133 protein-coding genes and 1 riboswitch (2 of these 134 cut by a window edge) are annotated in these 115,343 nt (G+C 30.8%); of the genes, 20 read left to right on the forward strand and 113 right to left on the reverse strand.

Annotated features, from left to right (window positions below; genetic code table 11):
- From resB to LQ668_RS00295, 5 genes are all read right to left on the reverse strand, one after another.
- A protein-coding gene (gene resB, locus LQ668_RS00275) for a cytochrome c biogenesis protein ResB (RefSeq protein WP_107509694.1) crosses the window boundary here: on the reverse strand, positions 1-875 show its 5' portion. 769 nt of this gene lie to the left of the window's left edge; the window shows 875 of its 1,644 coding nt (coding positions 1-875); its start codon is at positions 873-875; the stop codon falls past the left edge of the window.
- 13 nt (positions 876-888) lie between these two features.
- A complete protein-coding gene (resA, locus tag LQ668_RS00280; RefSeq protein WP_107509693.1) occupies positions 889-1,425 on the reverse strand; it encodes a thiol-disulfide oxidoreductase ResA in 537 nt (178 codons plus the stop codon).
- A gap of 117 nt (positions 1,426-1,542) precedes the next feature.
- The gene (locus LQ668_RS00285; protein WP_078356607.1) at positions 1,543-2,280 is read right to left on the reverse strand and encodes a pseudouridine synthase; all 738 of its coding nucleotides are present in this window, start codon (positions 2,278-2,280) and stop codon (positions 1,543-1,545) included.
- Positions 2,281-2,282: 2 nt separating this feature from the next.
- On the reverse strand, positions 2,283-2,840 hold the full coding sequence (scpB, locus tag LQ668_RS00290) for an SMC-Scp complex subunit ScpB (RefSeq protein WP_078356606.1): 558 nt from the start codon (positions 2,838-2,840) through the stop codon (positions 2,283-2,285).
- Positions 2,827-3,561 (reverse strand): segregation and condensation protein A, encoded by a 735-nt coding sequence (locus LQ668_RS00295; protein ID WP_119634239.1) that lies wholly within the window; start codon positions 3,559-3,561, stop codon positions 2,827-2,829. Before LQ668_RS00295 ends, scpB begins: the two co-directional genes overlap by 14 nt.
- A gap of 97 nt (positions 3,562-3,658) precedes the next feature.
- Here LQ668_RS00295 and LQ668_RS00300 point away from each other — a divergent pair, with 97 nt between their 5' ends.
- The gene (locus LQ668_RS00300) at positions 3,659-4,162 is read left to right on the forward strand and encodes a DUF309 domain-containing protein (protein ID WP_203153300.1); all 504 of its coding nucleotides are present in this window, start codon (positions 3,659-3,661) and stop codon (positions 4,160-4,162) included.
- 89 nt (positions 4,163-4,251) lie between these two features.
- Here the strand turns inward: LQ668_RS00300 and xerD are convergent, their stop codons facing one another.
- From xerD to LQ668_RS00315, 3 genes are all read right to left on the reverse strand, one after another.
- Positions 4,252-5,163 carry a site-specific tyrosine recombinase XerD gene (gene xerD / locus LQ668_RS00305; protein WP_078356603.1) on the reverse strand — a complete coding sequence of 304 codons (912 nt, stop codon included), beginning with the start codon at positions 5,161-5,163 and terminating at the stop codon, positions 4,252-4,254.
- Positions 5,164-5,257: 94 nt separating this feature from the next.
- Positions 5,258-5,698: a ferric iron uptake transcriptional regulator gene (fur, locus tag LQ668_RS00310; protein WP_016912376.1), complete on the reverse strand. Its 441-nt coding sequence runs from the start codon at positions 5,696-5,698 to the stop codon at positions 5,258-5,260.
- Between the two features lie 100 nt (positions 5,699-5,798).
- On the reverse strand, positions 5,799-6,341 hold the full coding sequence (locus LQ668_RS00315) for an NUDIX hydrolase (RefSeq protein WP_078356602.1): 543 nt from the start codon (positions 6,339-6,341) through the stop codon (positions 5,799-5,801).
- A 76-nt stretch (positions 6,342-6,417) separates the two neighbouring features.
- On the opposite strand from LQ668_RS00315, the gene LQ668_RS00320 reads away from it, so the two are divergent.
- Entirely contained in the window at positions 6,418-7,329 is a 912-nt protein-coding gene (locus LQ668_RS00320) for an aldo/keto reductase (protein WP_107509690.1), read from the forward strand.
- Between the two features lie 59 nt (positions 7,330-7,388).
- Here the strand turns inward: LQ668_RS00320 and LQ668_RS00325 are convergent, their stop codons facing one another.
- Positions 7,389-8,144: an SDR family NAD(P)-dependent oxidoreductase gene (locus tag LQ668_RS00325; RefSeq protein WP_078356600.1), complete on the reverse strand. Its 756-nt coding sequence runs from the start codon at positions 8,142-8,144 to the stop codon at positions 7,389-7,391.
- A 139-nt stretch (positions 8,145-8,283) separates the two neighbouring features.
- On the opposite strand from LQ668_RS00325, the gene proC reads away from it, so the two are divergent.
- Positions 8,284-9,099 carry a pyrroline-5-carboxylate reductase gene (gene proC, locus LQ668_RS00330; RefSeq protein WP_107509688.1) on the forward strand — a complete coding sequence of 272 codons (816 nt, stop codon included), beginning with the start codon at positions 8,284-8,286 and terminating at the stop codon, positions 9,097-9,099.
- Between the two features lie 107 nt (positions 9,100-9,206).
- On the opposite strand, the gene rnz is transcribed toward proC, so the two are convergent.
- Positions 9,207-10,124, reverse strand: coding sequence for a ribonuclease Z (rnz, locus tag LQ668_RS00335; RefSeq protein ID WP_078356598.1), 918 nt, complete (start codon positions 10,122-10,124; stop codon positions 9,207-9,209).
- A gap of 194 nt (positions 10,125-10,318) precedes the next feature.
- Between rnz and zwf the strand changes: the two genes are divergently transcribed.
- Positions 10,319-11,803, forward strand: coding sequence for a glucose-6-phosphate dehydrogenase (gene zwf / locus LQ668_RS00340; protein ID WP_078356597.1), 1,485 nt, complete (start codon positions 10,319-10,321; stop codon positions 11,801-11,803).
- Positions 11,804-11,831: 28 nt separating this feature from the next.
- On the forward strand, positions 11,832-12,692 hold the full coding sequence (locus LQ668_RS00345; RefSeq protein WP_107509686.1) for an effector binding domain-containing protein: 861 nt from the start codon (positions 11,832-11,834) through the stop codon (positions 12,690-12,692).
- A gap of 409 nt (positions 12,693-13,101) precedes the next feature.
- On the opposite strand, the gene gndA is transcribed toward LQ668_RS00345, so the two are convergent.
- Together gndA and LQ668_RS00355 are read right to left on the reverse strand one after the other, a co-directional pair.
- Positions 13,102-14,505, reverse strand: a complete 1,404-nt coding sequence (gene gndA / locus LQ668_RS00350) for an NADP-dependent phosphogluconate dehydrogenase (protein ID WP_107509685.1) — start codon at positions 14,503-14,505, stop codon at positions 13,102-13,104.
- A 111-nt stretch (positions 14,506-14,616) separates the two neighbouring features.
- Positions 14,617-15,732, reverse strand: coding sequence for a M20/M25/M40 family metallo-hydrolase (locus LQ668_RS00355; RefSeq protein WP_078356594.1), 1,116 nt, complete (start codon positions 15,730-15,732; stop codon positions 14,617-14,619).
- A 95-nt stretch (positions 15,733-15,827) separates the two neighbouring features.
- Between LQ668_RS00355 and prli42 the strand changes: the two genes are divergently transcribed.
- Entirely contained in the window at positions 15,828-15,929 is a 102-nt protein-coding gene (gene prli42 / locus LQ668_RS00360; RefSeq protein WP_157946502.1) for a stressosome-associated protein Prli42, read from the forward strand.
- A gap of 106 nt (positions 15,930-16,035) precedes the next feature.
- Here the strand turns inward: prli42 and LQ668_RS00365 are convergent, their stop codons facing one another.
- From LQ668_RS00365 to LQ668_RS00405, 9 genes are all read right to left on the reverse strand, one after another.
- On the reverse strand, positions 16,036-17,001 hold the full coding sequence (locus LQ668_RS00365; protein ID WP_239732669.1) for an aromatic acid exporter family protein: 966 nt from the start codon (positions 16,999-17,001) through the stop codon (positions 16,036-16,038).
- 18 nt (positions 17,002-17,019) lie between these two features.
- Positions 17,020-17,457 (reverse strand): BrxA/BrxB family bacilliredoxin, encoded by a 438-nt coding sequence (locus tag LQ668_RS00370; protein WP_078356592.1) that lies wholly within the window; start codon positions 17,455-17,457, stop codon positions 17,020-17,022.
- 74 nt (positions 17,458-17,531) lie between these two features.
- A complete protein-coding gene (locus LQ668_RS00375; protein WP_115337408.1) occupies positions 17,532-18,812 on the reverse strand; it encodes a dihydrolipoamide acetyltransferase family protein in 1,281 nt (426 codons plus the stop codon).
- A gap of 11 nt (positions 18,813-18,823) precedes the next feature.
- Complete coding sequence (locus tag LQ668_RS00380; protein ID WP_078356590.1) at positions 18,824-19,807, reverse strand: alpha-ketoacid dehydrogenase subunit beta; 984 nt, start codon at positions 19,805-19,807, stop codon at positions 18,824-18,826.
- Positions 19,800-20,798 carry a thiamine pyrophosphate-dependent dehydrogenase E1 component subunit alpha gene (locus LQ668_RS00385; RefSeq protein ID WP_107509682.1) on the reverse strand — a complete coding sequence of 333 codons (999 nt, stop codon included), beginning with the start codon at positions 20,796-20,798 and terminating at the stop codon, positions 19,800-19,802. Before LQ668_RS00385 ends, LQ668_RS00380 begins: the two co-directional genes overlap by 8 nt.
- A gap of 14 nt (positions 20,799-20,812) precedes the next feature.
- Positions 20,813-22,225, reverse strand: a complete 1,413-nt coding sequence (gene lpdA, locus LQ668_RS00390; RefSeq protein WP_107509681.1) for a dihydrolipoyl dehydrogenase — start codon at positions 22,223-22,225, stop codon at positions 20,813-20,815.
- Positions 22,226-22,236: 11 nt separating this feature from the next.
- On the reverse strand, positions 22,237-23,298 hold the full coding sequence (gene buk, locus LQ668_RS00395) for a butyrate kinase (protein ID WP_239775854.1): 1,062 nt from the start codon (positions 23,296-23,298) through the stop codon (positions 22,237-22,239).
- Positions 23,298-24,398: a Glu/Leu/Phe/Val dehydrogenase dimerization domain-containing protein gene (locus LQ668_RS00400; protein WP_078356586.1), complete on the reverse strand. Its 1,101-nt coding sequence runs from the start codon at positions 24,396-24,398 to the stop codon at positions 23,298-23,300. Before LQ668_RS00400 ends, buk begins: the two co-directional genes overlap by 1 nt.
- A gap of 210 nt (positions 24,399-24,608) precedes the next feature.
- Positions 24,609-25,499 (reverse strand): phosphate acyltransferase, encoded by an 891-nt coding sequence (locus tag LQ668_RS00405; RefSeq protein ID WP_107510219.1) that lies wholly within the window; start codon positions 25,497-25,499, stop codon positions 24,609-24,611.
- Positions 25,500-25,619: 120 nt separating this feature from the next.
- On the opposite strand from LQ668_RS00405, the gene LQ668_RS00410 reads away from it, so the two are divergent.
- Positions 25,620-25,883 carry a DUF2627 family protein gene (locus LQ668_RS00410; RefSeq protein WP_078356584.1) on the forward strand — a complete coding sequence of 88 codons (264 nt, stop codon included), beginning with the start codon at positions 25,620-25,622 and terminating at the stop codon, positions 25,881-25,883.
- A gap of 9 nt (positions 25,884-25,892) precedes the next feature.
- Here the strand turns inward: LQ668_RS00410 and LQ668_RS00415 are convergent, their stop codons facing one another.
- From LQ668_RS00415 to LQ668_RS00475, 13 genes are all read right to left on the reverse strand, one after another.
- The gene (locus LQ668_RS00415) at positions 25,893-26,606 is read right to left on the reverse strand and encodes a response regulator (RefSeq protein ID WP_107510053.1); all 714 of its coding nucleotides are present in this window, start codon (positions 26,604-26,606) and stop codon (positions 25,893-25,895) included.
- A gap of 22 nt (positions 26,607-26,628) precedes the next feature.
- Entirely contained in the window at positions 26,629-28,305 is a 1,677-nt protein-coding gene (gene recN, locus LQ668_RS00420; protein WP_107510052.1) for a DNA repair protein RecN, read from the reverse strand.
- A gap of 17 nt (positions 28,306-28,322) precedes the next feature.
- Positions 28,323-28,775, reverse strand: a complete 453-nt coding sequence (ahrC, locus tag LQ668_RS00425) for a transcriptional regulator AhrC/ArgR (RefSeq protein WP_078356581.1) — start codon at positions 28,773-28,775, stop codon at positions 28,323-28,325.
- Positions 28,776-28,924: 149 nt separating this feature from the next.
- Positions 28,925-30,793, reverse strand: coding sequence for a 1-deoxy-D-xylulose-5-phosphate synthase (gene dxs / locus LQ668_RS00430; protein ID WP_078356580.1), 1,869 nt, complete (start codon positions 30,791-30,793; stop codon positions 28,925-28,927).
- A 60-nt stretch (positions 30,794-30,853) separates the two neighbouring features.
- Positions 30,854-31,732, reverse strand: coding sequence for a polyprenyl synthetase family protein (locus tag LQ668_RS00435; RefSeq protein ID WP_107510051.1), 879 nt, complete (start codon positions 31,730-31,732; stop codon positions 30,854-30,856).
- The gene (gene xseB / locus LQ668_RS00440; protein ID WP_237687672.1) at positions 31,713-31,904 is read right to left on the reverse strand and encodes an exodeoxyribonuclease VII small subunit; all 192 of its coding nucleotides are present in this window, start codon (positions 31,902-31,904) and stop codon (positions 31,713-31,715) included. The genes LQ668_RS00435 and xseB overlap by 20 nt, the downstream gene beginning before the upstream one ends.
- Positions 31,905-31,935: 31 nt before the next feature.
- Positions 31,936-33,261, reverse strand: coding sequence for an exodeoxyribonuclease VII large subunit (xseA, locus tag LQ668_RS00445; RefSeq protein ID WP_115337404.1), 1,326 nt, complete (start codon positions 33,259-33,261; stop codon positions 31,936-31,938).
- 15 nt (positions 33,262-33,276) lie between these two features.
- Entirely contained in the window at positions 33,277-33,666 is a 390-nt protein-coding gene (nusB, locus tag LQ668_RS00450) for a transcription antitermination factor NusB (protein ID WP_078356577.1), read from the reverse strand.
- A 58-nt stretch (positions 33,667-33,724) separates the two neighbouring features.
- Positions 33,725-34,084, reverse strand: coding sequence for an Asp23/Gls24 family envelope stress response protein (locus LQ668_RS00455; protein WP_078356576.1), 360 nt, complete (start codon positions 34,082-34,084; stop codon positions 33,725-33,727).
- A gap of 12 nt (positions 34,085-34,096) precedes the next feature.
- On the reverse strand, positions 34,097-35,455 hold the full coding sequence (accC, locus tag LQ668_RS00460) for an acetyl-CoA carboxylase biotin carboxylase subunit (RefSeq protein WP_107510049.1): 1,359 nt from the start codon (positions 35,453-35,455) through the stop codon (positions 34,097-34,099).
- 1 nt (position 35,456) lies between these two features.
- Positions 35,457-35,906, reverse strand: a complete 450-nt coding sequence (gene accB / locus LQ668_RS00465) for an acetyl-CoA carboxylase biotin carboxyl carrier protein (protein ID WP_078356574.1) — start codon at positions 35,904-35,906, stop codon at positions 35,457-35,459.
- A gap of 146 nt (positions 35,907-36,052) precedes the next feature.
- Positions 36,053-36,610 carry an elongation factor P gene (gene efp, locus LQ668_RS00470; protein ID WP_078356573.1) on the reverse strand — a complete coding sequence of 186 codons (558 nt, stop codon included), beginning with the start codon at positions 36,608-36,610 and terminating at the stop codon, positions 36,053-36,055.
- A 25-nt stretch (positions 36,611-36,635) separates the two neighbouring features.
- Positions 36,636-37,691, reverse strand: a complete 1,056-nt coding sequence (locus LQ668_RS00475; RefSeq protein WP_119634231.1) for a M24 family metallopeptidase — start codon at positions 37,689-37,691, stop codon at positions 36,636-36,638.
- A 99-nt stretch (positions 37,692-37,790) separates the two neighbouring features.
- On the opposite strand from LQ668_RS00475, the gene LQ668_RS00480 reads away from it, so the two are divergent.
- From LQ668_RS00480 to LQ668_RS00490, 3 genes are all read left to right on the forward strand, one after another.
- A complete protein-coding gene (locus LQ668_RS00480) occupies positions 37,791-38,381 on the forward strand; it encodes a hypothetical protein (protein WP_078356571.1) in 591 nt (196 codons plus the stop codon).
- Between the two features lie 55 nt (positions 38,382-38,436).
- Positions 38,437-38,649: an SA1362 family protein gene (locus LQ668_RS00485; protein ID WP_078356570.1), complete on the forward strand. Its 213-nt coding sequence runs from the start codon at positions 38,437-38,439 to the stop codon at positions 38,647-38,649.
- A 207-nt stretch (positions 38,650-38,856) separates the two neighbouring features.
- On the forward strand, positions 38,857-39,048 hold the full coding sequence (locus LQ668_RS00490; RefSeq protein WP_182476993.1) for a hypothetical protein: 192 nt from the start codon (positions 38,857-38,859) through the stop codon (positions 39,046-39,048).
- A gap of 120 nt (positions 39,049-39,168) precedes the next feature.
- Here LQ668_RS00490 and LQ668_RS00495 read toward each other — a convergent pair whose 3' ends face one another.
- Entirely contained in the window at positions 39,169-39,999 is an 831-nt protein-coding gene (locus LQ668_RS00495) for a lipoate--protein ligase family protein (RefSeq protein WP_078356568.1), read from the reverse strand.
- A 120-nt stretch (positions 40,000-40,119) separates the two neighbouring features.
- On the opposite strand from LQ668_RS00495, the gene LQ668_RS00500 reads away from it, so the two are divergent.
- Complete coding sequence (locus tag LQ668_RS00500) at positions 40,120-40,500, forward strand: rhodanese-like domain-containing protein (protein WP_078356567.1); 381 nt, start codon at positions 40,120-40,122, stop codon at positions 40,498-40,500.
- 39 nt (positions 40,501-40,539) lie between these two features.
- Here the strand turns inward: LQ668_RS00500 and gcvPB are convergent, their stop codons facing one another.
- From gcvPB to comGA, 10 genes are all read right to left on the reverse strand, one after another.
- Positions 40,540-42,015, reverse strand: a complete 1,476-nt coding sequence (gene gcvPB, locus LQ668_RS00505; RefSeq protein ID WP_078356566.1) for an aminomethyl-transferring glycine dehydrogenase subunit GcvPB — start codon at positions 42,013-42,015, stop codon at positions 40,540-40,542.
- Positions 42,008-43,351 (reverse strand): aminomethyl-transferring glycine dehydrogenase subunit GcvPA, encoded by a 1,344-nt coding sequence (gcvPA, locus tag LQ668_RS00510; RefSeq protein ID WP_078356565.1) that lies wholly within the window; start codon positions 43,349-43,351, stop codon positions 42,008-42,010. The genes gcvPB and gcvPA overlap by 8 nt, the downstream gene beginning before the upstream one ends.
- An 11-nt stretch (positions 43,352-43,362) precedes the next feature.
- Entirely contained in the window at positions 43,363-44,451 is a 1,089-nt protein-coding gene (gene gcvT, locus LQ668_RS00515) for a glycine cleavage system aminomethyltransferase GcvT (protein ID WP_107510165.1), read from the reverse strand.
- A gap of 80 nt (positions 44,452-44,531) precedes the next feature.
- Positions 44,532-44,627: riboswitch (glycine riboswitch) on the reverse strand.
- A gap of 16 nt (positions 44,628-44,643) precedes the next feature.
- On the reverse strand, positions 44,644-45,132 hold the full coding sequence (locus LQ668_RS00520) for a shikimate kinase (protein ID WP_078356563.1): 489 nt from the start codon (positions 45,130-45,132) through the stop codon (positions 44,644-44,646).
- A gap of 237 nt (positions 45,133-45,369) precedes the next feature.
- The gene (gene comGF / locus LQ668_RS00525) at positions 45,370-45,804 is read right to left on the reverse strand and encodes a competence type IV pilus minor pilin ComGF (protein ID WP_115337398.1); all 435 of its coding nucleotides are present in this window, start codon (positions 45,802-45,804) and stop codon (positions 45,370-45,372) included.
- Positions 45,779-46,057 carry a competence type IV pilus minor pilin ComGE gene (gene comGE, locus LQ668_RS00530; RefSeq protein ID WP_237687667.1) on the reverse strand — a complete coding sequence of 93 codons (279 nt, stop codon included), beginning with the start codon at positions 46,055-46,057 and terminating at the stop codon, positions 45,779-45,781. The genes comGF and comGE overlap by 26 nt, the downstream gene beginning before the upstream one ends.
- On the reverse strand, positions 46,047-46,472 hold the full coding sequence (gene comGD / locus LQ668_RS00535) for a competence type IV pilus minor pilin ComGD (RefSeq protein ID WP_078356559.1): 426 nt from the start codon (positions 46,470-46,472) through the stop codon (positions 46,047-46,049). The genes comGE and comGD overlap by 11 nt, the downstream gene beginning before the upstream one ends.
- Positions 46,472-46,789, reverse strand: coding sequence for a competence type IV pilus major pilin ComGC (comGC, locus tag LQ668_RS00540; protein ID WP_107509991.1), 318 nt, complete (start codon positions 46,787-46,789; stop codon positions 46,472-46,474). Before comGC ends, comGD begins: the two co-directional genes overlap by 1 nt.
- Before the next feature lie 13 nt (positions 46,790-46,802).
- Positions 46,803-47,840, reverse strand: a complete 1,038-nt coding sequence (gene comGB, locus LQ668_RS00545; RefSeq protein WP_203153302.1) for a competence type IV pilus assembly protein ComGB — start codon at positions 47,838-47,840, stop codon at positions 46,803-46,805.
- Positions 47,833-48,735, reverse strand: coding sequence for a competence type IV pilus ATPase ComGA (comGA, locus tag LQ668_RS00550; protein ID WP_107509993.1), 903 nt, complete (start codon positions 48,733-48,735; stop codon positions 47,833-47,835). The genes comGB and comGA overlap by 8 nt, the downstream gene beginning before the upstream one ends.
- A 152-nt stretch (positions 48,736-48,887) precedes the next feature.
- Here comGA and LQ668_RS00555 point away from each other — a divergent pair, with 152 nt between their 5' ends.
- Positions 48,888-49,133, forward strand: coding sequence for a DUF2626 family protein (locus LQ668_RS00555; protein ID WP_078356555.1), 246 nt, complete (start codon positions 48,888-48,890; stop codon positions 49,131-49,133).
- A 36-nt stretch (positions 49,134-49,169) separates the two neighbouring features.
- Here LQ668_RS00555 and LQ668_RS00560 read toward each other — a convergent pair whose 3' ends face one another.
- Positions 49,170-49,802 (reverse strand): MBL fold metallo-hydrolase, encoded by a 633-nt coding sequence (locus LQ668_RS00560; protein ID WP_119634504.1) that lies wholly within the window; start codon positions 49,800-49,802, stop codon positions 49,170-49,172.
- A 99-nt stretch (positions 49,803-49,901) separates the two neighbouring features.
- Here LQ668_RS00560 and LQ668_RS00565 point away from each other — a divergent pair, with 99 nt between their 5' ends.
- Positions 49,902-50,141, forward strand: coding sequence for a DUF2759 domain-containing protein (locus LQ668_RS00565; protein WP_078356553.1), 240 nt, complete (start codon positions 49,902-49,904; stop codon positions 50,139-50,141).
- A gap of 29 nt (positions 50,142-50,170) precedes the next feature.
- Here LQ668_RS00565 and LQ668_RS00570 read toward each other — a convergent pair whose 3' ends face one another.
- The 13 genes from LQ668_RS00570 to LQ668_RS00630 all read right to left on the reverse strand — a co-directional run bounded on the left by LQ668_RS00570 (position 50,171) and on the right by LQ668_RS00630 (position 61,360).
- On the reverse strand, positions 50,171-50,485 hold the full coding sequence (locus LQ668_RS00570; RefSeq protein WP_078356552.1) for an MTH1187 family thiamine-binding protein: 315 nt from the start codon (positions 50,483-50,485) through the stop codon (positions 50,171-50,173).
- Entirely contained in the window at positions 50,485-51,456 is a 972-nt protein-coding gene (locus LQ668_RS00575; RefSeq protein ID WP_107509995.1) for an ROK family glucokinase, read from the reverse strand. The genes LQ668_RS00570 and LQ668_RS00575 overlap by 1 nt, the downstream gene beginning before the upstream one ends.
- Entirely contained in the window at positions 51,453-51,644 is a 192-nt protein-coding gene (locus LQ668_RS00580; protein ID WP_078356550.1) for a YqgQ family protein, read from the reverse strand. Before LQ668_RS00580 ends, LQ668_RS00575 begins: the two co-directional genes overlap by 4 nt.
- Before the next feature lie 3 nt (positions 51,645-51,647).
- Complete coding sequence (locus LQ668_RS00585; RefSeq protein WP_107509996.1) at positions 51,648-53,096, reverse strand: rhomboid family intramembrane serine protease; 1,449 nt, start codon at positions 53,094-53,096, stop codon at positions 51,648-51,650.
- The gene (locus tag LQ668_RS00590; protein ID WP_078356548.1) at positions 53,097-53,651 is read right to left on the reverse strand and encodes a 5-formyltetrahydrofolate cyclo-ligase; all 555 of its coding nucleotides are present in this window, start codon (positions 53,649-53,651) and stop codon (positions 53,097-53,099) included. It lies immediately after the preceding gene.
- 150 nt (positions 53,652-53,801) lie between these two features.
- A complete protein-coding gene (gene rpmG, locus LQ668_RS00595; RefSeq protein ID WP_016911879.1) occupies positions 53,802-53,951 on the reverse strand; it encodes a 50S ribosomal protein L33 in 150 nt (49 codons plus the stop codon).
- Between the two features lie 76 nt (positions 53,952-54,027).
- Positions 54,028-54,675 carry a phosphate signaling complex protein PhoU gene (phoU, locus tag LQ668_RS00600; RefSeq protein ID WP_078356547.1) on the reverse strand — a complete coding sequence of 216 codons (648 nt, stop codon included), beginning with the start codon at positions 54,673-54,675 and terminating at the stop codon, positions 54,028-54,030.
- A gap of 1 nt (position 54,676) precedes the next feature.
- A complete protein-coding gene (gene pstB, locus LQ668_RS00605) occupies positions 54,677-55,465 on the reverse strand; it encodes a phosphate ABC transporter ATP-binding protein PstB (protein ID WP_237687674.1) in 789 nt (262 codons plus the stop codon).
- Positions 55,466-55,542: 77 nt separating this feature from the next.
- Positions 55,543-56,445, reverse strand: coding sequence for a phosphate ABC transporter permease PstA (gene pstA, locus LQ668_RS00610; RefSeq protein WP_078356545.1), 903 nt, complete (start codon positions 56,443-56,445; stop codon positions 55,543-55,545).
- A 1-nt stretch (position 56,446) separates the two neighbouring features.
- A complete protein-coding gene (pstC, locus tag LQ668_RS00615; RefSeq protein ID WP_107509997.1) occupies positions 56,447-57,376 on the reverse strand; it encodes a phosphate ABC transporter permease subunit PstC in 930 nt (309 codons plus the stop codon).
- Between the two features lie 66 nt (positions 57,377-57,442).
- Positions 57,443-58,396, reverse strand: a complete 954-nt coding sequence (locus LQ668_RS00620; RefSeq protein ID WP_078356543.1) for a PstS family phosphate ABC transporter substrate-binding protein — start codon at positions 58,394-58,396, stop codon at positions 57,443-57,445.
- A 179-nt stretch (positions 58,397-58,575) separates the two neighbouring features.
- The gene (locus tag LQ668_RS00625; RefSeq protein WP_107509998.1) at positions 58,576-60,621 is read right to left on the reverse strand and encodes a peptidoglycan D,D-transpeptidase FtsI family protein; all 2,046 of its coding nucleotides are present in this window, start codon (positions 60,619-60,621) and stop codon (positions 58,576-58,578) included.
- A gap of 136 nt (positions 60,622-60,757) precedes the next feature.
- Positions 60,758-61,360: a superoxide dismutase gene (locus LQ668_RS00630; protein WP_078356541.1), complete on the reverse strand. Its 603-nt coding sequence runs from the start codon at positions 61,358-61,360 to the stop codon at positions 60,758-60,760.
- Between the two features lie 164 nt (positions 61,361-61,524).
- Here LQ668_RS00630 and LQ668_RS00635 point away from each other — a divergent pair, with 164 nt between their 5' ends.
- The 3 genes from LQ668_RS00635 (at position 61,525) to LQ668_RS00645 (ending at position 64,048) form a co-directional block, all read left to right on the forward strand.
- Complete coding sequence (locus LQ668_RS00635; RefSeq protein WP_115337392.1) at positions 61,525-62,283, forward strand: DUF1189 family protein; 759 nt, start codon at positions 61,525-61,527, stop codon at positions 62,281-62,283.
- A gap of 29 nt (positions 62,284-62,312) precedes the next feature.
- Positions 62,313-63,413 (forward strand): flavodoxin-dependent (E)-4-hydroxy-3-methylbut-2-enyl-diphosphate synthase, encoded by a 1,101-nt coding sequence (gene ispG / locus LQ668_RS00640; RefSeq protein ID WP_078356539.1) that lies wholly within the window; start codon positions 62,313-62,315, stop codon positions 63,411-63,413.
- Between the two features lie 71 nt (positions 63,414-63,484).
- Entirely contained in the window at positions 63,485-64,048 is a 564-nt protein-coding gene (locus LQ668_RS00645; RefSeq protein WP_115337391.1) for a 5' nucleotidase, NT5C type, read from the forward strand.
- 595 nt (positions 64,049-64,643) lie between these two features.
- Here LQ668_RS00645 and LQ668_RS00650 read toward each other — a convergent pair.
- The 5 genes from LQ668_RS00650 to LQ668_RS00670 all read right to left on the reverse strand — a co-directional run bounded on the left by LQ668_RS00650 (position 64,644) and on the right by LQ668_RS00670 (position 69,158).
- Positions 64,644-65,057 carry a Fur family transcriptional regulator gene (locus tag LQ668_RS00650; RefSeq protein WP_078356537.1) on the reverse strand — a complete coding sequence of 138 codons (414 nt, stop codon included), beginning with the start codon at positions 65,055-65,057 and terminating at the stop codon, positions 64,644-64,646.
- The gene (locus LQ668_RS00655) at positions 65,020-65,901 is read right to left on the reverse strand and encodes a metal ABC transporter permease (RefSeq protein WP_078356536.1); all 882 of its coding nucleotides are present in this window, start codon (positions 65,899-65,901) and stop codon (positions 65,020-65,022) included. Before LQ668_RS00655 ends, LQ668_RS00650 begins: the two co-directional genes overlap by 38 nt.
- A 108-nt stretch (positions 65,902-66,009) precedes the next feature.
- Entirely contained in the window at positions 66,010-66,813 is an 804-nt protein-coding gene (locus tag LQ668_RS00660) for a metal ABC transporter ATP-binding protein (RefSeq protein ID WP_239700818.1), read from the reverse strand.
- A gap of 110 nt (positions 66,814-66,923) precedes the next feature.
- Complete coding sequence (locus tag LQ668_RS00665) at positions 66,924-67,814, reverse strand: deoxyribonuclease IV (RefSeq protein WP_078356534.1); 891 nt, start codon at positions 67,812-67,814, stop codon at positions 66,924-66,926.
- A 9-nt stretch (positions 67,815-67,823) separates the two neighbouring features.
- A complete protein-coding gene (locus LQ668_RS00670) occupies positions 67,824-69,158 on the reverse strand; it encodes a DEAD/DEAH box helicase (protein ID WP_078356533.1) in 1,335 nt (444 codons plus the stop codon).
- Between the two features lie 148 nt (positions 69,159-69,306).
- On the opposite strand from LQ668_RS00670, the gene LQ668_RS00675 reads away from it, so the two are divergent.
- Positions 69,307-70,275: a 4-hydroxy-3-methylbut-2-enyl diphosphate reductase gene (locus tag LQ668_RS00675; RefSeq protein ID WP_203153305.1), complete on the forward strand. Its 969-nt coding sequence runs from the start codon at positions 69,307-69,309 to the stop codon at positions 70,273-70,275.
- A 29-nt stretch (positions 70,276-70,304) separates the two neighbouring features.
- Here LQ668_RS00675 and LQ668_RS00680 read toward each other — a convergent pair whose 3' ends face one another.
- The 7 genes from LQ668_RS00680 to ccpN form a co-directional block, all read right to left on the reverse strand.
- Positions 70,305-71,396, reverse strand: coding sequence for a Nif3-like dinuclear metal center hexameric protein (locus LQ668_RS00680; RefSeq protein WP_239749434.1), 1,092 nt, complete (start codon positions 71,394-71,396; stop codon positions 70,305-70,307).
- Positions 71,393-72,061 carry a tRNA (adenine(22)-N(1))-methyltransferase gene (locus LQ668_RS00685; protein ID WP_115337390.1) on the reverse strand — a complete coding sequence of 223 codons (669 nt, stop codon included), beginning with the start codon at positions 72,059-72,061 and terminating at the stop codon, positions 71,393-71,395. Before LQ668_RS00685 ends, LQ668_RS00680 begins: the two co-directional genes overlap by 4 nt.
- Positions 72,062-72,115: 54 nt before the next feature.
- The gene (locus LQ668_RS00690) at positions 72,116-72,469 is read right to left on the reverse strand and encodes a c-type cytochrome (RefSeq protein ID WP_078356529.1); all 354 of its coding nucleotides are present in this window, start codon (positions 72,467-72,469) and stop codon (positions 72,116-72,118) included.
- Between the two features lie 100 nt (positions 72,470-72,569).
- The gene (gene rpoD / locus LQ668_RS00695) at positions 72,570-73,679 is read right to left on the reverse strand and encodes an RNA polymerase sigma factor RpoD (protein WP_078356528.1); all 1,110 of its coding nucleotides are present in this window, start codon (positions 73,677-73,679) and stop codon (positions 72,570-72,572) included.
- 26 nt (positions 73,680-73,705) lie between these two features.
- Entirely contained in the window at positions 73,706-75,478 is a 1,773-nt protein-coding gene (gene dnaG, locus LQ668_RS00700; protein WP_115337389.1) for a DNA primase, read from the reverse strand.
- A gap of 11 nt (positions 75,479-75,489) precedes the next feature.
- Positions 75,490-76,305 (reverse strand): pyruvate, water dikinase regulatory protein, encoded by an 816-nt coding sequence (locus tag LQ668_RS00705; protein ID WP_078356526.1) that lies wholly within the window; start codon positions 76,303-76,305, stop codon positions 75,490-75,492.
- A gap of 15 nt (positions 76,306-76,320) precedes the next feature.
- Positions 76,321-76,956, reverse strand: a complete 636-nt coding sequence (gene ccpN / locus LQ668_RS00710; RefSeq protein WP_078356525.1) for a transcriptional regulator CcpN — start codon at positions 76,954-76,956, stop codon at positions 76,321-76,323.
- Positions 76,957-77,253: 297 nt separating this feature from the next.
- Here ccpN and LQ668_RS00715 point away from each other — a divergent pair, with 297 nt between their 5' ends.
- Complete coding sequence (locus LQ668_RS00715) at positions 77,254-78,642, forward strand: glycine--tRNA ligase (protein WP_203153308.1); 1,389 nt, start codon at positions 77,254-77,256, stop codon at positions 78,640-78,642.
- A 43-nt stretch (positions 78,643-78,685) separates the two neighbouring features.
- On the opposite strand, the gene recO is transcribed toward LQ668_RS00715, so the two are convergent.
- The 20 genes from recO to lepA form a co-directional block, all read right to left on the reverse strand.
- A complete protein-coding gene (gene recO / locus LQ668_RS00720; protein WP_107509470.1) occupies positions 78,686-79,438 on the reverse strand; it encodes a DNA repair protein RecO in 753 nt (250 codons plus the stop codon).
- Between the two features lie 25 nt (positions 79,439-79,463).
- On the reverse strand, positions 79,464-80,360 hold the full coding sequence (era, locus tag LQ668_RS00725; protein ID WP_078356522.1) for a GTPase Era: 897 nt from the start codon (positions 80,358-80,360) through the stop codon (positions 79,464-79,466).
- On the reverse strand, positions 80,361-80,765 hold the full coding sequence (gene cdd, locus LQ668_RS00730; protein ID WP_078356521.1) for a cytidine deaminase: 405 nt from the start codon (positions 80,763-80,765) through the stop codon (positions 80,361-80,363).
- 21 nt (positions 80,766-80,786) lie between these two features.
- A complete protein-coding gene (locus LQ668_RS00735; RefSeq protein ID WP_078356520.1) occupies positions 80,787-81,134 on the reverse strand; it encodes a diacylglycerol kinase family protein in 348 nt (115 codons plus the stop codon).
- Positions 81,127-81,588 (reverse strand): rRNA maturation RNase YbeY, encoded by a 462-nt coding sequence (ybeY, locus tag LQ668_RS00740; RefSeq protein ID WP_078356519.1) that lies wholly within the window; start codon positions 81,586-81,588, stop codon positions 81,127-81,129. Before ybeY ends, LQ668_RS00735 begins: the two co-directional genes overlap by 8 nt.
- A gap of 1 nt (position 81,589) precedes the next feature.
- On the reverse strand, positions 81,590-82,537 hold the full coding sequence (locus LQ668_RS00745; protein ID WP_078356518.1) for a PhoH family protein: 948 nt from the start codon (positions 82,535-82,537) through the stop codon (positions 81,590-81,592).
- Positions 82,538-82,572: 35 nt separating this feature from the next.
- Positions 82,573-83,070 carry a PH domain-containing protein gene (locus LQ668_RS00750; protein WP_078356517.1) on the reverse strand — a complete coding sequence of 166 codons (498 nt, stop codon included), beginning with the start codon at positions 83,068-83,070 and terminating at the stop codon, positions 82,573-82,575.
- A 150-nt stretch (positions 83,071-83,220) separates the two neighbouring features.
- Positions 83,221-83,922, reverse strand: a complete 702-nt coding sequence (locus LQ668_RS00755) for a hypothetical protein (protein ID WP_119634335.1) — start codon at positions 83,920-83,922, stop codon at positions 83,221-83,223.
- Positions 83,923-83,937: 15 nt separating this feature from the next.
- Positions 83,938-84,933 (reverse strand): flotillin-like protein FloA, encoded by a 996-nt coding sequence (gene floA / locus LQ668_RS00760; protein WP_078356515.1) that lies wholly within the window; start codon positions 84,931-84,933, stop codon positions 83,938-83,940.
- Between the two features lie 23 nt (positions 84,934-84,956).
- Complete coding sequence (locus LQ668_RS00765) at positions 84,957-85,673, reverse strand: NfeD family protein (RefSeq protein WP_404932018.1); 717 nt, start codon at positions 85,671-85,673, stop codon at positions 84,957-84,959.
- Positions 85,674-85,885: 212 nt separating this feature from the next.
- Positions 85,886-86,062: a 30S ribosomal protein S21 gene (gene rpsU, locus LQ668_RS00770; RefSeq protein WP_016910862.1), complete on the reverse strand. Its 177-nt coding sequence runs from the start codon at positions 86,060-86,062 to the stop codon at positions 85,886-85,888.
- 126 nt (positions 86,063-86,188) lie between these two features.
- Positions 86,189-87,535, reverse strand: a complete 1,347-nt coding sequence (gene mtaB, locus LQ668_RS00775; protein WP_203153312.1) for a tRNA (N(6)-L-threonylcarbamoyladenosine(37)-C(2))-methylthiotransferase MtaB — start codon at positions 87,533-87,535, stop codon at positions 86,189-86,191.
- 6 nt (positions 87,536-87,541) lie between these two features.
- The gene (locus LQ668_RS00780; RefSeq protein WP_239732663.1) at positions 87,542-88,291 is read right to left on the reverse strand and encodes a 16S rRNA (uracil(1498)-N(3))-methyltransferase; all 750 of its coding nucleotides are present in this window, start codon (positions 88,289-88,291) and stop codon (positions 87,542-87,544) included.
- Positions 88,292-88,299: 8 nt separating this feature from the next.
- The gene (gene prmA, locus LQ668_RS00785; RefSeq protein WP_107509466.1) at positions 88,300-89,232 is read right to left on the reverse strand and encodes a 50S ribosomal protein L11 methyltransferase; all 933 of its coding nucleotides are present in this window, start codon (positions 89,230-89,232) and stop codon (positions 88,300-88,302) included.
- Positions 89,233-89,235: 3 nt separating this feature from the next.
- Positions 89,236-90,369 carry a molecular chaperone DnaJ gene (gene dnaJ, locus LQ668_RS00790; protein WP_078356511.1) on the reverse strand — a complete coding sequence of 378 codons (1,134 nt, stop codon included), beginning with the start codon at positions 90,367-90,369 and terminating at the stop codon, positions 89,236-89,238.
- Between the two features lie 94 nt (positions 90,370-90,463).
- A complete protein-coding gene (gene dnaK, locus LQ668_RS00795; protein WP_078356510.1) occupies positions 90,464-92,299 on the reverse strand; it encodes a molecular chaperone DnaK in 1,836 nt (611 codons plus the stop codon).
- Positions 92,300-92,343: 44 nt separating this feature from the next.
- On the reverse strand, positions 92,344-92,937 hold the full coding sequence (gene grpE, locus LQ668_RS00800; protein ID WP_119634336.1) for a nucleotide exchange factor GrpE: 594 nt from the start codon (positions 92,935-92,937) through the stop codon (positions 92,344-92,346).
- Positions 92,938-92,961: 24 nt separating this feature from the next.
- Positions 92,962-93,936, reverse strand: a complete 975-nt coding sequence (gene hrcA / locus LQ668_RS00805) for a heat-inducible transcriptional repressor HrcA (protein WP_107509464.1) — start codon at positions 93,934-93,936, stop codon at positions 92,962-92,964.
- Between the two features lie 116 nt (positions 93,937-94,052).
- On the reverse strand, positions 94,053-95,171 hold the full coding sequence (hemW, locus tag LQ668_RS00810) for a radical SAM family heme chaperone HemW (RefSeq protein WP_107509463.1): 1,119 nt from the start codon (positions 95,169-95,171) through the stop codon (positions 94,053-94,055).
- Positions 95,172-95,225: 54 nt separating this feature from the next.
- Complete coding sequence (lepA, locus tag LQ668_RS00815) at positions 95,226-97,049, reverse strand: translation elongation factor 4 (RefSeq protein WP_239732662.1); 1,824 nt, start codon at positions 97,047-97,049, stop codon at positions 95,226-95,228.
- Positions 97,050-97,283: 234 nt separating this feature from the next.
- Here lepA and rpsT point away from each other — a divergent pair, with 234 nt between their 5' ends.
- Entirely contained in the window at positions 97,284-97,535 is a 252-nt protein-coding gene (rpsT, locus tag LQ668_RS00820) for a 30S ribosomal protein S20 (protein WP_078356505.1), read from the forward strand.
- A 38-nt stretch (positions 97,536-97,573) separates the two neighbouring features.
- Here the strand turns inward: rpsT and holA are convergent, their stop codons facing one another.
- On the reverse strand, positions 97,574-98,548 hold the full coding sequence (holA, locus tag LQ668_RS00825) for a DNA polymerase III subunit delta (protein ID WP_078356504.1): 975 nt from the start codon (positions 98,546-98,548) through the stop codon (positions 97,574-97,576).
- Positions 98,549-98,639: 91 nt separating this feature from the next.
- On the opposite strand from holA, the gene LQ668_RS00830 reads away from it, so the two are divergent.
- Positions 98,640-98,777 (forward strand): YqzM family protein, encoded by a 138-nt coding sequence (locus LQ668_RS00830; protein ID WP_078356503.1) that lies wholly within the window; start codon positions 98,640-98,642, stop codon positions 98,775-98,777.
- Between the two features lie 41 nt (positions 98,778-98,818).
- On the opposite strand, the gene LQ668_RS00835 is transcribed toward LQ668_RS00830, so the two are convergent.
- The 21 genes from LQ668_RS00835 to LQ668_RS00935 form a co-directional block, all read right to left on the reverse strand.
- The gene (locus tag LQ668_RS00835) at positions 98,819-100,999 is read right to left on the reverse strand and encodes a DNA internalization-related competence protein ComEC/Rec2 (protein ID WP_238418507.1); all 2,181 of its coding nucleotides are present in this window, start codon (positions 100,997-100,999) and stop codon (positions 98,819-98,821) included.
- A gap of 147 nt (positions 101,000-101,146) precedes the next feature.
- The gene (locus LQ668_RS00840) at positions 101,147-101,602 is read right to left on the reverse strand and encodes a ComE operon protein 2 (RefSeq protein WP_078356501.1); all 456 of its coding nucleotides are present in this window, start codon (positions 101,600-101,602) and stop codon (positions 101,147-101,149) included.
- Between the two features lie 61 nt (positions 101,603-101,663).
- Positions 101,664-102,311, reverse strand: a complete 648-nt coding sequence (locus tag LQ668_RS00845; RefSeq protein ID WP_119634251.1) for a helix-hairpin-helix domain-containing protein — start codon at positions 102,309-102,311, stop codon at positions 101,664-101,666.
- A gap of 46 nt (positions 102,312-102,357) precedes the next feature.
- Positions 102,358-103,074, reverse strand: a complete 717-nt coding sequence (locus LQ668_RS00850) for a class I SAM-dependent DNA methyltransferase (RefSeq protein WP_115337377.1) — start codon at positions 103,072-103,074, stop codon at positions 102,358-102,360.
- Positions 103,074-103,430: a ribosome silencing factor gene (rsfS, locus tag LQ668_RS00855; protein ID WP_078356498.1), complete on the reverse strand. Its 357-nt coding sequence runs from the start codon at positions 103,428-103,430 to the stop codon at positions 103,074-103,076. Before rsfS ends, LQ668_RS00850 begins: the two co-directional genes overlap by 1 nt.
- Before the next feature lie 12 nt (positions 103,431-103,442).
- Positions 103,443-104,015: a bis(5'-nucleosyl)-tetraphosphatase (symmetrical) YqeK gene (gene yqeK / locus LQ668_RS00860; protein ID WP_078356497.1), complete on the reverse strand. Its 573-nt coding sequence runs from the start codon at positions 104,013-104,015 to the stop codon at positions 103,443-103,445.
- Positions 104,005-104,577, reverse strand: coding sequence for a nicotinate (nicotinamide) nucleotide adenylyltransferase (gene nadD / locus LQ668_RS00865; RefSeq protein WP_107509082.1), 573 nt, complete (start codon positions 104,575-104,577; stop codon positions 104,005-104,007). The genes yqeK and nadD overlap by 11 nt, the downstream gene beginning before the upstream one ends.
- A gap of 5 nt (positions 104,578-104,582) precedes the next feature.
- Positions 104,583-104,873, reverse strand: a complete 291-nt coding sequence (yhbY, locus tag LQ668_RS00870; RefSeq protein WP_078356495.1) for a ribosome assembly RNA-binding protein YhbY — start codon at positions 104,871-104,873, stop codon at positions 104,583-104,585.
- 2 nt (positions 104,874-104,875) lie between these two features.
- The gene (gene aroE, locus LQ668_RS00875; RefSeq protein WP_107509081.1) at positions 104,876-105,685 is read right to left on the reverse strand and encodes a shikimate dehydrogenase; all 810 of its coding nucleotides are present in this window, start codon (positions 105,683-105,685) and stop codon (positions 104,876-104,878) included.
- 12 nt (positions 105,686-105,697) lie between these two features.
- Positions 105,698-106,798 (reverse strand): ribosome biogenesis GTPase YqeH, encoded by a 1,101-nt coding sequence (gene yqeH, locus LQ668_RS00880; RefSeq protein ID WP_078356493.1) that lies wholly within the window; start codon positions 106,796-106,798, stop codon positions 105,698-105,700.
- Positions 106,799-106,800: 2 nt separating this feature from the next.
- A complete protein-coding gene (locus LQ668_RS00885) occupies positions 106,801-107,325 on the reverse strand; it encodes a YqeG family HAD IIIA-type phosphatase (RefSeq protein WP_078356492.1) in 525 nt (174 codons plus the stop codon).
- A gap of 230 nt (positions 107,326-107,555) precedes the next feature.
- Positions 107,556-108,245, reverse strand: a complete 690-nt coding sequence (mtnN, locus tag LQ668_RS00890) for a 5'-methylthioadenosine/S-adenosylhomocysteine nucleosidase (RefSeq protein WP_078356491.1) — start codon at positions 108,243-108,245, stop codon at positions 107,556-107,558.
- A gap of 66 nt (positions 108,246-108,311) precedes the next feature.
- Entirely contained in the window at positions 108,312-109,550 is a 1,239-nt protein-coding gene (locus LQ668_RS00895; protein ID WP_078356490.1) for an NRAMP family divalent metal transporter, read from the reverse strand.
- A gap of 11 nt (positions 109,551-109,561) precedes the next feature.
- Positions 109,562-110,320: a 5-oxoprolinase subunit PxpA gene (pxpA, locus tag LQ668_RS00900; RefSeq protein ID WP_107509079.1), complete on the reverse strand. Its 759-nt coding sequence runs from the start codon at positions 110,318-110,320 to the stop codon at positions 109,562-109,564.
- Between the two features lie 12 nt (positions 110,321-110,332).
- The gene (locus LQ668_RS00905; protein WP_107509078.1) at positions 110,333-111,673 is read right to left on the reverse strand and encodes an acetyl-CoA carboxylase biotin carboxylase subunit; all 1,341 of its coding nucleotides are present in this window, start codon (positions 111,671-111,673) and stop codon (positions 110,333-110,335) included.
- Positions 111,674-111,685: 12 nt separating this feature from the next.
- A complete protein-coding gene (locus tag LQ668_RS00910; RefSeq protein WP_107509077.1) occupies positions 111,686-112,111 on the reverse strand; it encodes an acetyl-CoA carboxylase biotin carboxyl carrier protein in 426 nt (141 codons plus the stop codon).
- Between the two features lie 3 nt (positions 112,112-112,114).
- Positions 112,115-113,116, reverse strand: a complete 1,002-nt coding sequence (locus tag LQ668_RS00915) for a 5-oxoprolinase subunit C family protein (protein ID WP_107509076.1) — start codon at positions 113,114-113,116, stop codon at positions 112,115-112,117.
- Positions 113,113-113,838: a 5-oxoprolinase subunit PxpB gene (pxpB, locus tag LQ668_RS00920; protein WP_119634250.1), complete on the reverse strand. Its 726-nt coding sequence runs from the start codon at positions 113,836-113,838 to the stop codon at positions 113,113-113,115. Before pxpB ends, LQ668_RS00915 begins: the two co-directional genes overlap by 4 nt.
- A 140-nt stretch (positions 113,839-113,978) precedes the next feature.
- Entirely contained in the window at positions 113,979-114,455 is a 477-nt protein-coding gene (greA, locus tag LQ668_RS00925) for a transcription elongation factor GreA (protein WP_078356484.1), read from the reverse strand.
- A 29-nt stretch (positions 114,456-114,484) separates the two neighbouring features.
- Positions 114,485-115,108: a uridine kinase gene (gene udk, locus LQ668_RS00930; protein ID WP_119634249.1), complete on the reverse strand. Its 624-nt coding sequence runs from the start codon at positions 115,106-115,108 to the stop codon at positions 114,485-114,487.
- Positions 115,108-115,343, reverse strand: the final stretch of a protein-coding gene (locus LQ668_RS00935) for a peptidase U32 family protein (RefSeq protein ID WP_115337372.1). It continues 1,033 nt past the right edge of the window; 236 of the gene's 1,269 nt are visible here — the last part of the coding sequence; the start codon falls outside the window, past its right edge; it ends in the stop codon at positions 115,108-115,110. Before LQ668_RS00935 ends, udk begins: the two co-directional genes overlap by 1 nt.

Raw genomic sequence — 115,343 nt, forward strand, 5'->3', positions numbered from 1 at the left:
ATTTTATTTAAACTTGGATCGATTGATTCCGCATTTGTATTAGATTGAGACTTTTGATCATACTCTTCGTATATAAAGTCATTGTTTTTTATATAATATGCTCTATCAGTTCCAGGAACAGGTTTAGTTTCTCCTTCTTTAACATAAACCATTTCATCTAAATAAAAGCCTGGTAAAAATCTAAGCATAGCACCGAATAACAATATAATAAGTCCTGTATGATTAATGTAAGGACCATATCTAGATAAGCGACCTTTTTCAAGTAACAAATGATTGTCTTCTTGTTTTACTTTGTATCGTTTTTCTTTAAATGATTTACCAATACTATCTAAGTCAACTTCACTTCTAGTAGACATGTTTAATCTTTGACGTTTATAAAATGTGCTGTGTTTTTTTGTTCTTTGATTTTTCAAAGACTTATGTAATGGTATACCTCTATCTATACTAGATGTAATAATTGAAAAGGCAACTAAGCCAAGTAAAATTAAAAACCACCATGAAGTATATAAATTGTGAAATCCTAATTTGTAGTATAACAATCCTAACGATCCGTAATGTTCATAATAATATTGTTCTGGATTAACATTCATAGGAATGAAATATTCTTGCGGGAATATAGTACCTATTGATGCTGCTACAACAGTTAATATAAGTAATGTAACTCCAGTTTTAATTGAAGCAAAGAAATTCCAGACACGATCTAAAATTGTTCTATTCTTAGTCTTTGAACGTATTGCTTGGCCATCATAACGCATAACGTCAGTTGTTTTTTTCTTATCGTAGTCGTCATTTATTAAACGACCACAGTTTAAGCAGAGTTGAGTACCTTCAGGGTTTTTATGCCCACACTCACAAATAATTTGCTTGTTACTCACCTTAAATCCCCCTCTATTTCACTTTGACCATTTCCATTTCTTTGATGATTTGTTTTTTAGAAAGTTCACCAGTATGCTTAGACTTAATTTTACCATCTTTATCAACAGTAATAGTTGTAGGTAATGGGTTTACTCCATATGCATCAGTGACCAAATTATCATTATCCATCGCAACATTAAATGATGGTGTTTCTTTTAATGAACTTAAATATTGTTTAATTTGTTGTGGATTATTTCTTACATGTATAGCAATGACTTCTACGCCGTTATCTTTATAGTTTTGGTATTGTCTTTCAAGTTCAGGCATTTCACGTTTACAAGGTTCACACCATGTTCCCCAGAAATTTATTAATACGCCTTTTCCACGAAAATCTTTTAAGTTAACTTTTTTTCCATCAACAGTTTCAAGTTCAAATAGAGGAGCCTCATCTCCTACTTGAGCAATTTTATCATTATCTTTAGTAAGGCTAGACCATACTGTAAATATAATTGCGAGAAGAATAACCGCCGTAATAACAATTTGGAGTATAGTCTTCTGTTTTTTCTTCATTTATTATTATCCTCCCTAACACAATAAAAAAACCATACATGTAAAATGTTATGGTGTTTTGTATAGTATATCATGACTAAAAAGCAGATTAGTGGCATTATTGTGAACGTTTACAGTTTATTTACCATCTTGTGCTAAATGTCTTAATACTTTTATTTCATGTGGTGACATTGTTCTACCTTGACCTGCATTTAACCCTTTTAAATTTAAAGGTCCATATTCAACTCGTGATAGTTTCACAACTTCATGTCCAAAGTGACTAAACATTCTTCTAACTTGTCGATTTCTACCTTCAGTAATCGTAATTTCAACATGTGTTACGTTGCGTTCTTTATCTTGACTTTTTACTTTAACGATAGCTGGTTGTGTTAAACCATCTTCAAGTTGTATCCCTTTTTCTAGTTGTTTAACTTCTTCTCTCAATAAATAGCCTTTTAATTTCGCTACATATTTTTTTTGAATTTTATAACGAGGATGTGTCATTAAATTAGTGAATTCCCCATCATTTGTTAAAATTAGTAATCCAGAAGTATCATAATCTAAACGACCAACAGGAAAAATTCTTGCTTTAATTTCTTTGAAAAAATCTGTTACAACTGTTCTACCTTTATCATCAGATACGCTTGTGATTACTTTTGTTGGTTTATGGAATAATATATATAATTTATCAGGCATTTCTAAAGGAATACCTTCAACTTCTATATAATCTGAATCTCTCACTTTAGTACCTAGTTCTTTAACTTGTTTATGATTGACATATACAAGTCCTTCTTCGATTAATTTTTCAGCTTTTCTACGTGAAGTATATCCACTTTTTGCGATTACTTTTTGTAATCTTTCTAATTCTTCGCTCATATTTATTGCTCCTCATTATTTTGTTTTTCATTCATGCTACTAAAAAACAAATCCATTTCTTCTTGTTCATTTTCTTCGTTCGTTGATTTAGGTAAATCATCTAAAGAAGTAAGACCAAAAACATTTAAAAAGTAATCAGTTGTATAAAGTAATTGACTTCTAGATTGTTCATTATGTTTTGATTCTACTACACCTTTAGCAATTAATGTTTTTACAGAAGCGTCAGAATTCACGCCTCTAATTACTTCAATATCACTTCTTGTAACAGGTTGATTATATGCAATAATTGATAAAGTTTCTAAAGCTGCTTGTGATAACTTAGTATTCATATTGTCTATCATTAACTTTTCAAGATATGCATGCATAACTGGTTTAGCAGTTAAAATACACTTGTTACCATAAAATATAATTTGCAATGTTTCTCTTTCATATTCAGCGGCTAAATCTTTCAATTGTGATGGTGTAATTTCCAGCAATTCGCATAATTGGTTTGTTTCAATTCCTTCATCACCTAATGAATATAATAATCCTTCTAATAATCCTAATTTACTCACTGACATAGTTCACGCCTCGATTTATAGTTATTTCTCCAAATTGATATTGTTGAAAAACATCAATTTGTCTTAATTTCATCATTTCTAATATTGCTAAAAACATTGTTACTAAAACATTTGTATTCAAATCAGGTGGTAAAGTTTCGAAAAAATTAAAACTTTTACAACGCGAGAGCTGATCTTTAACATTTGCTGTAGCCATCTCAATTGTATAACTATCTTCACTCACAGTTACATGCTGTGGTTTATTAAATCTCTGTCTTTTCTTTGTTCGTTGATATGCAATAATTAAATCCGTCATATCTAAATCTAATGGTGCACGTTTATCGTGTACCACTTCAAATTTGGACAAATCTGCAGGTTTTTTAATAAATATATGTTCTCTATCATTCTTTTTAACATTTAACAATTCTGCATATTCTTTATAATTTTGATATTCTATTAACTGTTTAACTAAATCTTCCCTTGGATCATCTTCAAATTCATCAATGTCAGATGGTTGTGTAGGCAATAATAATTTACTTTTTATCATTAACAATTCTGATGCCATAACTAAATACTCACTTGCCACATTAATTTCTAATATCTTCATTTGATGTATATAACTTAAATATTGTTCTGTAAGTTCCTTCATTGGTATATCATAAATATCAATTTCGTATTTCTGTATTAAATGAAGTAATAAATCCAAAGGTCCTTCAAAGGCATCAAGTTTTACTTCATACATTTAAAACTTCCTCATTTCTATTCCTTTTACGTGCATAAACCTAAAAATTATTATACCATGATTACATATAAAGATTCTATGCTAAGAGGGATTTAAAATGGAAACACAAGTTATGTCATTTCATTATCATTTCCATGTCTTAAGACATTACTTTGAATGTCACGATATTTTAGAAGAACATTGGAAAGAATATGAGAATTTTAGTAAAAACGACTCAATAGTTAGTTTAATATTATTTTCTACTGCTTGTTATCACTATAGACGTGGAAATATTACTGGCGCACTTAAAACATATAAAAAATCTTTGCAAATCGCAGAGGCTAATGATGAATTTCACCACTTAGGTATTGAAAAGACACCTTATGTATCAATTATTAAGTCGCAAATCATGCGAATTGATCAAGGTAAAGTATATCGCAATATACAGCTTCCATTAACTAAAGCATGTTACCAAGCTTTAGAAAGTACTTATGATGACTTTGATTTTAACTATAATAAAGATGTATCAGATTATATTAAGCATCATCATCTGCTTCGTGACCGTACGGAAGTTATAGAAAGCAGAAATTCAGCTTACAACCAACGTCATTCTAAACTATAAATAACCAATAAACAAATCCCCACACTATTGCAAAAGTTAATAGAACAGCTAATGTTCTATATTTTTTCGTTTCATTATTTTGTGATTTATTATTCTTCATGCTTAATCTCCTTTTTTGCTCTCGGATGGTAATTCAAGTACATATCTCTTATTTGTTTTTTAGAAATATGTGTGTAGAGCTGAGTTGTTGAAATGTCAGAGTGTCCTAACATTTCTTGAACAGCTCTAAGGTCTGCTCCATTTTCTAACAAATGTGTTGCAAACGAATGCCGTAAAGTATGTGGCGTTAAAGTTTTAGTAATACCTTTTTCAAATCCGATTTTTTTTAATATTTTCCAAAATCCTTGACGAGTTAAAGCTGTACCTCTAGCATTTAAAAATAATACATCTGTTATTTGTTTCTTCAATAAATTCGGTCTCACTTCTTGTATATAACGTTTCAACACAGCCATTAAATGATCACCAAGAGGTACAATTCTTTCTTTATTCCCTTTACCAAATACTCTTATAAAACCCATTGTCAAATTTACATCTTCTACTTTTAATTGAATGAGCTCTGTTACCCTTACGCCTGTACCATAAAGTAATTCAAGCATTGCTCTATCACGTTCGTCTCTCTCGTTTGTGATATGCGTAAATGTAAGTAACTGGTTAACTTCTTCTTCACTTAAGACATCTGGAAGTTTTTGTTCGTATTTCGGTGTTTCAATAAGAATTGTTGGATCTTTTACAGCATACTTTTCTCTAATTGCAAACTGGTGAAAGCTTCTTATAGTAGCTGCTAATCTAGCAATTGTTTTAGAAGATTTTCCTTCTTCTTTTAAATGAGCAAAATATTTTTGAATAACAATACGGTCTATATTATCAATGTGACTAACTTTATGCTCATTTATATATTTATTATATTGTGTTAAATCTCGTTTATAAGATTGAATTGTATTTTGACTTAACCCTTTTTCTAATCTTATAAAATCTATGAATTCATTTATGATTTGATCCATATACTCACCTCGTTATTGTCACTATTTTACCATAAAAAAAGACATCACTAAAATCAGTATGTAACTTCTTTTAGTAACGTCAAAATATATAGATTTATTCTTCACGACATCTATGACAAACACCATGGAAAGTCAATCGATGGTCCAAAATTTTAAAGTTAAATTCTTTCTCAACACGACGTTCAACGTCTTCTAATAAATCTTCTTCAATTTCATCAACTGCTCCACATTCCATACATACCATATGATGATGGAAATGTTTTGCACCTTCTTTTCTCAAATCAAATCTTGCAACGCCATCACCAAAGTTAATTTTATCAACTACTTTTAGTTCAGCTAAAAGTTCAAGTGTTCGATAAACAGTTGCTAATCCAATCTCAGGTGCCTTATCTTTAACTTTTAAGTAAACATCTTCCGCACTTAAATGATCGGCTTCATTCTCAAGTAGTACTCTAACTGTCGCTTCTCTTTGCGGCGTTAGTTTGTAGGAAGCTTTGTGTAATTGTTCTTTCACACGTTGTATACGTTCTTCCAACTTGACACCTTCTTTCTTAAATAAAATCATTATCAATTAGAATTGTATTCGTATACTAAAATACCAATAATATGATTAAAAAGCAAGAGAAAATGCCCTTTTATTTAGAATGATTATAATTTAGTAATAAGTATTGAAATGCGATCATTGTCTTAGCATCTTCAATCTCTTGTGACAATAAAAGTGATTTAATTTTTTCTACTGGTATTTTACTTAAGTGTAGAAATTCGTCTTCGTCTAAATTAACTTTTCCTTCCGTTAAATCTTTAGCGATATATATACTCACTTTTTCGTTACAAAATCCTGGGCACCCATAAACTTCACCTATAAGTTCTAATTTATCAGCTATATAACCTGTTTCTTCTTCTAATTCACGTAAAGCAGCACTTTCTCTTTCTTCTCCAACTTCTAATTTACCGGCTGGTATTTCAATCAAAGTTTTCTCCATAGCTTTTCTAAACTGCTCTACAACAATAACTTCATTTTCTGGTGTTATTGCTAGTACTGAAACTGCCCCATTATGTAAAACAATTTCACGTTCACTTGTTTTACCATTTGGTAATTTAACTTTATGCTTTTCAAGGTTGATAATTCTTCCATTATATATATTTTCTTTCGATATCGTTTCTTCTGTTAATTTCATTCAAGTGCCCCTCTTTTCATTTAAATAATTTATCTGCTAAACTTAATATATAAAGTGTAGCGAAAGGAGCTTCAATATGCAAAAAAATATATTAAAAAGTGGCATTGAAATTTCAGAAGTTGGCTTAGGTTGTATGAGTTTAGGCACAGATTCAAATCATGCTGAAACAATTATAGATGAAGCCATTCAACAAGGTATCACTTATTTTGATACAGCAGACTTATATGATTTCGGTGAAAATGAAAAAATAGTAGGAAAAATTTTAAAGAAATATCAAGATCAAAATGGTATTGTTATAGGTTCGAAAGTTGGAAATCATTTTAACAAAGAAACAAAAGAACACTTTTGGGATCCTTCTAAAGAGCATATAATGAATAGCATTAAAGCATCATTACAAAGATTAAACATTGAACAATTAGATTTATATATGTTACATGGTGGTACAATTGAAGATAATAAAGACGAATCAATCGAAGCATTTGAAAGATTGAAAGAAGAAGGTTTAATTAAAGCATATGGTATTTCTTCTATCCGACCAAACGTCATTGATTATTATTTAGAAAATAGTAATATTGAGACAATCATGATGCAATTTAGTCTTTTAGATAATAGACCAGAAGATTTATTAGAAAAAATAGATCAACATGATGTAAAAATATTAGCGAGAGGCCCAGTATCCAAAGGTTTATTAACAGGCAAATCCACTGAAATACTAAATAAAAAATTCAAAGATGGTTTTTTAGAATACAATTATAATGATCTTTCAGACACGATTTCTCAGCTCAATAAAGAATATGATAATTTGTCAGCAGTCACTTTCAATTATTTGAAGTCTTTCAATGCACTCGGGTCAATTATTACAGGTGCAAGCTCACCAGATCAACTTAAAGATAGTATTCAAAACTATAACCAATCATTAACAGAAAAAGAAATCAAACATGCAAGAGCAATCGTTAAGAATCTAGAGTATACAAATCACTTATCATAAAATTTAAGACAAACAAAACACGCTCAATCCAAATTCATTTATTTTGGATTGGGCGTGTTTTATATTTTTTTGCTTAAAAACCCTTTTTTAAATATCTTTTCGAATGTTCTTGGCGCTAATTGATAAAATCTCAAACCAAAATCCATCCACTGTGGTTCATTAATTTCTATTTTCTTTTTTATCATTCCTCTAACAATATTTTCTGCTAATTCATCGACATCAAGTTGAATATTTTTTGTAAGTTTTTGAAATGTTCCTGTAGGATCCGCTTTTAAATGAAATTGAGACTTAAATGGACCCGGATGAACTGTTAGAACATGCAAATCTTCTCTTTCTAATCTAAGTGCGTTCGTAAAACTACTTAAAGCTGCTTTAGATGCCGCATAATGACTTCCGTATGGCGTTGTTACCTTTGCAGAAATAGACGAAATGTTCACTATTGAGGAACCTCTTTTTAAATTAGGCATAATTTTATTTATTAAAATAATAAGATTTATGAGGTTGATATTATATATTTCCTTAATTTCTTCAGTAGTATGCGCTTCGTTTGATTTAAAATAACCTAACCCTGCATTATTAATAATGCCATCATATTTTATATTTTCTGATACTATAAAAGATTCAATTTGAGTTAAATCATTCATATTTAGTATATATACATCTAATATATTTTTATATTTAGCTTTTAACTTATTTGCTTTTTCTTTGTTTCTAACAATTATTGATACATATGCTCCATGTTTATTGAGAGCTTGAATTATATTTTCTCCTAATGAACCCGTTGCTCCTGTTAGCATATAATGTTTACCTAGCATTACAATCATCCTTTTTTGCTTATTATATTTAATGTATCACAAATTTTTCTAACTGCTAAATTATATACAAGCACTTTTGACATAAGTTTTAATTACTTTATAATTAAAATGAATTCTTATGGAAGTGAGTGGTTTTATTATGAAAATAGTTTTTTATGGATCTGGTAATATGGCAAATGCAATTTTTACAGGAATAGTAAACAGTAAATCAATTGAGCCTGAAAATATTTTTTTAACAAACAAATCTAATCTGGAAAAATTAGAAGGTTATCATGACACATTAGGCGTGAGTTATAGCTATGATGATGAAGAATTATTAAAAGATGCTGATTATGTTTTCTTAAGTACTAAGCCTTATGACTTTTTAAAATTAGCTGAACGTATTAAACCTTACATCACAAAAGACAACAAATTCATTTCAATTATGGCTGGTTTACCAATTAGTTATATTAGAGAGAATTTGCAAGTTAAAAATCCAATAGCACGAATTATGCCGAATACAAATGCACACGTTGGGCATTCTGTTACAGGAATTAGCTTCTCAACTAACTTTGGTCCAAATTCTAAACAAGAAGTATTAACGCTTATCGAAGCATTTGGTACTGCTTTAGAAGTAAAAGAAGACCATTTACATCAAGTAACTGCCATTACAGGTAGTGGTCCTGCATTTCTATACCACGTATTTGAACAATATGTAAATGCTGGTACTAAACTTGGTATCGAACAATCACAAGTTGAAGAGTCTATAAAAGAATTAATTATTGGTACAGGTAAAATGATCGAACGTTCAGATTTAAAAATGGATCAATTACGTAAAAACATTACATCTAAAGGTGGTACAACACAAGCAGGATTAAATGCTTTAAGTAATCATGATATCGAAGCTGTTTTCTTAGATTGTTTGAATGCTGCTGTAAAAAGAAGTGTCGAGCTTGCTGAAGCTGAAGAAGATTAATAAAAAAGATGAAAGTATCAATACGATACTTTCATCTTTTTTTCAATTAAGTCTAATCAGTTTTTATCTCAATAGTTATTACTACACTTTTATAGAAGACTTCTTATTTATATTTGAAAATGATCATAATCTTTTACAAAGTAAAATTCTTGATCTGTATTTTTTATTAAGGATTGTTCTATTTCTTTTATATCTTCTAGTTCATATCGATTAGATAAATGTGTGAACAATCCTTTTTTAACGTTTTCATCTCTCATTAATTGAAATACATCATCAATATGACTATGAAAATAAGAATTAGCTAAATTTTTATCGCCTTCTATATATGTCGTTTCATGCACTATTACGTCTGCATCTTTAGCTAGAATTAGTTCATTTTGACAAGGCATAGTATCTCCAAATATCGTGATAACTTTACCTTTCTTCTTTGGTCCCTTGAAATCTTTTGATTGATAAGTTTGATTATTATATTCGAATGTTTCATTAGCTTTAACTTCTTGATATTTTGGGCCAGGTTCAATACCTAAAGCCTTAAGCTTTTCTACATCTAATTTACCTTCTATGTCTGGTGCTGTAATTCTATAACCAACAGATAAAATACCATGCTTTAAAGGCAAAGCTTGAATATGAAAACTATCTACATTTAATTCAGTTTCTGTATTAAACTCATTTACTGTAATTTGATAATTTAAATTTGATTGTGATATTTCTAGAGCCGTATGAATAAATTTTGCAATTCCTTTTGGCCCTATTATCGTTAACGGTTTATCTTTACCACCTTGGAAGGAACGACTCGTTAATAATCCAGGTAATCCAAATATATGATCACCATGTAAGTGCGTTATAAATATGTGACTTACCTTACCCAGCTTTATGCCTGTATGCAATATTCTGTGCTGAGTTGCTTCTCCTACATCAAATAACCAAATTTGATTTTCATGTGGAAGGCAATTAAAGGCAATAGATTGTGTATTTCTTTCTTTAGTCGGCAGTCCGGCACTTGTGCCTAAAAATGTTAGTTCCATTGTCTTCCTCCTTACGAAATTATTATAACATGTTCTTAACTGTGATTTATAAAAATACATAAATAAACCTGTTATTATACAAATTACTGAATAAATTGAAAATTAACAGTTTAAATTGAAGAATATCAATTAGTAACATGTTATAATAAATGATATTGTAAAAAGCAACAAAGTTAGAGAATCGAGGTAAATAAATGACAACCGAAACTAAAAATATCCCATGTTTAATTACAATATTTGGGGCAACAGGTGATTTAAGTCATCGTAAATTATTCCCATCTATTTTTCATTTATATCAACAAAACCAACTAGATGACCACATTGCAATTATTGGTGTTGGACGAAGAGATTGGTCTACTGAAAAATTCAGAAATGAAATTAAAATTTCAGTAGAAAAGCATGTTCAAGATACAGATAAATTAGATGAATTTATGGAACATGTATTTTATCAATCACATGATGTGAGTGACCCTTCTAGTTATGAAGCGTTATTAACTTTTTCAAATGAATTAAATTCTAAATATCAATTAGAAGGCAATAGATTATTTTATCTAGCTATGGCACCTCAATTTTTCGGAACTGTAACCGACTTCTTAAAATCATCTGGCTTAACTGAGACTGATGGTTTTAAAAGATTAATTATAGAAAAACCTTTTGGTACTGATTTAGCATCTGCAGAAGAATTAAATATACAAATAAGACGTTCATTTAAAGAAGAAGAAATATATAGAATAGACCACTACTTAGGCAAAGATATGGTTCAGAACATTGAAGTGTTAAGATTTGCTAATGCTATGTTTGAACCATTATGGAATAATAAATACATTTCAAACGTACAAGTAACTTCATCTGAAATTTTAGGTGTCGAAGATCGTGGAGGCTATTATGAAAATAGTGGCGCACTTAAAGATATGTTCCAAAATCACATGTTACAAATGGTAGCTTTATTAGCAATGGAACCCCCTATTAGTTTAAATAGTGAAGACGTTAGAAATGAAAAAGTAAAAGTTTTACGTTCTATAAGACCTCTAAATGAATCAGAAGTAAAACAAAACTTTGTTAGAGGACAATATGACAAAGGTCAAATTGATGGAGAACAAGTTAAAAGTTATAGAGAAGAAGAGAAAGTGGCAGATGATTCTAACACTCCTACTTTCGTTGCAGGTAAATTATTAATCGATAACTTTAGATGGGCTGGCGTACCATTCTTTATTAGAACTGGTAAAAGAATGAAGAAAAAAGGTATTCAAGTTATTGTTGAATTTAAAGAAGTACCTATGAACTTATATTATGACCGTGATTCAGAATTAGAATCAAATTTATTAGTTATCAACATACAACCTAATGAAGGTTTATCATTACATTTAAATGCTAAAAAACAAGTTCAAGGCATTGAAACTGAACCAGTACAATTATCATATTCAATGAGTGCTCAAGATAAAATGAACACTGTCGATGCATATGAGAATCTAATATTTGATTGTCTTAAAGGTGATGCTACCAACTTCACTCATTGGGAAGAACTAAAAGCTACATGGAAATATGTAGATGTAATACAAAATGTGTGGGACAATGATAAAGCACCATTCCCAAATTATAGAGCTGGCACTAATGGACCAATAAAAAGTCAGCTATTATTGTCTATTGATGGATTTAAATGGTGGGACGATATTAACTAATCTTTCTACCAACAGGAGTGACTGAACATTGGAAGTAATTAAAGTTTTACAGAGAGCGATTGTGTACATAGAAGACCATTTACTGAGCAATATTGATTTGCAAACTTTAAGTGAACATGTAGACCAATCACCATTTCATTTGAATCAAACATTTACAATGGTGATTGGTATGACACCTATTGAATATCAAAATGCGAGAAAAATGACAGAAGCGGCTTTTGATATTCTTAGCGGTCACTCAAGAATACTAGATATTGCACTTAAGTATGGCTATAAAGACGCTAACGCTTTCGCACATGATTATAATGAATATCATGGTATAAGTCCTTTACAAACAAAGACACATCAATCTATGTTAAAAATCAAAAAACGTGTATCTATAAAGTTAACATCAACTGAGACGGAACCTTTAAATTATTCATTACAGTATAAAGATGATTTAAAATTAGTTGGCAAGAATCATCATTATCATTCAAACGAACTAGATAATCATTTTTTAATACCTGATTTATTAGAAATGTTATTAGAAAATAAATATATCGAAGATTTCATTAAATATAATGATGTAAAACCCCATCAATTATTTATTGTTAGAAGACCACTTATAGATGGACTAGAAGTATTTGTGGGTGTTCCTAGTGATCGCTACCCAGGTCATTTAGATAATTATTATTTACCTGGACATCACTTCGCAACATTTAATTTACAAGGTGAATTAGATTTTGTAGTAAGTGAAGCTTGGCACCATATTGAAAATCAATGGCAACTTAAAATGCCCTATTTGCATGATGACTTTTACGTAGAAGTGTACCCATTAGATGTTAACTTTAATCAGGAAATATCAAAAGTACAACTATGGGTTCCAATCGATCATAAAAGATTGAATTAATCAAAATGATAAGTGAAAGCACTTCGTTAATTTAGTTTTTATTATTAATTAAATTATTCGAAAGTGCTTTTTTGTATAAAAATAATTATTTATCACGATTTTGTAGTGCTGACGCCTGAGGGAATAGTATGCGTGAGAGACTACAGGCTCGAACCATACCCTCTGGCAAATGCACTACAAAATCGAAAGATTTTATATAAATAGATACTGTTAACGATTTTGTAAAGTGCGGACGCCTGAGGGAATAGTATGCGTGAGAGACTACAGGCTCGAACCATACCCTAGGCAAGCATGCACGTATAAAATCGTAGTATTTTATAAAAAATAAGCATATCACTGTAAACTTTAAAAAATCAGTTTAGTGATATGCTTATTTATTTTGAGTTAGGAAATATGTTCCAAACTCTATTTATTTAGTCCACTCAGTGTGGAAAATACCTTCTTTATCTTTACGCTCATAAGTATGTGCACCAAAGTAATCACGTTGTGCTTGAATTAAGTTGGCTGGTAAATCTTCTGATCTATAACTATCGAAATAGTTTATAGCTGAAGAGAAACCTGGTGTTGCAATACCAGCTTTTATAGCTGTTGCTGACACTTCTCTTAATGAACCTTGATATTTAGCAACAATATCATTGAAGTATGGATCTAATAATAAGTTTGTTAAATCTTTATCATTATCATAAGCTTCTTTGATTTTTTGTAAGAATTGAGCACGAATGATACAACCTTCTCTCCAAATCATAGCTAATTCGCCTAATTTCAAGTCCCAGTTATTTGTTTCACTCGCAGTTTTCATTTGAGCAAACCCTTGAGCATAACCACAAATTTTACTCATATAAAGTGCTTGTCTGATTTGTTCTAAGAATGCCTCTTTATCTCCATCGAATTCTGTAACTTCTGGATTAAATGCAGTGCTTGCTTTAACTCTTTCATCTTTAAATGATGAAATAAATCTAGCAAATACTGATTCAGTAATAATAGTCAATGGAATTCCTAATTCTAAAGCATTAATTGAAGTCCATTTACCAGTACCTTTTTGTCCAGCTTTATCCATAATTTTTTCAACTAATGGTGTTCCATCTTCATCTAGTTTGTTAAAGATTTCACCAGTAATTTCGATAAGATAACTTTCTAATTCGCCAGTATTCCATGACTTAAATGTTTCTGCAATTTCTTTATGATCCATGTGTAATACACGTTTCATTAAGTCATAACTTTCTGCAATTAATTGCATATCTGCATATTCAATACCGTTATGCACCATTTTCACATAGTGTCCCGCACCATCTGGTCCAACGTATGTCACACATGGTGATCCGTCAGATGCTTTTGCAGAAATACTTTCTAAAATTGGTGCTACCAAATCATAAGCTTCCTTCTGTCCACCAGGCATGATTGAAGGTCCAGTTAATGCACCTTCTTCTCCACCTGAAACGCCAGTACCGATGAAGTTTATTCCACTCTCGTCTAAGAATTGATTTCTACGAATAGTATCTAAATAGTTCGTGTTTCCACCATCAATAAGAATATCGCCTTTATCTAATAATGGTAATAAGCTATCAATCGTTTTATCTGTTGCTTCACCAGCTTTTACCATAAGTAAAATTTTTCTTGGTTTTTCTAATGAATCTACAAATTCTTCAATAGAATAGTTCGGATGTATATTTTTACCTTTTGATTCTTCAACCATTTGGTCGACTTTTTCTTTAGAACGGTTATATACTGAGACTGAGTAGCCACGTGATTCAATATTCCAAGCCAAGTTTTTACCCATTACAGCTAAACCAACTACGCCTATTTGTTGTGTCATGAAATTAACCTCACTTTTTTTCATTTTCTAGTATATTTTAACATAATTTGAATTGGTTTCGCGTCTTATAGCACCTTAAAATTAAATGAATACGTTTACATTAGTGTTTTTTTATGCTAATTCAGATATTGCGACTATTTGCTCTGTAATTTTTTGTAATTCTTCAACTGGCATACGTTCATTTTTAGTATGAATATATTCGTATCCAACACCTAATACTACAGTAGGTATTCCAAATCCACTTATAATATTACCATCTGAACCGCCACCTAATTTTACAAGTTCTGGTTGACGACCTATTTTTTCTGACGCTTTAATAGCTAATTTTACAACTTCATCTTTTTCAGATAAATTAAAGCTTGGGTACATGATTTGTACATTTACTTCAGCAGTACAACCAAATTCTTCTGCTGTTTTTTCAAAAGCTTCTTTCATATGTGATACTTGTTGATTCATTTTTTCGTCATTTAATGATCTAGCTTCTGCAAGTATATATACGTGGTCACTAACGATATTAGTAGCTGTACCACCTTCAAATCTACCAATATTAGCAGTCGTTTCTTCATCAATTCTTCCTAAACTCATATGACTAATAGCTTTAGCAGCAATATTTATTGCAGATACTCCTTTTTCTGGTTCTAATCCAGCATGAGCAGTTTTTCCTTTAATAATTGTTTCAATTTTAGCTTGAGTTGGAGCTGCAACAACTGTTGTTCCAACTTTACCAGGAGCATCAATTGCATAACCAAATTTAGCATTTATGTCTTCAGGGTTTAATGCTTTAGCACCTACTAGTCCTGATTCTTCGCCAACAGTAATGATAAATTCAATATCTCCATGCTTGATATTGTCATCTTGCATAACTTTGATTGCTTCTAATATCGCTGCCAATCCAGCTTTGTCATCTGATCCTAAGATTGTTTCACCCTTTGAATATATATAACCATCTTCACGTAGTTCCGGTTCAATATTATTCCCAGGAGTTACTGTGTCCATATGGCTTGTAAAATAAATTGGAGTTTTGCTACTATCCTGACCTTTTAATTTACATATTAGGTTTCCTGCCCCATAACCCGTTTCAGTTGCTGAATCATCTTCTTTAACTTCTAAACCTAGTTCAGTAAATTTTTGTTTAAGTAAGTCAGCAATTTTTCTTTCATTTTTAGTTTCAGAATCAACTTTTATTAATTCTAAGAATGTATTAAGTAATCTTTCTTCATTGATCATGATGGTCCCTCATTTCATTTATTTAAATATCTCATTAACTAGTGTATAATAGTTAATAAATATATACAAAATTATTGTTCAAAGTGAGGGTTTCCATGCTAAACAAGAAAGTTCGTAAAATAGTCATCATAGTAATGTTAGTAGCAATAGTTGCAGCATTAGTACTATCTGGTGTTTTGCCATTTCTACTATCATAAACTAAAAATAGCGAGATATAATTATCTTTCTCAAAATAAATCACCCAATCCATTGAATTCATTTTCGGATTGGGTGATTTTTTTTAAATATTAACTTATAAACTTACTATTTTTTCAAACTACCAAATTGTGATTTGATTAATAAATATTCCTCAACTTCATTTAATAATTGAATGAGTGCTGCTATACTTTCGAGTTCTTCATGAGTTCTAGGTAAGTCTATAGATTGTAATTTAATTTTTATTTCGTATAAACTATGCAATCTCATTAATGAGTAATCTTTACTTTGAACATTCTGAGAAACATCAAGCATTAATTCACTACATAAATAATGAGCGTGATTACTGTGTTGCATTGATTCAATCAAATTTTTCATGCGTTTCAATAATGAGAGTTGTTCTTGTCTCATATCAAAATAATGATAGTAAGAATTTTCATTTCTAACAAAATGATTTTTAACTTCTCTGAACGCTAATGATTTAGCTTTTTTAATATTTTGAGATACTTGATCAAATGAAGGTGTATTTATTTTTTTGTTAGGGTCTTTTAAGGCTTCACTAAATACAAAAGTAATAATAATAAAGTCATCTTCAATTTTTCTTTTATATTGATTGAGTTTATGATCTAAACTAGGCATAAACATATTCATGATTAATGCAATACCGATACCTATAATTAGTAATAAAATTTCATTTATGATTAAGTGAAAATCAATTGTTTTAGCCATGTATAAATGTAAAATTATAACACAACTCGTTACAATTCCTTCTTGAACGCCTACCATAACTGTGACTGGAATAAATAATAAAACCATTATCCCTAATATTATAGGTGTGCTACCTAAATATGTGAAAAATACAGATCCTATCATTATCGCTATGAAACACGCTATAAAACGATATATAGCTGCTTCAAAAGACTTGATCCTTGTATCTTTAATGCAAAGTACAACGAGAATTGCACTTGAAGCGTAATTATCTAATCCTATTAACTGAGAAAGGATGACAGCTAATGTCATCCCTAAGGCAGTCTTTAAAGTTCTATAACCAATTCTATACGATTTTATTTGCATAGGAAATTAACCAATCCTTTATAATTCTGCACAATGTTCTTCAAATAATGCTTGAATGTTTGTAATAACACTCATTGGATCATGTCCTTCAATTTCATGTCTTTCAATCATTTTAACAATTTTTCCATCTTTAAGAAATGCAAATGATGGACTTGATGGTGGATAACCTTCAAAGTAATCTCTAGCAGTTTCTGTAGCTTCTTTATCTTGACCAGCGAATACTGTAACTAATTGATCAGGTAATTTATCATAGTGTAGTGCGTGTTGAGCTGCTGGTCTAGCTATACCACCTGCACATCCACAAACTGAATTTACCATCACAAATGTTGTTCCTGGTTTATTAAAAGTTTCTTCAACTTCTTCTTTTGATGTTAATTGTTTGTAACCTGCTGATTCAATCTCATTTCGAGCAGAACTGACTACATCATTCATATATAAATTGAAATCCATTTCCATATAAAAAGCCTCCTGTAATAATAGATAAGTCTATTTTACAGGAGAATTAAAGTTAAAACAATGACAAGGTTTCATTAATATATAGAAGTGTTCTCAACAGTCATGCTTTGTATTCTTTCTTTTACATATTTCAAAAATTCACCAGCCATTAAACCATCTAATATTCTATGATCAATTGATAAAGATAAATTGACCATATCGCGTATGCCAATCATATCATTTACAACGACTGGTCTTTTTACTATTGATTCTACTTGTAAAATAGCTGCTTGAGGGTAATTAATAATTCCCATAGAAGAAACAGATCCAAATGAACCTGTATTATTCACAGTGAAAGTTCCACCTTGCATATCTTGAGAAGTGAGTTGATGTTTTCTACCTCTAGTAGCTAAATCATTTATTTCTTTTGCAATACCTTTAATAGATTTATCATCTGCATTTTTAATAACTGGAACGTATAATTTATCTTCACTTGCAACTGCTATAGAAACGTTTATATCTTTATGAATTTTAATTTCATCATTCGCCCAAGTACTATTAAGCATTGGATATTTTTTTAAACCTTCTGCTACAGCTTTAACAAAAAATGCGAAAAATGTTAAATTATAACCTTCATTTTGCTTGAAGGAAGTTTTATGATGCTGTCTTGTTTTAACAAGATCTGTAGCGTCTACTTCAACCATCATCCAAGCATGTGGAATTTCATTAACACTTTGAACCATTTTATTAGCTATTGCTCTTCTTACGCCATTTATAGGAACAGAATCTCCAGGTATATTTGTACTTTCGTTTGATACGTTTTGGAAACTCGCATTGGATACTTCAGTCGTTTTTTCTTCAACATTTTGTTGAGTGTTAGATACATCAACCGTACCATTTTCAATCGCATTTAAAATATCTTTCTTTGTCACTCTACCTAGGTTGCCAGTACCTTTTACATTCTCTAAATTAATGTTGTTTTCACTTGCTAATTTAAATACAACAGGTGAATATTGACCATTATTTAATTTATTATCTGAATTATTTTTGTTAGCAACATTATCTTCTTGATCAGTTTCTGCTACTTGTAAGCTATCATGAACTACTTCAGAATAACCAACATTTTCATCTGTTGGAATATCGCCTTCTACTTCCATACGACAAATAACAGTCCCAACATCAACAGTTTCGCCTGCTTCGACAACGATTTCTTTAATTGTACCACTATATGTTGAAGGTACTTCAGCTGTAACCTTATCTGTAATCACTTCACATAATGCATCATATTCTTCAATCGTATCTCCGGGTTTAACTAACCATTGTTCGATTGTACCTTCATGAACACTTTCTCCAAGTTTCGGCATCTTTACGTCCATAATTTAACCTCCTAAAATTCAGCTAATGTTCTCATTTTTTGTTCTATTTTCTCTGGATTCATCATAAAGAAGTCTTCCATTGGCGGTGAAAATGGCATAGCTGGTACGTCTGGACCTGCAAGTCTTGCTATTGGCGCATCTAAGTCAAACAAACAGTTTTCAGCTATTATAGCTGAAACTTCACTTATAACACTACCTTCTAAATTGTCTTCTGTAACAACCAATACTTTACCAGTCTTTTTCGCACAATTAATAATAGTTTCTTTATCTAATGGATATATTGAACGTAAATCCACAATTTCAGCATCGATACCTTCTGTTGATAATATTTCAGCTGCTTGAAGTGCATAGTTTACACATAAACCATACGTAAACACTGTAATATCAGATCCTTCTCGTTTAACATCCGCTTTATCTAATGGCACAGTATAGTATTCTTCAGGTACTTCTTCTTTTAATAATCGATAAGCTTTTTTATGTTCAAAATACAATACAGGATCGTTGTCTTCTATTGATGCAAGTAATAGGCCTTTAGCATCATATGGACTTGATGGAATAACAACTCTTAAACCTGGAGTTGAACAAAATATACTTTCAATACTTTGGGAATGATAAAGCGCACCGTGAATTCCTCCACCAAAAGGACTTCTTATCGTAAGCGGACAATCCCAATCATTATTTGATCTATATCTAATTTTTGCAGCTTCATTAATGATTTGATTAGTCGCTGGAACGATATACTCAGCAAATTGAATTTCTGCTACAGGTCTTTTTCCCATCATAGCCGCTCCAATTGAAGCACCCACAATATTAGATTCTGCTAATGGTGAATCTAACACTCTGCCATTACCGTATTTATTATATAGATTTTTAGTAGCACCAAATACGCCACCTTTAAGGCCAACGTCTTCTCCAATTACAAATACATTATTGTCTTTTTCCATTGCTTGGTCCATTGCTTGATTAATTGCATCAAGATAAGATAACTTAGGCATTTTTTTCGCCTCCTTGATCATATACATGTGTTAAAGCTTCTTCAGGTAGTGGATAAGGTGCTTTTTCAGCATTTTTTGTAGCAGTATTTATTTCCTGTTTAATTTCTTCTTCAATTTGATTAAACCACGCAACATTAGCAACTTCATTTTCAACTAAATATTCTTTGAATTTAATCATACAGTCATTTTCTTTTTCAAGTTTCATTTCATCTGAAGGACGATAATTATCATCATCATCTGATGAGTGAGGCGTCAACCTACTACATAGAGCTTCAATCAAGGTTGGTCCTTCACCATTTATTGCACGCTCTCTTGCACGTTTAACAGCTTCATAAACAGCTATTGGGTCATTACCATCAACTTGTTCTCCAAAAGCACCATAACCTGCTGCTCTTGACGACAGGTCATCTGTCGCATATTGCAAGTGACTTGGTACTGAGATAGCGTATTTATTATTTTCAATGATACAAATATAAGGTAATTTATGGACACCTGCAAAATTCATAGCTTCATGAAAATCACCTTGACTCGTACTACCTTCACCAAGAGTCGCAAGAGCAATACTTTTTTTGCCATCCATTTTTAATGACAAACTTGCTCCAACTGCATGCAGCACTTGTGTAGTAACACATGATCCTTGTGTTAGGATATTTAAATCTTTTTTACTGAAGTGTGAAGGCATTTGCTTACCACCACTTGACGTATCACCTTGTTTTGCAAATGCAGCTAACATAGATTCTTCAGCTGAAATACCACGCGCAGTTACTAGAGCTAAATCTCTATAGTAAGGTGCTAATACATCTTCATCTTTCAAAGCAAAATATGTACCAATTTGAGTTGCTTCTTGACCTTGGCAACTAATGACGAATGGCAATTTACCCGCACGGTTTAGTAACCACATTCTTTCGTCAATTTTTCTTCCTAATAACATCCATTTATAAATTTCTTTTAAGTCTTCATGCGTTAATCCGACAGTCTTATAATCTAACATCTAATCTCTCCTCTTTAGACGTGAATAGCACGATTCTCAGATTTTAGTCCTAATTCCATAAGCACTTCTCCTATAGATGGATGTGCATGTACAGTAGTTGCTAATTCTTCAGTTGAGCCATTCATAAATGTAAATAGAGCTGCTTCATTAATCAATTCTGTTACTTTAGCACCAATCATATGAATACCGAGCACTTTTTCATTTTCAATATCTTTAATTAAAATACATTCACCTAATCCATTGTTCTCAATTACAGATTTGCCAATAGCTTTAAATGGCACTTTAAATTTTTTAAAAGAAATGTTTTCATTTTTAGCATCTTGTTCAGTCATGCCAATTGAAGCCACCTCTGGATTTGTATAAATACATCTAGGTATTGTTAAATAGTCTAACAAAATTGGATTTTGATCGAACATATGTTCAATCGCAATTGTCCCTTCTTTTGTTGCAACGTGGGCTAATTGGTAATTACCAATTACATCTCCAACAGCATAAATATGTTTATCATCAGTTTGATAAACATCATTCGTAATTATATAGCCTTTATCATCAGTTTTTATTTTAGTATTGTTTAAGCTAAGCTCTTCAGTGTTTGGTGTTCTACCAACAGCGACCAATACTTTATCAAAGGTTTCGTTACTATCTTGAATCTGAACTTCAACATGATTATCTTGGACAAGAATATTTTCTTCTGACAATGGCAATTTTTCATATATTTTAATACCATTCTCTTCAAATGAGCGTTTAATTGTCTTACTAATTTCTTGTTGCTCATTAGGAATGATAGAATCACCTGCTTCAATGACAGTAACTTCTACTCCTAAATCATTCAATAATGAAGCAAATTCAAGACCAATTACACCACCACCTATAATTAAAATATTATGAGGTAAACTTTCTAATTGCATCATATCGTCACTAGAAACGACTGTATGATGATTAAATTTTAAAAATGGTAATTCAACAGGTCGAGATCCAGTTGCTATAAGCACATTATTGTTCACAAGAAGTTCTGATTCTCCATTTTCAAACTCAACGGAAACTGTTCCAGCTTGAGGTGAAAACAGTGAAGGTCCTAGTATTGTGCCATTCCCTTCATAAATATCTATTTTATATTTCTTCATCAGGCTTTGAACACCACTGTACATAGTTGAAACTGTTTCATCTTTTTTCGCAACGATATCTGTCATTTCAAAATCTGCTGAAGCTGTTTTTATACCATATTCATTCGAATGGTTAATATATCTTAAAATTTCAGCTGTTTTTAAATACGATTTCGTCGGAATGCAACCTTTATGCAAACATGTCCCACCAATTTTGTATTTCTCTACTATCGCTACTTTTTTTCCAAGTTGAGAAGCACGTATTGCAGATACATAACCTGCAGTTCCTCCACCAAGAATTACTAAATCATATTCTTTAGACATAGTATTACTCCTTATTCATATGACTTGGTACTAATTTTACCGTAAAAGAGGTCCAAAACACCAACATTTAGGGCATGCATTTCTTTTTCACCTTCATATATAGTAACATTTTGTAGCCAAGATACATATTGTTTTACTTTATTTATTATATATTTTGAATAACTTAAGCCACCTGTAATAATAATTTGATCCACTTGACCTTCAAGTACAACTGCACAAGAACCGATTGATTTCGAAATTTGGTAACACATAGCATCTAATACTAATTTCGCTGCTTTATCGCCATTTTCCATTAATTGTTCAACTTTAAGACAATCATTAGTACCAAAGTATGATAATAAGCCAGAATTTTTACTCAGTTCATTATTTGCTTCTATAGAGTTGTAGTCATGGGCAATCGCCCATTTTAATAGCGCATCATTTGGTATAGAACCTGCCCTTTCAGGACTAAGTGGTCCTTCACCTAATAAACCATCATTTACTTCAATAACTCTACCTTTTCTGTGAGCGCCTATACTTATACCACCACCAAGATGAGCTACGATGACATTTATATCTTCGTAATTTTTACCAATTCCATCTGCATATTGTTTAGCAACGGACTTCTGATTTAGTGCATGGAAAATACTTCTTCTTTCAATACCTTTTATTCCAGTTATCCTTGCTTCAGGAATTAATTCATCTACTACAACAGGATCTACAATATAAGAATCTATATTGAGTTCTTGAGATAGTTCATATCCTATAACACCACTTAAATTAGACGCATGAAACCCATATTTAAATGATTTTAAATCATGATACATTATGTTATTTATTAAATAAGTGCCACCTTCTATCGGCTTTAAAACACCGCCTCTACAAGCTATAGCATCTATAGCTTGTAGAGTTATTTGGTGTTGTTCTAATGATTTCTTGATACTTTCAAGTCTAAATGGGACTTGATCAATTAACGGAAGATTTGTTTGATCGACATTATGTCTTATAACATCTTCAAATAACATATCATAATCAGAAAATACTGCAACTTTAGATGATGTGCTTCCTAAATTAAGTACAAGAATTTTTTTCATTAGTTTTTACCTCTAGATATAATTGATCTTTCCGTTTTTAAGAAATTACTTCTTACTTTCATCAACTGATCAATACGTTCTTCTGCTAAAATTTCTGCAGCGCGAGCTGTAGTAATGTTATCTCTTTTACTAATTTCAAATACTTTATCCATTTGATCATAGATTTTTTCAATATTTGAAATAGCACGTGTTTCATTATAGCCATCTAATTCATCTGCTACATTAATAACACCACCAGAGTTAGCTACGAAATCTGGTGCATATACAATACCTTTTTCTTCTAATTGAGCACCGTGTTTATCAATATCTTGTAATTGATTATTTGCACTACCACAAACAGCTTTAACTTTTAAACGATTAATTGTATCATCATTTAATACGCCACCAAGTGCACATGGTGCAAATATATCTGCATCTACATCATAGATATCGTTAATACCTACACTTGTAGCATTAAAATCATTTAAAACTCTATCTATAGCTTCTTGATTAATATCTGTAACAACTAATTTAGCACCAGCTTCATGTAAATAGCGACATAAATCATAAGCAACATGTCCTACACCTTGTACTGCAACAGTTTTTCCATCTAATTCATCTGTACCAAACGCTTCTTTAGCAGCACGTTTCATTGAAACAAATACACCTAAAGATGTTTTTGGACTCGGATTACCACTTGATTGATGACTTTCAGATAGACCAACTACATAATCAGTCTCTTCAAAAATGATATCCATATCATCTTCAGTTGTACCTACGTCTTCAGCTGTTATGTATCTGCCATTTAAACTTTCTACATATCTACCTAAAGCTCTAAATAAAGCTTCTGATTTATCTTTTTTAGGATCTCCGATGATTACTGTCTTACCTCCACCAAGATTTAATCCTGCAGCAGCGTTTTTATATGTCATACCTCTTGAAAGGCGTAATGCGTCATTGATTGCTTCTTCTTCATTTTCATATGGCCACATTCTGCACCCACCAAGTGCTGGCCCTAATGTTGTATCATGTATTGCAATAATCGCTTTTAATCCTGAACTTTTATCGTGACAAAATACAATTTGTTCATAGTCATATTTCTCAATCGTTTCAAATAACATAATAATCCCCTTTTCATCCTTTAATATATTAACTCTAAATCTAATTTTACATCAAATGTTTTATTTATCAAATAAATTAACGAAAAATGATAGCGCTTTCAAGAAGTAAAAATTTTTAGAAAATTCAAAATAAATTGATATAAAAGCAATGTAAACACTTTCATTTAACACTTTAATGGAGTATAGTTATTTATTTATTATTATAATATACTAAATAAGCATTAAAGCACTACAAATCGAATGGAATTTATCTCGAGAAGAATCTGAACGGGACGTTAAAATTATTGGTATTTTTGCACCAATAATCACAGAAGCTACATCTGCTTTTGATAAATACACGAGCGATTTATATAAAATATTACCACTTTCAATTTGCGGCACTACAACACCGTCAACATTACCAGAAATTTCAGAATCTATATTTTTAATAATCGAAGCTCTTTTATTGATTGCAGCATCAAATGCCATTGGGCCTTCAATTTCTAGATTTGCCATTTTATTTCGAATTCCTGAAACGACTGCATCAGCATCTACCGAGGACTTCATTTTAGGATTCACTTTTTCAATTGCAGATAAAACTGCTATTTTTGGAGATTCAATACCTATTTTTTGTAGACATGTTATTAAATTCGTCGTAATATCTATTTTTTGTTCTACATTAGGTTCAATATTCATCGCAACATCTGATACAGTTAGCATTTTATGATATTCAGGAATATTAAATAATGCAATATGACTCATTCTATCTGTTGTTTTTAATTTATATTTATTATTTAACACTTCTTTTAATAAAGTAGAAGTATCTATTAGACCTTTCATTATTAAATCAGCTTGTCCTTCATCTACTGATTTAACGCACTCAGAAACAGTATGTGCTTCATCATCTGTTTGTATAATTTTAATTCTATTAAATTCATCATGGGTTAAATTGAATGATCTAATCAACTCATCTTGCGGCTGTTCATCAAATAATATAAAATTCGCTTGAGTGTATTTTATAGCTTTAACTATTGCTTTAATAACCCCTTCATCATTTGATTTACAAACTGCAATTGTTGCTGAAATATTTTGACCTTGATTTATCATATCTTTAAATTGCATTTAATCCCCTCCTTCTAATATCATAATCAAATTTTGATGATTATTCCATTTTTTCAATGTTTACTTTTAATCATTATCTCATATATAATATAAGTTATTAATCAATAGGAGTTTTAACTTATGCAAAAGTACATTGCATTACTCATTTTAGTAATACCAGGAATAATAGCAGGATTAGGTATTAAGTGGATGAGAGACGCAGTTTTTGGTGAACTTGTTCCACAATTACAATTTATCTGGCTGCAATTTTTCTTAGGATTCATATTTTTCGTATTCGGTGTTATTTTTATTGGTGGATATATTTTACATCGTGAAAAGAAAAATAAAAGAGCGCAAGAACACTTTATGAAAAAAAATAATACAAAAAAAACTGATAAATCATAATTTGATTTATCAGTTTTTTTCATTTTGTGTTTCTTTATACTTTTTGTAAAGATGCGTAATCAACTCACCATTTGTTGGTCTTATGTAAGATTTTTCACTATTATACCAATACGTTTTTAATTCTTTTTCCCAAGCTAATTTAATTGCATGTCTGATTGAACGCTCTACATTATTAGCTTGAACGTCATAATAATCTGAAATAAGTGGGTATAATTCTTTAGTTAATTGCATTTTGTGTGTATGTTTAAGCATTAAATGAACACCACATTTAATATATTTATAACCGTTCAAATTATATGAAAAGCCTATCTTTTCAAGTAATAAATCTAAAGCGTCTATTTCAGAAATATTTGTTTCACTTGTATTTAATACGCGTTGTATTGTATTTAGTAAGACATCAAATTCAATAGGCTTAATTAGAAAGTAATCTACACCTAATGAAACAGATTCTTTTAATACATCATCGCTTACGAATGCGCTCATACATATTACTTTATATTGTTTATTTGGGTTAATATATTTTTTAAGCAAAGTCATACCATCAATATGTGGCAAGATTAAGTCTAGTAGAAGAACATCGAAAGCTTCTCCACTTAAAATATCAAGAGCTTCTTTACCATTGTATCCAATATTAACTATCTCAGTATCATGATTTTTTAGATACTGAGCCATTTCACTTACATATGCTTTCGAGTCTTCTATAATTGCTACCTTAATTACCATGCTAACACCCTATCAAATCATTTTATTTTAAATTTTTATTTTGTAAAATCATTTCTTTAGCATGTTGTTTAGTTAATTCTGTAACTTCAACACCTGAAATCATTCTTGCTATTTCATCGATTTTATCTTCACCATTTAATTGTTTGATTGAAGTAGTTGTTCGATCGTTTACTGTTTCTTTAGTTATATATAAATGATTATCACATATTGCAGCCACTTGTGGTAAATGTGATATACAAATTACTTGTAAAGATTGCGAAATTTGATGCATCTTTTCTGCCATTTTTTGAGCTACTCTACCAGATACACCAGTATCAACTTCATCAAATAATATTGCAGTTTGTCCTTTTGATGATACAAATATACTTTTTAAAGCAAGCATAATCCTAGATAGTTCACCACCAGAAGCTATTTTATTTAGACTTTTTAGTGGTTCACCTTTGTTTGGACTAATTAAAAATTCAACTTCTTCTAATCCATAAGAGCTAGGTTTAGTTTTAGTGAAAGTTATCTCTATATTTGCATCTTGCATATGTAGATTTTGAACTTCTTCTACTAATCTATCTCTTAACTTCAAAGCAACTTGTCTTCTCTTTGTTGAAAGCACTTGACCATATTTCATTACATCATCATATAAATTATTTATTTCATCTCTTAATTGCGTTGTACTTTGTTCATAATTTTCAATTTTAAATATTTCATCATCAATTTTATCTCTATATTTTATTAATTCGGCTATACTCTTACCATATTTACGATTTAAATCTGTGAGTACATTTAAACGTGATTCATAGTCATTTAATAATGACTCATCAAAATCATTTGATGTTAATTCATTATATAACTCATGTTTGTAGTCTTCCAATGTATAATACATTTGATCTAGTTCTTCACTAAACGATGTATATTTATCAGGAATAATATCATTAATATGTTGAATCTCTTGATTGAGTTCATATATTTTATCCGTAATGTTCTCTTCACTGCTCAGTAAGAAATGTGCTTTATTAAGACTTTCGTTAATCTTTTCATGATTTTGAAGCATTTTAATTTCTTTATTTAAAAAGTCAATTTCATCTTCTTTTAAGTCTGCATCTTGTAATTCATCACGTTGGAATTTTATTAAATCTAATCGTTGTAGTAATGCTTGATCTTGAGATTCTAATTTTTCTAATTCTTGCTTTTTCGAACGATAAGAATGAAAAGCTTTTTCAAATTGATCAATTTCTGATTGATAAGTCCCATCCGCAAAATCATCAAGCAGAGATAAGTGATACTTAGGCTTTAATAATACTTGCGTCTCATGTTGTCCGTGTATATCCAATAATTCTTGCATGACGGTTTTTAAATCAGATAAAGTAACATTTTGATTATTTAATTTACAAATACTTTTACCAGATGAGAAGATTTCTCTTTTTACAAACAAAAAATCTTCATCGTAATCAATATCTAACTCATTTAAGATTTTATTTACGTTTGGTACATTATCAATATCAAATACGCCTTCTATAGTCGCCTTTTGCTCACCATGTCTTACAAAGCTTTGCGATGCTCTTGCACCTACTAATTGGCCGATTGCATCTATAATGATAGATTTACCAGCGCCTGTTTCACCACTTAATACAGTTAGTCCATCTGAAAAATTTATTTCTAAAGATTCAATTATAGCGAATTGTTTAATCGTAAGTGCTTGTAACATAGTATTTAAAATCTCCTTTAAAGCATATTAAAAATTCTATCAGTGATAACTTCAGCAGCATCTGTATCTTTACATATGATAAGACAAGTATCATCTCCACAAATAGTACCAATAACTTCTGTCCAATCAATTTGATCAATGATTGCCCCAATTGATTGAGCATTGCCTGGTAATGTCTTTAATACTAATAAATTATCCGCACCATCAATTTTAACGAATGAATCCATTAAATATCTACCTAATTTATCAATCGGATGATATTTTCTATCTCTAGGTAAACTATAAATGTATTGACCAGAAGGAGCTGGAACTTTTATTAGTTGTAATTCTTTTATATCACGAGAAATCGTAGCTTGTGTAATATTCAATTCGTATTCATTTAATCGCTTTACGAGCTCTTCTTGAGTTTCTATTTGTTCATTAGAAATTATTTCTCTTATCTTAATTTGACGCATTGTTTTGTTCGCCATTTCATACACCTCTGTTAATGAATATTTATACACTTATAATAGCATAAAATTAACAAAAATAGTAATGTAAGCGCTATTAATATATTAAAAGACGCTTTAGAACTACTAAAGCGTCACTTTCAATATAATTATTCATATGTTTATAAATATTATTTTATTAAAGATTTTGCAAGTGATTTAATTTTTGCTTTAGAGATACCTATATCTTCTAATAATAAATCTACATCACCATGTTCGATATATTCATTATCAATACCAATTCTACGTAATACATTCTTATAATCATGATCTTTTAAGAAAGTTGCTATTTGGCTACCCAATCCACCTGTTAACATTGATTCTTCTATCGTAATAATAGGCATAGACTCTTTACCTAATTCATGTAGCATTTCAAAGTCCATAGGCTTAATAAATCGTGCATTAATGACATTAACATTAATACCTTCTTTTAATAATTCATCTGCAATATCAGAAATGAAATTAACAGTTGGACCATAACTAATTAAAGATAAATTACTTCCTTTTCGTTCATACGTCCATGTGCCAATGTCTAAAATTTCATGTTCTTTAGTATCCCTTAGCATAGGAGCATTTCCACGAGGATATCTTATAGCCATAGGACCATGATCTGTTTTAAATGCTGTATTTACCATATCAATTGCTTCATTACCGTCTTTAGGCATCATAATAGTAAAATTCGGAAATTGACTTAAAAATCCAACATCGAACACACCTTGATGTGTTTCACCATCCGCACCTACAAGACCTGCTCTATCAACACCAAATAATACGTTTAAATTCTGTCTATCTACATCATGTAATAATTGATCATACGCACGTTGCATAAATGTTGAATAAATCGCTACATACGGTTTCATACCTTGAGTTGCTAATCCAGCTGCCATCGTAACGGCGTGTTGCTCGGCAATACCAACATCAAAAAATTGATCTGGTAATTCTTGCTGGAACTTAGTTAGTTTTGAACCTACTGGCATTGCAGGTGTAATAGCAACAACACGTTTGTCTTGTTTAGCGTACTCTAGAACTTGATTACTCATTAATGCACTCCAAGCTGGTCCTTCTTCATTACCTTTAATAACCTCACCAGTTTCAAGTTTATAGGGTCCAAGACCATGCCAAGTACCAATAGTATCTACTTCAGCAGGTTTATAGCCTTTACCTTTTTTAGTTACAACATGTATTAACACAGGTTTATTTATTTGTTTAGAGGTATTGATAGCTTCATCTAATTCTTTGAAATTATGGCCATCGACTGGTCCGATATATTTAATGCCTAATTCTTCAAAAAATATACCATCAACAACTAAATACTTTAAACTATCCTTTATTTTGTCTGCTGAAACTCTTAAACGATCTCCACCAGGAAGTCTATTCATAAAACTTTCAGCATCAAACTTAAACCTATTGTAGTTGTGATTTGTTCTAATTCTTCCAAACATATTATGCATAGCACCTACATTAGGCGCTATACTCATTTCATTATCGTTTAATATAATCGTTAAATTAGTTTTGTCATGTCCTATATGGTTCAGTGCTTCAAGTGCCATCCCACCTGTCAAAGCACCATCACCAATAACAGGTACAACATGATTTGTGTTTCCTAAAATATCACGTGCTTTTGCCATCCCCATAGCAGCTGATAATGAAGTAGAGCTATGCCCAGCTTCCCATACATCATGCCGAGACTCTTTCGTTTTAGGAAATCCACATAAACCTTTATATTGTCTTAAAGAATTGAATTCATGACCTCTACCAGTTAAAATTTTATGAATATAAGATTGGTGTCCAACATCCCATATAATTTTATCTATAGGACTATTAAAATGTTTATGCAAACTAAGCGTTAATTCAACCACACCTAAGTTAGCTCCAATATGTCCACCAGTTATTGAACATGTTTCTATTAAAAATTTTCTAATTTCACTGCTTAACTGTTCAAGTTCTTGATTAGATAAATCTTTGATAAAGGATGGATTTTTTATGCTAGATACATCCATTGTTTAACCACCTTCAGCACTATTTCTTACGAAACGATCTAACGCTTTAGTTTACTATTTTTAATTTTCTCTATTTGCAAATAATTGAGTAAGTGATTTTAGTTCATCAATATTATATTTATCTTCTAATTGTTCAAGTAAATACAATGCTTGATTTACGTGTTGTTCTAAAGCAACTTTAGTATTTGTCTTACCTAAGAGTGAAACATAAGTACTTTTATTATTATTTTCATCGCTTCCAACTGATTTACCGATTTTATCAAAGTCACCTTCAATATCTAATAAATCATCTTTAATTTGAAAGATCAAACCTAACTCTTGGCTAAAAGAATCTAGTAATAAAAATGTTTTGCTATTAACTTTTGCTATTGTACAAGCAGCAACTACAGAGAAACGTATGAGTGCGCCAGTTTTATATCTATGAATTTTACGTAGAGTATCTAGTGATATTTCTTTATCTTCACTATCCATATCTAGTACTTGACCACCAACCATTCCTTGATGACCAGCTGATTCTGAAAGCAATCTAATAATTTTAACTTTTTCTTCTGAGCCTAAATATGTATCTTTAGTAATAAGTTCGAATGCTTTAGTTAATAATGCATCTCCAGCAAGTATTGCAGTAGCATCTCCATAAACTTTATGATTTGTCTTCATACCACGTCTGAAATTATCATTATCCATAGCAGGTAAATCATCATGTATTAGAGAATAAGTATGTATCATTTCTAGTGCTTTCGCAGTTTCCATACCTTTTTTGATATCAATTTTAAGCATCGATAATGTCATTAAAAGTAAAACAGGTCTTATACGTTTACCACCAGCTGATAATGAATATCTCATGCTTTCTTCTAGCTTAGTTTCAACTACTGGATTAAGCTTTGTAGATTTTATAGCTTCATTAAATTTGTCTACATAATTATTCATGATCTGACTCATCTGAATCACCTTCTTTTTGAACAAGTTTATTTACTTTTTCTTCAGCTTCTTTAAGTTTCAATTCACATTTACTACTTAATTCGATTCCACGTTGATAAAGTTCAATAGATTCTTCTAATGAAATATTTTCTTCATCTAGTTTACCTACGACTTTTTCTAATTCAACCATCATTTCTTCAAAAGTTTGTTCTTTAGCCACATTGTCACCTAATTTCTTTTACATTAGCTTCTATTTTACCATCTTTTAAATTGATAGTAATGTCATCTTCTACATTTAAATCATCTTTACTTGTAATGATTTTATCATTTTTTTCAATTATTGAATAACCTCTAAGCATAATTTGCGTTGGACTCAGTGCATCTAATTGGGCCAACTTGCTTTTAAGTATTTGCTTTTTCTGTGTAATAATCCTGTTGATAAGCTGATTTTGCATAATATTTAATCTGTCATAATCCTGTCTATATTGTGTTGTTTTATTATAGATTGGAGCTATTCTCAATTTATTTTGCAATAGATCTATTTTATGTTTATTTTGTAAAATAGTTTGTTCTAAATTTCTAGTTAATTGTTTTTGATAATCGTCTAATTTCTGTGTTTCTTGATCATATAATAATGAAGGTGTCTTCAATTTATAATATGATGAGAGCTGCTTTAGTTTTTGTTTATCTTGTTGAATACTTTGAGTAACATGTTTTGTTAAATATTGACGAGCATTAGCAATTAGTTGATATAGTGCATTAATATCTGGTGTCGCTATCACAGCTGCTTGTGTTGGTGTAGCTGCTCTAACATCACTTACAAAATCACTTAAAGTGGTATCTGTTTCATGACCTACAGCAGAAATAATAGGTGTGGAACAGTTATAAATTGCTTCTACAACTTCCCTTTCATTAAAACTCCACAAATCTTCAATAGATCCACCACCACGACCAACGATAATAACATCAACGTCCATTGCGTCAGCTTGTTGTATATTGTTAATGATATTATCCTTAGCTTCTTTACCTTGTACTAGTGTGCTAATCAATACTTGCTCAGCAAGAGGATAGCGTTTGTCTAAGGTAGAACAAATATCTCTAATTGCTGCCCCAGTAGACGCAGTTAATACAGCTATTTTTCTAGGATACTTAGGAATATTTAGTTTATGTTCGCTATTAAAATATCCTTTTTCCATTAATTCTTTTTTTAGCGCTTCAAATTTCTCATATAAAAGTCCAACACCATCTAATTGCATCGATTGAACATATATTTGATACGATCCTCTAGATTCATATATACCAATACGTCCTTCAATTAACACTTGGTCGCCTTCTTTAGGTTCAAATGACAGTTGATTAGCATTTGACTTAAACATCATCGCACTTAATACACCTTTATCGTCTTTTAAAGCAAAATAAAGGTGTCCACTTGAATGTCTTTTGAAATTTGATATTTCACCCTTTATAAATACATTTTGTAAATGCGGATCTTGATCAAATTTATATTTGATATATTTTGTTATAGCTGTAACTGATAAATATTTATCCATTTATATCACTCTTTATTATTTTGATAAACTGCTTAATACACCGTTTATAAATTTATAATGATCGTCATCACTGTATATTTTGGCAATTTCAACTGCTTCATTAAAAATTACCTTCTGCGGTGTATCTGTATAATTTAATTCATATGATGCCATTCTTAAAATGATACGATCTGTTTTAAGCAGACGTTCTAATGTCCAATTTTTCAAATGAGGTTTGAATATTTCATCAAGCTCTTCTTTTTTGTCAGTGACTTCATTAACAAAATTCTTAACATATAAATATTGTTCACCTTTGAAATCATCAACTAAATAGTTAATTGCTTCTTCTACCGTTAATTCTGTTTTATTATTTTCTAATTGATATAGTGTTTTAAAGACAAGTTCTCTTAATTCTGTTCTTTTCATATTCTTCTCCTTCAAAGAATAAGAGGATGCACGCATCCTCTTAATTAATCATTTTTTATTATTGGAAATGTATATTAACGATATGAACATTAACTTCTTTAGGAGTTAATGCAGTCATCGTATTTAATGCTTGTTTAATTTCTGATTGAACTTTTCGTGCAGTTTCAGAAATTTTTGTACCATAATCAAATGTACAATAAACATTAATATAGATGCCTTCATCTTTTATATCGACTTTTATACCTTTACCAAAATTCTTTTTCCCGAATTTTTCTAGGGAATTCTTATTAAAAACGGATTGCATATGAGATACACCTTTAATATCAGTAGTAGCAATACTCGCTATTACCTCAATTACTTCTGGTGCAATCTCGATTTTACCTAAAGAAGGCTTTTCATTCTCAATTGTTTTAGCCACTTGAATCCCTCCCTATTTATCTTCATTATTTATAATATCATGAATCTCTAGGAAATTGGTATTAAAATCACCTGATTCAAACACATCGTTTTCTAACAATCTTAAATGGAATGGGATAGTCGTATCAATGCCTGCAACTAAAAATTCTGTTAACGCTCTTTTACCTATTTGTATAGCTTCAGTTCGGTCTTTACCATGCACGATTAGTTTAGCTACCATTGAATCGTAATATGGCGGGATTGTATAACCTGTGTAACAAGCTGAATCTATTCGAACACCAAATCCTCCTGGTGTTAAATATTGATTAATTTTACCTGGAGAAGGCATAAATTTCTTAAATGGACTTTCAGCGTTAATTCTAAACTCGATTGCATGCCCATTTAAAGTAACTTCATCTTGTGTTAATGGTAAAGTTTCACCACTGGCAACTTTAAGTTGTAACTTAACTAAATCCATACCCGTAACCATCTCTGTTACTGGGTGTTCAACTTGAATACGTGTATTCATTTCCATAAAATAGAATGCTTCAGCATCTAAATCGTAAATAAACTCAATCGTCCCTGCGTTTTCATAATTAACAGCTTTTGCTGCTCTAATTGCCGCTTCACCCATTTCTTTTCTCATAACTTCTGAAAGAACTGGAGAAGGAGATTCTTCTACTAACTTTTGCATACGTCTTTGAATCGTACAATCACGTTCTCCTAGATGGATAACATTACCTTCCGAATCGCCCATTACTTGTATTTCTATATGTCTAAAGTTTTCGATGAATTTTTCTAAGTAAAGCCCTTTATTACCAAATGCTGTTTCAGCTTCTTGTTGAGTCATTCTAAATCCAGTTACAAGTTCTTCTTCATTTCGCGCTATTCGTATACCTTTACCACCACCACCGGCAGTTGCTTTAATTATTACAGGGTATCCAATTTGTTTAGCACATCTTTTTGCAATTTTAACTGTATCTACTAGACCTTCACTACCAGGTACAACAGGTACATCAGCTTTAATCATTTCTTCTTTAGCTACATCTTTTATACCCATTTTTTGTATCGATTGGTAACTAGGTCCAATAAATTTAATTTGGCACGCTTCACACATTTCAGCGAAGTCACTATTTTCAGCTAAGAAACCATATCCTGGATGGATGCCATCACATCCTGTTGATTTTGCTATTGAAATAATATTAGGTACATGTAAGTATGAATCTTTAGATTGTGTTGGTCCTACACAATAAGCTTCATCTGCAATTTGAGTATGTAATGCATCTTTATCAGCTTCTGAATAAATTGCAACTGTTTGTATGTCTAGCTCTCTACAAGCTCTAATGATTCTTACAGCTATTTCCCCTCTATTAGCAATTAATACTTTTTTCATATTATTTCACCTTGAATAACGGTTGGCCATACTCTACCATTTGTCCGTCTTCAACTAATATTTCAGTGATTTCTCCAGAAACCTCTGCTTGTATTTCATTAAATAGTTTCATAGCTTCTAAAATACAAACAGTTGAATCAGCATCAACATGTGAGCCTACTTGTACATACGGACCTTCGTCTGGAGATGGGGATTTATAAAATGTTCCTACCATTGGTGCATTAATAGTTAAACCACTTGGTGCCTCTGCTTCAACATTTTGTTGAGGAGAAGGTTGAGAAATTTGTTGTGGTTGTTCAGCAACTACGTTCGAAGTACCTTGGCTATAAATAATTTCTTGCTTAATTTCTTTTTTTAAAGTTAATTTAAAATCTTTATCATTAATGTCAATTTCAGTTAAAGAAGAATTGTCTAGTACATCAACTAATTCTTTAATTTGTTTTAAGTTCATTTGAAAATCTCCTTTTAAATTCTAATTCTTTACACTTCATACATTTTACTTTAGTGGTCATACCAATTCAAGAGATTTTAATATTTAATCAAAAATGACCAATAGAATTTATATCTATTGATCATTTTATCATTTATTCTTTCTGATTAACCTCTTGATACGTAACTACCATCAGTAGTGTTTATAACAAGTAAATCTCCTTCATTAACAAATAAAGGAACATTTAAACTGTAACCCGTTTCTACTGTCGCTTGTTTAGTTGCACCTGTAGCAGTATCACCTTTGATACCTGGTTCAGTTTCAGTTACTTGTAATGTTACTGTATTTGGTAATTCAATACCAATTGTTTCGCCTTCATAAGATTGAATATGAACTTCCATATTTTCTTTAATGAATTTAAGTTCGTATTCTAATCTTTCCTCTGGTAATTCTAATTGATCATAAGTTTCGTTATCCATAAATACATGGCTATCACCATTTGCATATAAATATTGCATGCGACTGTTTTCAATTTGAGCTTTTTCTACTTTTTCGCCAGCTCTGAAAGTTTTTTCTTGGATCGCACCAGTTCTTAAATTTCTTAATTTAGAACGAACAAAAGCTGCACCTTTGCCTGGTTTTACGTGTTGGAAATCTAATACTTTCCAAATCCCATTTTCAACTTTAATTGTTAAACCTGTTTTAAAATCATTAACTGAAATCATTCATTTTCCTCCTATTTATACCTTCTTATAAAATAATAAGGTCTTTTGAAGTTTTAGTAAAGCGTTGTAAGCCATTTTTTGTAACTAATACATCATCTTCTATTCTAACTCCACCTAATCCATCTATATATATACCTGGTTCTAATGTTATACACATATTTTCTTCAAGTACAATATCTGATTTTTGGGATAGTCCAGGTCCTTCATGCACCTCTAAGCCAATTCCATGCCCTAGAGAGTGACCAAACGCATCTCCATAACCATATCCTTTAATAATATCTCTCGCAATTGAATCTGCCTCTTTACCTGTCATACCTGGTTTAATTTGCTCTAAAGCAGCTAATTGAGCTTCTAATACAATATTATATATTTTTTTCATTTCTTTTTTCGGTTCACCTATCGCAAATGTTCTCGTCACATCACTTACATATCCTTCATATAGTGCACCATAATCTAATGTAATCATGTCACCATGTTCAATTACTTTATTACTTGCTACACCATGAGGTAGTGCACCACGATGACCTGAAGCAACTATTGTATCAAATGATGAACAAGTAGCCCCTTTACTTCTCATAAACATTTCCATTTCATTGTTTACTTCATTTTCAGTCATCCCTGGTTTAATCCATTTAAGGATATGTTCATATGTTTCATCTACTATATCAGCAGCTTTTTGAATTTGTTTAATTTCAAATTCATCTTTAATCATTCTAATCGTTTCAATTACACCTTCAATAGAAGAAAGCTCAACATTTTCTGTATTCAATGATTGATAATTATTATAAGTTATTAAATCAGCTTCAACACCAACTTTTTTATACTTACCTTGTTCAATTAATTCATTTATTTTTGCTAACATTGGACCTTCTTGATTTATAACTTCAAAATCTTTAGCTTGATCATTTGCTTGTTGAATATATCTAAAATCTGTAATTAATTGGGAATCATCTTGTGTAATTAACAGACTACCACTAGTACCAGTAAATCCAGAAAGATATCTACAGTTATATGGTGAAAGTATGACTACTGCATCTAATCCTTTTTGATTCATAACTTGTCTCAATTTATTAATTTTCATATTTATCCCCTTTCTATTTGTACAATAAATCTATATACATTAAAATAATAGCATACATACAGTAAATTTTTCACAGTAAAACATTGGGAGTTAATAAACATGAGAAAAACAATAATAGCAATCATGGCAAGTTCAGTTGTATTATCAGCGTGTGGTAATGATAAAGTTCAACAACTAGAAGAAAAGAAATCAACATTAAAAAGCGATAATAGAAAACATAAACAAGAAGTTCTAGATTTAGAAGATAAAAACAAAACATATAAACAAAAAGAATCGAGTATAGAAAGCTCAATAAAACAAACTAAAAAACAATCTACCAAACAATTTACAACTCAATATTTAAAATCATCAACTCGTTTTGTGAATGAAACTAAGACAAATATCTCGAGTTACAACAAAATCAAAAAAGATGTAACAACTAAGTTTAATGATGAAGATACAAAAAGTGAACTTGATAACATATATAATGATCAAAAGACTATTACAAATAAATATAAAGACGAAATGAAAGGGAAATCTATCCCGGAAGATTATAAAGATTTGCATAAAAGTATGCTAAAATTATCCAATGGAATCGAAAAAGTATTTAAAGATTTAAATGAAGCTTATAATAAGAAAGATAAAAAAGCAGTAGAAAAATCAATCAATCAGTTAAATAATTTAGACAAAGAAATAGGACAAATTAAGTGAGTACAAAGTTGATTTGTGCTATATTTAATAGACTAACAAATTAAGGTGAGATTCTATGAAAAATGTTTTATTTTATTTAATTATTGCAGTGGCACTATTCGGGTTAATTATGAACCTTGATTTCTTTATAATGGGATTTATTAGAATGATTATTTCACTCATAATATTTGGGTTAATCATTTATTTGATTTACTATTTCTTCTTCTTAACACCAGATCAAAGAAAATATAAGAAAGCTATGCGTAAACAAAAGCGTAGAAATAGATAAAAAAAGAGACCTCTGTGGTCTCTTTTCAGAGTGTCGACAAAGTCTTAGACTTTGCCGGCATTTTTTTATGCGCATGCTTTCCGCGGGCATGTTCTCAGCCTGTAGTCTTCGAATCATGCTTTTCCCGCAGGAGTCAGCGCAAAAAAATGCCAAATATTAACAAATTATTTTATAATATAGATGAAATTTAATTTAGGAGTTGATTCTATGTTAAATAAATGTACGGAAAACAAAACCTATATTAGAGAAATCCGTAGACATGTTTGGCAAGATGATTTAGACATAATCGAAGATTTAAGATTTATAGATACAATTAAAAAAGCATATAAATTAAGAAGTCAAACAGTAGAAAGACGATTTGGCGATGCAAAAGAACAGCCTAGTTTAAACGCAGTTTAAGCTTAAATTTAATAAAACATACTTATTAAAACAAAAAACAAACTGAAAGAGACCTCTGTGGTCTCTTTTTTTACTATTCGACTAATGCGCAATGTAAGAATATGAATATTAATATGTCCTTTATTTTCTATACGTCCATTCTTCTGATTTATATTTTTCTTCTAATTGTTTAATCTCTGTTAGTTGTTCATCCGTAAAGTTCAAAGGCTTATATTCTATATCTAACCCTTTTTTAAATCCATCATGAAATGCTTGTTCCATTTCTTCAATAGTAATATGTCTGTCAGCTAAATCATTTATGGCCACTGCTTTATCCACGAATGCTGCTTTCATTTTATCTTTCAATCTATCATTTCTATATATGAACATATCAAATAATTCGTCTACATCTATATCTTGTAAAATAGATCCATGTTGTAAAATAACACCCTTTTGTCTCGTTTGAGCACTCCCTGCTATTTTTCTACCCTCTACTACAAGTTCATACCAACTTGGTGCATCAAAACAAACTGAACTCCGAGGTGTCTTTAATTTATCTCTTGCTTCTTTTGTCTTAGGAATAGAAAAATAAGCATCAAAGCCTAATGATTTAAATCCTTCTAATAATCCTTCTGATATTACTCTATATGCTTCTGTAACTGTTTTAGGCATATTTGGATGCGATTCTGGAACGATAACACTATATGTCAGTTCTTTGTCGTGTAAGACGCCTCTACCACCTGTTGCACGTCTAACAAGTCCATAACCTTTTTCTTTAACTTTCTCAATATCTATTTCTTTAGTTAGTTTTTGAAAATACCCTATAGATAATGTTGCAGGGTTCCATGTATAAAACCTGATTACAGGGTCTATTTCTCCTCTGCTTACGAAGTTCATGAGTGCTTCATCTACTGCCATATTATAGTATGGATCATTTGATTTTGTGTTTATAAAGTGCCAAGTTTCTTTCACAATTAAAAACTCCTATTCAATTAATTCTATATACTTGTCTATTTTAGCAAAAAAATTTTGATAAATCTCACAAGAAATCTTATAATAGTAGTATCGACTTGAATTGGGAGGAATTAGACCATGAATTATTGGTACATCGCGCTCATAGTCCTAGTCTTGATTATCATTTATATGGCAATTAACTATTCATTGAATAAGCGCGCAGTTAAAGAATTAGATCAAAATGAGTTTCACAAGGGTTTAAGGAAGGCACAAGTTATCGACTTACGTGAAAAGGCTGATTTTGAATATGGTCATATCATCGGGGCAAGAAACATACCAATGAGTGTCTTTCGTACAAGATACCAAGGGTTACGTAAAGACCAACCTATTTATTTTTGTGATGCAAATGGTGTAGCAAGTTCCAGAGCTGCAAGAATGATGAAGAAAAAAGGTTATACAGACTTGTACATGCTTAAAGGCGGATATAAAAAATGGACTGGGAAAGTTAAGTCTAAATAATAAAAAAGGATGAATTCTAATTGAATTCATCCTTTTTTATTAATTTTTTTCTTCTTTTAGCAACTCAAATTTTAAAACAGGTTTTCTAGCTGCTTGTGTTTCATCTAAACGTCCTATAACAGTAGTATGTGGTGCATCTAAGACTGTTTCTGGATTCTCTTCCGCTTCTTTTGCAATTTGTATTAAAGTATCACAAAAAGCATCTAAAGTTTCTTTTGATTCAGTTTCTGTTGGTTCTATCATCATACATTCTTCCACATTTATTGGGAAGTAGATTGTAGGTGGATGGAAATTGAAATCTAATAGTCGTTTTGCAATATCCAATGTTCTTACACCAAGTTTTTTCTGTCTAGAACCACTTATTACAAATTCATGTTTACAATGTTGCGTATATGGCGTATCGAAATGATCTTGTAATCTTCTCAACATGTAATTCGCATTTAGAACTGCTGTTTCAGAAACAGCTTTTAATCCATCTGGCCCCATCGTTCTAATGTAAGTGTAGGCTCTTAAGTAAATGCCAAAATTACCGAAGAATGGCTTAACTCGACCAATAGAATTTGGCATATCATGTTCGAATTTGTAAGAATCATTTTCTTTCACAACTGTTGGTTTAGGTAAATATGGTATTAAATCTGATTTAACGCCAACAGGTCCAGATCCAGGTCCACCGCCACCATGTGGTCCAGTAAACGTTTTGTGTAAGTTTAAATGTACTGCATCAAACCCCATGTCTCCTGGTCTTACTTTACTCATTATGGCATTTAGATTTGCACCATCATAATATAGTTTACCACCAGCTTGATGGACGATTTCTCTAATTTCTACAATATCTTCTTCAAATAAACCTAATGTATTTGGATTTGTTAACATAATTGCAGCAGTGTCATCACCTACTACTCGTTTTAAATCTTCTATATCTACTAACCCTTTTTCATTTGATTTAACTGTAACAGTATCAAATCCTGCTACTTTAGCTGATGCTGGATTCGTACCATGTGCAGAATCTGGAACGATTACTTTAGTTCTATTAAAATCATTATTTGCTTCGTGAAATGCTTTAATCATTAATAGCGCAGTCCATTCACCATGAGCTCCGGCTGCAGGTTGTAATGTTACTTCATCCATTCCAGTAATTTCTTTTAAATGTTCTTGTAAGTCGTATATTATTTCTAGTGATCCTTGTACTGTTGATACATCTTGTAATGGATGTGCATTAGCAAATCCAGACATTCTTGCTACTTTTTCATTTATTTTAGGGTTGTATTTCATAGTACATGAACCTAAAGGATAGAAACCTGTATCTACACCATGATTTTTATTCGACAATTCTGTATAGTGTCGCATTAAATCTAATTCACTAACCTCTGGCAACTCGGCTTTTTGTTTTCTAGTAAATTTATCTCCTAGTATTTCTTGAACATTTTGTGTTTCAACTTCTTTTTCTGGTAATGAATATGCAAATCTATCTTTTCTAGATCTTTCAAAAATTAATTCACTTGATGGTTTACGCACTATATTCACCTACTTTTTGGATAAATGTATCAATATCATCTTTAGTTCTTAGTTCAGTTACGGCAATTAGCATGTGATTTTTAAAGTCGTCATTCATAAATCCTAAATCAAAACCACCTATTATACCTTCTTCTAATAAATCTTTATTGATGTCACTAATAGATTTATTAAATTTAACAACAAATTCATTAAATGAAATACTTTCTAGTACTTCAAAGCCTGCTTCTTGCATTTTACGTTTCATATACGTCGTATTTTCCATATTTAGTTTTGCCATTTCATATACACCATTTTTACCTAATGCACTCATGCATACAGATGCAGCCAATGCATTCAATGCTTGGTTAGAACAAATATTTGAAGTAGCTTTATCTCTTCTTATATGTTGTTCACGAGCTTGTAGTGTTAACACAAAGCCTCTATTACCATCTTCATCTTGTGTTTGACCAACTAAACGACCTGGTAGTTTTCGCATTAATTTCTTAGTAGATGCAAAATAACCACAATGTGGGCCACCGTATTGGGCTGGAATACCGAATACTTGAGCATCCCCAACGACGATATCTGCTCCAAATTCTCCAGGAGGTGTAATTAAACCTAGAGCTAATGGATTACTAGAAACGATAAACAATGCCTTCTTATCTTCAATCAATTGTTTAATTGCTTCTAAATCTTCTAATGAACCAAAGAAGTTCGGATATTGAACACAAACAGCTGCAGTATCATCATCGATAACTTCTTTTAATTTATCCAAATCAGTTACTGTGCCGTCTAAGTCAACTTCGACAACTTCAATATCTTGGGCTTTAGTATATGTTTTAAGCACTTCTATAGACTGGTAATGTACTGACTTAGATACAATTACTTTTTTCTTTTTTGTGTGTCCTGCAGCAAGTACTGCAGCTTCAGCAAAAGCAGTACCTCCATCATACATTGACGAATTTGCTACATCCATTCCTGTTAATTCACATATTAATGTTTGGAATTCAAATATAGCTTGTAATTCACCTTGAGAAATTTCAGGTTGATATGGTGTATATGCAGTATAAAATTCAGAACGAGAGATGACATGATCTACTACAGTCGGTATATAGTGATCATAAACACCTGCTCCTAAAAATGATGCATGTGTTTCACTCGTAATATTCTTATTAGCAATTTGTGATAATTCTCTTAATAATGTAGTTTCTGGTTTTTTCTCTTTAATATTCAGTGTTTTATTAAATCTTACAGATTCAGGTATATCAGTAAACAATTCATCTACAGATTTAATACCTATGAAATCTAACATTTCTGATTTATCTTTTTCAGTTAAAGGTATATAGCGGTGACCCATTTTATTCACTCCTATGATTTAAATGATGATTTTTTTACAATTTTAGCTTTTACTTGTCTTTTTCTTACTTGAATTAAAATGTCTTTACCTAGTTCAAACGCTTCTTTCTTGATTAATCCCATTGCTATTGCTTTTCCAGTTGATGGCGATTGAGTGCCTGATGTGACATATCCAATTTCATTACTATCAGCATCTAAAATTTTATAATCCGTTCTAGGTATGCCTTTATCAATCATTTCAATACCAATTGATTTTCTTTCTGCACCATTTTCTTTCTGGTCTTTAAGTACAGACTTACCAATAAAATCTGCCTCAATTAACGGTTTGACTGCAAATCCAATACCTGCTTCATAAGGTGTGATTTGTTCAGATAAGTCTTGACCATGTAGCGGTAGAGCAGCTTCTAATCTTAGTGTATCGCGAGCGCCTAAACCACAAGGCACGACGCCTTCACTTATGAAACCATCCCAAATTTCTTTAGTGTCTTCAGATTGACAATATACTTCAAAACCATCTTCACCTGTATAACCTGATTGTGACAAAATAACTTCTTTACCAAATAAACTAACTTTTTGTTGAAACTCAAACATTTTCATTTCACTTACATTTACATCTACTAATTTTTGAACTAAATCGCGAGCTTCTGGTCCTTGAATAGCTAATTGACCATATTCTGAAGATTTATTTTCAATGTTTACATTAAATCCTTCAATTTTTTGTAACCATTCAAAATCTATATCAGTATTACCAGCATTAACAACTAAGAAATAAACTGATTCATCCAATTTATATATAACTAAATCATCAACAACCCCACCTTTTTCGTTACAAAGTGTTGTATATTGTGCTTTCGTTTCATTTAAAATTGAAGAATCGTTTGTTAAAGCATATTGAACAAATTGATCTGCTTCTTCACCAGTAACAATAATTTCACCCATATGGCTAACATCAAAGATGCCAACTTTTGTTCTTACAGCATTATGTTCCTCTTTAATACTTGAAAATTGAACTGGTAATGCCCAACCAGAAAAATCAATAACTTTAGCACCTTGATCGATATATGTTTGATATAAAGGTGTTTTCTTTAATTCTGTAGTCATCATACCTCTCCCCTTCTAAATATGTATAATAAAAAAACAGGGTAGCTTTCGCTACCCTGTTGAAGTACTCTTCAGGAATGCGTCACAAAGTTATCCTTTTGCCTGAGAGATTCACTCAAAAATGGTTTGCTCCTTCGGCGATGAATATAACATTCACTCTCTCTAACTTTGATCATTCGCAATTATATATGCTTATAAAGATTCAATAATCTCACTTGCAACTACTTCTTCAGGTCTGCTTGCATCAATATGTTTGTATGCGATTTCATTATAACTTAATTCTCGTTTTGAATACAAGGTTTTTAATTCATTTAAAGATTTACCTCTTGCATTCGGTCTATTATTATCATGATTAATTCTATTAAATAGTATTTCAATATCACATTTTAACCAGAATGTATTCAAATTATCTTTCAAAATATCTTTCGAAAGTTCAGATTCTATAATACCACCACCAGTTGAAATAATAACATCTTTACCAATCCATTTTTGCAAAGCTTTATATTCTAAATCTCTAAAATATGCTTCACCAAAATTTTCAAATATTTGTGGAATTGGTAATTGTGTAATTTCAACGATATAAGTATCTATATCTACTAAAGGCCTGTCATAATGTTCACTTAACAATTTACCTATCGTTGTTTTGCCAACACCCATAAAACCAACTAACACTATCGACATTAAATCTACTCCTTAGTTGTTACATTTCAACTTAAACTTTATTCTATCTCATTATTCAGAAAATAAAAAGTCTAATATTATTTATTATTTAAAATTATTTTTATTTCTCGTTGATAGTACTGCTCTAAATTATGATAAATATTTAATTTATAACTATATTGAACTAAATAAAATGATAGAAAAGCTGAATAAATAAATAATATCCCTAGTACAAAAGGCAGAATAAATCCTTCATTTTTAAATATAAATTTCTTCATGAACTTTTTTGTCACCCTTCCTAATCAGTAAATCTAATTTGAGGGTATTTTGATGTAATTGCTGTATATTCAATCTTTCAACATTATTTAGTAATGTAATATTACCTTTACCGTTTATACTTTTAAAAATTTTTGAATTTAATAAAGTGTATTCTGTTGAGTTTTTATTGCGAATACATTTTATCCTCGTGTTTGAATAATCGATGATAACCTTACAATCTTTAATTTCTTCAGATAAATCTTTTCTAAACATGATTAATTCGTAATTAGTATGGTCGATAGCATTATCTTTTAAAGTATAAATACTTTTAATTAATATAGGTATAAGCGCGAGTATAATTAATAAAAATGATAAAGACAGCAACATCTCGATCATAGTAAACCCTTTATTATTTTTTAACACAAACTTTTTCATTTTTCATTTCATCTTCCAAGCAAATTTGATTTTTTAAATTTAAATATTTATATCGATTTACATCATATTTAAAATCATCGCTGGGAGATTGAATCGTTTGATATAACAACTGATATAGTTTTATTTTATTATGTTCTTTTTCAATATTTTTATTTAAAGAAGTCACTAATGGTAATAAAGTTCCACTCAATAACATGATAATAAATATCGAAAGCATAAAATCTATAAAAACATACCCGTTATTATTCTTCAACAATTCTATATCTCCCTTTCTCAATCCGAAATATAATTTTATATTTTTTGTTGTTAAAAATGATTTTCAAAGTACCAAACTGATTGATATTTCCTTCACCATCATATACTAACGTAGTAAACTTATTATCTTTTGAAATATTTCCTTTATATAAAGTAAGTGTCTGAATTTGATTTCTTTCTATTTGATAATAAATTTTCTCTGAATTAGGTTTAAACCAAACTAAAATCGGCTTTTTTGTAGCAATAGATTTTGTTTCTAAATACTCTAACTTTGTTTCTAAATCATATATTCCATTTGTTAAATCAACTTTATCGATTGCATTAATTGATAAGAACATTGTTAACATCATAATCATGCTTAAAATTGAAATTACAAATATCATTTCAATTAAAGTAAATCCTTTATTGCACATTAATTAGCAACTACTTCGCCATTTTGCAAAGTTATTCTTTCGCCTGATTTACAAGTAAGCTGTTTATCATTGATATAACCATCACTTACTAAATCATTTACAGAATTCGGTTTAGCATCATGCTTTAACGTATAAGCTTCAACTTGTCCAGCTACCATCTTTACTTGAGCTTGACAACCAGTACTTTTAACTGTTTCCGATTGCTTACTAATGTTAGGAATGATGATAATCAACAAGATACTTATGATTAAAAGTACTATCAACATTTCCACTAATGTGAAGCCTTCTTTTTTACAAAATAATTTAAAACTTTTCATCTACTACACCCTTTCATTTTATTCCTTCTACCATCTGTAACATTGGTAAAATTATAATTAAATAAAGCGTTATAATTAGTAATGCTAAAATGCCAAATACAATTGGCTGAATCCATTTCAAATGTTTTATAAAAGTTTTTTCTAGTTTGTCTAACATAAATACACTGAAATAATGCAATTCCATATCTAACTTTGATTTGTTTTCTCCGTGTTTAATATAATGAATTAAATGCTCCTCGAAACATCCTAATTTTTTTATCGCATCCGGGAACGATTCACCTTTTTCCATAGATTTATTAATTGATAAGCCAATGTACTTTAAAAAGCTATCTTTTGTTTGCATCATGTATATTTCAATTATTTTATTAAGAGTTATTCCGTTTTGTATAAAAAATGAAAAGTCCCTAGATATTCTATATGAGTGATACATAGATATATATTTGTTTATTAAAGGTATTTTATTGGAGAATGAAATTCTTTTAGACACGTCTTTACTACTATAATTTAAGTAAATGATGAGGAGAATAAGTACTAAACTTAAAAACAATGTAAAAATAGTTGTGGGTAAATAAGAAAAAATTGTCGTTATTACTTTTAATGAAGTTGAAATTTCAACATTCATAGATTCGTATATTTCACTAAATTGAGGAATGATTGTCTGGTTTACTGCAGCTAATAACATGAAAAAAATGCAGAATAATAAAGTAGGATATTGAATTGTTTTTATAAATCTTTCTTTTACTTGCTCAATTTTTCTTAAATATAAAATGGAATGATCAACTGTTTCAATCAAGTTTCCATATTGTTCACCAAAATATATTTGACTTAAGATTACTTGAGGATAATTTAAAAATTTTAGAACTTCGTGTAATTGTCCAGTATCTTTGACTAGTCCAATTACTTTTATCTTTAATTCTTTTTTAGACAATTGAGGAAATTGATCATTCAACAATTGAATTGCTTCTAACAAGGTAAAACCTTGTTTCAACATGTCTGAAAGTCTTATTAGATATAATACTTTTTCTTTTTTTAAGACATTGCCTTTATTCATTAAAATCACACACCATATACTTAACAATGTCATCATTGAATAAATAAGTCATAACTCTACTGCGACTGGAGTCATTTTGTTTAACTAAGCGCTGATTTGCGATACATGATATACCTTGTTTAATTTGTTCAGTAGTAATACCTAATTCGATTAACCTGTGTATTGCGCCAATATTATTTTTAGCATGCATTGTTGAAAGTACTAAATGACCACTTAAACTTGCTTGAATAACTTGTTTAGCAGTTTCTTTATCTCTAATTTCACCAATCATAATGACATCAGGATCACACCTTAAAATGGCTTTGAATGACTGATTATAAGAGATATTTGCTTTTTCATTAACAGAAACTTGTACAATACCATCTAAAGTTTGTTCAACTGGATCTTCAATAGTGATAATATGTTTGTTTTTTACTTTTTTTAAATCATGCATTAATTCATACATCAATGTGGACTTTCCCGATCCAGTGGGACCAGTAAACAGAAATAATCCTTCAGCATTATATATTTCATTTCTAATTTTTTTAAAATCTAAATCATCCTTACTAAATCCTCTCTCACTAAAATATTGTGGCGTTATTCTAATAGCGCACGATTCAATACCTAAGCTAATTGGTATCGTGGATATTCTCAAATAATAACTTATCTCATGCTCATATAAATATTGTCCGCTTTGTGCTTTATTCCTTTCACTTACATCTAAATGAGAGATGAATTTCATATAAATTAATAATCTACTATACAACTTCGAATCCATCGATAAATCATAGTGATTATTATCGCCATTGATTCTCATTTGGATAATAACCTTATCAGCAATTACTGGGATAAAGTGTATATCACTAGCTTCTAATTTCACTGCGTCATTAATAATTGATTTGAATAATTTCTCCATAATCTCCTCCTCATATATATAAACGCTTTCAATTTCGCTGATTACTTCTATGATAGTTTTTAATTTGCTAAAAATGCTATTTACTTTTGTATAGAGTAACTTTATAATTAAATGTGAATAAGAAAGTAAACACAGAGGGGGTTCTTAAGAAGATGGATAAAGTTTATAAAACTCTAGGCTTCTGGACTGCTATATTTGCTACAATGTTTTATGTCGGAGGAATGGACATGATGGCGTATTTCTTTGTAGCTCAGACAGGATTTTTCGTATTATTGGGATACTTAAAATTAACAGAAAGAATGTATATGTATATATTCGCTATTTATTTAGTATTATGTTTTGTTGGATTTACATATTATTCAACATTCTTATTAGAGCCAGGCTTCGGTCATCATTAAAAAAAGCATTACACATTATGTGTAATGCTTTTTTATTTAACTAAACCCATTTAAATATGGATTTGTCATTTCTTCTTCAGAAATAGTTGATTCGGGACCATGTCCTGGAAAAATTGTAGTATTAGGATCTAATTCTAATAATTTATCTTCAATTGATTTAATTAAAGTTTCAGTATCACCTTTATATAAATCCGTTCTACCTATTCCACCTTTAAATAAAGTATCCCCAACAATTGCAAAATCTCCAAAAACGAATGACAAGCTACCTGGTGAATGCCCTGGTGTATGTAGAGCTTCAAACTCAAACTCTCCTATTTTGTGAGTTCCTTCATCCATAACTAAAGGTACTGTATGTTGTACAACTTGAGATAATTGATATGCTGCGAATTTTTTAGATCCATTTTTCACTGTATCTGTTAACCATGATTTTTCTTCTTTATGAACATATACATCGACGTCATATTTTTTAACGACATCATCAATGCCACCTATATGGTCAAAATGAGCATGTGTAAGTAGAATACCACTTAACTTTTTATTGAATTTCTCTATGCGTTTGTTTATAAATTGTCCATTATCACCCGGATCAATTACTAGCAGTTCCTTATCTCCTTCGATAATATAACAGTTAGTTTCAACTATTCCTAAAGAATAACTATGTACTTTCATTGCATTTCCTCCTCTTTTTTTAAAAAGTACCTCGACAAAATCACATATTAATTATACAATTAATATGATAATAAAAGAAAACGTATTGGGGGTATTGGAATGCCATTTATCGACACAGGGGAACTATTTGAGTTGTTTGGAATAAAAATCCATATCGGCGTTAATATTTTCTCTTTATTAATGCTTGCCGTTTTTATTCTTGCAATATTTGGTTTGATTTCAGCATTCAAAAACAAAAATATTTTGGGCATTCTTTTTGGTGCAATAACTGTAGTATCTTTTGGCTTTTTCTCATTAGCAACAATATTTACATACGGTTATCCAATTTTGCATCATTAAAGAAAAGACGAGTTTACACTCGTCTTTTTTTATTTGTTTAAATGTCTGTTAACTGATTCTAACTTTTCATTCATTTTTCTTGATTTGTCTCTTCGATCATCAATTCTTATGTTAGTACATACTCTATCCAAACCTTTATTAAATGGACTTTCATGAATTTCTTGAATTACTTCAAATAAATCTTTCAAGTCACCTTCGATTAAAGTGTTCATAGGTGTAAGTTGGAAATCAATTTTTCCAGATTGTTTATGTTTTTCTAAAATCAACTGGATATCTGCAATATATTCGCTTACACTCGGTCCTTCTGTTCCTACCGGTATTACAACAACATCAACGATTGCCATTATTGATTCTCCTTTTCTAGTACATATGTCTTAATAAGGCCAGCTGCACCAATTATACCTGCATCATTGCCTAATTGTGCTACTTCAATGTGCGTATCTTCTTGAGCAGGTTTAAAAGTCATTTCTTCATAATGCTTTTTAATGAATTCGATAAGAATATCTCCAGCTTTACTAACGCCTCCACCAATTATAATATACTTTGGATTTGTCATAACACTAATTACGCTTGCTGCATAAGCTATGTAGCCACCCACTTTATCTATAATAAACAAACTGAATTCATCACCAGCTCTAGCAGCATCAAATACATCTTTAGCCGTTACGTTCTTGCTTGCGATTAATTCATGCAGTCTAGACTTCATATTAATATTTGGATAATAATGATGAACTAAATTTATAACTCCTGTTGCAGATGCAACTGTTTCCAAACAACCTTTTAATCCACAATTACATTGAAATCTTTTCTTTTGATCTACTAAAAAGTGACCGATCTCTGCTCCTGAACCATTATGTCCATGAATTAACTCACTATTGGATACAATTCCACCACCAACACCAGTTCCAAGTGTGATACATACGACATCACTTTCATTTCTTCCTGCACCTTTAAACTTCTCACCTAAAGTTGCTACATTCGCATCATTATCAACATAAACTGGGCCATCAAAATATTGTTGCATAAGTTTTCTTACTTCAATATTTCCTTTCCAATTTAAATTAACTGCACCATGTACAATACCATTGTCAAAATCGATAGGTCCTGGAACACCAAGACCCATACCGATTATATTTTCAATGTCTATATTTTTACGATTCATATGGACCATAAATGAATCGTAAATGTTTTCTAATATACCTTCTCCAGTTCTATTAGTAGAAATTTCCCATTTTTCTTCAATATTTAAAGAACGATCAAATATTCCTAATTTACATGTTGTTCCGCCTATATCTGCTGATAAAATATGTGTCATTTTTTCTCAATCCTTCTTTGGTTAATAATGAGTCTTGCTTGTAAAAATGTGTCTTTGTCAATTAGCATAGATTGATACATGGTTTTGATTTCTTGTTCCATCATTTCTAGTTGATCATCTTCATTTTTAAAATAAATGATATATCCAAACTTTTTTAACAATTGTTGTACATCATATAAGTTTTCCATATATTAACTCCTAAATGCAGTTATTTCTTTCTTTAAAGCTTTATAGCGTTTATTATCTTTATCAAGCTTCAATGATTGATTTATAAATTTACTGGCTTTATCATAATCGTCTTTAGCTCTATAACCTAACGCTAATTGATAATTTAACTGTCCAGATTTTGGAAAAACTTTTAAACCTTTTTCCCATTCTAATATTGCTTCATTTAATGAAGTTTTATTTGCAACAATCAATCCACTTAAAATATATGTTTCATCTGATTCAAAATCTTTTTCTTTTATTTGTTTTACCATTGTTTCAGCACTATCAAAATCACCGTTATTCATAGCATTTTTCGTTAATTCATCATATATATAATGCTGCTGTCTACTAAAAATAACTATGATTAGAATAATAATTAAAACTATAAACCCAATGATATAATATAATTTGAATTTATCATGTTCCATCCAACGATATATAATATACATTAGGATAGCACCACCTATAAATCCACCTAAATGTGCAAAATGGTTCACATTATTAATGAATAAGGCTAATAGTGAAATGATTGCAATGCCAATAAAAGTTTGCAATACAAATTGTTTATTTATATTTTTTCTAGTAAATAAGTAAACAATAAATGCACCAATCAAACCAAATATTGCACCACTCGCACCAATCGATATAGATTCTGTATCAATACTTAAAGATACTAATCCTGCAAATAGCCCAGATGCCATGTAAATCGTAAACATCTTGACCGATCCTAATGCACCTTCAATTAATTTACCAAATATAATAAGTGAAAATACATTCATTATAAGATGTGTAAAATTGGCATGTAAGAACATAGATGTTAATAATCTATACCATTCCCCATGTACAACATTAAAATGTACTAGACCACCATAATCTACTAAATTTATTTGCGCTACTTGATTAAATATTAATACTAAAGATAACCAAACAATCACATTAATTGCTACTAAAATATATGTAACTGGTGAGAATTTCAACATAAAACTATCAATAAAACTGGCATTAAGTAGCTTGTTTTTATAAGTTGTTACGGCCGATGTCTTTGAGCGTTTAATTTGCTGCTTAGTAATTAAATGCCCTGAAACTTTTTGAAAATCTTCCACATTACTTAAAGCGTAATACCGTATTTTTGGACGCTTATAATGATTAAACTCTGTGAAATCTATTACTTTATCCGTTACATAGTATATATCTAGTTGTTCAAAACTAAACCCTATACTTTCAATCAAATTGCTTAAATGATCCGTTGTTTTCTCAAAATCAAAATCAACTTCTTGATGTGTCGGGGTCTTATGTATAAATCTTTTAACGATTTTTTTAGATTCATGCGTTAACCAAATTTCTGATTCATCTTCATCAATCGATAAAATGTTAAACCCTTCTGTATATACTAAATAATAAATCGATTTCCATATTTGCTTTATTTTATCCATTTATTCTTCTCCATTTAAAACGTTTGGTAATATAATTTCTTCAACAGGTATATCATGTTCTTCATATTCAAAAGATTTAATTTGGAATGGATATACTAAGCTAAGCGTATCTCCACTATATTGAGATAAGAACTTATCATAATAACCACCACCATAACCAATTCTATAACCTTCATTATTAAATACTACACCAGGCACAATTATCAAATCAATATTGTCCTCTATTTCTGTTTCTTTATCTATAAATTTAATGCCTTTTTCGTCTATTGCAATTGACTCTAAATCTGTTAATCGCTGGAATTTCATCATTTTTGTGTTGTAATTTGTTGTAGGTACATAAACCTTTTTATTATCCTTCAATATTTTTTGGATAATCGGCAAAGTATCTACTTCATGATCCATGCTCATTACAATAGCTACAGATTTTGCATTTTGATATTTATAGTGCGCATATAATTGTTCATGTAAATTAAAATCATAATCGTCCTTCTGAGACTTTTGTTGATTTTTCATCAAACCTAATATTTCTTTTCTCAAATCTTTCTTCATCGTCATGAGTTTAACACTTCCCAATTATTATTTCATTTTTACCATTTTATACATTTAATGATAACACAAGAAATACTGTGAAAGGTAGTTGTAGGTCTCCTAAAAACGAATAAAAAACACATTACCAAAGCTGGCAATGTGTTCTTATTCGTTTTACTATTTTGTTTCTCTATGAAGAGTGTGTTTACCGTCACGAGCACAATATTTTTTCATTTCAATTCGCTCTGGGTTATTACGTTTATTCTTTTTAGAGATGTAGTTTCTTTCACCACAATCAGTACATGCTAAAGTTACATTTACGCGCATGATGAACCCTCCTATTCTTATTTCAATTAATATACGACCTTATTATAATACCATCTATGGTTATATAATTCCAGTATTATTTTTCAACGGCTTCATAGTGTTTGCCTGTAATATAATAATAACAGCTTTCACTAATATTTGTAATGTGATCACCAATTCTTTCTAAATATCTTGCAGCTAAGTGTGCTTGTGCAGAAATGAATGGGTCATTGTCTATTAAATAAGTCGTATTATTAATCTCTTTATACAAATCATCAATATCATCATCACGTTCAATGATTTCTTTAATTAATAATATATCTTTATTATTAACAGCAGTTTCTAGATCTCTTAGCATTAACATAGCCAATTTACCCATTGTTTTTAGTCTCATTAATATAAAATAATCAGTAATTTTAGCTCTTTTTCTAATTTGAGCTATATTAGTTGAGTTATCTGCCATTCTTTCTAGCTCTGAAGCAATTTTTAAAGCTGAAATCATTACACGTAAATCAGTGGCAATTGGTTGCTGTTTTGTAATTAACATAACGACTTTTTCATTTATATCATATTCCATTTGATTAATTTTTTTATCATATGCAATTAGATTTCTAGCATTATCTTTTTTCTCATCACTAAGAACGGAAATGGATTGCTCAATCATATTATAAACTTCTTTGCCAAGTTTAAACAAATCTTCAATAAGTAGGTTTAACTCGCCTTCGTATTTTTCTCTAATAACCATATTAACCAAATCTCCCAGAAATATAGTCTTCAGTTTTCTTATCACTTGGATTTGAGAAAATTTTATTCGTATCATCAAATTCATTTACATATCCATTTAAGAAAAATGCTGTCTTGTCTGAAATTCTAGCAGCTTGTTGCATATTATGTGTCACGATAATAATTGAGTATTTTGATTTTAAGTCTTGAACAAGTTCTTCAACTTTTAATGTAGAAATAGGATCTAATGCAGATGTTGGTTCATCCATTAAAATTACATCTGGCTCTATTGCTAAACATCTAGCGATACAAATTCTTTGTTGTTGTCCACCAGATAGTCCATACGCATTTTTATCAAGTCTATCTTTACATTCATCCCATATAGCTGCACCTTTTAAAGAACGTTCAACAATTTCGTCTAATACTTTTTTATCCGTAATTCCATGAATTCTTGGTCCATAAGTTATATTGTCGTAAATAGACTTAGGAAATGGATTTGGTTTTTGGAATACCATACCTACATTCGTTCTTAATTCTTCAACACTATATTTTTTATCAAAAATATTTTTATCTCTATAAATGATTTCACCAGATGTTTTAACACTTGGAATTAACTCGATCATTCTATTTAATGTTTTAATATAAGTTGATTTACCACAACCTGATGGACCAATTATCGCTGTTACTTCGTTTTCAGTGATATCAAGATTAATATTTTTTAATGCGTGAAAATCACCATACCATAAGTCTAGGTTATTCGTTTTATATACAATATTTTTATCTTCAACCGCTATTTCTTTATTCTTTGTCATTTCATTTGAAGATATATTTTGAGATAAATCCCTAATTTTTACGTCTGTCATTTTAATGACCCCTCTTCATTTTGATTTTATAGTTTTCTTTGATATTTATTTCTAATGTAAATTGCAACTGAGTTCATAAGAATTAATATTACGAGTAGAACAATAATTGCTGCTGATGATACAAATTGGAATTCGGCTTGTGGCAATTTAGCCCAATTGTATATCTGCATCGGCAATGCTTGGAATGATTCAAAAATACTATTTGGCGTTTTCATTAATATTGCAGGTATACCTATTACAACCAATGGTGCTGTTTCACCAAGAGCTCTTGATAACGCAAGGATTGTTCCTGTCAATATACCTGGTATAGACGCAGGTAATACAATATTTTTAATCGTTTGCCATTTAGTACTTCCTAGACCTAATGATGCTTCTCTAATCGAAGAAGGAACTGATTTAATCGCTTCTTGACTAGCTACAATTATTATAGGAAGAATCATTAATGACATTGTTAAAGCAGCTGCAATAACTGTTTTGCCTAATGATAAATTCTCAATCCCTGCTCCACGAACAAATATCGTTAATCCTAATAAACCAAATACAACTGATGGTACACCGGCTAGATTCGATATATTTACTCTAATAAATTTCGTAAACCAATTTTCTTTTGCATATTCAACCATATAAATCGCTGTACCTACACCTAAAATAATTGATATTGGTGCAATCGTCATCATTAGCCAAAGTGTTCCTAATAATGCACCTTTAATACCAGCTCGTTCAGGTGAAGTAGAAGAAAAGTTAGTGAAGAAATCAGTACTTAGATAAGGAATCCCTTTTTTAAATATGTCAAAAAGCAGTATAGCTAATACGATTAATCCAATTAAGGTACATACAAAAAATATCGATTTGATTACTTTATTTTTCAATAATCTCGTTGGTAATTTTTTTTGAACAACGGTTTGATCAACTAAATTCACTTCTGACATATTAATACTCCTCTCTAAAGCGCTTAGTAATCCACTGAGAAATAATATTCATGATGAAAGTGAATATAAACAATGTGAAACCAACCGCATAAATACTATAATAAATATCCGAACCATATGTTGCGTCACCAGTAGCAACTTGAACGATAAACCCTGTCATCGTTTGTATTGAACCAATTAAGCTAAAGCTTGAATCTGGTGTACTACCAGCTGCTAATGATACTATCATCGTCTCTCCAATTGCTCTTGAGATTGCCAATACAATAGAAGCAATAATCCCTGATAAAGCTGCTGGAAATACAATTTTTGTAGCTAGTTCAAATTTTGTTGCACCTAAGCCAAGTGCACCCTCTTTAATCGATTCCGGCACTGAACTCATAGCATCTTCACTCATACTTGTAATCATTGGTATAATCATGACCCCCACAACTAAACCAGGACTAATTGAGTTAAAGCTACCTAAATCAGGGAAAATTCCTCGTAATATTGGTGTAACAAATGTTAAAGCAAAGAAACCATACACAATTGTAGGAATACCTGCCAGTATTTCTAAAACTGGTTTAATCAATCTTCTTGATCTGTCTGAAGCATACTCACTTAAATAAAGTGCTGCTCCTAATCCAACTGGTACTGCAAATATAGTAGCAACTGCAGTTACTTTTAAAGTACCTAATATAAGAGCGTATATTCCATATTTAGGATCAGAAGAAAATGGTGCCCAATCCTTAGTAAATAAAAATTCAAATGGATTTACTCTTGTGAAAAATGTTACCGTTTCAGTAACTAGTGTAAACAATATCCCGATTGTTGTAAGTACAGAAACTGAAGCTATTAGTAATAAAACAATTGGAACAGCTTTGTCAGCAAAAACTTTCCCTTTGTTATTATTATTTCGTTTTATAAGTTCCTGTACTGAACTTTGTTCTTTCATAAAAATAACTCCTTCATTTTGAAAAAGGGCGACAATTAAGCGCCCTTTGTATTGATTTATTAATGATTATTTTTTAAACTTTTCTAATGTTTCTTTGTCTTTTTTGTATTCTTCATCTTTCAATGGAACGTATCCTGCATCTTTAGCAGCATCAGCTGAGTTATCAATAACATATTCCATGAATCCGTAGAATGCATCGTTATCTTCTAATGATTTATTCTTCGCATATACGAATAGTGGTCTACTTAATGGGTAAGAACCGTCATTAACAGATTCATCAGTAGGTTCTACTGCTTTACCTTCATCACCTTTAATTTTTACTGCTTTAAGTGAATCTTTATTTTCTTGATAGAAGTTGTATCCAAAGAAACCGATAGAATCTTTGTTATCTTGTACAGATTTAACAATTACGTTTGTATCAGCATTTTTCTCTGATTGAAGATCTTTTTCATCTAATACTTCTTCACTAAAGAAGTCGTATGTCCCGTGTGATTGGTCAGGAGAAAAGGCTTTAATTTTTTTATCAGGGAATTTTGAATTAACATCTTTCCAAGTTTTAGCTTTCCCGCTATAAATTTTTGCAAGTTCGTCCATGCTTAGTTCTTCTACAAAGTCATTATCTTTATTAACCGCTACAGTTAAACCATCTTGAGCAACTTTAAACTCAGTATAATCAATTTTTTCTTTTTTTAGTTTTTCTTTTTCTTCATCTTTAATATCTCTAGATGCATTTGAGAAATCTGTCTCACCCGCGATAAATTTCTCAAATCCTCCACCTGTTCCTGATACACCGATTGAAACTGAAACATCAGGTTGCTCAGCAGAAAAATCTTCATTTATTTTTTCCATTACTGGTGCAACAGTAGATGAACCGTCACCTTTAACTTCACCACTTAATTTTTTATCATCTGAAGATTTAGTATCCCCTGAATCAGATTTTTCAGCTGCTCCACCACAAGCTCCTAATAGAAGTGCAGAACTCAAAGCTGTTGTTGACCCAATTAATTGCCACTTTTTCATGTTAAATCCTCCTAATTAATAACGCCTTAATCTTTATTACACCTTTACTTTACATTTTCTTTATTAAGTACAAATAAATTGAATGTAAATTTTGTGTTAACATTTTATGTAAACGTTTTAATTTAACGCAAAAAAACTGAGACAATTACATTGTCTCAGCGTTATCATTATATCTGTTATTATTTTTTATCTTTAAAATAGTAATTTATAATATCTTTACCTAAATCTCCACCTGGTAACCATGGTTCTGGTACTGGTTGATTTGTGTATGTTATTGAGAATGATAGTTCTGGATTTTTTGCTGGAGCATAACCAACATAAGTAGAATTTACTTTTGGTTTTCCATCTTTAAACACTTCAGCTGTACCTGTTTTACCTGCAGATCTTACAACAGTATCATTAAAACTAGAATATCCAGTTCCTTCTTCTTCATTAAATGCCATATCAAAACCTTTTTGTACTTGTTTGATTTCTTTATCACTATTATTTACTTTGTTCATCACTTCACCTTTAAATGACTTTTTAATAGGTCCAAGTGAATCTTCATTTGTAGAATTTCTTATTTCTTTAGCTAAGTGTGGTTTTAACCTATATCCATCATTAGCAATTGTTGCTGCATATTGGGACAGTTGTATTGGTGTATAAGTATCAAATTGTCCAATAGCTAAATCAATATAGTTACCTGGGTTATCTTTAATAGGTTCTATTTGACCTGCTGACTCGTTTGGTAAATCAATACCTGTTTTTACACCTAATCCTACTTGATTAAGTCCTTTACGTAATTTTATTCCAGCTTGTTCAACATCTGTCGGTAAGGACATACCGTTTCTATACGGTGAATCTGCTAGTAAAAGTGCTGTTTTATACATGAATACGTTTGAAGAATGCATTAATGCTTCAGCATCAGTTATTGTCTTTTTACCGTCTTGGTTGAAATAAGAACGTTTAGTTAATCCACCATTGAATTTCAACGGTTCATCGACCATTTTATCTCCAACATCTAAAACGCCATTTTGGTAACCCGTAAGTAATGTTGCACCTTTCACTGATGAACCTACCGTATATTGACTAGTAAAGTTACCGATATGATTATCTGTAATTTCTCCGTTTTCATCAATATCTCGACCCGCCATCGCTAAGACGTCTCCATTTCTTGGATCTTGTACAACTACCATAACTCTATCCATATCTTTTGCGCCTTCACTACGCAATGACTCAATATGCTTATCTACATATTCTTCTACTTTTTTCTGTAATTCAATATCTATAGTTAATACTAAATCATTACCTCTGGATCCTTCTGATATTACTTCTGAACTTGTAATCTTTCCAGATTTATCTGTAACGTATTTCATTTTTTTCTTAGAACCCTTTAATATATCTTCGTATTGATATTCTAAATATGATTTACCTACTCTATCATTTCTAGAATAACCTTTAGCTAAATAATCATCAACAAGCTCTTTCGGTAATCCTTCTTCTTTACTAGATACATTACCAAATAATGTTCTTAAAGTTTCTCCATATGGATATCGTCTTTCCCAATCCATAGTTGTATTAACTCCTGGTAGTTCTGATAAGTGTTGTGATACAGCTGCATATTCATCATTTTTCACACCTTCATTTTTTATAACTACAGGGCTAAGTTGAGAGCCTCCGTTCATTTCTCTAAAGATTGCCAGAATTTGCAAATCTTCTTTTGATAGAGTATTTGTATATTTAGAAGTAACTTTGTTGTATAGTGCTTCATCATATTCTTCCTGGCTAATATTGCCATCTGAGAATAAAGCTTGTTCATCTTTCATTAACTTTTGAACTTCATCTTGATTTCTTAAAATCCAAAAGTCTTGTTTATCTCTATCCGTTATATTTGATGTGTCCATCTTCATTAAATGGGATAGTTTTTCAGCGATTTCTAAAATATCATCCTGACTTGTTCTTCTATCTCTCGTATATGTAATTGCTTTTTTAGATTCGTTATCTACTAAAACTTTGCCATTTCTATCATAGATACGTCCTCTAGGTACGGATTCATTAACAGTGATTGATTCCGTACTATCAATTGTCCTTTTGTATTCTCCGCCTTTAACAATTTGCAAGTAACCTAAACGCATTATGAGTACAGAAAACAATATGACTACAACTGCTAATATAAGACTTACTCGTTTGTTCATTAAAAGGCGAAATGCTTCTTCTTTAGATTTCTTTTTTACTCGTTTCAACAACTAAACCTACCTTTGTAACTCTATATTAATAATTTCATCATATATGATTATGACGTACATTGCTATTGATAAAGTTAAAATTTTATAAAAAAAGCCGAGACAATAAAATTGTCCCGGCCCCTATTAGATAGTCGAATTATTTTGCTGCTTGATATAATTCGTTAACTTTATCCCAATTAACAACATTCCAGAATGCATTAATGTAGTCTGGACGTCTATTTTGATAGTTTAAGTAGTAAGCATGTTCCCAAACATCTAAACCTAAAACTGGAAGTTTACCTTCTGAAATAGGATTGTCTTGGTTTGGAGTTGAAACGATTGCTAATTCACCGTTATCTACAACTAACCATGCCCAACCTGAACCGAAACGGCCAGCTGCAGCAGCTGCAAATTCTTCTTTGAATTTGTCTAATGAACCGAATGTAGAACTAATTGCGTCAACAACTTCTCCTGAAGGTTCAGAAGCATTTGGAGTTAATAGTTCCCAGAATAATGAGTGATTATAATGTCCGCCACCATTGTTTTGAACTGCAGTACGAATATCGTCTGGAACTGAATTTAAATTCTTAACGATGTCTTCGATAGATTTACTTTCTAAATCTGTACCTTTAACTGCATCATTTAGTTTTGTTACATAAGTGTTATGGTGTTTCGTATGGTGAATCTCCATAGTTTCTTTGTCGATGTGTGGTTCTAATGCATCATATGCATATGGTAATTTTGGTAATTCAAAAGCCATAAAAAATCATCCTCCTCATTTGTTTTACATACTTATCTTATCAAGATTAAAGTTTTATAACAAACAATTTGTTTATATAATATTTAAAAAATTTTGTTTTCTAACTTATCATGTTGCAACTCTTGTTTTTTATCATTATTATTGAGTCAAGAAGAGGTGAAATTATGCAATACATGAAAGAACTAAAAAGGTTATTTAAACACCCTAATAAATATCCTATGTTTAGAATAACTAAATTAAGATACATATTTCTACATATTCTATTACTCAGTTTTATATTAATATTACCTAATACAGTTCAATACATACAAATCACTCAAAACTTATCCACCCTAGCAAATGAACAAGTAGATGAAATACCTAATTTTAAAATAGAAAATAACAAAATGATTTTATCTTCTGACAAAAACATCAAAATGAACGATAAACAATCCATTATTTTCACAAGTTCTAATCAATTTAATATGGAAGCTAATCATCTTATCGTTTTCAAACCTGACCATATTGAAATATCAAATTACAATGACTATACCGAAATCAGTTACGGTTCTTTATCAACTGTTGTCACTGATCAAGATGATTTAATTAAATTCATAGATACGATCAATGATTCCAAGTACTTCTATTTAAGTATGATAATTATATTCTTATTAATAATTCAATTTATCAGTCTATCAATTAAAATTGGTATTCTAGCATTAGTAGGTCATTTATTAGGTATGTTACTTCGAAAGAAAACACGATACATGACATGGTTTAAAATGATGACGTTTATAATAACGCTTCCAACTTTAGTACTCTTATTAGGTATAGTTGCGTCGAATACTTTATTAATCATTGTTTCATGGTGTATAATTGTGATTGGTATTCTCATAACAGTGTTTTACTTACCAAATGGAAAGAAACATGCTAATGTAAAATAATAAGCAAATCTATACAAAGGAGTCTTATCATGTCAGAAATCATTCATCGTACTAAAACTAGGCCTGTTAAAGTTGGGGATTTAACGATTGGCGGTTCAGATGAAGTCGTTATTCAAAGTATGACTACTACAAAAACATATGATGTCGAAGCAACAGTAGCAGAAATTAAACGTTTAGAAGAAGCTGGTTGCCAAATTGTTCGTGTCGCTTGTCCAAACGAAGAAGACGCATATGCAATTAAAGATATTAAAGCCCAAATAAACATTCCATTAGTTGTTGATATTCATTTCAACTATAAACTTGCTTTGATTGCTATTGAAAATGGCGCAGATAAGATTCGTATTAATCCTGGAAATATTGGTAGACGAGAAAAAGTTGAAGCGGTTGTTAAAGCGTGTAAAGAAAAAGGAATTCCTATTAGAATTGGTGTAAATGCTGGATCGTTAGAAAAGCATATTATTAAAAAATATGGTTACCCTACCGCAGATGGTATGGTTGAAAGTGCCTTGCATCATATAAAAATACTAGAAGATCTAGATTTTCATGATATCATCGTTTCAATGAAAGCCAGTGATGTTAATCTAGCCATAGAGGCATATACGAAAGCTGCACAAGCTTTTAATTACCCATTACATCTTGGCATTACAGAAAGTGGTACGCTTTTCAATGGTACAGTTAAATCGTCTGCAGGATTAGGTGCAATCTTAAGTTTAGGTATAGGTAATACTTGTCGTATTTCTTTATCAGCAGATCCAGTAGAAGAAGTTAAAGTAGCAAAATCACTACTTAAAGCATTCGGTTTAGCAAGTAATGCTGCAACATTGATTGCTTGTCCTACTTGCGGACGTATAGAAATAGATTTAATATCTATAGCTAATGAAGTAGAAGAATATATCTCTAATCTTCAAGTACCTCTTAAAGTAGCCGTTCTTGGATGTGCAGTAAATGGTCCAGGAGAAGCAAGAGAAGCCGATATCGGTATTGCTGGTGCTCGAGGTGAAGGCCTTTTATTTATGAAAGGTAAAACAGTTCGTAAAGTACCAGAAGAAACAATGGTAGACGAATTAAAAAAAGAAATAGATAAACTAGCTTTAGAAATGGAACAAAATAAAGAAATTCAAAACTCATAAATATAATGTTTGAGGCTGAGACAATTAATTTGTCCCAGCCTTTCATTAAATAATATATAAAGGTGATTTTTATGAACCAAAAACCAAGACTAGGAATAGATATAGATGGGACTGTCACTTGCCCAAAAACATTTGTCCCTTATTTACAAAGAGACTTTAATGAACAATTGAAATATGAAGATATTACAGAATACAATTTAGCAAATGTCTTAAATTGTGAAGAAGAAGAAATGCTTAACTGGTTTAAAAATAATGAATCATATATTTACCAAAACTCTCCAGTTGCAGAAGGCGCTAAAGATATTTTAAACCAACTTCAATATCAATATGAACTATATTATATAAGTGCCAGGCATAACTATTTAGAAGACATAACAAAAGAATGGTTTAATTTGCATAACATTCCATTTGATCAAATTACATTAACAGGTAGTCATAACAAATTAGAAGTAACTAAAAATCAAAATATAGATGTATTTTTTGAAGATAAATTAGACAATGCTGAAGACATCAATCACCAACTAAATATACCAGTATTTTTATTCGACACACCATATAATCAAAAAGAACTTCAATCTGGCATATATAGAATAAACAGTTGGCATGAAGTATCTCCATTATTAAATAAATTATAAATTAAAGAGCTTGGACATAACTATCCTAGAATTCTATTAAGAGCAGAAATTCAATTTTAATAATGAATTTCTGCTCTTACTTTTTAAAAATCATTTAAGTAGCTTATAGAATTTGTTGGCATTTTTTATGCGCATGCTTTACGCGGGCATGTTCTCAGCCTGTAGTCTTCGAATCATGCTTTTCCCGCAGGAGTCAGCGCTAAAAAACGCCAAATATTAATTAAATATTTATAATATAGATGGAATTTATTCAAGAGTTCACTCTATGTTTAATAATCTACTTATTAAAACAAAAAACAAACTGAACTTATAAATTTAAGTTCAATTTGTCCACAGTACAAAGTAGTGATTAGAGAAACCATTTTTCTATTTAAAAATAAATATCGAGAGCGATTTTGTGAAGTGCTAACGCCTGAAGGAATAGTATGTGGGAGAGACTACAGGCTCGAGCCATACCCTTAGGCAAGCATGCACGAACAAAATCGTAAGATTGTATAAAAGGTAGGCAAGCATGTACGTACAAAATCGTAAGATATTAAAAAATAAGCATATCACTGTAAACTAAAAAATCAGTTAAGTGATATGCTTATTTATTTTATACTGTTTTACAATGCTCACATTTACCATATACCTCAAGTTTATGTGATGAAATTTCTACGTTTGGTAGTTGTTGCTTAATTGAATCCATTGGACAGAAATCGATGACTTTTGTTGTTCCACACGAATCACATATAAAGTGATGATGGTGGTGGCTTTGACATGAAATACGAAACTTCATTTCACCGTCAATTTCAGTACTTTCAATTATATTTAAGTCTTTAAATAAGTATAAATTACGATAAATTGTATCGAAAGACAAACCTGCATAATCATCTTTTAAAGCTTCTTGTATATATTTTGCTGTTATATATTTATCTTCGTTAACGAATAAAGAAATGATATCACGTCGTTTATTTGTATACTTATGACCATCATTCTTCAATATTTGAATGGCTTCTTCTACTTTCAAGATGATAGCCTCCTTTTTTTATCAATACTTTACTATATGCAATACTTGCAAGTAATTCTATAATTAACAATCCTACTATAATACCTCCAGGTGAAATATTCAAATAGAAGGAAAGTATCAGACCAACAATGACAGATAATTCACCAAATATAATACTTAGTGCAATTAATTGTTTAAATCCTTTCGCAAGTCTCATACTAGTAGCTACTGGCAATGTCATTAAACTACTTACAAGTAATATCCCTACTACTCTCATTGAAGCCGAGATAACCAATGCAACAATAACTATAAATAAGAGTTGAATCCATTTAGGCATCCCTATTACTTTTGAATATTCTTCATCGAAAGATAGTACGAAAAGTGATTTATACAATAACATGACAAAAATTAACACGATTAAAGTAATAATAATGATTGTAAATAAATCACTCATATTTACTGCGCTGATAGAACCAAATAAATATCCAAATAAATCTTGGTTAAATCCATTAGCTAATGAAATGAAGATTACACTTACACCAATACCACCACTCATAATAATCGGTATAGCGATTTCTTGATAATGTTTATATTCAGTTCTTAATTGTTCAATGAGTAAAGCACCAGCTATTGAAAATATAATACCGAACCAAATTGGGTTAATGGAAGCAAACAATGGACTAATACTCATTAAGAATAATCCCATTGAAATACCACCTAAAGTAACATGGCTTAAAGCATCTGCAATAAGCGATAATCTTCTAACTACAATAAATGCACCGATTAGTGGTGCAATTAAACCAACTAAGACACCACTTATAAATGAATATCTTATAAAATCAAAATTTAAAAACGCATCAATCATTCTTTAAACACCCCTCATATAGGAGGTTTAAAGAACTTATATTATTAAAGTACTCAATCTCACTTTCCATATCCTATCTCCTTACCGATACTTATCTACTAGTTCTATTTATTTAACGAGTTCTTCTAATTGTTCTTCTGCACAGCAATCACGATCATGTTGGTGGTCAACAAATTGTACTGGATGTCCATAAATTTTAGATATTGAAACTTCATCTAGTGATTTGAATGATTCACTTGTCCCATGGAAATGAATATGTTGATTTAAACAAGCAACTTTACTTGCTGTATCAGCAACGACACCAATATCATGTGTTACGAGTATAATTGTTATGCCTTCTTGTTTTAATTGTGTAAGTAGTTGGTAAAATTCTGATACGTGTCTTGCATCTATACCAACTGTAGGTTCATCTAATATTAAAATGCTAGGCTTAGAAATTAAAGCTCTCGCTATGAATGTTCTCTGTTGCTGTCCACCGGATAGTTGTGCGATATTCTCGTTTTTAAGTTCGATTATATTTAATCTTTCTAATATTTCATCGACTTTTTTCGCATCTTCATTATTAAACCATTTGAACAAACCTTTATTTTTAGTTAATCCACTCATGACAACTTCTTTAACAGTTGCAGGAAATCCTGAACTAAACGCATTAGATTTTTGTGAAACGTAACTAATTTTTTCCCAAGATTTATATTGATTTATTTTTTTACCACTTATGAATATATCACCTTTTTGTAAAGGTAAAAGTCCTAATATTAATTTAAGTAAGGTTGATTTCCCTGAACCATTTGGTCCTACTATTGCTAGAAAATCACCTTTATAAATTTGTATATTGATATGGCTAAGCGCCAATTTATTTGGATAGCTATAACTTATATCTTTTAATTCAAAAATTGGTGTTTCTTTTTCCACATTCATCACCTCGTCAATAGAATACTATACAATGAAAATGGATTAATGTAAATAGGAATGTTTACGAATAAAAAAGGAATGCTATTAATTTAGCATTCCTTAAGTATTATTTATTGATTAAAAATTTTATCTTTTAAATCTGGATCGAAAGTACCATTTTTAATCATTTCAATTTCGTATTTATATGGTGGCTTTTTATTCTTTTTATCATCACCTACATAAGGTGTTTCTAAGATTTTAGGAACATTAGTAAAGGCTTCATGATGAACAATATAATGCAATGCATCATAACCTAAAGAACCAAATCCAATGTTTTCATGTCTATCTTTTTTAGCACCTTGTGGGTTTTTACTATCGTTTACGTGAAGGACTTTTATTCTATCAATACCGACGATTTTGTCGAATTCGTTTAATACACCATCAAAGTCTTCTTTAACGTTGTAACCAGCATCGTTAGTATGACAAGTGTCAAAACATACTGATAATCTTTCATTATGGTCTACACCATCAATAATTTGTGCAAGTTCTTCGAATGTTTTACCACATTCTGAACCTTTACCCGCCATTGTTTCTAATGCTATACGAACATCGTTATTATTCGTTAAAACTTCATTTAAACCTTCAATAATTTTTTTAATTCCTTTTTCTTCTCCAGCACCTACATGAGCACCAGGATGAAGTACGATATCTTTAGCTCCCAAAGCTTCAGTACGTTCAATTTCAGATTGTAAGAATTCAACACCTAAATTAAATACTTCAGGCTTTGTAGTATTCGCAATATTAATGATATATGGTGCATGCACAACAATATTTGATAAACCGTATTCTTTCATTGCTGCTTGACCATTCTCAATATTTAAATCTTCAATTTTTTTACGTCTTGTGTTTTGAGGTGCGCCAGTATAAATCATAAATGTTGAAGCATTATAACTTGCCGCTTCTTCCGCTGCTTGAAGCAACATCTTCTTACCACTCATTGATACGTGTGATCCGATTAACATATATGACACCTATCCTTTTCTGCTTTGTTTTTTAGTTCTTTTAGAATGTGCTTTCTTTTCTTTGAATTTCAATTCATCTAATTCACGTTTGAATTTCTTCTTATAACCAGGTTTAACTTTATTTTTGTTATTTCTTTTAATTTTTTGTTTAAGCGATTTCTCAATATTATCTTCTTTTTTAACACGTCTTGTTCTATTTTGACGATCTTTTATTTCTACAAATTCGTCATTTTTAATATCAACATGTTTAAGTTTATAATTATTCTTCTCAATTTGAGTTATTAGATCATCTTCGTCTGGTGTATATAAAGTGATTGCTACACCTTTATAGTCACCACGACCAGTTCTACCTACTCTATGCGTAAAGAAATCAATCTCTTTAGGTAAATCATAATTAATAACGTGACTAACACCTTCAATATCAATACCTCTTGAAGCTAAATCACTTGCTACAACAAATTCAAAATCTAATTGTTTAATACGTTTCATTTGTTGTGTTCTTTCTCTAGGTGTTAATCCACCATGAATAACACCAACTTTATATCCTTCTTCAGATAAATGAGCGACTAATTCATCAGCTCTATCACGACTATTTGCAAATATAATTGCTAAATAAGGATTTATAACTTTCATAACTTTTAAGATTTTTGTTTTTTTCTCTTCACCTTTAGTAGGAATTAAGTAAAAATCAATATTATCTTTATTTGAAGATGCTGTTTCAATTTCAACAAATTCAGGATTGCTTAAATATTTATTTAAGAAAGGATGTAATGCTTTAGGAATTGTTGCACTAAATACGGAAATTTGTGCTTTTCCATCTAATCTACTCGCAACACTATCAACCTTAGGCATAAACCCTAAATCAATCATTAAATCTGCTTCATCAATAACAACTGACTTAGCTAAATGTAAATCTAAAGCTCTTTCAACAGCCATATCATCAATTCTGTTTGGCGTTCCTACAACTACATGTGGTGTGTTTTTAGATTTATCAATATCTCTCGATTTATCAGTTCCACCAATATATAAGCTTACTTTAACACCTGTTTTAAATTGTGCCAAATGTGATGCAGCGTCATATAATTGTTTAGCCAACTCTCTCGTTGGAGCTAAAATAATTATTTGTGGTTCTTTTATATCAACATCAATTTTATCAAATAATGGTAATAAAAAGGCGTGAGACTTACCAGTACCAGTCTGAGATTGACCTATAATATTAGATCCTTTTTTAATCTTAGGTATAACTCTACGTTGTATTTCTGTCGGCTGATCAAAGTGTAAATCTTCAACTGCCTTTACTAATTCATTTTCTAACTGAAAATGTTCAAACGGATGCTTAGACATAAGCGACCCTCCTCATTTCTTTTTCACTTCATACATTATATAGTAAATACGTAGTTTAAGATAGGCTTAAAGATTTATTTTGAATTTTTATTTAGTTTCATTCAATCTTGAGTGTTGTTATAATAGATATTAATAAGGAGGGCAATTAATGGAGATTATAAAAATTACCCCTAGAGGCTATTGTTACGGCGTTGTAGATGCTATGGTGATTGCAAGAAATGCTTCACTAGACAAATCACTTCCTAGACCAATTTATATACTTGGCATGATTGTTCATAATAAACATGTAACAGACGCGTTTGAATCAGATGGAATCATTACTTTAGATGGACCAAACAGATTAAAGATTTTAGAGCAAATAGAAGAAGGAACTGTAATCTTTACTGCACATGGTGTGTCACCTGAAGTAAAAAAACGTGCTAAAGAAAAAGGACTTGTTTGTATCGACGCAACTTGCCCCGATGTAGACAACACACATCAACTTATAAGAAAAGTTAAATCAGAAGGATACCATGTCATTTATATTGGCAAGAAAGGTCATCCAGAGCCTGAGGGAGCAGTTGGTGTTGCTCCAGATATTGTTCACCTCGTCCAGACATTAGATGATATAGAAGATTTGCCAGAAGATATTAAAGATAAAAAACTCATCGTAACTAATCAAACAACGATGTCACAATGGGATGTTAAACATTTAATAGATAAACTACAAGCTAAATACCCGCACATCGAAGTTCATGAAGAAATTTGTTTAGCAACACAAGTAAGACAAGAAGCTGTTGCTAATCAAGCAAATCAAGCTGACTTATTAATAGTTGTAGGCGATCCAAAAAGTAATAACTCTAATAGACTCGCACAAGTATCCAAAGAGATTGCACACACAAATGCATATAGAATTTCTGATTTAAGTGAACTAAAACTAGAATGGTTACAAGACATTGGAAGTGTAGCCGTTACTGCAGGAGCATCAACACCTACTCCAATAGTAAAAGAAGTCATTGACTATATTAAAAACTATGATCCAACTCATGTACCAACTTCAGCTCTTAAGAGTAATGTACCTGTTGAAAAAATATTACCTAAGATTAAAAAGCCACAACCAGTAACAATAATGGAATAAAAAAACTGCCGACTTTTTCGGCAGTTTTTTTACATATAACAATAAGGATCTGTATTGATTTTAGAACTTTTTATTTCTATTGATTGATTTGTCCATTCTTCTAATAATGACTTCAATCCTTCTCTCATTACATATTCACTATAATGATTTATATCTAGAACATTAATACCATCCATTTTGGCATCTAATGCTTCGTGATGCTTAACATCACCAGTTATAAATAAATCTGCTTGTTTATTTTGTGCAAGTTGTGCGTACTCTATTCCAGCGCCACCAACTATTGCCACTCTATTTATTTTCGCCTCTTTATTCCCTATAAATCTAACAGCTGGAATGTGTAGTTTTTCTTTATAGTGTTCAACAAATTCATTTATTGATTGTGTTTTATCTAATTCTCCAACTATTCCTAATCCTATTCTAGAAGTCTTCTTCATTTCTATAAAATCAAAAACAGGTTCTTCATACGGATGATTTTCATAAATAAGTTGTTTAGCTAGTGACTTATCTTTTCCATCTATCATAAGCTCTAATTTAGTTTCATAAACCGTTTCAGTCTTATGAGATTGTCCAATATGCGGGTTAGCATTCTCACTTAGTTTAAATTGACCTTTTCCTTGCGATTGGAAAAACACTTCGCTATACTCTCCTGTTTGTGCTAAATGATGTTTGTTAAATGCAGACTTCATTAGTTCCACATCTTTATCTGGTATAAATATCTGTACTTTGAAATAACTTTCTTCTTTGTCATCTAGAACAGACATGTTTTTCAAACCTATTTGGTCACCTATCATGTAACTTACACCTTTTGGATACACATCTAAGTTTGTGTGAAGCGCGATTAAATTAATATCATTTTGAATCAGTTTTTTTAGAATCGGTCCATAACCTTTTTCTGTAATGTTTTTAACACCTTTAAAAATAAGTGGATGGTGCGCAATAATTGTATTTAAATCGTTTTCTATTGCTTCATCTACTACTTCCATAGTGCAATCTAGTGTTGTTAATATGCCTGTTACTTCACTATTTTCAGTTCCAATTAATAAACCAACATTATCCCATGATTCACTACTTGAAAATGGAACATGTTTATTAATGACATTTAGTAATTCTTGAATAATCATTTAAGCACCTCTTTAATTTGAAGTATTTGTTGATTAATTTCATTATACCTAATTTGATCATCATGATGTTCTAACTGTTTACTAATTTTATTTAACGATTCAAGTTCTCTCTGCCATTTTTCATAAAACAAATCGCTTTTATTTTTTAATAATATTGGTCCAAATCTCATTTCTTTTTCATCTAGTAGCATTGTTCCTTTTTTAGCGACTAATATTTCATATATATGTTTTTTATCTTTTATTAATTGTTCGTCATAAATTTTATATCCAATTTTTTGTAACACTTGTCTAATTGGTAACGCATGTATATTTGCTTGTAATATTAAATCAGGATATTCGTTTAATTTATGTTGACCTTCTTCAATAATTTGTGCAATTAATGGTCCACCCATACCACATATCGTAATAACATCTATTGTTTCGTCAATCACTTCTAAACCATTTCCAAGTTTAACTTCAATACTATCTGTCATACCATAAGTTTTAGTGTTCTGTTGTGCTGCCAAAAAAGGACCTTTAACTACTTCTCCAGCTATCGCTTTGTTAATTAAGCCTTTTTGTATAGCATATATTGGTAAATAAGCATGATCAGATCCAATGTCAGCTAATTTATTATGATTGAGGTATTCGCTCACCTTCGTTAAACGTTTGTTTATCTGGATCATCATTTTTTCCTTTCATAAAAAAAATCTTTTGCAATAGCAAAAGATTTTTTTGTGTTATTTAGCGCCGTCTTTTAAGTATTTGACAAGTGTGTCTAAATCTTTGTCTGAAATAGTCGCTTCATCGTGGGCAGGCATTGAACCTTTACCATCACGGATGATTTTTTTCATTTCGCCAGCTTCTTTAGAAGAACCAGCTAATTTAGGTCCCATTCCACCTTCAAGATTTTGTCCATGACAACTTGTACAATTATCTTTTGCGAATGTAGCTGCGTCAAACTTCTCAGTTTTTTCACCGCCACCGCCTTCTTTTTCTTCCTCTTTGTTAGCACCATGTGCTGACATGAAGAATATTAATCCCACACCGAGTAATAATATCAGAATAAACGGGATAACAGGATTACGATTCATTCATACAACCTCCCTTTTGTTAAACCTTCATACAATTATATTTTATATTAAAACAAGGCATTGTCAAAGGCTTTTTGGGATTAATATAAACTTTTCGTGATTAATCCATAAAATCTTTCAATCGCTTACTTCTAGATGGATGTCTTAATTTGCGTAAAGCCTTAGCTTCAATTTGACGAATACGCTCTCTAGTAACGCCAAATACTTTACCAACTTCTTCTAATGTTCTTGTTCTTCCATCATCAAGACCGAATCTTAATCTTAAAACATTTTCTTCTCTATCAGTAAGTGTATCTAATACATCTTCTAATTGTTCTTTTAACAATTCATAAGCAGCGTGATCAGATGGACTTTGCGCATCTTGATCTTCAATGAAGTCTCCTAAATGACTATCATCTTCTTCGCCTATAGGTGTTTCTAATGAAACTGGTTCTTGTGCTATTTTTAAAATTTCACGCACTTTTTCTGGAGGTAAATCCATTTCTTCGCCAATTTCTTCAGGAGATGGATCTCTACCTAAATCTTGTAACAATTGACGTTGAACACGTATTAATTTATTGATTGTTTCAACCATATGAACTGGAATACGGATTGTACGTGCTTGGTCTGCGATAGCTCTAGTTATCGCTTGACGAATCCACCAAGTTGCATATGTCGAGAATTTAAATCCTTTATTAAAATCGAATTTTTCAACTGCTTTAATTAGACCCATGTTACCTTCTTGAATAAGATCTAAGAATAACATACCTCTACCTACATAACGTTTAGCAATACTAACTACAAGTCGTAAGTTTGCTTCAGCAAGGCGTGATTTAGCAATATCATCACCTTTTTCGATACGTTTAGCCAATTCTACTTCTTCTTGTGCAGTTAATAAATTAACTCGTCCAATTTCTTTTAAATACATTCTAACTGGGTCATTTATTTTTACGCCTGGAGGAGCACTTAAATCATTTAAATTTAATTTATCATTTGTATCAGTTGAGTCTTTTTCATTGATTAAATTAATTTCATTCTCGTTAATTAAATCAAAGAAATCATCCATTTGATCTGGATCCATTTCGAAGTTTTGTAATTTATCTGCAATCTCTTCATGACTTAAATGTCCTGCTTTTTTACCTTGTTCAATTAATTGATGCTTTACTTGATCAATAGTAAGTACTGCTTCATTATTAGCGCTATTAATTTTGTTTAATTCTTTATCAGACATGAATAGGCCTCCCGGTTTATTAACTCTTACATTCTATTCCGATTATATTGTACAATTTGTTCTAAATACTGTCTTTGTAGTGCGATGTCGCCTGCTTGCATTGCCTTATTCAATTGTTCATTTAAATATTCTATTGATGTTTCTACTTGCTCATTAGGATGAATGACATTAATATAATCTTCCACTTCATCCGTTTCTGGTTCATCATTGATTGATAATGAATCTAAATACATTACTGTCTCCATGATTTGATGTTCTTCAATGTAACTTGAAAAATCACTAATGTTAAAAACATCATTATTCTTATAATACCCGTTTAAACGTGAAAAAATCACTCTATTATTCAATGAAGTGAAGTCTTCTTGATTAATCCTAGAATGATATTCTAAAAATAACTGTTTATGATTCATAAAATGTTTTAACAACGCTTGTTCAGCTCTACCAATTTTATCTAGTTTTTTTTCCTTTAATTCAGGAACGACATAATTATAATCAGCATTATTTTGAACAATATTCGGCGATAGTCGATTTTTAAGACTGTTAACATCTACTTTATACAAATCAGCTACTTGTTGCAATACTTTTTTTCTTAAAAATTCAGAACGAATCAGATTGATATCATGAACTAACTCTTCTAAATGCTGTCCATGCTTTAAATCATTGTTTTCGTTGGCATAATATAATTGTTGAGCCTTAAACCCTACATAAGATTGTTTTTGCCCTTCTACAAATGATTTAAACGCTTCACTTCCATATTCAGAGATATAGTCATCTGGGTCCATTTTTTTAGGTAAATTTACAACAAAGACATTTAAACCTTCATTTAATAATTCTTTACCAACATTCATCGCTGCTTCTTTACCTGCGAAATCTCCATCATACAGTAATGTTACGTTTGACGCCAGTTTTTTGACCATAATAATATGTTCTTTTGAAAGAGCAGTTCCCATTGTAGCAACAACTTGTTTTATATCCGCTTCTGATGATTTAATAACATCCATAAATCCTTCTAGGAGAATGACTTCATCATTTTGTCTAATGAATTTTCTAGCACGATTAATGTTATATAACATTTTTCTTTTTTGGAAAATTGGCGTCTCTGGGCTATTCAAGTACTTAGGCGATTGGTCCGTATATGTACGACCGGAAAACCCAACCGTTTTACCTTGAAAATTCAATAACGGAAAAATAATCCTATCCCTAAATCTATCAAAATAGTCAAACGTTTCATCATTACGACTTAATAACCCAGCTTCATAGGCAATCACAGCATCGTAGCCATTTTTTTCTAAAAAGTCATGTGTAAATTTAGAATGGTTTGGAGCATATCCTATCTTTCTATCATTTATAAGTTCATCTGTGAATCCTCTTGATTTTAAATAGTTTAAGGCTGCTTCGCCTTCTTCTGTATGTTTCAATATGTAATGATAATTATTTGCCATAAGCTCGTGCATTTCTATCATCTTTATGTGATCATCAACCATTGAATCAGTTGCAGAAGGTTCTTGCTTTTCAATATGAATATCTACTTTATCGCCTAACTCTCTAACAGCATCAACAAAGGATACACCTTTAATTTCTTGAATAAACTGAAAGACGTTACCACCTTTTTTACAACCAAAACAATGGCATATTTGTTTATCTTCTGATACTGAAAATGAAGGTGTTTTTTCGTCATGGAAAGGACATAACCCTATATAGTTACGTCCTCTTTTTTCAAGCTTTACATATTCGCTTACCACATCTAAAATATCGTTTTTTTCACGAATTTCTTTTATTACATCTTGTTCTATACGCATCATTTCACCCTTTATCGATTTTGTTGAGTAATAATTTTTATGATGTCATTTGCTGTTTCTTCAATTGCTTTATCCGAAACGTCTAAGACAGGGCAACCAATCTTTTCAACAATTTCTTCAAAGTATCTTAATTCCTCTTCAATTCTATCATCTTTAGCATAATCTGCATCATCACTTAGACCTAGTTGAATTAGTCTAGCTCTTCTAATTGCATTTAGGTTTTTTTGATTGATTTTTAATGCTATACATTTCTTAGGATCTATATCAAATAACCCTTCTGGAGGTGCAACTTCTGGAACTAGCGGTACATTCATTACTTTATAACGCTTATGCGCTAAATATTGAGAAAGTGGTGTCTTTGAAGTTCTAGATACACCAATAAGTACAATATCAGCTTTTGGTAAACCTCTAGGATCTCTTCCATCATCATATTTAACTGCAAATTCTATTGCTTCAATCTTTTTAAAGTAGTCTTCATCAAGTTTATGAATGTTACCTGGTTCATTAAGTGGTGATTCATTTAATTCATTACTTAAAATACTCATTAAAGGTCCCATAATATCAACATTTTTTATATTATTTTCTTCTAGTTTTTCTTTTAAGTATAATCTCATTTCAGGTTTAACTAATGTATAAACTACTATAGAATTTTGTTCTAATGCTAATGAAACAACTTCATTAATATTACTTTCATTCTCTATATAAGGTAATCTTACAATATCTAATGCATTGCCTTCAGTTTTATATTGAGATGTACATGCCTTAGTAACCAGTTCGGCTGTCTCGCCTACTGAATCTGACGCTATAATTATTCTTATTTCTTCCATTTTAAATTTATCCCCCTACTCATCTTCAATTAATGAAACAAATGCTCTTGTTATAGTTGTTTTTGTTATTCTACCTTTTACTTTCATCTTATCGCCTTTTAATTTTTTCACTACAGGTAATGCATCTATTTGTTTATCAATTAATAATTTAGCCGCGTATATTAGTAAATCGTCTTCCAAACATACCGTTATGTTAGGCATTCGACTCATATTTATACTTACTGGTGTTTCTTTTAAACTCTGTCCACCTATTGCTGCTCTTAGCAAATCTTTTCTGGAACAAACACCTATTAAATAACCTTCTTTATTAATTACAAATAATGTACCGACATCTTCTAAAAACATTTTACATATAGCTTCATATACAGATACACTTTCTTCTATAACAACTGGTATGGCCATAGATTCTTTAATTGTCATCTTCTTAATAGAATCACTTAACAACTGTGTGCTCGATTTTCCTGTATAAAAATATCCAACTCTTGGTCTAGCATCTAAATAACCGGCCATAGTTAAAATAGCTAAATCAGGTCTTAAAGTTGCCCTAGTTAAATTTAATCTTTCAGCAATTTTTTCACCTGTTATAGGACCATTATTTTTAACAATTTGTACAATATGTTCTTGTCTTTGATTTAATTCGATTGCTCTCACCCCTTCAAACACAACTCAGTTAGATTAATTATAACATGTATCGCAAATTTTGCTCAATTTGAATATCTGTTTTTACTTGATAAGTCTTACATACCATGCTATATTTTAATTAACTTTGAAATTAAAAGCGAGTTAAGGTTGGTGAAAGCTTAACATTAAAAGTTCTGGCTTATAAAATTTCATATAAAGAGAGTGGCTACACTAATTTGGGTGGAACCGCGGGTTATATACTCGTCCCAAGGCATTATTTAATGATGTCTTGGGACTTTTTTAATTTAAATAAGGAGTGAATTATTTATGGCAAATGATATGGACAAAGTAGTAACGTTAGCAAAACACAGAGGATTTGTATTCCCTGGTAGTGAAATTTATGGTGGTTTAGCAAACACTTGGGATTACGGTCCACTAGGTGTTGAATTAAAAAATAATATTAAAAAAGCATGGTGGCAAAAATTCGTTCAACAATCTCCATACAATGTTGGATTAGATGCTGCAATTTTAATGAACCCAAGAACTTGGGAAGCTTCAGGTCATTTATCTAACTTTAATGATCCAATGATTGATAACAAAGATTCTAAAATTCGTTATAGAGCTGATAAACTGATCGAAGACTACATGCAAAATGTTGAAAGCGACGAGAACTTTATCGCTGATGGCATGAGCTTTGACGAAATGAAACAACTTATCGATGACAAAGGTATTACATGTCCTGAAAGTGGAACAGCAAATTGGACTGACATTCGTCAATTCAACTTAATGTTCAAAACTTTCCAAGGTGTAACAGAATCATCAACAAATGAAATTTTCTTACGTCCTGAAACTGCTCAAGGTATTTTCGTGAACTATAAAAATGTTCAACGTTCAATGCGTAAAAAATTACCATTTGGTATCGCACAAGTTGGTAAATCTTTCAGAAATGAAATTACACCAGGTAACTTTATTTTCAGAACAAGAGAATTTGAACAAATGGAACTTGAATTCTTCTGTAAACCAGGCACTGAAATTGAGTGGCAAAATTACTGGAAAGAATTTGCTGCAAAATGGTTAAAAGATTTAGGAATTAAAGAAGAAAATACTAAGTTACGTGACCATGATGATGATGAATTAAGTCACTACTCTAATGCAACTACTGATATCGAATATAAATTCCCATTCGGTTGGGGTGAACTATGGGGTATCGCTTCAAGAACAGATTTCGACTTGAAACAACATAGTGAATTTAGTGGTGAAGACTTTAATTATCATGATCAAGAAACGAATGAAAAATTCGTACCATATTGTATCGAACCATCATTAGGTGCTGACCGTGTTACATTAGCGTTCTTATGTGATGCTTATGAGGAAGAAAACGAAGGCGAAAAAGACCAACGTACAGTTCTACACTTCCACCCTGCATTAGCACCTTACAAAGCAGCTATTTTACCATTAAGTAAAAAGCTTTCACCTGATGCAATTAAAGTATATGAAAAATTAAGCGAAAAATTCGCAATTGACTTTGACGAATCACAATCAATCGGTAAACGTTACCGTCGTCAAGACGAAATTGGTACACCATACTGTATTACATTCGACTTTGATTCTTTAGAAGACAATCAAGTTACAGTTCGTGATAGAGACACAATGGAACAAATTCGTATGCCAATTGACGAAGTTGAAAGCTTCTTAGCTGAAAAAATTAGATTCTAAATAAAAAAAGAGCAAAGACTTTTCGATAAGTCTTTGCTCTTTTTTATATATTTAAGTTTTCTAGTTGTTTTAGTAATTTTTTTGTTCTGAATACAACTCCAACATATTCATCATACATATTATCAATCAAAGTTACGATTTCTTTCTTAACTTGATCATTAATTGTAAAGCTATTTAAATGTTGTATTGGCAGCTGGTACATTAAATTCATAAAATATAATGCTCTATTTGAAATTCGATAAGCATGTTCATCATTTACGAGTGCTTGGTTACTTAATGGGCCATTATATTTAAAGCTATACGCATTTAATTGTTGTTGATCCATATCACCTGTAATGACACATGCATTAAATCTAGGTTCATAACCATATTTAGGCATACATTTCAAAGCGACTATCATACTCATTGTATCGGCATCAACGCCTTTTTCAACAGCTTGAAATACACTTAAAAGCAAGTCATAGAAAAATACATCATGTTCATCTTCTTCCAACGCTTTATCAACTATCTCTATACAATAAGCACCATAAGCACTTTTAAAAATATCGCTTTGCATCATTCTATGACTATTTATAATATCAGCTGACGACAACGTTCCCATACCTTTAAACTTTGAAAAAATAAACAAGCCATGTACAAAGGGCTGTGTAGCACCTTGTAAAGGATGACTTGTTTTTTTAGCACCGCGTGCCATTAATGGAACTTTATGTCCATGTTCATTTAATATAGTTATGATTTTATTATTCTCACCATAATTTACTGAGCGAATGACAAATCCTTCTTGTTTAAAAAGCATTTTATCATCGCCTCCATTCTAAATATTACTCGTCTTCTCTGTAACCAATTTGCTTAATGAAATTAGGTTTATTACGCCAGTCTTTTTGAACTTTTACCCATAGATCTAAATATACTTTCGAACCAAGTAACATTTCTATGTCTCTACGTGCACGTTTCCCTATTTCTTTAAGCATTTTACCACCTTTACCGATAACAATGCCTTTTTGAGAATCACGTTCTACATAAATTGTAGCTTCAACATGCACCTTTTCACCTTCAACTTTAGTCATTTTATCAACACTAACGCCAATTGAATGTGGTATTTCTTGGCTAGTTAAATGTAGTGCTTTTTCTCTAATCAATTCTGATACAACAAATTGCTCAGGATGGTCAGAAATTTGATCTTTAGGATAATACATTGGACCTTCTTCTAAATATTTCTTGAATTGTGCTAGAAGCGTCTCAATATTTAATCCTTCTAGTGCAGAGATAGGTACTATTTCTGCAAATTCCATTCTTTTTTGATATTTTTCAATCTCAACTAGTAACTGATCTGGATGTACTAAGTCTATTTTATTTAATACTAAAAATACTGGCGTCTTAGTATCTTTTAACAAATCAATGATAAATTCATCGCCTTTACCGATACTTTCATCTACATTAACCATAAACATAATTAAGTCTACTTCTTTTAATGTATTTTTGGCGATTTTCATCATGTAATCACCTAACACATGTTTAGGCTTATGGATACCTGGTGTATCAATAAATATCATTTGAGAATCATCAGTTGTTAAAACACCTTGCACTTTATTTCTTGTCGTTTGTGCTTTATCTGACATAATTGCTACTTTATGACCTATAACTTTATTCATAAAAGTAGATTTTCCAACATTAGGTCTACCTATAATAGATATAAAACCTGATTTAAATTCATTCATTTATTCTAAATCCTTTCCTGAGAAACCTAAAGGTAATAAATCATTAACAGTAGTTTCAATTCTTTCATCTGTTTGATGTGTTAAATAAACAGGCATGTCATCATCACAAAGCTCTTTTAAGACTTGTCTACAAGTACCACATGGTGATGAAGGTTTATCTGCATCAACAGTTATTGTAATACATTTGAAGTCTCCAGGTCTATAGCCATCTGACATTGCAGCAACTAAAGCTGAGCGTTCTGCGCATATTGTAGATGGATATGCAGCATTCTCAATATTTGCACCATAATATGCTTTGCCATCTTTAGTGATTAAATATGCACCAACATTAAATTTCGAATATGGTGTATAAGCCCTTTTCTGTGCTTCTCTTGCGCCATCGTACCACTCTTGTTTAAATTCCATAATTCTTCCCCCTTATACTTACTATATAATTTTTGGTAAAAATATAATTATCCCGATTATTGCTGCCATAATTGATGACATTAATACAGCTAATGCAGCTGTATCTTTTGCATGTTTAGCAAGTGCATGATATTTATCTGTATACATATCAACAACATATTCTATAGAAGTGTTTAAAATTTCTGTTATTAAAACACTAAATATCGCAAGTATAATCCATAGCCATTCGTTTTGATTTAAATTTAATATTAAACTAACAATGATGACAATAATTGCAAATGCTAAATGTAAAATAAAATTACGGTCTTTCTTCAGTATCGTTATTAAACCAGCTAAAGGAAATTTAAAACGATTAATAAATTTAATCACGAGTTAAACCAAATTCATTTAAAATTTCATCTTGTCGAGAAAACATTTCTTTCTCATCAACTTCAGTCATATGGTCATAACCTAATAGATGTAAGAAGCCATGTAATGCTAAGAACCCTAATTCCCTACTTAAACTATGATTATATGAATCAGCTTGTTCCTTAGCGACTTCTAAACATATGATTATATCCCCTAATACTCTAGGAATATCTAGCCCTTCAATCTCTGGTTCATCCTCTTCAAGTGAAAATGAAATGACATCAGTAACTTTATCTTTATCTCTATAATCACGATTAATAGCTTGTATTTCTTCTTCATCGACAAATGAAATAGAAAGCTCTGCTTCTTGAGTTATATTTTCTTTTTTAGCAGCAAATGTCAGTAATGATTCAATTTGATTTTTTGTATCTTCATCAATCACTTGTTGTTCATCAATAAAATCCATTGTTAGCATATTAAATCTCCTCTTCGTATGCATTTATTATTTTACCTACTAATGGGTGTCTTACAACGTCTGTTTGTTCTAAATAAGACATTGAGATACCTTTGACTCCACTTAATCTTTGGTCAGCTTCAATCAGACCACTTTTAACGCCTTTTGGTAAGTCGATTTGTGTTCTGTCACCAGTAACAACCATCTTAGATCCAAAGCCTAACCTTGTTAAGAACATCTTCATCTGTGGATGTGTTGTATTTTGTGCTTCATCAAGAATAACAAAGGCATCATCAAGTGTTCTACCTCTCATATAAGCTAAAGGAGCAATTTCAATTGTACCTCTCTCAATTAATCGAGCCGTTTGCTCTGTACCCAGTACTGTATGTAAGCCATCATATAGTGGTCTTAAATAAGGATCTACCTTTTCTTTCAGGTCACCTGGTAAGAATCCTAGTGATTCACCTGCTTCGACTGCTGGGCGCGTTAATACGATGCGTTTAACTTGTCCTAGACGCAATGCTCTTGCTGCCATTACAACGGCTAAGAACGTCTTCCCTGTCCCTGCAGGACCTATACCGAAAACTAAGTCATTTTTTTTAATATTATTAATATAAACTCTTTGGCCCATTGTTTTTGCTCTTATTATTTTACCATTACTATCTTTAGTAATTTCTTCGTCATATAAATTAATAAGCTGATCTATTGTGCCTTTTTCAGCCATTTTAACAGCAGCTTGAACATCATTGATTGTTATACTTGCTCCACTTTCAATCACTTTTAGTAAGTTCATTAGGACTTTTTCTGCTTTTTCAACATTTTCTAAACGTTTTCCGCGAACACTAATTTCTTGTCCTCGAGTTAAAATATCCACCTCGAGTTCATTTTCAATATATTTTATATGCTCATCTCCATTACCTAATAATGCTTGAGCTTGATCCATATTTTCGATTTGAATTAATGTAGGCATTAAATATCTCCTTTATAAGTTGAATTGTTAACACTTTAAATGTACCAAACCTTACTATAACGTGCAATCTTATGCACTTTATTTTGCATATTATTTAATTTTTCTTGTGAAGTTATCAAATGACTTACTTTTTCAAATTCACGTAATCTATTACTGTTATTTAATTTAATTTTAGGATTGATACGCATAAGCGCAATGATAAATTCTCTTTCTTCAAGCGGACTAACCTTTTCAACTAATTCACCACTTGATACGATTTCTAACATGCTATTACCTTCTATAGATTTAGTCATGTTAATTTGCTCAATTTCAAAGATGTTATATGTGTTTTTAAAAAGACCTCTTCTAATCGTTAAAAAATGTTCTTTTATTGTGTACCTTTCAAAAAGAATGTTTAAAATAATAAGAAATACCAAGACGAAAGTTATCATTATTAAGTATTTGTTACTAATAAAAAGAGGTATTAAAGCAATTAAAAACACTATAAATGAAATCAATATAGATAAAAAACTAAGCTTTTTCTTAAATACCATTTTTATCACACCTTCTTGATTCCTACTTATATTGTAAGACTAAATGGTATTTTTGTGAATAAAAAAACAGGCTGAGACAATTAATTTGTCTCAGCCTGTATCAATATATTAGCAGTAGATGACTGAATTGAATATATGATTATATTAAGCTTATTTCAACTCATTTGGTCTTTTAAGTATTTCTGACCAAATTATACCGTTAACCACTTGGTTCTCATCAACGTTTATAGCTTCATCATTAAATTTATGTTTACTGTTCAAATAAAGTTGTTTAACCATTGAACGTCTTGTTCTCTCAGAAAGTTGAGTATTCTTAATAATTTGTTCTGCCTCAACTTCAATTTGAGAAATGTTTTCTCTTTGTAAGTTTGATAAAGAATTTTTTTCATCTTCACTAAATTGTAATAGTTGTTTTATTACTTGCTCTTGTTTTTTAGGTCTATTTTTATGAATTTGCTCTTTTTTCTCATTTATATACGCATTTTCATGTTCATTAGATGTGTGTTGAGCAGTATTTTCTTTAGGTCTTTCACTTACTTTAGGTTGTTCAACGTCAATATTATATTGTTTAAGATGAGTTGCAAGTTGGTCAGCTAAATTTTTATAGTGACCTGACATACGATCAGTAGAACTCGTTTCAGCTTTTTGTTTATAAGATTCATATTTATTAACTAAATCTTGTAATTGTTGCTGAGCTTTATCTGTTTTTTCTGTTGCTTGTTTATTTACTGGATTTGGTCTTTGATTATTTTGGGGTTGTTTATTCTTTTTCTTTTTAGAGCTACCTTCAATAATTCCACTAACTACACTAAAAATCACCCAAATAACAAAGACGATAATGCCTATTTCCATTTCAAATCACCTCTCTTATTGGTTCGGTGAATTAGAATCTTGTGGCTTTGTACTCTTGTTAATTGCTTCTCTCATGCCAGTATCAGCTTCTACATTTTTTAAATTGTAGTAATCTTTAACACCTAAATTACCTGATTTAAGTGCTTCTGCCATTGCAAGTGGTACTTCTGCTTCTGATTCAACAACTTTAGAACGCATTTCTTGTACTCTTGCTTTCATTTCTTGTTCAGTTGCTACAGCCATAGCACGACGTTCTTCGGCTTTAGCTTGTGCAATGTTTTTATCTGCAAGTGCTTGTTCAGTTTGAAGATCTGCACCAATATTTTTACCGATATCTACATCAGCTATATCGATAGATAAGATTTCAAATGCTGTACCTGAATCAAGACCTTTACTTAATACAGTTTGAGAAATACTATCTGGATTTTCTAGAACTTTTGTATGGTGTTGACTTGAACCAATTGTAGAAACAATACCTTCACCAACACGAGCGATGATTGTATCTTCACCAGCACCACCAACTAAACGTTCAATGTTAGCTCTAACTGTAATTCTGGCTTTCGCTTTCACTTCAATACCGTTCATTGCAACACCTGAAATAAATGGTGTTTCAATAACTTTAGGGTTTACTGACATTTGAACTGCTTCTAAAACGTCACGGCCAGCTAAATCTATTGCTGCACCTCTTTCAAATGCTAAATTAATTTCTGCTCTTTGTGCCGCAATAATCGCATCTACGACTCTATCAACATTACCTCCAGCTAAAAAGTGAGACTCTAGTTGATTTGTTGTTAATGCTAAACCTGCTTTGTGTGCTTTAATTAATGGATTGATAACACGTCTTGGTGATACACGTCTTAAACGCATACCGACTAAAGTACCAATTCCAACTTTGACACCTGCTGCTACAGCTGAAATCCATAATCCTACTGGAACAAATGAGAATAAAATCATAAGCAGTACGATTAAAATGACAGCAATAATTATAAAGGCAATTAAACCTGATAACATATGCAATTCTCTCCTTCACTATCTTAAATTTCTCTTACAACAACTCTTGTACCTTCAACCTGTACAATCTTTACTTGTTTATCATTCTGAATAAATGTACCATCTGAAACAGCATCTATTCTTTCATCATCAACAAGGATAATGCCTGAGGGCCTTAATGCAGTGTATGTTGTACATATTTTGCCAATCAAATGACTTCTATCTTCGTGAGATGTATAGCCAGATTCTTTATTTGTAGAATCTCTAAGAATGACTTTATCAAAGAATGGTATTTTACGATTAAATCCTTTCACTAATATCACCCACTCTATCGTCGTTAAAATTAATGCTACAGCAATAATCATACCCATAACTAATATGTTCTCTCCAACTAATATAAAACTACCTATAATAGCTACAAAGCCTAGGATACCCAAAATTGCGCCAATAACAAATAATTCAATTATTACTAATAACGCTCCAATACTAAAAAGTAAAACAGAAATCAAACTTATTTCATCAATTATAACGTAACCTATAAAGAATATAAGTGTACAAATGAAACTTAAAATTCCAGCAAAATTAATATGTTCAGAATATAATTGATAAAGAGCGCCAAGAAAAATAATACAAGTCAAAATTAACGTCACTAGAGGCGAAGTTATAAAGTCGCCAATAGTTGAAATACTATGACTTGAAACAATACCTAAATTCAAATTATGTTGAATAAAAGCAAATATGTATTCATACGCTGATGTCAATAATCTCACCCCTCATTAATATTATACAATAAAACAACTACGAACTAAAACGTATACACGTATTATTTTATATATATATGTACTTAAATATTTTTAATATAAGCAAAAGAACACATAAACAAGATGTTTATGTGTTCTTCATACATTTTAAACGTTAAATTTGTTCATTATAATTAATTAATATTCATTGAGGGAGTTCAATAAACTATTAATTATTTAACTTTACGTTTACGAGCTGCTTCTGATTTCTTCTTACGCTTAACGCTTGGTTTTTCATAGAACTCACGTTTACGCACTTCTTGAATCGTACCGCTTTTTGAAACTGTACGTTTAAAGCGACGTAATGCATCTTCGATTGATTCGTTTTTACGAACTACTGTTTTAGACATCTGTATTTCCCTCCCTCCAAATATCAACAAAGCTTTATATGTCATTTACATAGTAAATAAATTACTATGTACTTTAACATTATAAAATAACTCATTTTTTAAGTCAATAATCATTTGTTATGAATATTAAAATTTAACTAATCTTTCATCTTTATTAGTTGCATGATTGACTAATTTTACAAGTTTTCCTTCATTTATAGGATAACCTGGTGTCATTACTTTAACTTTCACTATTTCACCAATTAATGTTTCATCGCCATCAAATTCAATCTTCATGTAATTATCAGCATAACCAATTAATTTCCCTTCAGATGAACCACTCTCTTCGGGAATAACTTCTAAAACAGTTTGATCAAATTTAGATGCATAGTCTTTTGCTAATTGGTTAGATAACTCAATTAGGCGATGCACACGATCATTCTTAACATCTTCATCAACTTGATCTGTCATTCGTGCAGCTGGTGTACCTGTTCTCATAGAATAAGGGAATACATGTAATTCTGAAAATTGGTGTTTCACGATAAAATCATATGTTTCTTGAAATTCTTCTTCAGTTTCACCAGGGAAACCAACAATAACATCACTTGTTACAGCTAAACCAGGTAATGCTTTATGAAGTTTCTGCAACCTTTCAGAGAAGTGTGCCATCGTATACTTTCTTCTCATACGTTTTAACACAGTATCTGATCCTGATTGTAATGGAATGTGTAAATGTCTTACTACTTTAGTAGACTTATCAATTACATCAATCACCTCATCAGTAAGTTGACTTGCTTCAATTGAAGAAATTCTAATTCTTTCAAGATTCTCAACTTGTTCCAAATCTCTAAGAAGTTGTGCTAAGTTATAGTCTTTTAAATCTTCACCATAGCCACCTGTATGAATACCAGTTAAAACGATTTCTTTATATCCTGAATTAACTAAAGTTGTTGCTTGACTCACAACTTGTTCAGGATCTCTTGATCTCATTAAGCCTCTTGCCCACGGAATGATGCAAAATGTACAGAAGTTATTACATCCTTCTTGGATTTTTAATGATGCGCGAGTTCTGTCAGTAAAATATGGTACTTCTAATTCTTCATATTTTCTGTTCTTCATAATATTACCTACACCATTAATTGGTTGTCTACTTTGCTTATATTCTTCAATATAAGAAAGTAATTTATGTCTATCTTGAGTACCTACAACTATATCAACACCAGGTATTGCCATGATTTCTGCTGGAGAAGTCTGAGCGTAACAACCCGTTACACAAACAACTGCATCTGGATTTTTACGAATAGCTCGTCTGATTACTTGTCTACTTTTTTTATCCCCAGTGTTTGTAACAGTGCATGTGTTTATAATAAACACGTCAGCATTTGTTTCAAATTCTACTCTTTCGTAATCATTTTCCTTAAATAATTGCCAAATCGCTTCAGTCTCATAGTGATTAACTTTACAACCTAAAGTATGGAACGCTACTGTAGCCAAATATATTCACCTCATTAATTCTAATTGATAGCTTAAAGCAGCTAAAGCATACAATGGAGCAGTTTCAGCCCTTAAAATTCTAGGTCCTAAACTCATCTTTACTGCATCTTTAAAAAGATGGACTTCACTTTCTGTTAAGCCGCCTTCTGGACCAAAAATAATTAAAATTTTCTGTCCATGTTTAAGATTAGAACCAATTTGATGTAATTTACTTGTTTCCCCACGTTTAGCCTCTTCTTCATAAGCTATTAATATATAATCATATTCATTCATATTATCATAAATACCTTTAAAATTCGACTTATACTTAATATCTGGAATTGTAAGCCTCATACTTTGCTCGCTTGCTTCTTTTACAATTTTTTGCCATCTTTCGAGTTTCTTATGAAGTTTCTTTTCTTCTAATTTAACAATTGATCTTTCTGATTGAACCGCAATAAAATGATGAGCACCCATCTCTGTTGCTTTTTGAATCATCCATTCGTATTTGTCACCTTTAATGAGTCCACTAGCAATTGTGACTTCAACAGGAAGTTCAGTTTGTCTTGTTGTATCTTCAAGTGTAAGTACTTCAATACAATCATCATGATAAGCAGTTATTTCAGAAATTAGAGATTTTTTATCTTTAAAAGTTAAAATAATTTTTTGTTCCACATTCATACGCATCACATTTTTAATATGATGTATATCACCAGTATTATGTATAAAAAAACGCTGATTTAACTCAGCGTTTTCGAGTAAGAAATATCTTTGCATCATTTCTCCTACTTTCTAGCTCTTATTGAAACCCATCCATCTTCTCGTAATACTTTTTCGATAGTATAACCAGTTTCTTTTAGTTTTTCAATAATTTCATCAGATTTTTCTTCTATAATTCCAGAAGTAATAAAGTAACCATTATCGTTTAGCCTTGTATAACTATCCTCAATCATTAAATCAATGATATGTGCCAAAATATTTGCAATAATCACATCATACTGTTCAGTTTCTTCAGTCAATAAATTACCTGTATCAGCTAATATATCTTGCTCACAATTATTTTTCTCGAAGTTTTCCTTAGCAACTTTAATAGCTAAATCATCTAAATCTACAGCTTTTATTGATTTGACACCAAGCAAATGACAAGCAATACTTAAAATACCTGAACCAGTACCAACATCAATAACTTTATGGTTTGGGTTCACAACTTCTTCTATATGCTTCAGACACATGCTTGTTGTTGGATGGTCACCAGTTCCAAATGCCATTCCGGGATCAAGTTTTATACATAAATCATCATCTTGGTTATCATATTCTTCTTCTTCCCAACTTGGTACTATAGCAAATCTCTCAGAAGCTTTAAATGGATGGAAATAATTTTTCCACTCATTTTCCCAATCAGATTCTTTAATTATTGTTTTAGAAAAAGAAAGAATTTCTGAATTTATTCCTTCGACATCAGCAATTGAAACTTTAATTTCTTTTTCTAAATCATCTGTAAAGACTAATTCATTAAAGTAACATTTTATCCTAATATCGTTATCAGGATAGTCGTCAGGATTCAACTCATATATTTCACCATATACATCTGCATGGTCTTTTTCTAATTCAGCTGAATCTTCAATTACTACTCCATTTGCTCCTAATTCATTTAAAAGAGCAGTAACAACTGGTTCTGCTTCTTTATTAATCATTATAGAATACTCAATCCAATTCACAGGCTATTCTCCTTTAAAAAACTTTTTGGCTCTATCTTTTAAACTAGATGGTTGTTCTGTTAAATCTTCTCCACCAATTTCAGCAAACTCACGAAGAAGTTCTTCTTGTCTTTCTGTCATTTTATCTGGAGTTACAACTTTAACAGTTACAAAATAATCACCTTTTCCATAACCATGAACATTTTGTACACCTTTTTCTCGTAGTCTAAACTGTTTACCTGTTTGAGTACCTGCAGGAACAGATAGAGATACATTACCAGTTAGTGTAGGGACCGTTATTTCATCACCAAGTGCTGCTTGTGGGAATGAAAGGTTTAGATCATAGAATATATCATCGCCTTCACGTCTGAATTTATTATGAGGTTTAACTCTAAATACTACATATAAATCACCAGCTGGACCACCATTAACACCTGGACCACCTTTGCCTGCAAGACGTATTTGTTGGTCATTATCAACGCCTTCAGGTACTTTAACTTTAATTGTAACTTTTTTGTTTTGTGTACCTTTACCATGACAATCTGAACATTTTTCTTCGAATATTTCTCCAGAACCTTCACATTCAGGACAAACTTTTTGAGTTTGCATTCTTCCAAGAATAGTATTTTGTTCTACTGTTACATGTCCTTGACCATTACAATAAGTACATGTTTTTTTCTTAGTTCCTGGTTTAGCGCCTTTACCATGACAAGTATCACATTCAACGTCTTTGCGAACTGTAATATCTTTTTCAGTACCGAATACAGCTTCTTCAAATGTTAGAGTCATACTGTATTGTAAATCATCACCTTGTCTTGGAGCGTTAGGATCTCTTCTAGCGCCACCGCCACCAAAGAATGAACCAAATATATCTTCAAATCCACCGAATCCAGAGAAGTCTTGTCCACCAAATCCTTGTGAACCACCGAAACCTTGTTGCGGTCCATTATGTCCAAAACGGTCATATTGAGCACGCTTATTTTCATCACTTAATATTTCATAAGCCTCAGATATTTCCTTGAATTTAGCGTCAGCACCTTCTTCCTGATTAATGTCAGGATGGAACTTTTTTGATAATTTTCTATAAGCTTTTTTTATTTCGTCTTTAGAAGCATCTTTAGATACACCTAGCACTTCATAATAATCTCTTTTTGCCAATATAATCTCTCCTTTACACACTGATTTATAATACGGATATGCATTAAAAAAGTCAAAGCCAATCACATTGACTTTGACTTTTTAATAATGAGTATTATTTTTTATCGTCTTCGTTAACTTCTGTATAATCAGCATCAACTACGTCGTCATCGTTTGAAGTAGATTGGCCTTCAGCTGATTCAGCACCTTGTTGTGCTTGAGCAGCTTGTTCATACATTTTTACTGATAATTGTTGAACGATTTCTTGAAGCGCATCTTTTTTAGTTCTGATGTCTTCTATATCAGTGCCTTCTAATGCTTTTTTCAATTCTTCTTTAGCATCTTCAGCTTTAGCTTTTTCGCTTTCATCAACATTATCACCAAGGTCAGTTAATGTTTTTTCAACAGTAAATACCATTTGGTCTGCTTCGTTTCTTACATCTATTTCTTCACGACGTTTTTTGTCTTCTTCAGCATTTTTTTCTGCATCTTGTACCATACGATCGATTTCTTCATCAGATAATGATGAACTTGATTCGATTGTAATTTTTTGTTCTTTGTTTGTTCCTAAATCTTTAGCTGTAACATTTACGATACCATTTTTATCGATATCAAATGATACTTCAATTTGAGGTACGCCACGTGGTGCTGGTGGAATATCAGTTAATTGGAATCTACCAAGTGTTTTGTTATCTGCTGCTAATTGACGTTCACCTTGTAACACGTGAATATCTACTGCTGGTTGATTATCAGCTGCTGTAGAGAACACTTGTGATTTAGATGTTGGAATTGTTGTATTTCTTTCAATTAATACTGTAGATACGCCACCCATAGTTTCAATACCTAAAGACAATGGTGTAACATCAAGTAATACTACATCTTTAACATCACCAGTGATAACGCCACCTTGAATAGCTGCACCCATTGCTACAACTTCATCAGGGTTAACACCTTTGTTTGGTTCTTTACCAATTTCTTTTTTGATCGCTTCTTGTACAGCTGGGATACGAGTTGATCCACCAACTAAAATTACTTCGTCAATTTCAGAATTAGATAAACCAGCATCTTTCATAGCTTGTTTAGTTGGACCCATAGTTCTTTCAACTAATTCACTTGTTAATGATTCAAATTTAGCTCTTGATAAAGTAGTTTCTAAGTGTAATGGTCCATTTGCTCCACCTGAAATGAATGGTAATGAAATTTGTGTTGAAGATACACCTGATAAATCTTTTTTAGCTTTTTCAGCTGCGTCTTTAAGACGTTGTACTGCCATTTTATCTTGTGATAAATCTATACCATTTTCTTTTTTAAATTCTTCAACTAAGTGTTTAATGATAACATCATCAAAGTCGTCCCCACCTAGTTTATTGTCACCCGCTGTAGCTAATACTTCAAATACACCGTCACCTAATTCAAGGATAGATACGTCGAAAGTACCGCCACCAAGGTCAAATACTAATACTTTTTGATCAGTTTCAGTTTTATCTAAACCGTATGCTAATGCAGCTGCAGTAGGTTCGTTAATGATACGTTCTACTTCTAAACCAGCAATTTTACCAGCATCTTTAGTAGCTTGACGTTCAGAGTCATTGAAATATGCAGGAACAGTGATTACTGCTTTAGAAACACTTTCTCCTAAATAGCTTTCTGCAGTTGATTTTAAGTTTTGTAAAATCATTGCTGAAATTTCTTGTGGTGTATACTCTTTATCTTCTACTTTTTCTTTATAATCAGTACCCATATGACGTTTAACTGATTGAATCGTGTTAGGGTTTGTTACTGCTTGACGTTTAGCAACTTCACCAACTTGTGTTTCTCCATCTTTAAATGCTACTACTGATGGTGTTGTTCTGTTACCTTCTGGGTTTTGAATTACTTTAGGTTCTCCACCTTCTAATACTGATACTACTGAATTTGTTGTACCTAAGTCTATACCTATTACTTTACTCATAATAATTATTCCTCCAATTTATAGTTACGTTTGAATTAAATTATTTATTCGTTCACTTTAACCATTGCTGGTCGTAGAACGCGGTCTTTTAATTTATAACCTCTTTGTAGTTCTTCAGTTACGACACCTGATTCGAAATCAGGATTACTATCTTGCATTACTGCTTGATGTATATTTGGATCGAATTGTTTATTATACGATTCTATTTCTTCTAATCCATTATCTTTCAATGATCTTAGTAAATCGTTATAAACCATATCAACACCCTTTTTGAATGTTAAAAAGTCTTCAGATTCGCCTTCTTGTTGTAAAGCGCGATCCATGTTATCTAAAGCAGGTAATACATCAGTAAGCACTCTTTGTGCTTGATAGTCTTTCATGATACTAGATTCTTGTTTCATTCTACGTTTATAATTTTCAAATTCCGCATATAAACGTAAGTATTTTTCTTCTTCTTCATCAGCTTTTTGTTTTAATTGTTCGAGTTCAGCTTCCGGAATTTCGACTAACTTTTCTTCTTCAACCTCTTCTACATCTTCTACTGAATCATAAGTATTTGCTTCTGCTTCTTCAGTAGCGACAGATTGAGCTTGATCATTTGTTTCGTCGAATTGTTCATTTTGCTTTTCTTCCGTCATTTCATGCCCTCCATATTTTCTTATTTAAAAATGATTCAGTAATTGAATCACTTTGTTATAATGCATAGCAGTTGGACCGATAACGGCTAAATGACCGCTTATATCTCCAGAAATTTCATAATTTGTACTTACAATCGATATACCATGTAAGTCTTTATTAATTTCTTGTCCAATATTGACACTTATTGAATCATTAGTCGTTTCATTTAAAAATTGAGCAATGCGTTCTGATTCAAGATATTTTAATATAGATTGAATCATCGTTATATTCGTAACATCCATTGCCTCAATCAGGTGCATCTTTCCACCTAGAAACATTTCTTCACTTTGATTATTAATTTGAGTTAATAATGCATGTTTAAACTTCTTGATAAAGTTGTGATCTATGAATGACAACGTTAATGATTCTAACGTGTTTATCATTGTAGATAAAGTATTTTGCTTAAAATGTTGATTTAAAAAGTTCATTAGTTTCTCTATTTGTTGCTGATTCAAAGATTCTAATACTTGAACATGAATTTTCTCAACATATCCATCAGTAAATACAATGACACTCATTAGATGAGTAGGGTTGACTCTAACAAAATGAATTTCAAATATATATCTTGAAAATTTATTTGGTCCAAGTACAACAGTCGTATAATGTGAACGATTTGATATTTCTAAAGCTAACCATTTGAGCATAGCATTTACATCGTATTGGTTTTCATCATGGAATTGATTAAACCAATTTGCGCTTTTCTTACTTTGTGACTTAGACTTTAGTAATTGATCTACATAATGTCTAATTCCACTTTCAGAAGGAATACGCCCAGATGATGTATGTGTCTTTTCTAACAAATCTAAATCTTCAAGTTGCTTCATTTCATTTCTAACTGTTGCTGGACTTATAGGCAATTGATGCCTTTCGATAATCGACTTAGAACCTATTGGTTGTCCTAACTCAACATAATCCTCAACAATCACATTTAATATTTGTAATTGTCTCTCAGTAATCATGTCATCACCTCGATTAGCACTCTCTCTTATCAAGTGCTAATTACAATTTATCAAATTGGTCAAAGAAAGTCAACGTTAAAGCATTCGATTTTTCAAAACTTTTTTCAAAATAATAATTAACTTAACAAAAATCTCTCAAACACTTCATTACCAATGTTTTGACCCCTATTACTCAAACGTAAATAATCATTTTCATCTATTAATAATTCTCTTGAAGTTAATTCATTAACATGATCACCGAACACATCTTCTATTGATCTTTTGAATTTATTTTTAAATTTAGACTTGGAAACACCTTCAGTCATTCTAAGACCAAGAAACATTTCCTCTTCCATTTGTTCTTTAATAGATACATCGCTACTTTGTAATTTAGGCATTTCATTATGATTAATCTTTTTAATGTATTGATTAACGGGGTTAATGTTTCCATATCGAACCCCTTTTATATAGCCATGCGCACCTGCACCAAATCCGTAATATTCTTCGTTTTTCCAATAAACCATATTATGTAGGGATTCATGTCCAGACTTTGAAAAGTTTGAGATTTCATATTGATTTAAATTTGAATTTTTCATTTTTTCCTTTAAATGCTGATACATCTCTTCCCCTAAATCTTCATTTGGTAATTTTAATTTACCTTTTCTATATAAATTATAAAATTGAGTTTTTGGTTCAAGTATAAGTGCATAGCTTGAGATATGATCAACATCTAGCGCTAATGCTTTGTTTAGTGAGTCATCAAATTGTTTTAATGTTTGTCCTGGCAAATGAAACATTAAGTCAAGACTAACAGAATCAATTTGATGCTTTCTAGATAAGTTGACTGCTTTTTCAATATCTCCACTATGATGTGTTCTTCCTAACACTTTAAGCAATTCATCGTCAAATGTTTGAACACCTAACGACAATCTATTTACGCCATATTGTTTTAATAATTTTATTTTAGCTTCAGTCAATTCATCTGGATTAGCTTCAAAAGTATATTCTTTTGTAATTACGAACAAGTCATTAATCGCTTGAAGCAATTTTTCTAATTGTAGTTCTGATAAAGCTGTAGGTGTACCACCACCTACGAACATTGTTTCAACTATTTTATCTTCCCTAGTTGCCATTTCTTTAATCAAGCAATCTAAATATTCATCAACTGGTTGATTGGCTATATAAAACTTATTAAAATCACAATAAGTACAAATTCTCACACAGAAAGGTATATGAATATATACACTTTTAGCCATATAAACTCTCCTTTAAAAATAGAAACAGCTACATATTATGCAGCTGTTTCAAAATTAGTCTTCATCCATTTTAAGTACAGCTAAGAATGCATCTTGAGGTATTTCAACATTACCTACTGATTTCATTTTAGCTTTACCTGCTTTTTGTTTTTCAAGTAATTTACGTTTACGGCTAATATCTCCACCATAACATTTTGCTAATACATTTTTACCCATCGATTTAATATTTGTACGTGCGACTATTTTATTACCAATTGCTGCTTGAACTGGCACTTCAAATTGTTGTCTTGGGATTAATTTTTTTAATTTTTCAACTATTACTTTTCCTCTATCATATGCAAAATCTTTATGAACGATAAAACTTAATGCATCCACTTTTTCACTATTTAAAAGTATATCCATCTTAACTAATGTACTTTCTTGATATCCAATTAGTTCGTAATCAAACGAAGCATAACCTTTTGTATTAGATTTTAGCTGATCGAAGAAATCAAACACAACTTCTGATAATGGAATTTCATAAATAATATTCACTCTAATATCATCTAAATAATCCATTGTTTTAAAGTTACCACGTTTTTTCTGACACAGTTCCATAACAGCACCGACATAATCATTAGGAACCATCATTGTTGCTTTAACATATGGTTCATAAATTGTATTTATTTTTTGTGGGTCTGGAAATTGTGACGGATTATCTATTTGAACTTTTTCTCCATCTGTTAGTTCACATTCATATACAACTGAAGGAGCAGTAGCAATCAATTCAATATTAAACTCTCTCTCAATTCTCTCTTGAATGATTTCCATATGCAATAATCCTAAAAATCCAGTTCTAAAACCAAATCCTAGTGCTTGCGAAGTCTCAGCTTCAAATTCTAATGAAGCATCATTAAGTTGTAATCTCTCTAACGCTTCTCTTAAATCATTATATTTACTATTATCAATCGGATATAATCCACAGAATACCATTGGATTCATTTTTTTATATCCTTGTAGTGGTTTTTCAGCAGGTCTATTCGCTAATGTTATAGTATCACCAACGTTTGAATCTCCAACATTTTTAATAGATGCAACAATATAACCTACATCACCAACTGATAAATTTTGAACTGGAAGTTGTTTAGGTGTATTAATACCTACTTCTGTAACTTCAAATGTCTTCCCAGTAGACATCATTTGAATTTTATCTCCTGCTTTAACAGAACCTTCAACTACTCTAATTGAAGAAATTACGCCTCTGTATGCATCAAATGAAGAATCAAATATTAAGGCTTGTAATGGATTCTCAGGATCACCTTCAGGAGGCGGAATCATTTCTACTACTTTTTCTAAAATATCTTCAATTCCAATATTGGCTTTAGCACTAGCTAAAACGGCATCACTTGCATCTAAACCAATTACGTCTTCAATTTCTTGTTTCACACGTTCAGGCTCAGCAGCAGGCAAATCAATTTTGTTAACCACTGGTATTAATTCCAAATCGTTATCTAACGCTAAATAAACATTAGCTAAAGTTTGAGCTTCTATCCCTTGAGCAGCATCTACTACTAATATCGCACCTTCACACGCTGCCAAAGAACGTGAAACTTCATATGTAAAGTCGACATGTCCTGGTGTGTCTATTAAGTGTAAAATATATGTTTCCCCATCTTTTGCTGTATAGTTCAATCGAACAGCATTAAGTTTAATCGTAATACCACGTTCTCTTTCAAGATCCATAGAATCAAGCAATTGTGCTTTCATGTCTCTTGTCTCTACAGTTTTAGTATTTTCCAATATTCTATCTGCTAACGTTGATTTACCATGGTCAATGTGAGCAATAATTGAAAAGTTTCTAATTTTATTTTGGCGCTCTAGGCGTTTAGTTCTGTCCATTTGAACTCCAACTTTCTCGTTAATTTTACATCTCTTAAATGTAAGTCGCATCTTTGATATGATACCGTCTTTATGAAATAAATGCAAACGTATTACCAAACTAACAATAAAGTGGTATGCTTTATAAGGAATGTGCAAATAATGATTGCACTTATGTCCTACATTTGATAAAATATTTTTTGTTGCAATCAAATAATTTTTGATCACGGACAACATACTTAGGAGGTGACTCTCATGCCAAACATTAAATCTGCAATTAAACGTGTTTCTGTAACAGAAAAGAAAGACGCTGCAAACATATCACAAAAAAATGATATGCGTTCAGCTGTAAAAGCTGCTAGAACTGCTATCGAAAATAATGCTGATAACAAAGGTGAATTAGTTTCATTAGCTGTTAAAAAAATTGATAAAGCTTCTAAAAAGAACTTAATCCATTCAAATAAAGCTGATAGAATTAAATCAAGCTTAATGTCTAAAGCTAACTAATTATTAAAGCTACAGAATTTTCTGTAGCTTTTTTATTTTTATATTTTTAAGATGAATAGTTCTAAAATAAGCACTTTATCCATATATGAAGATTTTAAATCATAGTCTGTTTCTGCACATACATCAATTGTTGCTAACAATCTTTCCAAAGATAATTTCCTCACTATACGAAGTGCAAGTTTAACTCTATATGGATGAACGCCTATTGTTTTAGCTATTTGTTGTTCACTATAATGCTTACTAGCTAATATTTTACATTGATAATATAACCTATAATTACTTGTTATCAATGCTAATAGTTTAATAGGCTCTTCTTTCATATTAATTAAATCTTTCAATAAGTTTATAGACTTCTCTTTCTGCCCTTTTTGTATATATTCTGTAAGTAAAAATACGTTTTGCTCTAACGAACGACTCACAATATCTTTTACATCTTGTTTATTTATTACCGCTTCATCGCCTATAAATAATACTAATTTATCAAGTTCAGCTTTTATTATATTAAACTGTATACCTGTAAGCTCTAAGAACGCTACTAATGCATCTTCTTTAATATCTTTGTATTGTTCATTTAAATAAGACTTAATCCACTGTTTTATTTCTTGCTCTGTCATTTGATCAATTTTATTTAATCTAGCATTTTTCTTAACAGATTTGACTAACTTTTTCCTTTCATCTAACTTTTCATTGAATACATCAAAAACAACTAATGTTTCCCCGTCATATTGCTCAATAAAACCAATCAATTGATCAACATTTTGATTAATATTATTTGTTACTTTTTCTCCTGTAAAAAGGTATGCATTCTTAATATGTACTACTTTCTTATCTGAGAGGAATGGTAAAGTTAATGCTTCTTCAATTGCGCTCGAAATGGATGTCTCATATAAATCATATTTTACATAGTTGAACTCATCGCGTTCTCCATCTAAATATTGATTGATAATTTCGTCAGATTTTTTCTCTATTAGTGCATCTACTGCACCATAATTCAACACAATATTATCTTCCAAAATAAGTCTCCCTCTCTTATAAAGTTCTAATTAAGTATAGCATTTTTAAGTTTATTATCATATAATGAATGTAAGTATAGGAGGGAGTCATATGAACAGATTTGAAGGTGAAAATACTCAAGGGCGTAACAATGACGTTAAAGACTCTGGAATGGGATTTTTAGTTGGTTTCTTATTCTTGGCTGCAATTTATATAATTGCTCAAGTATTTAGTTTACTTCCAAATTAAGATTTACATAATAAGACCATTTTTATAAAGCGTACAAAAATTCAATGATTTTTGTACGCTTTTTTATTATACTCATTTAATCCATTATTGACTCTAATACTATTTTCTTCGATTACAAAGTTTATCACTCCATAATCTTGTGTATTAAAGACTTTACATTTATTTCCTTCAAGCTTTTTTACTATTTTCTGGCTTGGCAATCCATATCTATTGTTACGACCTGAACTAATGACACATAATTTAGGGTTTACTTTATATAAAAATTCACCACTTGTACTAGTTGAACTACCATGATGACCTACTTTTAAAAGATCATAGTTTTGTTTTAAATCACTTATTATAATATGTTCTACTCTTTCTGTTGCATCCCCTGTTGCTAGTATTTTTTTATTGTATGCTTTTATTTCTGTAACAATAGAAGTATCATTTTTATCTTCATGATTTTCACTATCATTATTATATAATTGATAAATAGATTCACCAATTTTTAATTTATTGATATTTCTACTATCTATTATATTTGTGTTAGTATTAGCAACTTCACTTATTAATAACTTTAAATATGGACTATCCCACGTCTTTTGATTGATAACTAAATTTTTAATTTCAACTTTCTTTATCAAATTGCTCAATTCACCCATATGGTCAGCATGAGGATGCGAAATGATTAAATAATCAATTCGATTATAGCCATTCTCATGTAATTCCGGGACCAGCACTGAATCAGTATAAGTAAATTCTTTATTCCTAATTTGCCATTTTTTCTTCTTTCTCTTATCTTTGCCTCCTGTATCAATCATAACTACTTTATCTACATCTTGATGATAAGCAATCATTGCGTCTCCTTGACCTATATCTAAAAACTTCAAAATCACCCTATCATAATTCGGTCTTATGGATATAGCTAAAATTAATATTGAAAATATAGTTATTGATTTAACGATATGTTTTTTAAGCACTAAAATTGAAATTGATACTACAACTATAAATATTAAAAAATATAAAAATCCATCTAGATTTCTAACAACTAAATCATTGATTGGTATATTATTTATTTTCTCAATTAAGTCAATTGTTTTACTTAGTAAGGTTTCAATAACATCACTCAATAAAAATGGTACTTTTTTAAATATGATAAATATGATTAAAAATGTCATTACGAGAGGAAATATTATTAGCTCAAAAAGTGGAATAAAAATAAAATTACTTATAAAACCGAGCCATTGAAAAGTATTAAAGTGGAGAATCAAAATAATAAATGGGGATAATTGCGATATTATATTTATGGTGAATATTTTATAGAAGGTTGTAAATGTTTTAATAATTGGAATACATAATAGGATAAATGTGGAAATAATATAAGATAATTGGAAGCCAATGTCAAATATGACATAAGGATTATAAAGGGTATATAAAATGAATGTAATAGATAAAATTTGCAATGAATCAATATTCGTAATTCTTTTAATAACCATATATACCATAACGACACCAACAGCTCTTAAGACGCTAGGACTTAAACCTGTCAAAATGGCGTATAACGGCAATGCTATAAAAATAATCAACTCCGCATGGTTGTATTTCACATTAATTCTTAGTAAAAATCGAAATAAAAATACATTGACTAATGCAACATGAGAACCACTAACAGCATACAAATGATAAATTCCTAAATTTTTTAATTGTTCTATTCTTTCAGATGATAAATAACGTGTTTCACCTAAAGTTAAGGCGATAATATCATCTATATTTTTTACGTCTAGTTTTTTAAGATTTTGTATTAACCTCTCTCTGTAAAGTTGTCCCTTCTCAATAACATTTAAATAACGCTTTTTACAACTTCCTACTGAAAAATTTTTCAGTTTTAATACTCCGTCTATTTCATGCTCTAGCAAATATTCGTTATAATTAAACTTTAAATTGTTAGTGTTAGGCAACGTGATTGTTTTGTTATAAGTAATGATGCAATTCTTCATAAATGGCATTGTGTTTAAAAGCTTATTTTTTTCATGTTCATTTTTCAATTTGTAAAACACTTTATATGATTTACCATTTATATCGCCATTAGCTTGAAATAAATCTCCATCTATAAGCACTTTATCTCCAAATTCTATTACGTTAGTGTAACTTTTATGATCAATAGGAATATTAAAAGAATCAATTTGAGGTAATAATAACTTTGGATATGTTAAATAGCCCATGAAGATAAACGATAAACTCATTATCATTATTTTAAACGAGTGGAGCTTAATAAAACAGCTTAACGAAATGATAATGAGTATGGATAATCCTACATATAAATTTAGATGAAAAATATAGCCACATAATAAATAAAGTGCAAAATAAAACCACATATATTTATTCAACCATTAATTCAAATATTTAATAATATCTTGTGGATGAAAATCAATTTTTTCATAATGTACACCTGACTGTTCTAATAACTGAATTGCATATGTATGATTATGATAATCTTCAGCATAATAAATTTGTTTAATACCTGCTTGAATTATTGTCTTAGTACAATTTAAACATGGAAAGTGTGTAACATATATTGTTGCGCCTTCTGTAGAAACACCGAGTTTAGCACATTGAATAATAGCATTCATTTCAGCATGTATTGTTCTAATACAGTGACCATCTACCACTAAACAACCATTATCGATACAATGTTCTTCTCCAGAAACTGATCCATTATAGCCACCAGCAATTACTCTATTATCTTTCACGATTGTAGCGCCAACCGATAGTCTTTCACATGTTGATCTTAATGATAAGAGATGACTTTGAGCCATAAAATATTCTTTCCATTGTATTCTTTCCATTCCATATCGACCTACCTTTCATATAACCTTATTGTAATTATTTAAAAGTGTAATTGCAATTTCAATCTAATACAATATATTCCTTTAATGATTCAACTGTTTTTTCTCCAAAACCTTTAACTTTTTTTAAATCTTCAATAGTCTTAAACTCGCCTTTTGTTTCCCTATATTGTACGATTGCTTCTGCTTTATTAGGACCAATATCTGGTAATTTTTCTATTTCTGCTTTATCACCTGTATTTATATTAACTTCTATCTTGTTTTCTGTGGGCTGATTTAACATTGCACTAGAAACATGTTCTCCTTGTGATGGCACATAAATATACATTTGGTCCTTTAATTTCTCAGATAAGTTTATTTTTGTAATATCTGCGTTGCCTTTTATTTGTGCTTTCTTTAATACATCATCCACTCTATCTGATGTTTTCATGTTATATGTATTCGGAAAATTGACTGCACCTTTCACATCTACAATGACATTTTTATTTGCTTTTTCTTCTGGTGATGACTTTGCTAACTCTTGTTTATCTTTGTTCTCAATGGATGTTTCAATCGTCTCACGATGAATTGAACGATCTTCCATATTCATTTGTTCTGAGTCTGGCTCAATAAATAAAAATTTAAATACAACAAATAATAAAATTACGCCTATTAAAACGAAATGATAATTGTTACGTATCCAATCTTTTATTTTTATAACATTATTCAAAAAAACACCTCCTACTTTATTAAACGTAAGAGGTGTAAATGATTACTTATTTTTGCGCAACAATAAAATGTCTATCGCCATCTTCATTGTAATCATCGATATTAAAATCTGTAAAAACGTTCTTCACTTCAAAACCAGCAAATTCTAAAAGTTGTTTATATAATGGTATTTCAAATGTTATTTGATAATGTTCTTCATCAAATCTTTCGTATAAACCATCTTCTCTTTCAGCAAAAAATGACATTTGATGATATACACTATTCGGTTCTTCGCCTGCAATTGCTTGCCAAGTTAAAGTTAAGTGTTCTGATTCATCAATATAGTTACAATTATTAAACTGGTGATTCATTTTATGAATTGAATGAACATCAAAAATTAGTAAACCATCTTTCTTTAAGTAATTGTTTATATAGTTAAATACTTGAAGAACATCTTCCGGATCAGTAACATAGTTTAAACTATCACAAAATATCGTAATGACATCATAATTTTTGGGTAAATCTAAATCTCTCATATCTTGGCAATACCAATCAATATTTGGATTTCGACTTTCAGCTATTTCTAACATTTCAGCACTTAAATCAAGGCCACTAACATTACCAAAGTCTAAAAGTTTAGTAGTTAGTCTCCCAGTGCCACAACCAATATCTAAAATTTCATTATCATTACTTTTTAAAAAATGACCGACTATTTCTTTCCATTTGTCATATGGCTGATCATCAGTTAATAAGTCATAATAATTGCTCATACGATTGTATGCCATTAATTAGCAACCTCATCTAAAGTAATGAATGGTGGTGCATCTTTATATAATCTTTCTAAATTATAATAATCACGTTCTTCTCTATGGAAAACATGAACAACTACATCACCTAAGTCGATTAATATCCATCTTGCTTCGTTAAAACCTTCTAATCTTTTTACATTTATGTCATTAATTTCAGCTTCATCTTTAACATTTCTAGCGATAGCTTGAACTTGCTTATCACTATTACCATGACAAATAACAAAATAATCCGAAATGTCACTTATACCTTGCATATTAATTGCTATAATATCTTCAGCACGCTTATCATCACATGCTAATATACTTTGTTTCATTAATTCATTCGAATTCATTTAACCATTCCTTTATTGTTCTGAATGCAAATTATAATAATTCAAACATTCAATAGTTTTTAAGTGTACTGTTTTATCTTTATTAATTAAATGTAAGACAGTACGTTTTGAAATTTCATAAACAGCTTTATCTAAGCTACGTTCTTTGAATACGATATCTCTAATTTCTTCAACACCCGGTGTAGTTCTTTTAGGCTCGATATAATCAGCGATAAAAATAATTTTTTCAGTCTTGTTCATTTGAGCTCTACCTGTTGTATGACTATATATAGCATAATAAATTTCTTCATCATCTATATCATATAGATCTTTAAGACGAGCTGCAGCAACTGGTCCATGTAATATCTCTGATCCATAGCTTAATAAATCATGCCCTAAATCATATTGAGTCACACTTTGATATAAATCTGAAAGCTCTTCATATTTACATAAATCATGCAAAATACCTGCTAATTCAACTTTTTTAGAGTCACCATCAAAAATTTCTGCTATTTTTTTTCCTGTTTCTGCTACTCTAATTGAATGATTATATCTTTTTGAAGGCAAAGTTTCTTCTACTAACTTTACTGCTTTTTTAATTTTCATACAATCGTCCCCTTTTGATATATGTTTCAATTCTTGGTGTAACCAACATCTTTATAGATTGACGATTTTTAGATCGATTACGAATGTCTGTTGAACTTATATCTATTCTAGGTATGTGTAAAGCTAACATACCTTCATGAACATCTTGGGTATCGACTTCTCTATTAACAACTACAAAAGTTAACATATTTTTCAATTCCTCTATGTTTTTCCATTTATTCAAATTTTCATATTGATCGGAACCAATAACAAAATAAATTTGATAATTAGGATATTCACTTTGAAATTCTTTTATTGTATCAAATGTATAACTTGTACCTTTTCTATCAATTTCTCTTTTATCAACTACACCAAATTGTAAATCTTCAATCGCTAATTCTAACATATTTACACGTTCAGATTCTATAAGATAAGCATCATTATGTTCTTTAAGTGGAGACTGATAACTAGGTAAAAATATAAATTCATCTGGTTGAATAAAATGATATGATTCACTCGCGACTAACATATGACCAATGTGAATAGGGTTAAATTGGCCACCATATATCACTAATTTTTCCATAAAAATTAAGGCAGTTCTATTTTTTTGTTTTCGTTAGATTCTTTATATATAACAATGATATTTCCAATAAGTTGTACGAGTTCACCATTAGTCTGTTTTGCAAGAGTCGCCGCTATTTCTTTATGATCATCCATATTATTTTGTAAAATATGCACTTTAATTAATTCTCTTTTTTCTAATGCTTCTTTCACTTGTTCTATCATATTTTCATTTAATCCACCCTTACCTATTTGAAAAATCGGGTCTAAATGATGTGCTTCTTTTCTTAAATATCTCTTTTGTTTACCAGTTAACATAATTATCTCCTTTTTAATTCGTTTTTTACTTTATTTTTCATTTCTTCAATAACTGCTTCTTTGCCAGTCCATATTTTAAAGCTTTCAGCACCTTGATATACAAACATATCCAACCCATTGTATATTGCTAAACCTCTTTTTTCACAAGCTTGTAAAAAAGGTGTTTTATTTGGGATATAAATAATATCACATACTAAAGTATTTTTATTTATATTTTCTATTGGAATAATGAGTTCACTGCTACTTTCATTCATCCCAACAGGTGTTGTATTTATAATAATATCAAATGTATTTAGTATATCCTTAACGTCTGTTAAGCTCATAGCTTCTACATCTAGTTTCCAGTTATCAAACCTAGTTATACTACGATTAGCAACAGTAATTTTATTATTGGTAAATTTCATCATTTCTGACACAATGCCTTTACTAGCACCACCAGCACCGAGCACTAAAATATTATCATTATCTATTGAGCCATGCTTGTCTATTAAGCCTTTAACAAAGCCAATACCATCAGTATTATAACCTATCCACTTATCATCTTTCACTAAAACTGTATTTACTGCTCCTATATGCTCTGCACTTGGAGATATTTCATCTAAATACGGAATAATTGATTCTTTATGTGGAATCGTAATATTAAAGCCATTTAATTCATTTTCTTTAATAATTTCTTTAATGTACTGAAAGTCTTGAGGTGATACGTCCAAAGCGCTATATTGATCATTTCTACCTAAAGCATTAAAATTAGCTACATGCATAATAGGTGAAAGAGAATGGCTTATAGGATGACCAATAACTCCAAATTTCATTTAAATCACCTCTTATAAAATTGATGTTCTCAATGTAACTTCCACTTCTTCAGGTGCAATTACATGTACTTCAGCACCAGCATCAACAGTCACAAATCCTAAACCAGAAATCATAATATCTTGTCTTTCAAATTCAGTTGTAACTTCAGTTTTCTTTAAACGGTCAAAATCAAAGTTTGTAGGATCATATGGTGGCTTTAGAATTTCACCAATTTGACGATTCCATAAATCATCAGCATTTGCTAACTTTGTTCTATGAATATTTAAATCATTAGAAACGAAACATGTTAAAGAACGTCTGCCACCACTTACATAATCCACTCTAACTAATCCACCTAAGAATAAACTTTGTTCTTCATTTAATTGATAAACTTTTGGTTTTATTTCTTTTTTAGGCATTACAACTTTTAACTCTTTGTCCGTTACATAATGTGTCATTTGATGACTTTGAATAATACCTGGTGTATCAAACATATAAGAGTCATCATCTAGAGGGATATCTATCATATCTAAAGTTGTTCCAGGGAAATGACTTGTTGTAATGACTTCTTTCTCACCAACACTTTTCTCAATTAATTTATTAATTAATGTTGATTTCCCGACATTGGTTGTACCTACAACGTACACATCTTTACCGTCACGAACTTTTTCAATTATATCTAGTAAGTCATCAATTCCTTGATTTTTATATGCAGATATTAAAACTACTTCATCAGGATTTAAGCCGTAATCTTTTGCTCTACTTCTAAGCCATATTTCTACTCTTCTTTTATTAATTGCTTTAGGTAAAATATCCATTTTATTTGCTACTAGGACAACTTTTTTCTTACCTACTATATCTTTTAAACGATGTATCATTGATCCTTCTAAATCAAATACATCAACTACATTAACAATCAAACCATCTTCGTTATGGAGTGATTTCAGCATATTTAAAAAGTCTTCACTTGTTAAATCAACATCTTGAACTTCATTATAGTTTTTAAGTCTAAAACATCTTTTACAAATGACATCTTCTTTACTCAAACTAGATTGTGGAACATAACCTGCTTCTTTCGGATTATCAGATTGAAGTGTTGCACCACAACCAATACATTTAGCTATTTCTGTCAAATTTATTCCTCCCAATTAATTAAACCTTTTCTCTTGAAATAGTTTAGGAATCTTCTCTCAATTAAGCGATTGAATTTTGTAACTAAACCATCTGTTTTTTTCACTGGTACTACCATTATTGTATAAAGTCCATTTCTATTACCGCCAAAGACGTCAGTTAACATTTGATCACCTATCACAACGACTTCAGATTTATTAACGTCCATTAAATTCGAAGCTTGTCTAAATGCTTTACCTCTTGGTTTGCGTGCTTTGAAAATATAATCAATGTTTAACGTCGATGAAAATGATGCGACACGTTCTTGATTATTATTTGATACAATCGTTACGGTAATATTTTGTTCTTTCATCTCTTCAAACCATGTTCGTACTTCATCAGTTGGATCTTTAACATCCCAACCAACTAAAGTATTATCTAAATCTGTAATGATTGCTTTTATATTTTTTGATTTTAAATGTTCAGGCTTAATATCAAAAATAGACTGAACATATTCATTTGGCAAAAAGTATTTAGTAAAAATTCCCATTATTACACCTCAATATTATTCTTATTTTAACATAAATTAAAAGGACATTCCTTTTAGTTGAATACAAAATAAAAGTGTTGCAAATCGAATTAGATTCGCAACACTAAATATTATTCAGTAATTTCACGGTCAGATTCTTTTTCAACATCTGTATTCGCAAAAATCACAAAACCAACAAGTGCTGTAGCAATGACAGCGATAGCCATTAATATTAACATGATACTGCCTCCTTATGCCACTCTATTTAATAATAATTTTACAATTTTACTGGAATTCACGCAAGCTACTTTTAAGAATTCTTCAAAAGTAACATCTGATTCTTTATCTGCTAAGTCTGAAACTGCTCTTGTAACAATGATAGGTACGTTAAATTGGTGACACGTTTGTGCTATAGCGCCAGCTTCCATTTCAACGACGCTTGATGTAGGAAAGTTAGATTTGATTTCTTTACGCTGTTCAAACGATCCAATAAAACTATCACCAGTTGCAACTTCTCCAACAATACCATTTAAGTTCAGATTCTCTATAGATGACTTCGCAAGAGATATCAATTCTTCTTTTGTTTCATAATATTCTGGCATACTTGGAACTTGTCCAAATTTATAACCAAATGCAGTCGCATTAACATCATGATAATAAACTTTATTACTGATGATTATATCTCCAATATTTAATTGATTGTCTACTGATCCAGCTGACCCCGTATTAATAACAAGTTCTGGATTGAATTCATCAATTAATAATGTAGCTGTAATAGCAGCATTGACTTTACCAATTCCACTTTGTGCAAGTATAATTTCTTTGCCCTCTAATTGGCCTCTATAAAAAATAACATGTGCTTTTTGGATTGTTTCTATATTTTCAATAGATGACTTTAAAATTTCAACTTCTTCTTCCATTGCTCCAATTATACCAATCATGCTTATCACTCCATCATTTTCATTCTTATTTATATTAACATAATTAGCATACTTTGAAACATGTTTTTAGTTATTCCATAAATCTTGTAATCCTTGTAATGATAATATGCCAGCAATTAATGTAGTTAAGACGGCAATGATACCAATTATAATCATCCAAGCTGGATGTTTATAATCACCAACAATACTTTTCTTTCTAGATGCTATAAGAATTGTTCCTAATGTGATTGGTAATATTAGTCCATTTAATGCTCCCGCAATGATTAGTAATTTTACTGGTTTACCTATTGTTAAGAAGACAATAGATGAAACGACAATAAATATAATTATAACTAAATTTCTATGATTTTTAATAGATGGATGTAATGATTGGATAAAAGTTGTACTTGTATATGCACAACCAATTACTGACGACAGTGCTGCTGCAAACAAAACAACTCCAAACACTTGTTTACCGACTGGACCAAGTACATGTTCAAATACTGACGCAGGCGGATTATCTGGATTTAAAGTAAAACCAGTTATTACTACACCAAGAACAGCTAAGAATAAAAATACGCGCATAACACCTGTTGTTAAGATTCCTGATATTGCTGCTCTATTAACAAATGGTATGTAATGTTTTCCAGTGATACCTGCTTCAAGTAATCTGTGTGCACCTGCAAATGTGATATAACCCCCAACTGTTCCACCCACAAGTGTAATAATTGGTACAATCAGCTTATTTATATCGTCTGGTGCAACCATTTTTTGTGCTGCTTCAACTACTGGTGGTTTTGTTAAAACCATTACATATGCAACTATTGCGATCATCAGTACACCTAAAATTTGTGTAATAATATCTACAACTTTTTGTGCGTTTCTAACTATAAATATTAGAATTGCTAATACACCGGTAATTCCGGCACCTATTCTAACGTCTATCCCAAATATAGCATTTAAACCGAGTCCTGCACCAGCTACATTACCAATATTAAAAGCTAAGCCTCCTATAGCAATTAAAATAGCAATAACTGTTCCTAACCCTTTAAACACGTCATTCGCTATATCTTGCCCACCTTTACCAGCAACCGTGATCACGCGCCATATATTAATTTGAGCACCAATGTCAATTAATATGGATGCGAGAATAGCGAATGCAAAACTCGCCATAAATTGTTCAGTGAATACTGCAGTCTGCGTTAAAAATGCTGGACCGATAGAAGAAGTAGCCATTAAGAAAACAGCACCCCATAAAATTCTTCTATGTTTATTTGTGTATTCAAACGGTTTGTTTAAATCCTCATACCCTTTATTCTGTTTCATAAATTGACCTCCTAGTTCATTGCACTAATTTGTATACTTTCAGATTTAAATTGATTCACAATTTCTTTAACAAAGTCTAGTGCATGTTGGCCATCGCCATGTACACAAATAGTGTCCGCTTCAATCGATATTTCATTGCCATTTATCGTTTTAACTTTAGATTCTTTAACCATTTTAATCACTTGTGCAACAGCCTTTTCAGTATCTTTAATGAGTGCACCTTCTTTTTTACGAGAAACAAGTTGTCCATTATCTTCATAAGCTCTATCAGCAAAAACTTCGCTTTTATAAGTTAATTTGTGCCTTTTACAAGATTCGATTAATTCACTATTTGACAAACCTACAAACAATAGCTGATCATCGAAGTCTTTTACTGCTTTAACAATTGCATCAGCTATCTCAGGATTTTTCGCACCCATTTGGTAAAGTGCACCATGAGGTTTAACATGATAAATCTTAGTATTATGAATTTTACAAAATCCTGACAACGCACCTAGTTGGTAGATCACTAAGTCGTATACTTCATTTGGTGTAACATCCATATTTCTACGACCAAATCCATTTAAATCTTGAAATCCTGGATGGGCACCAATGTGTATATTATGTTCAACAGCCTTTTTAACTGTTTCATTCATAACATGTTGGTCACCTGCATGAAATCCACAAGCTATATTTGCAGAAGTAATCAACTGTAAAATAAGTTCATCATTACCTAGTTTATAATTACCAAAACTTTCTCCTAAATCGCAATTCAAATCAACTTGTACCATGTAGCATTCTCCTTAAACAATTTTATGTTCATGTAAAAATTTAATCGTAATGTCATTTTTTATATATGGTTCATAGCTTAATACGCGATATAGAAAATCTAACGTAGTTGGAAAACCATCTATTACAGTTTCTTCTAAAGTACCTTTCATCTTCTCAATTGCTTCCAGTCTATCTGTTCCTTTAACCAATATTTTAGCAACTAAAGAATCATAATACGGTGGTATTAAATAATTATCATAAAGCATACTATCCACTCTCGTATTAAATCCATTTGGTAAATGTAGTGCTTTTACTTTTCCAGCTGCAGGTCTAAATTCTTTTTCAGGATTCTCAGCATTTATTCTACACTCGATCACATGACCATCAAACCGAATATCTTCTCGACCAATTGTTAAGTGCTCGCCATTTGCCATTAATATTTGCTGTTTTATTAAATCTACACCCGTTAATAATTCCGTTACAGTATGTTCTACTTGGATACGCGTATTCATCTCTAAAAAGTAATATCCATCATCCGTTAGTAGAAATTCAATTGTTCCTGCACTTTCATAATTACAGGCTTTAGCAGCTTTAACTGCATCATCATGGAGTGAAGTGCGTGTATGTTCATCAAGTGCTGCGCAAGGTGCTTCTTCAATTAGTTTTTGATTTTTTCTTTGAATAGAACAATCTCTTTCACCTAAATGAATGACTTCACCATGACTGCTTCCTAACACTTGTACTTCAACATGTCTTGCCTTATCAATAAATGTCTCAATATATACACGTTTGTCGCTAAAATATTTCTCGCCTTCTGATTGTGCCTCTTTAAAGCATTTTTCTAATTCAGATTCGTCATTAACAATTCTTATACCTTTACCTCCGCCACCACTAGCAGCTTTTATTACAAATGGATAATCAACTTCTAATGCAACATTACGTGCTTCTTCAATCGTTTTAACTTCACCAATCGAACCAGGTATAATAGGAACATCAGCATGATACATTGTTTCTCGTGCTTTGATTTTATCTCCCATTAAATCCATTGTATTATAGCTTGGGCCAACGAAAATAATATTCTCTTCTTCTACTCTTTTTCTAAAAATAGTCGATTCAGATAAGAAACCATATCCTGGATGAATAGCGTCAGCTTTGCTCATTTTACAAGCTTCTAATATTCGATCAATGTCTAAATAACTTTCGGCAGATTGATTTGGTCCAATACAAATAGCTTCGTCAGCAAGTTGAACATGCAAACTATTTTTATCGACTTCAGAATATATTGCAATTGTTGTAATGTTCATCATTCTACATGTTCTTATGATTCTAACAGCAATTTCTCCTCTGTTTGCTATTAATAAACGTTTAATCATTTCAATCCCCCTTTACTTTAATGTGATGATTATTTGTCCATATTCTACTGGATCTCCATGACTAATATGAATATCTTCAACAACTCCGTCATATTCACAAATAACTTCATTCAATACTTTCATAGATTCTATGTACCCTATTGTTTGACCTTTTTTAACTTCATCTCCAACTTTAACGAGTGGATTGCTTAATTGTTCTTCATCTTGTAAATAAAATGTTCCTAAGATTTCTGCATCAATAGTTGCATGATTATGTTGTTGTTTATTTTCCGAGATATTGTTATCCTCTTCACTTACTACAGTTTCAGGACTCGTTCCTTCAGATATCTTATTTTTTAAATCTAATTCTAATTCAATAGATTTGTCTTTATAATTCATATAAGAAACGTCATTTCTTTTCATTAATTTGATTACTTCTTCTATTTTTTTGATATTCACGCTTTATTCCCCTTTTATAAGTTTTGCAATTTTTTTAGATTTTGGTCTAATATTACTTAAATCTTTATATTTGTTTAATTTAATAGATTTTATGTCTTGATTCATTTGATGAATATAATCTTTGTAATCTTTTGTAGCTTCTTCTACAGAAACCCACTTAAATTCAATATGGTCATGTGCTTTTAATTGAGCAAGTTTTTCTCGACCTGCAAAACTAACTGTAGCAATTTTGGTATATCCCCCTATAGTTTGGCGATCATTTAAAAGTATAATAGGTTGCCCATTATTAGGTACTTGAACACTCCCTGGTGCGATTGGTTCAGATATAATATCAGCATTTTCTAAATGAACTAAATTTTTGTTACCATTTAATCTATACCCCATTCTGTCTGACATTTCAGAAATACTATATATTTGATTTACTAGTAACTGATGAGATGCCGTATCAAATTGATCAAATTGAAGTCCTTTAATGATCGGAATTGTATGAGGGTCTTCTATACTTTTAATGTTAAAAGTATTGCCTATAATGTCATGATTTAGCGCTTTTTCATTGAAATAAAATACATCATTTCGTTTTAAAGTTCTACCATTATATCCGCCTATTCCACTTCTCGTATGTGTGGAAGCGCTTTCTAAAATGTGTTTAATTTTTAATGATTTATGAAATGCCAAATAACCTCTTGCACCTGATTTAATTGTTTGTATTTTAAGAATTTGTCCCTTCTCAACATATACAGCAGTATTCACCGGAATTTGTTGTTCATCTAAAAATATCTCTGCATCTTGAGCTACAAAAGCAATTATATTTGAAGCATTAAATTGTAATACGGGTCCATTCATCGTAATTTCTAGAACTGCCCCATCATCATTATCAACTAATGCATTAGCTATATTATATAAATATTGACTCATAACTCCTGCTACAGAGAAGCCATCTTTTTCATATTTTGTTCTTCCAATATCTTGTACAGTTGTAAATAGACCTGGCTTTATACATTTCATTTCATTTCACCTACCAATTGACTATAATCAAATCGTCCTCTTTTAATTTCTAAATCAATTTTGTTAAATTCTTCTTCATCTATAGATTTAAATGAAATATAATCGCCTGCTTCATATAAAATCATAGGATTTCTCTTTAAATTAAATACATCAATTGGTGTACGACCAATAATTTGCCATCCGCCAGGAGACTCTTTTGGATATAAGCCAGTTTGATTATGAGCTATACCGACAGAACCTGATTTAATTTTACTTCTAGGTGTCTCTTTTCTTGGTGTATATATTTTTTTATTTAATCCACCTAAAAATGGAAATCCTGGTAAAAAACCTATTGCATATATTAAATATTTTTCTTCTGTATGTAATTTTATAACTTCAGCTTCAGTTATGTTTGCGTGTTCTGCTACAACATTTATGTCTGGACCATGTTGTTCCCCATAAACAACAGGTAAAGTAATTAATTTTTTAGATTTAACATTATTTTGTAAATTAAAATTAACGTTTTGCAGATTTAACTCTTTAATTAAAGTATCAAAAGAATATTGTTGTGCATCAAAGGCTACCATTAATGACCTATATGAAGATGTCACACTCAATATTGCTGGATGATTAATACCCTCGATATATAACGATATAGTTGAAATTTTTTCTCTTATCACAGAATCAATTTCATTCTTTTCGTAAATCATAAAGTGCGTTTCGTTAATTTGCTGAATATCCAATATACCACCCCTTTATACATTCTTTGTATAATATTCAGATTATTATAACTTTTTTACCTTATCATAATACCATGATTTTTGCATAAAAAAAAAAGAGGCTTAGACAAATTAATTGTCTAAGCCTCTAGCTATAATAAGTTCTAGTCTATTTTTACAATTTTAACTTTCATTTCATTGCCGTTTGGTAATGGAACGTTAACTTCGTCATTAATTTTTTTACCAATTAAAGCTTTAGCTATTGGAGATTCATTTGAAATTTTGCCTTCAAATGGGTCAGCTTCTGCAGAACCTACAATTTTATAACTTTCTTCATCATTACCTGGAATCTCAGTAAATGTTACAGTTCTACCAATTTGAATATCATTTTTTGAACCATTATCTTCAATAATTTGTGCATGACGAATCATGTTTTCGATTTTTTGAATTTCTTGTTCAATAAAACCTTGTTCATCTTTTGCAGCATCATACTCAGAGTTCTCAGATAAATCTCCGAAGCTACGCGCTACTTTTATTTTTTCAACGACTTCTGGTCGTTTAACTGTTTTTAATTCTTCTAACTCTTTTTCTAATTTGATATAGCCTTCCTGTGTCATAGGAAATTCTTTTTGTGTTTCCATTCTTCCATCTTCCTTTACTTTGTAATTATTTAAATATTTTTAACTAAGGATTGAATCTTTGTTGTCATGATATCAATAGCTACCTTATTACTACCACCTTCAGGGATGATGATATCCGCGTATTTCTTTGTTGGTTCTATAAACTGGATATGCATCGGTCTTACAACTGATAGGTATTGCTCAATTACTGATTCCATAGTACGTCCTCTATCTTTAATATCTCTTGTTAGTCGGCGTAATATTCTCAAATCAGCATCAGTATCAACATAAATCTTAACATCCATTAAATCTCTTAAACCTTCGTTTTCTAAAGCAAATATACCTTCAAGTATTATAACATCTTTAGGTTCGAATCTAATCGTTTTATCACTTCGTGTATGATTTGAATAATCATACGTTGGCACTTCTATTGCATGTCCTTCTTTAAGGTTCTTTAAGTCATGCGTTAATCTTGCATTGTCGAAAGCAAATGGATGATCATAATTTGTCTTTAATCTATCGTCAAATGACATATGTGATTGATCTTTATAATAGTAATCTTGCGCAATTAATGCAACACTATATCCATCTAAGTTTTTCATAATTTCGGATGTTACAGAAGTTTTTCCTGAACCAGAACCCCCTGCAATACCTATAATTGTAGTCTTTCCCATCAAACGATTCCCTTTCTCATCATGTTATTTGGATAAATCGGGCTATCCACTTTTATTTGTACAACTTGTAGTGGATGTCTTGCCGCATCTAATTCTTCTCCATTTTCATCATAAATTTTATTTATGACTTGTGTGAAATTATCTATTTCAGGACCAAAAAACTCTATTTCTTGACCAGGTTTAAAATAATTTCTTTGTTGGATGGTAGCTATTTGTGATTCTGCGTCATAGTCTA

The sequence above is a fragment of the Mammaliicoccus sp. K-M42 genome (assembly GCF_022386375.1).
Classification (GTDB): Bacteria; Bacillota; Bacilli; order Staphylococcales; family Staphylococcaceae; genus Mammaliicoccus; species Mammaliicoccus fleurettii.

Bases quoted from the DNA above. Each gene is read 5' to 3' on its own strand.
- resA (WP_107509693.1), bottom strand. From the start codon at position 1,425: ATGAAGAAAAAACAGAAGACTATACTCCAAATTGTTATTACGGCGGTT.
- LQ668_RS00285 (WP_078356607.1), bottom strand. From the start codon at position 2,280: ATGAGCGAAGAATTAGAAAGATTACAAAAAGTAATCGCAAAAAGTGGA.
- scpB (WP_078356606.1), bottom strand. From the start codon at position 2,840: ATGTCAGTGAGTAAATTAGGATTATTAGAAGGATTATTATATTCATTA.
- LQ668_RS00295 (WP_119634239.1), bottom strand. From the start codon at position 3,561: ATGTATGAAGTAAAACTTGATGCCTTTGAAGGACCTTTGGATTTATTA.
- LQ668_RS00300 (WP_203153300.1), top strand. From the start codon at position 3,659: ATGGAAACACAAGTTATGTCATTTCATTATCATTTCCATGTCTTAAGA.
- xerD (WP_078356603.1), bottom strand. From the start codon at position 5,163: ATGGATCAAATCATAAATGAATTCATAGATTTTATAAGATTAGAAAAA.
- LQ668_RS00315 (WP_078356602.1), bottom strand. From the start codon at position 6,341: ATGAAATTAACAGAAGAAACGATATCGAAAGAAAATATATATAATGGA.
- LQ668_RS00320 (WP_107509690.1), top strand. From the start codon at position 6,418: ATGCAAAAAAATATATTAAAAAGTGGCATTGAAATTTCAGAAGTTGGC.
- LQ668_RS00325 (WP_078356600.1), bottom strand. From the start codon at position 8,144: ATGCTAGGTAAACATTATATGCTAACAGGAGCAACGGGTTCATTAGGA.
- proC (WP_107509688.1), top strand. From the start codon at position 8,284: ATGAAAATAGTTTTTTATGGATCTGGTAATATGGCAAATGCAATTTTT.
- rnz (WP_078356598.1), bottom strand. From the start codon at position 10,124: ATGGAACTAACATTTTTAGGCACAAGTGCCGGACTGCCGACTAAAGAA.
- zwf (WP_078356597.1), top strand. From the start codon at position 10,319: ATGACAACCGAAACTAAAAATATCCCATGTTTAATTACAATATTTGGG.
- gndA (WP_107509685.1), bottom strand. From the start codon at position 14,505: ATGACACAACAAATAGGCGTAGTTGGTTTAGCTGTAATGGGTAAAAAC.
- LQ668_RS00355 (WP_078356594.1), bottom strand. From the start codon at position 15,732: ATGATCAATGAAGAAAGATTACTTAATACATTCTTAGAATTAATAAAA.
- prli42 (WP_157946502.1), top strand. From the start codon at position 15,828: ATGCTAAACAAGAAAGTTCGTAAAATAGTCATCATAGTAATGTTAGTA.
- LQ668_RS00365 (WP_239732669.1), bottom strand. From the start codon at position 17,001: ATGCAAATAAAATCGTATAGAATTGGTTATAGAACTTTAAAGACTGCC.
- LQ668_RS00370 (WP_078356592.1), bottom strand. From the start codon at position 17,457: ATGGAAATGGATTTCAATTTATATATGAATGATGTAGTCAGTTCTGCT.
- LQ668_RS00375 (WP_115337408.1), bottom strand. From the start codon at position 18,812: ATGGACGTAAAGATGCCGAAACTTGGAGAAAGTGTTCATGAAGGTACA.
- LQ668_RS00380 (WP_078356590.1), bottom strand. From the start codon at position 19,807: ATGCCTAAGTTATCTTATCTTGATGCAATTAATCAAGCAATGGACCAA.
- LQ668_RS00385 (WP_107509682.1), bottom strand. From the start codon at position 20,798: ATGTTAGATTATAAGACTGTCGGATTAACGCATGAAGACTTAAAAGAA.
- lpdA (WP_107509681.1), bottom strand. From the start codon at position 22,225: ATGTCTAAAGAATATGATTTAGTAATTCTTGGTGGAGGAACTGCAGGT.
- buk (WP_239775854.1), bottom strand. From the start codon at position 23,298: ATGAAAAAAATTCTTGTACTTAATTTAGGAAGCACATCATCTAAAGTT.
- LQ668_RS00400 (WP_078356586.1), bottom strand. From the start codon at position 24,398: ATGTTATTTGAAACGATTGAGAAATATGACTATGAACAAATTGTATTT.
- LQ668_RS00405 (WP_107510219.1), bottom strand. From the start codon at position 25,499: ATGCAATTTAAAGATATGATAAATCAAGGTCAAAATATTTCAGCAACA.
- LQ668_RS00410 (WP_078356584.1), top strand. From the start codon at position 25,620: ATGCAAAAGTACATTGCATTACTCATTTTAGTAATACCAGGAATAATA.
- LQ668_RS00415 (WP_107510053.1), bottom strand. From the start codon at position 26,606: ATGGTAATTAAGGTAGCAATTATAGAAGACTCGAAAGCATATGTAAGT.
- recN (WP_107510052.1), bottom strand. From the start codon at position 28,305: ATGTTACAAGCACTTACGATTAAACAATTCGCTATAATTGAATCTTTA.
- ahrC (WP_078356581.1), bottom strand. From the start codon at position 28,775: ATGGCGAACAAAACAATGCGTCAAATTAAGATAAGAGAAATAATTTCT.
- dxs (WP_078356580.1), bottom strand. From the start codon at position 30,793: ATGGATGTATCTAGCATAAAAAATCCATCCTTTATCAAAGATTTATCT.
- LQ668_RS00435 (WP_107510051.1), bottom strand. From the start codon at position 31,732: ATGAGTCAGATCATGAATAATTATGTAGACAAATTTAATGAAGCTATA.
- xseB (WP_237687672.1), bottom strand. From the start codon at position 31,904: ATGATGGTTGAATTAGAAAAAGTCGTAGGTAAACTAGATGAAGAAAAT.
- xseA (WP_115337404.1), bottom strand. From the start codon at position 33,261: ATGGATAAATATTTATCAGTTACAGCTATAACAAAATATATCAAATAT.
- nusB (WP_078356577.1), bottom strand. From the start codon at position 33,666: ATGAAAAGAACAGAATTAAGAGAACTTGTCTTTAAAACACTATATCAA.
- accC (WP_107510049.1), bottom strand. From the start codon at position 35,455: ATGAAAAAAGTATTAATTGCTAATAGAGGGGAAATAGCTGTAAGAATC.
- accB (WP_078356574.1), bottom strand. From the start codon at position 35,906: ATGAACTTAAAACAAATTAAAGAATTAGTTGATGTACTAGACAATTCT.
- efp (WP_078356573.1), bottom strand. From the start codon at position 36,610: ATGATTTCAGTTAATGATTTTAAAACAGGTTTAACAATTAAAGTTGAA.
- LQ668_RS00475 (WP_119634231.1), bottom strand. From the start codon at position 37,691: ATGAAAATTAATAAATTGAGACAAGTTATGAATCAAAAAGGATTAGAT.
- LQ668_RS00480 (WP_078356571.1), top strand. From the start codon at position 37,791: ATGAGAAAAACAATAATAGCAATCATGGCAAGTTCAGTTGTATTATCA.
- LQ668_RS00485 (WP_078356570.1), top strand. From the start codon at position 38,437: ATGAAAAATGTTTTATTTTATTTAATTATTGCAGTGGCACTATTCGGG.
- LQ668_RS00490 (WP_182476993.1), top strand. From the start codon at position 38,857: ATGTTAAATAAATGTACGGAAAACAAAACCTATATTAGAGAAATCCGT.
- LQ668_RS00500 (WP_078356567.1), top strand. From the start codon at position 40,120: ATGAATTATTGGTACATCGCGCTCATAGTCCTAGTCTTGATTATCATT.
- gcvPA (WP_078356565.1), bottom strand. From the start codon at position 43,351: ATGGGTCACCGCTATATACCTTTAACTGAAAAAGATAAATCAGAAATG.
- gcvT (WP_107510165.1), bottom strand. From the start codon at position 44,451: ATGACTACAGAATTAAAGAAAACACCTTTATATCAAACATATATCGAT.
- LQ668_RS00520 (WP_078356563.1), bottom strand. From the start codon at position 45,132: ATGTCGATAGTGTTAGTTGGTTTTATGGGTGTTGGCAAAACAACGATA.
- comGF (WP_115337398.1), bottom strand. From the start codon at position 45,804: ATGAAAAAGTTTGTGTTAAAAAATAATAAAGGGTTTACTATGATCGAG.
- comGD (WP_078356559.1), bottom strand. From the start codon at position 46,472: ATGTGCAATAAAGGATTTACTTTAATTGAAATGATATTTGTAATTTCA.
- comGC (WP_107509991.1), bottom strand. From the start codon at position 46,789: ATGAAAAGTTTTAAATTATTTTGTAAAAAAGAAGGCTTCACATTAGTG.
- comGB (WP_203153302.1), bottom strand. From the start codon at position 47,840: ATGAATAAAGGCAATGTCTTAAAAAAAGAAAAAGTATTATATCTAATA.
- comGA (WP_107509993.1), bottom strand. From the start codon at position 48,735: ATGGAGAAATTATTCAAATCAATTATTAATGACGCAGTGAAATTAGAA.
- LQ668_RS00555 (WP_078356555.1), top strand. From the start codon at position 48,888: ATGGATAAAGTTTATAAAACTCTAGGCTTCTGGACTGCTATATTTGCT.
- LQ668_RS00560 (WP_119634504.1), bottom strand. From the start codon at position 49,802: ATGAAAGTACATAGTTATTCTTTAGGAATAGTTGAAACTAACTGTTAT.
- LQ668_RS00565 (WP_078356553.1), top strand. From the start codon at position 49,902: ATGCCATTTATCGACACAGGGGAACTATTTGAGTTGTTTGGAATAAAA.
- LQ668_RS00570 (WP_078356552.1), bottom strand. From the start codon at position 50,485: ATGGCAATCGTTGATGTTGTTGTAATACCGGTAGGAACAGAAGGACCG.
- LQ668_RS00575 (WP_107509995.1), bottom strand. From the start codon at position 51,456: ATGACACATATTTTATCAGCAGATATAGGCGGAACAACATGTAAATTA.
- LQ668_RS00580 (WP_078356550.1), bottom strand. From the start codon at position 51,644: ATGGAAAACTTATATGATGTACAACAATTGTTAAAAAAGTTTGGATAT.
- LQ668_RS00585 (WP_107509996.1), bottom strand. From the start codon at position 53,096: ATGGATAAAATAAAGCAAATATGGAAATCGATTTATTATTTAGTATAT.
- LQ668_RS00590 (WP_078356548.1), bottom strand. From the start codon at position 53,651: ATGACGATGAAGAAAGATTTGAGAAAAGAAATATTAGGTTTGATGAAA.
- rpmG (WP_016911879.1), bottom strand. From the start codon at position 53,951: ATGCGCGTAAATGTAACTTTAGCATGTACTGATTGTGGTGAAAGAAAC.
- phoU (WP_078356547.1), bottom strand. From the start codon at position 54,675: ATGGTTATTAGAGAAAAATACGAAGGCGAGTTAAACCTACTTATTGAA.
- pstB (WP_237687674.1), bottom strand. From the start codon at position 55,465: ATGACAAAGAATAAAGAAATAGCGGTTGAAGATAAAAATATTGTATAT.
- pstA (WP_078356545.1), bottom strand. From the start codon at position 56,445: ATGTCAGAAGTGAATTTAGTTGATCAAACCGTTGTTCAAAAAAAATTA.
- pstC (WP_107509997.1), bottom strand. From the start codon at position 57,376: ATGAAAGAACAAAGTTCAGTACAGGAACTTATAAAACGAAATAATAAT.
- LQ668_RS00620 (WP_078356543.1), bottom strand. From the start codon at position 58,396: ATGAAAAAGTGGCAATTAATTGGGTCAACAACAGCTTTGAGTTCTGCA.
- LQ668_RS00630 (WP_078356541.1), bottom strand. From the start codon at position 61,360: ATGGCTTTTGAATTACCAAAATTACCATATGCATATGATGCATTAGAA.
- LQ668_RS00635 (WP_115337392.1), top strand. From the start codon at position 61,525: ATGCAATACATGAAAGAACTAAAAAGGTTATTTAAACACCCTAATAAA.
- ispG (WP_078356539.1), top strand. From the start codon at position 62,313: ATGTCAGAAATCATTCATCGTACTAAAACTAGGCCTGTTAAAGTTGGG.
- LQ668_RS00645 (WP_115337391.1), top strand. From the start codon at position 63,485: ATGAACCAAAAACCAAGACTAGGAATAGATATAGATGGGACTGTCACT.
- LQ668_RS00655 (WP_078356536.1), bottom strand. From the start codon at position 65,901: ATGATTGATGCGTTTTTAAATTTTGATTTTATAAGATATTCATTTATA.
- LQ668_RS00665 (WP_078356534.1), bottom strand. From the start codon at position 67,814: ATGTTAATCGGATCACACGTATCAATGAGTGGTAAGAAGATGTTGCTT.
- LQ668_RS00670 (WP_078356533.1), bottom strand. From the start codon at position 69,158: ATGTCTAAGCATCCGTTTGAACATTTTCAGTTAGAAAATGAATTAGTA.
- LQ668_RS00675 (WP_203153305.1), top strand. From the start codon at position 69,307: ATGGAGATTATAAAAATTACCCCTAGAGGCTATTGTTACGGCGTTGTA.
- LQ668_RS00680 (WP_239749434.1), bottom strand. From the start codon at position 71,396: ATGATTATTCAAGAATTACTAAATGTCATTAATAAACATGTTCCATTT.
- LQ668_RS00685 (WP_115337390.1), bottom strand. From the start codon at position 72,061: ATGATCCAGATAAACAAACGTTTAACGAAGGTGAGCGAATACCTCAAT.
- LQ668_RS00690 (WP_078356529.1), bottom strand. From the start codon at position 72,469: ATGAATCGTAATCCTGTTATCCCGTTTATTCTGATATTATTACTCGGT.
- rpoD (WP_078356528.1), bottom strand. From the start codon at position 73,679: ATGTCTGATAAAGAATTAAACAAAATTAATAGCGCTAATAATGAAGCA.
- dnaG (WP_115337389.1), bottom strand. From the start codon at position 75,478: ATGCGTATAGAACAAGATGTAATAAAAGAAATTCGTGAAAAAAACGAT.
- LQ668_RS00705 (WP_078356526.1), bottom strand. From the start codon at position 76,305: ATGGAAGAAATAAGAATAATTATAGCGTCAGATTCAGTAGGCGAGACA.
- LQ668_RS00715 (WP_203153308.1), top strand. From the start codon at position 77,254: ATGGCAAATGATATGGACAAAGTAGTAACGTTAGCAAAACACAGAGGA.
- recO (WP_107509470.1), bottom strand. From the start codon at position 79,438: ATGCTTTTTAAACAAGAAGGATTTGTCATTCGCTCAGTAAATTATGGT.
- era (WP_078356522.1), bottom strand. From the start codon at position 80,360: ATGAATGAATTTAAATCAGGTTTTATATCTATTATAGGTAGACCTAAT.
- cdd (WP_078356521.1), bottom strand. From the start codon at position 80,765: ATGGAATTTAAACAAGAGTGGTACGATGGCGCAAGAGAAGCACAGAAA.
- ybeY (WP_078356519.1), bottom strand. From the start codon at position 81,588: ATGCTAACAATGGATTTTATTGATGAACAACAAGTGATTGATGAAGAT.
- LQ668_RS00745 (WP_078356518.1), bottom strand. From the start codon at position 82,537: ATGCCTACATTAATTCAAATCGAAAATATGGATCAAGCTCAAGCATTA.
- LQ668_RS00750 (WP_078356517.1), bottom strand. From the start codon at position 83,070: ATGGTATTTAAGAAAAAGCTTAGTTTTTTATCTATATTGATTTCATTT.
- LQ668_RS00755 (WP_119634335.1), bottom strand. From the start codon at position 83,922: ATGGAAATAGGCATTATCGTCTTTGTTATTTGGGTGATTTTTAGTGTA.
- floA (WP_078356515.1), bottom strand. From the start codon at position 84,933: ATGTTATCAGGTTTAATTGCCTTTATAATTATTGCTGTCATTTTAATC.
- rpsU (WP_016910862.1), bottom strand. From the start codon at position 86,062: ATGTCTAAAACAGTAGTTCGTAAAAACGAATCAATCGAAGATGCATTA.
- LQ668_RS00780 (WP_239732663.1), bottom strand. From the start codon at position 88,291: ATGCAAAGATATTTCTTACTCGAAAACGCTGAGTTAAATCAGCGTTTT.
- dnaK (WP_078356510.1), bottom strand. From the start codon at position 92,299: ATGAGTAAAGTAATAGGTATAGACTTAGGTACAACAAATTCAGTAGTA.
- grpE (WP_119634336.1), bottom strand. From the start codon at position 92,937: ATGACGGAAGAAAAGCAAAATGAACAATTCGACGAAACAAATGATCAA.
- hrcA (WP_107509464.1), bottom strand. From the start codon at position 93,936: ATGATTACTGAGAGACAATTACAAATATTAAATGTGATTGTTGAGGAT.
- hemW (WP_107509463.1), bottom strand. From the start codon at position 95,171: ATGGCTAAAAGTGTATATATTCATATACCTTTCTGTGTGAGAATTTGT.
- lepA (WP_239732662.1), bottom strand. From the start codon at position 97,049: ATGGACAGAACTAAACGCCTAGAGCGCCAAAATAAAATTAGAAACTTT.
- rpsT (WP_078356505.1), top strand. From the start codon at position 97,284: ATGCCAAACATTAAATCTGCAATTAAACGTGTTTCTGTAACAGAAAAG.
- LQ668_RS00830 (WP_078356503.1), top strand. From the start codon at position 98,640: ATGAACAGATTTGAAGGTGAAAATACTCAAGGGCGTAACAATGACGTT.
- LQ668_RS00835 (WP_238418507.1), bottom strand. From the start codon at position 100,999: ATGAGTTTATCGTTTATCTTCATGGGCTATTTAACATATCCAAAGTTA.
- LQ668_RS00840 (WP_078356501.1), bottom strand. From the start codon at position 101,602: ATGGAAAGAATACAATGGAAAGAATATTTTATGGCTCAAAGTCATCTC.
- LQ668_RS00850 (WP_115337377.1), bottom strand. From the start codon at position 103,074: ATGGCATACAATCGTATGAGCAATTATTATGACTTATTAACTGATGAT.
- rsfS (WP_078356498.1), bottom strand. From the start codon at position 103,430: ATGAATTCGAATGAATTAATGAAACAAAGTATATTAGCATGTGATGAT.
- yqeK (WP_078356497.1), bottom strand. From the start codon at position 104,015: ATGAAAATTAAAAAAGCAGTAAAGTTAGTAGAAGAAACTTTGCCTTCA.
- nadD (WP_107509082.1), bottom strand. From the start codon at position 104,577: ATGGAAAAATTAGTGATATATGGTGGCCAATTTAACCCTATTCACATT.
- yhbY (WP_078356495.1), bottom strand. From the start codon at position 104,873: ATGTTAACTGGTAAACAAAAGAGATATTTAAGAAAAGAAGCACATCAT.
- aroE (WP_107509081.1), bottom strand. From the start codon at position 105,685: ATGAAATTTGGAGTTATTGGTCATCCTATAAGCCATTCTCTTTCACCT.
- LQ668_RS00885 (WP_078356492.1), bottom strand. From the start codon at position 107,325: ATGGGAATTTTTACTAAATACTTTTTGCCAAATGAATATGTTCAGTCT.
- mtnN (WP_078356491.1), bottom strand. From the start codon at position 108,245: ATGATTGGTATAATTGGAGCAATGGAAGAAGAAGTTGAAATTTTAAAG.
- LQ668_RS00895 (WP_078356490.1), bottom strand. From the start codon at position 109,550: ATGAAACAGAATAAAGGGTATGAGGATTTAAACAAACCGTTTGAATAC.
- pxpA (WP_107509079.1), bottom strand. From the start codon at position 110,320: ATGGTACAAGTTGATTTGAATTGCGATTTAGGAGAAAGTTTTGGTAAT.
- LQ668_RS00905 (WP_107509078.1), bottom strand. From the start codon at position 111,673: ATGATTAAACGTTTATTAATAGCAAACAGAGGAGAAATTGCTGTTAGA.
- LQ668_RS00915 (WP_107509076.1), bottom strand. From the start codon at position 113,116: ATGAAATGTATAAAGCCAGGTCTATTTACAACTGTACAAGATATTGGA.
- greA (WP_078356484.1), bottom strand. From the start codon at position 114,455: ATGGAAACACAAAAAGAATTTCCTATGACACAGGAAGGCTATATCAAA.
- udk (WP_119634249.1), bottom strand. From the start codon at position 115,108: ATGGGAAAGACTACAATTATAGGTATTGCAGGGGGTTCTGGTTCAGGA.